The following is a 115,343-nucleotide window of genomic DNA, read 5'->3' on the forward strand; positions in this document are numbered from 1 at the left end:
TGTGGTTTGGCTAGATTCTAATAATTACGAGCAAAGCTATTCTAATTACGATGCGGTTTTGGCGGTTGATGCGTTTACTGGCATTCAAACAGATTATCTTCAGGGTTTTGAAAAACTAAAAGAGTATCAAACCTTAGTAAACGATTGGATTTTTGGGTACCTAACCTACGATTTAAAAAACGATGTTGAAGCTTTAAAATCGACTAATTTTGATGGTTTAGAATTTCCTGATTTATACTTTTTTCAGCCTAAGAAACTATTTTTATTTAGAGGTGATAATGTTGAAATTCAATATTTAAATTGTGTTGATGATGAAATTGAAGACGATTTAAACGCTATTGAGAATATAGATGATAGTGACCTTGAGAGCAAGATTTCCGATGATCAAATCAAAATAAAACTTCGCATTCATAAAGATGAATACTTCGAGAAAATAAAAAATATGCTTGCCCATATACATCGTGGCGATATTTATGAAGCGAATTTTTGTCAAGAGTTTTATGCCGAAGACACAACAATTAATCCTTTAGAGACTTATAATAAACTTAATGACATTTCTAATCCGCCTTTTGCAACTTTTTTAAAATGTCAAGATAAATACTTGCTATCGGCTTCACCAGAGCGTTACTTGAAAAAAGAAGGAACAACCTTAATTTCGCAGCCTATAAAAGGAACAGCAAAGCGTTCGTTAGATGTTGAAGAAGATGCGAAGCTGAAACAGGATTTGTTAGAAAACGAAAAGGAGCGAAGTGAAAACATTATGATTGTTGATTTGGTACGTAACGATTTGTCTAAAACCGCCACTAAAGGAAGTGTGAAAGTAAAAGAGTTGTGCAAGATTTATACCTTCGACCAAGTGCATCAAATGATTTCTTCGGTTACATCGCAAGTTGAAGCTTCAACACATCCTATAGATATTATAAAAAGCACCTTCCCAATGGGAAGTATGACGGGCGCTCCTAAAATTTCGGCAATGCAAATTATTGAAGATTTAGAAGCTACCAAACGCGGACTCTACTCAGGTGCCGTGGGGTATTTTTCCCCCACAGGCGATTTCGATTTTAATGTGGTTATTCGTAGTATTTTATATAACGAAACCAAAAAATACGTGTCTTATTCCGTTGGTGGCGCTATTACAGCAAAAAGCGACCCGTTAAAAGAATACGAGGAATGTTTGGTAAAGGCTAAAGCGATGCGAACGGTTTTGGAGAACTAATCAATATGATCTTTAAACTGATCTTTGACTTCATTAAAAATAAACTCCACACGTTTTACTTCCATAGATCTTACTTTTGATATTTCTTCAAAACTTAGCTTCCCAAAAACTATTAAATCAATAATATTCGACACGTTTAATGGTAACCAACTGTATAAACTGCCTAGTCTTTTTTTAGAGTCATTAAGTGACGCGGTATCAATATCAAAAGCTTCTAAAACCGAACTATCATTATCGGCATATAAAAACAAATGTTTGTGTTTATGGTCTTGCTTGTACGAGATATCATTTAAATCTTCATTCATAACAAAATCCATATCGGCATCAACAGTATATTTTTCTTCTAAATCATCCAATTCTTCTTCTAAAATAGAATTTGTGCTAATCGTGTTTTTATGAAAGGCCTCTTTTTTAAAAAGCGTGTTTAAATCGGCATCAACAATTTTAAAAAGCTTCAGTTTTATGGTTGTAGCATCGCTATCAATATTATATCCTTTTTCGTAGTATTTAGCAATAGCCTCGTCAATAATACCATGAGACGTATACATGTTTTTAGGAATAATTCCCGTAGATATTGCAATGTATAGTCTGTGCTTAACATAGGCTTGTAAATGTTGGGTTGCAGAAATAACACGTTTATCAAAAGCTTCTTTTGTTTTTTTATCGTTTATTTTATCTAATGAGCACATAACAATAGTATTTAAAATTAATACTTAAAAGGTACTTCTGTTTTAGAATAAAATTCATGATTTATATCATTTTATATTAACGATTTTCGATTAAATTAAACCCTCAAAGTTGTATATTTGAACCATGTTTGCACAATTTGAACACCATTTAGAATCGCGTTTACCTTTTTTGAAAAAAAGCAAACTTCTTATAGCCATTTCTGGAGGAATTGATAGTGTGATTTTAACACATGTATCTCATAAAGCAGGTTTAAATATCGCATTAGCACATTGTAATTTTAATTTGCGTGGTGAAGAAAGCGATGCCGATGAAAACTTTGTTTTGCAATTGGCAGAAAGCTTAGATTTAGAAGCCTTTGTTGAAAGTTTTGATACCAATGCATATGCCAAGAAACATAAGGTTTCTATACAAATGGCAGCGAGAGAACTTCGTTATAATTGGTTTGAAGGATTAGCAGAACAGCTAAGTTTCGATTATGTTTTAACAGCGCATCATGCCGATGATAATTTAGAAACTTTTTTAATCAATTTATCAAGAGGCACTGGGTTAGATGGTTTAACAGGTATTCCTGAAGTTAACAACCATTTTGTGAGACCACTGTTACCATTTTCTAGTAGCGATATCGAAACTTACGCTAAAGCGAACAATATAAAGTGGCGAGACGATAGCAGTAATGCCTCTACGAAGTATTTACGGAATAAATTAAGGCACGATGTGATTCCTATTTTGAAGGAAATGAATCCAAGTGTATTACAGAATTTTCAAAATACAATTAGTAATTTAAATGATACAGCCGATATTGTTGAAGAAAGCATTGATGGTTTTTTTAATAATGCTGTTGAAATGATAGACGACCATCAAATGGTTTTTAAAATTTCTGAATTTAAAAAGCTGAATAACCCGAAAGCGTATCTATTTGAAATATTTAAAGATTACGGATTTACAGAATGGGATGATGTTGTAAGTCTTTTAGATGCACAATCTGGCAAGCAAGTTTTGTCGTCTACTCACCGTTTAATAAAAGATAGAGAGCATGTTTTGTTAAGCGAGCTTTTTGTAGAAGCAAATGAAAGTATTGTTATTTCTGAAACAGATAAAAACGTTGAAACCCCATTGGGGATTTTGCTTTTTGATGAAGCGGATGCTATTTTAAAAAAACAAAACAATGTTATTTATGTTGATAAAGACGTTTTGAAATTCCCATTGAAACTAAGAAAATGGCAAGAAGGCGATGTGTTTTATCCGTTAGGAATGACAGGAAAAAAGAAGCTGAGTAAGTATTTTAAAGACGAAAAATTATCGCTTTTAGATAAAGAAAACACCTGGTTGTTATGTTCTGAAAATACGATTGTTTGGGTTGTTAACCGTAGAGCAGATAACAGGTTTCGAGTAACTGATAAAACGAAGCAAATACTTAAAATTGAGTTGAAGTAAACTGACATGCTGAGTGCAGTCGAAGCATTTTATTAATTAAACAATATGTCATTCCTGCGTAGGCAGGAATCTATAATAAACATGAAGCTACAAGGTAACATAGTCGATATACTAAACAAACGTATTTTTAAAGGTGAAGTTACTTTTAAGGATGGCAAAATAGTTTCTATTCAAGAGAAAGATCACGATGTAAATCATTACATATTACCAGGGTTTGTAGATGCTCACATTCATATTGAAAGCTCTATGTTAGTGCCTAGTGAGTTTGCTCGTCTAGCAGTTACTCATGGTACGGTAGCAACTGTTTCAGATCCGCATGAGATAGCCAATGTTTTAGGTGTTGAAGGTGTTGAGTTTATGATTGAAAATGGGAAGCAAGTGCCTCTTAAATTCAATTTTGGAGCACCATCTTGCGTACCAGCAACAACTTTTGAATCGGCAGGAGCTGTTATAGATTCAGATGCTATTAAAAGACTTCTGGAAAATCCAGATATTAAGTATTTAGCAGAAATGATGAATTATCCAGGCGTGTTGTTTGATGATGATGAAGTCATGAAAAAAATAGCATGGGCTAAATATTTTAATAAACCCGTTGATGGTCATGCACCAGGTTTAAGAGGAAAGGATGTTTTAAAATATATAAGAGCAGGTATTTCTACAGATCATGAGTGTTTTTCTTATGACGAAGCTTTAGAAAAGCTTCAAAAAGGTATGAAAATTTTAATTCGTGAAGGTAGTGCTGCTAAGAATTTTGAAGCCTTAATAGATTTAGCTTCAGAGCATTTTGAAAGCATGATGTTTTGTAGTGACGATAAACATCCAGACGATTTAATATTAGATCACATTAATAAACTTTGTGCACGAGCGGTAGCAAAAGGAGTTGATGTTTTTAAAGTGCTGCAAATGGCATGTATTAACCCTGTAAAACATTATAATTTAGATGTGGGATTGTTACAGATTGGCGATGATGCCGATTGTATTGTTGTGGAAGATTTAGTCAACTTTAAAACGCTTCAAACATATATAAATGGCACATTGGTGTTTAATGAAGGAGTGTCCTTGATTAAGCCCGTTGTTTTTGAAAATTTGAATAATTTCAATTGTGATAAAAAAGAAATTTCAGATTTTAAGTTTGAATCTTCAGCTAAAAAAATAAGAGTTATTGAAGCTTTAGAAGGGCAGTTAGTAACTAACGAACTAAAAGAAGACGCTTTAATTGTACATGGAAACTTAGTTTCAAATATTGAAAAAGATATTTTAAAAATGACGGTGGTTAACCGTTACAATAACGATGATCCAGCCATAGCGTTCATTAAAAATTTCGGTTTGAAAGATGGAGCGATAGCATCTTCCGTAGGTCATGATTCTCATAATATTATTGCTGTAGGAGTTAGTGATGAAGCCATTTGTAAAGCGGTTAATTTTCTTATTGAAAACAAAGGTGGTATTTGTGCTGTGTCCAATTCCGAAGAAAAAATAATTTCATTGCCTGTTGCAGGAATTATGAGTGATAAAGATGGTAAAACAGTAGGCGAAGATTATGCGAAACTCGACAAGATGGCAAAAGAATTAGGAAGCACTTTACATGCGCCTTATATGACCTTGTCTTTTATGGCTTTGTTGGTTATTCCATCATTAAAATTAAGTGATAAGGGGCTTTTTAATGGCACCGATTTTAAATTTACAGACTTAGAAGTCAACTAAAAACGTGTTGTTTTTTAGTAAAAGACGCAAAGTATAAAAGAATATGAAAATTTTAATATTAATTTCACCAACTGAAAACTGCGACTGCGACAGAATACTGTAAATATGCCAATAATAGACGCTGCCTACAAACCTTCATTTCTTTTTAAAAACGGATTCATTTCTACAGTTTACTCGGGTTTAGTTCGGCGCGTTAAACTAAAGCAAGAGCGCGAACGAATTACTTTAAAAGATGGCGATTTTTTAGATTTAGATTGGAGTTTCTCTAAGGAGAAATCAAACAAACTTGTGTTGTGTTTTCACGGATTAGAAGGTCACGGACAAAGACCGTATGTAACGGGTTTAGCAAAATTGTTTAATAATGATGGTATTGATGCCATCTGTGTGAATTTTAGAGGTTGTAGTGGAGAAGATAATTTAAAATACAGAAGTTACCATTCTGGAGCTACCGATGATTTGGAAGACATTATAGAGCATGTTTTAGCTTTAAATAAATATACAGATATCTATTTATACGGTATAAGTTTAGGTGCTAACGTAATATTAAAATATTTAGGTGAGCGCGATGAAGTACCAAATGAAATAAAAGCAGGTGTTGCTATTTCTGTACCTGCAGATTTAATGGGTTCTTGTAACGAACTTTATAAACCTAAAAACAGATTGTATTCCAATCGATTTTTGAATCATTTAACGAAACGATTAGTTAATAAGCTTGTTAAGTTTCCTGAGGATTTATCGCAAGAAGAATTTTGTACCATTAAAACACTCATAGATTTTGATGATGTTTACACTTCTAAAGCTCATGGTTTTAGAGATGCCATAGATTATTATGCAAAAAGCAGTTGTCTTCAGTTTTTACCAAATATAAAAACACCAGCATTAATTATTAATGCGTTGAATGATTCGTTTTTATCTCCAGAATGCTATCCTGTAAAGGAAGCAAAAGAAAATCCGAATTTATACTTAGAGATGCCTCAATATGGAGGACATGTTGGGTTTATTGGTAAAAAGAATGTGTATTATAATGAAGCACGCGCTTTAGAGTTTATTAAAATACACGCTTAAATATAAAACGCCGATGTATGCTTAATGTCCTTTAAAACAAAGGTGCTATTTAGTACGCCAATATTTTCAATTTTAGAAAGTTTGTATTTTACAAAATTGTGATAGCTTTCTAAGTCCTTGGTATTTATTTTTAAAATAAAATCAACTTGTCCTGCCATATGGTAACACTCTTGTACTTCTTTTAAATTCTGAATTTGTTCTTCAAACTTTTCAATAAACGCTTCATTATGATAGCGCATCGATACTTGGCATATGGTAGTTACTGATCTGTCAATAAGTTTTTTGTCAAGTATCGCAACATATTTTTTTATAAACCCTTGTTTTTCAAGACGACGAATACGTTCGTAAACAGGTGAAGGTGTTAAGTTTAAAATGTTAGCAATTTCTTTAGCAGTTTTTTTAGAATCGTTTTGTAAAATTCTAAGGATGGTTACATCGGTTTCGTCTAAATTTTCCATGAAATGTCAAATAAAAATTATGGCAAAGATTAATTTATTTAAATATAAAAAGTAAATATAGCTTTTTTTTTATTGTTTTTAAGCTTTTATTACTTGTTTGTTGTGTTTTTTGGAGTTTAAAACTTCTATAATGTAATTTTGTTAGTGAATAATACTTTTTATAATGAACACTAAAATTTTAATAATAGGAGCAAATGGTCAATTAGGGTCTGTGCTAACTACAGCTTTACAAGACAAGTATGGACTTGAAAATGTAATTGCTTCCGATTTAAGAAAAGCAGAGCATAATCATGGGATATTTGAGATTATTGATGCTACAGATTATGATAGAATTCAACATGTAGTCACACAATATAAAATCTCTCAAATTTATCATTTAGCCGCTATTCTTTCTGCTAGAGGTGAAGAAAATCCTTTACAAACTTGGGATATTAACACAAAAACCTTATTAAATGTTCTTGAAATATCAAGACTTAATGATATTGAAAAAGTGTTTTATCCGAGTTCTATTGCTGTTTTTGGTGATGCAGCTCCTAAACAGGATACCCCAAACGATGCGTATTTAAATCCTTCTACAGTATACGGAATCAGTAAGGTTGATGGTGAAAATTGGGCACAGTATTATTTCCTTAAATACGGATTAGATGTACGATCTATTCGTTATCCAGGAGTTATTGGCTATCAATCATTACCAGGAGGCGGTACAACCGATTATGCGGTAGATATTTATCATAAAGCGGTTTTAAAAGAATCATTTACATGCTTTCTAAATGATGATACAACGCTGCCTATGATATATATGGATGATGTTATTAGAGCAACTATAGAACTTATGGAAGCACCTTTAGAACATATAAAAATAAGAACCTCTTATAATATTGCAGGTGTTAGTTTTTCGCCTAAAGATGTGGCTTTAGAAATATCTAAAATCTTTCCTGATTTTACGATAACTTATAAACCAGATTTTAGAGAAACTATTGCTAAGAATTGGCCAAAATCTATTGATGACTCTCAGGCACAAACAGATTGGGGTTGGCAGCCTAATTATAATCTAGAAGCCATTACAAAAGATATGATAAGTGCCTTAACAGATTATTATAAAAAGGCCGTTTAAGCAACAAAAAAAATAAAAATAAAATTATGTATTCAAATATAAAAGACGATTTACAAAACGAGTTAAACGAAATTAAAGCAGCAGGCTTGTATAAAGAAGAACGTATTATAACAACGCCGCAAGGTGCTGAAATTAGTACAACAGCTTCAGATGGCGTGTTGAATTTTTGTGCTAACAATTATTTAGGATTATCATCACATACAGAGGTGATTGAAGCGAGTAAAAAAGTAATTGATACACATGGTTTCGGATTGTCATCGGTACGTTTTATTTGTGGAACTCAAAATATTCATAAAGAATTAGAGCAAAAAACAGCTAATTTTTTAGGAATGGAAGATTGTATTTTATACGCAGCTGCTTTTGATGCTAATGGCGGGATTTTTGAACCTATTTTAGGGGCGGAAGATGCTATTATTTCTGATGCTTTAAACCATGCATCTATTATTGATGGCATTAGATTGTGTAAAGCAGGACGTTTTAGATATAACCATAATGATATGGCAGATTTAGAAGCACAATTAATCAAGGCTAAAGATGCTCGTAGAAAACTAATTGTGACCGATGGTTCTTTTTCTATGGATGGAACAATAGCACAGCTAGATAAAATTTGTGATTTAGCCGATAGATATGATGCTATGGTTATGATTGATGAATGTCATTCTACAGGTTTTATTGGTAAAACTGGTCGTGGAACCCATGAGTACAGAAATGTCATGGATAGAGTTGATATTATTACAGGAACTTACGGAAAAGCATTAGGAGGTGCATCAGGAGGTTTTACAGCGGCAAGAAAAGAGATTGTAGATATGCTTAGACAGCGTTCTAGACCTTATTTGTTTTCAAATACATTAGCGCCGTCTGTAGTTGGTGCTTCTATTAAAGTGTTAGATTTATTGAGTGAGTCCACTCATTTACGTGATAAGTTAGTTGAAAATACTACTTATTTTAGATCAGAAGTCGTAGCTGCTGGTTTTAATATTATTTCTGGCGATCATCCTATAGTGCCAATCATGTTGGGAGATGCTAAATTAGCTCAAGAATTTGCTTCAAAATTATTGATAGAAGGCATTTATGTAATAGGCTTCTTTTACCCTGTTGTGCCGCAAGGGAAAGCTAGAATACGTGTTCAAATATCTGCAGCTCACGATCGTAAAGATTTAGAAAAGGCTATTCAAGCTTTTGTAAAAGTTGGTAAAGAGCTGGGGGTGATATAATATAATTTTTAGTTTAAGAATGGTTTAAAGTGTTTTTCTTAAATCTATGTTAAAAGGCATCAAGTAATTATTCTTGGTGCCTTTTTTTGTATTTTAGAAAGATTAAATCATTAATTAATCGATTCTAAAAACTACAGCTATGCCAACATTCAACTTGAAAATTAATGATAAAACATATACTGTCGAGGCAGATATGGATACCCCTTTATTGTGGGTTTTGAGAGATCAAATAAATTTATTAGGTACTAAATATGGTTGTGGAGTAGGACAATGTGGTGCTTGTACAGTTCATGTAGAAGGTGTTGCAACTCGTAGCTGTTTGCTTCAAGTATCTCAAGCTGCAGGAATGAATATTACAACCATCGAAGGTCTTTCAGAAACAGGCGATCATCCTGTTCAAAAGGCGTGGGTTGAGCATGATGTTCCTCAGTGTGGCTATTGTCAAGCAGGGCAAATTATGTCGGCTGTGTCGTTATTAAAGAATAATCCAGATCCATCAGATAAAGATATCGAAGCCGCAATGAATGGAAATATTTGTCGCTGTGGTACCTATTTGAGAATTAAACAAGCTATTAAAACCGCTTCAAAACTATAAACTCAGAAATCATGACAAAAATAAAAACACAATATAATCGTCGTTCATTTCTGAAAATATCTGCAGCAGCAGGTGGCGGTATGCTTATAGGATTTAGTTGGTTAACGGGTTGCGTTTCAGATTCTAATGTTAAAACAGTTGAGGTTCCAAACGAATGGTTTGATATCAATGGTTATATCAAGATAGGAGACACAGGCATGGTTACCATATATTCGCCCAATCCAGAAATTGGTCAGAATGTAAAAACCTCCATGCCCATGATTGTTGCAGAAGAATTGGATGTAGATTGGAATCATGTTGTTGTAGAACAAGCGCCTTTAAATACAGGGTTTTATCAAAATCAGTTTGCAGGAGGGAGTTTATCGATTCGATTGAGTTGGAACGCATTGCGACTAGCAGGAGCAACAGGAAGACGTATGTTATTAGAAGCAGCAGCTAAAGAATGGGGTTTAAGCGTTTCCGATTTAACTGTAAATAAAGGAATCATTAAAGAAAAAAATGGAGAGCGAAGTATTTCTTATGGAGAGATAGCGTCAAAAGCTGTTGGGATTGAAATTCCTGAAGAAGTAGAACTTAAAAGTCCAAAGAATTTCAACTTAATAGGAACCAGCCAAAAGAATGTAGATAGAAATGAAATAATTACCGGAAAACCTCTATTTGGTTTAGATTTTACAAGAGAAGGCATGCAATTAGCCATGATTCAGCACCCGCCTGCTTTTGGTATGAAGGTGAAGGGGTTTAATGCTGAAGAGATAAAAAGTATGCCTGGGGTAAAAGATGCGTTTATTATTGATATTTCTATAGAAGAACCTTCATGGTCTGATGAAAAAGGGTTTTTAGAGCTTATAGCTATTGTAGGGGATTCTACTTGGCAATTAATGAAAGCGAAAAAGCGAATAAAAGCCAATTGGGAAGTTATTGGTGAATTAGAAAATTCAGGTATTCATACCGAAAGATTAGAAAAAGCAATTGCATCTGGAAAAGCAGTGAAAATCAGAAAAGATGGCGATCCGGAAGCAGCTTTTAAAAGGGCTGCAAAAGTTATTGAACGCACTTATACAGCGCCATTCATCGCTCATAATACCATGGAGCCCATGAATTTCTTTGCAAACGTTACTGAAAATTCTGCTGAACTAATTGGTCCTACTCAAACACCAGAGGCGTTGGAGACATCTGTTTCTAAATTATTAAATATGCCTATTGAGGATATAACAGTTAATATGACTAGAATTGGTGGTGGGTTTGGTAGGAGACTTTATGTTCATTTTGGTGTAGAAGCAGCTGCTATTTCTAAAAAAATAGGAGGCCCTGTAAAACTTATTTATACAAGAGAAGACGATATGAGTCAAGGGACTTACCGACCAGCTTATATAATTAAATACAAAGCAGGGTTGGATGAAAATAATAAACTTATTGCTTTTACAGCAAAAGGAGCAGGGTTACCAGGAGGTCCCATGTTTCCTAATCGTTTTCCAGCTGGCACAGTTGAAAATTATTCTGCCGAAGAATTTAGAGCAAAAACCAATGTAACCACTGGAGCATGGCGAGCCCCTAGTTCTAATTTTACTGCTGGAGCGGAACAATCATTTTTAGATGAAGTAGCCGAATTAGCTGGAGCCGATCCTATAGATTTTCGATTAGAATTATTTGAACGTGCCATAAGTAATCCTATAGGAGAAAAAAATGATTATGAGGCAGAACGTTATGCGGGCGTTTTGAAATTGGTTAAGGAGAAATCTAATTGGGGAGTGTCAAAACCAGGAGTGCATCGTGGTGTAGCAGCTTATTTTTGTCATTCAACCTATGTGGCTGAAGTTGTAGATATGATTGTTGAAGATGGAAAACCTAAAATAAAAAAGGTGTGGTGTGCTGTTGATTGTGGTATTGTAGTAAATCCAGATGCTGCAATAAATATGATTCAAGGTGGCGTTATAGACGGTATAGGGCACGCTATGTATAGTGAGCTAACTTTTGAAAATGGAGCTCCTAATGAAATGAATTTCGATAGATATCAATTAATTCGTCATTCGCAAGTACCAGAAGATATCGAAGTTTTCTTTGTAGAAAGTAATATAGATCCAACGGGATTAGGCGAACCAGGACTGCCACCAGCTATTGGTGCATTGGCAAATGCGCTATATAAGGTAACAGGTCAGCGATATTATAAGCAGCCCTTTATCTCAAAACAACCAGTTGTTAGCTAAATTAGAATATACTTTTTTAGAATTTTTACATGACCCACGAGTTTAAAAAAATAGTAGAAGAAGCTTTATTAGCTAATAAAAATGGTGTGAAAGCAGTATTAGCTTCAGTCGTTGCTTTAGACGGATCTTCATATAGAAGACCGGGTGTAAGAATGCTTGTTTTAGAAAACGGAAAAATGGTTGGTGCGGTAAGTGGCGGATGTGTTGAAAAAGAAATACTATTACAATCTGAAACTGTTTTTAAGTCAGGTGAATCTAAAATAATAACTTATGATGGTCGGTATCGTTTAGGTTGTGAAGGTGTTTTGTATATTTTACTTGAACCCTTTAATCCAGATGAAGTATTTGCAGTTGAATTTTTTAAATGTTTAAAAAATAGAAATACGTTCGAAATAGCTTCCTATTTTACTAAAAAAGAAGGTGTTTCAGCAGGAATTGGTTCTTATGTGAAAATTGACGATGAGGTCTTTTCGGTTTCTGGTATTAGCGATAAAAAAGAAGTTGCCCTGTCCGTTTTTAAACAGAGTATGCCACCATGTTTCAAATTAGTTATTATTGGCGCAGAGCATGATGCTGTTCAGCTTTGTCAATATGCGGCATTAACAGGTTGGGAAGTGGTTGTTATTTCAGGGGCTTCAGAATCTAAATCAATACAGAATTTCCCTGGCGCTCATGATTTTTTTGCTATTTCTGCAGAACAAATGGATGTTTCGCTTATAGATAACCAAACGGCTATAGTATTAATGACTCATAATTTCGCAAACGATTTAAGGTATTTAGTCGCTTTAAAAAATACCAATCCAGCTTATATTGGTTTGTTAGGACCAGCTCGAAGACGGGACGATTTATTATCTCAATTTATTGAATATAGTCCAGATACTAGTGATGTGTTTTTAGATAGCATTCACGGGCCAGCAGGTATCAATATAGGAGCGGAAACACCACAAGAAATTACTATTTCTATTATGGCAGAAATATTAACAGTTACAAGAAACCAAGAGCTTATGCCACTGAATAAAAAGCGTGGACGTATTCATACTGAAGATTAATATAATCATGTCAAAAATTCCAATAATTATTTTAGCAGCTGGAGCATCTACTAGAATGGGAACTGCTAAACAATTACTTAATTGGGGAGGAAAAACATTATTAGAACATACATTGCAAACAGCATTAAAAACAATTTCTAATACCGTGATTGTCGTTTTAGGAGCTAATTATGAACTTATAAATAAACAGATTTCTTCACTTTCTGTAACAGTTTTAAAAAATGAAGCATGGCAACAAGGTCTTGGTAAGTCTATAGCCTGTGGTGTGCATTATATTATGGATTTTAATCCGCAAGCGGAAGGTGTTCTTATTGTTTTAGCAGATCAGCCTTTAATTGATACAGCATATTTAAATGAATTAATTCAGAATTTTACAGCTTCAAAAAATCAAATTATCGCAACGTCGTATAAAAAAGGAAACTATGGCGTACCTACTCTTTTTGATAAAAAATACTTTAAAGCATTATCTGAATTAGAAGATGATAAAGGTGCAAAACATCTTTTAAATGAATATCAATCTTTTGTAAAAGCTTTAGTTCCTCCTATAAAAAATGTAGATTTAGACTCGAAAGAAGAATACAAGACCTTATATAAAGCAAACTTTAAAGATTAGGATGAGTTCAACTCCAGAGGATAAAGCGAAAACACCTGAAGATTTCAAAACATTAAAAACAACAAAACCACAAACAAATAGTGTTGGTTTTGGAGGTATTAAAGCGGCAATTAATCATGCTGCTAAATACATGAACCCTGTTGATGCCTTAAAGGTGTCACTTAAAATAAACCAAAAAGGAGGATTTGATTGTCCTGGTTGTGCATGGCCAGATCCAGACGATGAACGTTCTAAATTAGGAGAGTATTGCGAAAATGGTATGAAAGCCATTGCAGAGGAAGCTCAAAATAAAACGATTGGAACTGATTTTTTTGCAGAACATAGTGTGGATGAATTAGCAAGTTGGTCAGATTTTGAAATTGGTAAATCAGGGCGTTTGTCTGAGCCCATGTTTTTGGCAGAAGGCGCGACGCATTATCAACCTATTTCTTGGGATGCTGCTTTTGAGAAAGTTGGTAATCATTTAAATTCTCTAGGCAATCCGGATGAAGCAGTCTTCTATACATCAGGAAGAACCACTAACGAGGCAGCCTTTTTGTATCAATTATTTGTTAGAGAATATGGTACAGCTAATTTACCCGATTGTTCTAATATGTGTCATGAAGCTAGTGGAAGTGCACTTTCTGAAACCTTAGGAATAGGAAAAGGTTCCGTTACTTTAGACGATTTATATAAAGCAGAATTGGTTATGGTTATCGGACAAAACCCAGGTACGAATCATCCAAGAATGTTATCTGCTTTAGAAAAATGTAAAAATAATGGCGGAAAAATAATAGCTATTAATCCGTTGCCAGAAGCAGGTTTAATAAAGTTTACTGATCCTCAAAGTCCTATCAAATTATTAACAGGTGGTACTCAAATAGCCGATGTATTTGTACCGATAACCATTAATGGCGATGTGGCTTTTATGAAAGCTATACTTCTTAAATTATTAGAAAAAGAAGAAAGTACAGGTGATGTTTTTGATAAAGATTTTATTAATGAACACACGCATGGTTATGATGCTTTTATTGCCGATTTAAAAACCTATAGTTTTGAAGCTTGTTTAGAAGCTTCAGGAATTACCAAAGCTATTTTTGATGAGGCATTTGAATTAATTCTGAATAAAAAGAAGATTATAATTTGTTGGGCGATGGGCTTAACACAACATGAAAATGCGGTTGATAATATTCGAGAAGTCGTTAATTTGTTATTACTTAAAGGGAGTATTGGAAAAGAAGGAGCTGGCACTTGTCCGGTTCGTGGACATTCTAATGTGCAAGGTGATAGAACGGTTGGTATTTGGGAATCAGCGCCACAAGCATTTTTAGCTAAAATAGAAACGAAATATGGTTTCAAGCCAACAACTAAGCATGGATATTCGGTTATTGATGCCATTAAAGCCATGTATGAGAAAAAAGCAAAGGTCTTTTTTGGGTTAGGAGGTAATTTTATTTCGGCAGTACCAGATACAGCCTATGCAGCACAAGCTTTGGCAAATTGCAACTTAACCGTTCATGTAAGTACCAAACTAAATCGTTCGCATTTGGTTACAGGGAAAGAAGCTTTGATTTTTCCTTGTTTAGGACGCACCGAAAAAGATTATCAAAAAACAGGTTTACAAGTTCAAAGTGTAGAAAACTCTATGGGCGTAGTGTCATCTACCAAAGGTGTTTTAGAACCTTGTTCAGATACATTGTTAAGTGAAGTCGCTGTAGTTTGTGGTATTGCACATGCGACTTTAAATACGCGTTCTAAAATTAATTGGTTGCAGTATAAAGATGATTATAATCTGGTACGTGATGATATTGCTGAGGTTGTTGATGGGTTTGATGATTATAATAAAAAAATAAAACAACCGGCAGGTTTTTATTTACCTAATGGAGCACGGGAAAGAAAATTCAAAACAAAAACATCCAAAGCTAATTTTTCTATCAATAAACTACCAAATTGGAAGTTGAAAGATGAAGAGTTAATTATGATGACTATACGTAGTCACGATCAATTTAATACTACTATTTATGGTTTAAACGATAGATATCGAGGTGTTTTTAACGAGCGTCGCATCATTTTTATGAATAGAGACGATATGAAACTACGTAATTTAGAGGAGCATCAAGTTGTGAATTTAAAGTCAGAATTCAATGGTATTATAAGAGTTGCTAATAATTTTAAAGTAGTAGGTTACGATATTCCTAAAAACTGTTGTGCTACTTATTTTCCAGAAACCAATGTGCTTGTACCACTAGATAGTTTTGCACATACAGCTAAAACACCAGCATCAAAGAGTGTTGTTATTACGGTAAGTACTACTTAGTTTTTCGTTATTTATGCTATTTAAAAAGGAGCTTTTTTGTCTAATAAATAATTAAGATAGTATGAATTTGCGAAATCTATAATAATTGTATGACATCATAAAAATAATTAAACTACGTATTTAAAATTAAGTATTTATACTTACTTTTGTTTAAAAATACGTAGATATGAAAAAAATTCTTGTCATAGGTAATGGAATGGTTGGTTATAAATTTTGTGAAAAATTTGCAGCCGAATCAGATAGCAGTCAATTTAAAGTAACAGTTTTTGGTGAAGAACCAAGGCCAGCTTATGACCGCGTTCATTTAAGTGAATTCTTTGAAAATCAAGATGCAGTCGCTTTAGAAATGGCGCCACGATCTTGGTATGAAGCAAATGATATTGAATTAATTACCAATGTACGTATAACCGATATTCATCGTTCTACAAAAACAATAACAACATCTACTGAAGAAGAATATGCTTATGATTATTTGGTGTTAGCAACAGGGTCTTCGCCTTTTGTTCCTAATATTAAAGGCGTTGAAAAAGATGGTGTTTTTGTATACAGAACCATCGAAGATTTAGAAGGTATGCTCGCTTATGCTGCTAAACTTAAAGCGCAAAACCCCGATGCGAAAGCAGCTGTTTTAGGTGGTGGTTTATTAGGGTTAGAGGCTGGTAAAGCGGTTATGGATATGGGCTTAGAACCTCATATTGTTGAGTTTGCTCCTAAATTAATGCCAAGACAATTAGATTCTAGAAGTAGCCAAGTGTTGCAATTGAAATTAGAATCTATCGGATTAAATATTCACCTAAGTAAAGCAACCAATCAAATTTTAGGCGATGATGCTATTACTGCCATGGAGTTTGGAGAAGATGATGTTTTAGATGTCGATATGCTTATTGTTTCTGCTGGTATTCGTCCAAGAGATGAGCTAGCTAAAACCTGCGATTTAGAAATGGGCGTACGTGGTGGTATTGTGGTTAATAATAAAATGCAAACATCAGACCCAGAGATTTATGCTATTGGCGAGGTTGCTTTGTATAACCAAATGATATACGGTTTAGTAGCGCCTGGTTATGATATGGCAGATGTTGCAGTGAATCAAATTTTAGGAAACGAAACGGTGCTAATGCCTGCTGATATTGATATGTCTACCAAATTAAAATTAATAGGCGTAGATGTAGCCAGTTTTGGAGAACCGTTTATGCCAGCATCAAAAGGGCATTCTGTTATTTTTGAAGATAAAACAAAACATTTATACAAGCGTATTAATGTGAGTCTTGATGGCAAATCGTTATTAGGAGGGATTTTAGTTGGTGATGCATCCGATTATAATATGTTACACCAAATATATTTGAATGGTATGGCGATTCCTGAGAATTCTGCTGAGTTAATTTTACCAGCAAGTGAAGGCGGTTCGTCGTTTGGTAGTGTTTTAGATTTACCAGACACGGCGCAAGTATGTTCTTGTGAAAGTGTTACCAAAGGCGATATTTGCTGCTCTATTACAGAAGGAGATAGCAATAATTATGGCGATGTTGTGGCTAAAACAAAAGCAACCACAGGTTGTGGAGGTTGTAAACCTATGGTAGCCGATTTAGTAAATGAAACTTTAAAATCTATAGGAAAAGAAGTTAAAGAAACCATTTGTGAGCACTTTAGTTTTAACAGACAAGAGTTGTACGATCTTATAAAAGTGAATCAATTAAAGGATTATGACGAAACGCTAAACTTATTTGGTGAAGGTCATGGTTGCGAAACTTGTAAACCATTAGTAGCATCTATTTTTGCTAGTATTACTATGGAAACACCTAACCGTCAGGTAGGTATTCAAGATACAAACGATCGTTTTTTAGCCAATATTCAGCGTAACGGAACGTATTCTGTAGTACCTAGAATTCCTGGAGGTGAAATTACACCAGACAAATTAATAGTGATTGGTGAAGTTGCTAAGAAATATGATTTATATACTAAAATAACTGGTGGTCAGCGTATCGATTTATTTGGAGCACAATTACATGAGTTACCACTTATTTGGAAAGATTTAATTGATGCAGGTTTTGAAAGTGGACATGCTTACGGAAAATCGTTACGAACAGTAAAAAGTTGTGTAGGTTCTACATGGTGTCGTTACGGCATGCACGAAAGTGTAACCTTTGCAATTGAGATTGAAAATAGATATAGAGGTTTACGATCACCTCACAAATTAAAAGGTGGTGTTTCGGGATGTATTAGAGAATGTGCCGAAGCTAGAGGTAAAGATTTTGGACTCATTGCTGTTGATGGTGGTTGGAATTTATATATCTGCGGAAACGGAGGCGCCACACCAAAACATGCAGTGCTATTTGCAGAACAGTTAGATGATACAACGGCGGTTAAATATTTAGATAGGTTTTTAATGTTTTACATAAGAACAGCTGGTCCTTTAGTTAGAACGGCGCCTTGGTTAGATAAATTAGAAGGCGGTATTGAGTATTTAAAACAAGTGGTTATTGAAGATTCTTTAGGAATTGCAGCAGATTTAGATGCTGAAATGCAAGGACTAGTAAACAAGTATGAATGTGAGTGGAAACAAGCGATTGAAGATCCTAACATGGCAAAACGTTTCAAGCATTTTGTGAATTCTGATGATACTGATGATAACTTGGTGTTTGTGCCAATGCGTGATCAGAAAATGCCAAAAGCCTGGAGTTAAATATAGTAGATTCGTTTAATTGTTTATGCGTTTAAACGTTTGTAACAAATAAACAAGTCAACAGATAAACAAATCAACAAAAAGAATAGATATGCAAAATATACTAGAACAATACGAAACGGTTACTGAAACTCAAGTAAAAGATTGGTTTAAAGTTGGAGTTATTGAAGATTTTCCAGAGAATACAGGAGCTTGTATAAAGTACAAAACTAAGCAAATAGCGGTGTATAATTTTGCTAGAGTAGGTAAGTGGTATGCCTGCCAAAATTTATGTCCGCATAAAATGGAAATGGTATTGTCGTTAGGAATGATAGGCGATAAGGATGGCGTTGCAAAAGTGGCTTGCCCCATGCATAAAAAGAATTTTTCGTTGGAAGATGGATCGAATTTAGCTGGCGACGATTTAAAAATTGCTGTGTATCCTGTTAAAATTGAAAGCGGAAATGTGTATATTGGCTTTTCAGACTAATACACATAAAAATGAAGCCGACACGATTTGAAACTGCCATAGCATTAATAGATAAGAAAAACTCTGAAGACCCTAATAATTACGAGGTTTTTGGTATAGAGTATCCTAAAGAATTATTGTACGCACAACGTATGTCTAGGAAACTTTTGCAGTTTAATCCTAATGCGTCTAAAGCACTTCGAATTGCAGCGCGTGCGCAACATATTTGCCGTTGGAAAATAGCCAGAAACGAATATCCGATGGATAGAGTGGGGTATTTAAAATGGCGTGAAACTTTAAAGAAAATGCATGCCGAAATAACGGCTGAAATTCTGAATCAGGTTGGGTATGATAAAGAATTTATTGATAGAGTATCTTTATTGATTAACAAGAAATTAATTAAGAAGAATGAAGAAAGCCAAATAATTGAAGATGTAATTTGTTTGGTGTTTTTAGATTATTACTTTGAAGAGTTTGCAGCAAAACATACCGATGAAAAAGTAATAGATATCCTGAAAAAGACTTGGGTTAAAATGTCTGATAACGGACATGCAGAAGCCTTAAAACTTCCTTTTTCAGAAAAAAGTTTGTCATTAGTTAAACAGGCTATTTCTTAAATAAAAAAGCATGGCAAAAGGCGGAAATTCATTAGACCAAAGAACGTTTGATAAGTTAAGCCGTTTATACATAATTGCTTTAAGTACCATTGCACTTTCTGTTATTATTAGTCAGATTCTTATTCGTAAGCATCTTAACGATCAGCAAAGCGATTCTACGGTTATAAATGTGGCAGGTAGACAGCGTATGTTGAGTCAGAAATTAACAAAAGATATTGTTGCACTTTCTACTGAAGAAAATTTAGAAGCACGTATTGCTCTTAAAGACAATATTAAACAAACATTAAACCTTTGGGAAGTATCGCATAATGCGCTTCAAAAAGGTAATGATAATTTAGGCTTACCAGGAAAAAATAGTGCGGTTATTATTAATAAGTTTAAAGTGTTAAACCCTACGTTTGATACTATTAGTAAGGCATCGAATGCTATAGTTAAAAAGATTGAAAACATTCCACCTTTGCCTTTATCGTCTTTTATAGAAGATATTAAAACGGTTCGCGCCCATGAAGGTGATTTCCTTTTAATGATGGATCAGATTGTAAATCAGTACGATTTGGAAGCCGATGAAAAAGTAAGTTGGTTACGAAACTTAGAAATGTTACTTACAGCGCTGACTTTATTAATATTGTTAGGCGAATTTTTATTCATTTTTTGGCCTACGGCGAAAACCGTACGAGCAACGCTTGCTGAGTTGCTAACCGCAGAAAAGAAAGCAAAAAAAATGGCAATTGATGCTGATGCCTTAAGTGTTGCCAAAGAAAAATCGATAAAAGAATTGCGGGCTTTAAGTCGCGCCATGGATGAAACCTTGCTGTTTGCAAGAACCAATCAGGATGGTGAGTTATTGCACATGGGAAAACGATTTTCGCGTCTTTTTAAATATACTAAGTTTAGCGGAAGTTTGAGTTTTTCGCAAGTGCTTTCTAATCATGGAAAGGAACAATTAATTATAGATGATATTGTTTTAAAACATAAAAAAACAGGTTGGCAAGGTGAAGTAAAAGGAACTACAAGTGATGGTGTTGATGTTTGGTTAGAAATGGCTATTATTCCTTTTAATCCTACCGATGATAAGTCTGAATTACTCATTATAGCCTCAGATATTACAGATAGAAAAGCAGCTCAAATTGAAATAGAACGTCTTACAGAACGAAGTTTTGAGGAAAAAATGAGTCAGCAAAAAATAATCTCAAGTAAGATTATTGAAAATCAAGAAAAGGAACAAAATCGTATTGCTAAAGATGTGCATGATGGTATTGGGCAGATGCTAACAGGTTTAAAATACAATCTTGAAAGTATAGATACCAAAGATGTTGAAAAAGCCACAGTAAAGATTGAGTATTTAAAAGAACTCACAACAAATATTATTAAAGGGGTTCGAACGGCGACTTTTAATTTAACACCTCCAGAATTATCAGATCATGGTATTGTGCCAGCATTAATAAAGCTTACCCAAGAATTATCAAAACTTACGAATAAAGATATTGTGTTTTTTAATAAAACCGATTTTAATGAGCGCTTGGAGTCTTTAGTTGAAATTAATATTTACAGAATTGTACAAGAAGCTATTAATAACGCTATTAAATATGCAGAATCTAAGCATGTTTTAGTGTCTTTATCGCATAGCAAGAATATGCTGAGTATTGTGATTGACGATAACGGAAAAGGTTTCGATCCTGCCAAGGTTAAGAATGTTAAAAATGGTGGTGGCGGTATGGGTATGACGTTCATGCGAGAGCGTATTAAGTATATTGATGGGCGACTTTTTCTTAATTCGGAAATAGGTAAGGGCACGCGTGTTACTTTGAATATTCCTTTGGTTTAGAAAAATTAAAAGTATGTTTTTGTCATGTCGACAAGAGGAACGATTGAGACATCGCATAACCAAGATTGTTACGTTTGATTCTTGTGTTGCGATTTCTCGTTTTACTCAAAAAGACAAAGAGCTCAATTATCAATCCGTTACAAACCTCCGAGAGTCTCTGCGCAACCTCCGAGTATCTCCGTGATAAAGTAAAAACTTAGCGCCTTAGCGTCTTTGCGCGACAATTGTTATGCGATTTCTCTCTTCGTTCGAAATGACAAAGTAGCTCAAATTTGTATTCGTTTTTTTTAATAATGATGTATTTTTTAGTCATGTCGACAAGAGGAACGATTGAGACATCACATAAGAGTGAGGCTGAACATGATTCGTATTATGTGATTTCTTGCTTTACAAAGAAGTTTAAAATTTAGTGCCTTAGCGTTTTTGCGTGACAATTGTTATGCGATTTCTCTCTTCGTTCGAAATGACAAAGTAGCTCAAATTTGTATTCGTTTTTTAGTCATGTCGACAAGAGGAACGATTGAGACATCGCATAAGAGTGAGGCTGAACATGATTGTATGATACAATTTATCCTTTCACTCGAAAAGAAAAGAAACCCAAAAACAACATGCTTTTTCAATCAAAATTACGTAGTATTACTTAAAATCATTATTTTTGTACTTATAAATAAAGCCTATGGATGTTATCAATGTAGTATTAGCCGACGATCATGTTTTAGTAAGAGACGGTATCAAAGCCCTTTTAGAAGACCAATCTGGAATTGTGGTTATTGATGAAGCATCCAACGGAAAAGAAGCGCTTGAGGTTATTAAAAACAATAAACCTCATGTGCTGATTGTGGATATCCGTATGCCAGAGATGAATGGTATTGAAGTGGTTGCAGCCATGAGCAAATTACATCCAGATGTAAGAACCTTGGTGCTTTCTATGCATGATTCCGAAGAATACGTTGTACAAGCCATTCAAGCAGGAGCCGATGGGTATTTACTTAAAGGTGCTAGTAAAGATGAATTTATAAAAGCCTTAACCAAAGTCGCTTCTGGAGGCAAATATTTTACAGGCGATGTCACGGCTATCATCATGAATAACTTTGTAAACGGAAATACAAATACAGCCGTAGCTCCTAAAAAAGAAGTTATTGAAATGCCTTTTAAATTAACCAAACGCGAAAAGCAAATACTTAATTTAGTTCTCCAACTAAAAAATAATAAAGATATAGCCGAAGAACTTCAAATAAGTAAACGTACTGCCGAAGTACACCGTTTTAACTTAATGAAAAAGCTAGAAGTTAAAAATATTATGGAGCTTTCTAATAAGGCGAAAGAATATGGGTTGATTTAGGGTTTTAGTTGTTTGTATCTAAAAAATAGACTCATGGAGAAGTCAAAACTTAATAATTATTTTCATTCTTTGTTTCCTATAGAAGAAGAAATTGTGGAAAAAATAACGGAAATATTTTGCGATTTCTCATTAGATAAGAATACAATATTACTTGATAAAGATACGATTAGTACAAAAACGTATTTTTTAGAGAAAGGATATATGCGCTCATATATTCTAAATGAAGACAATGAAGATATTACAACAAACATTTATTCAGCTCCTTGTTTTGTAAACGATTTTTTATCTTTTTTCAAAAAGCAACCTACAAAAGAAATTTATCAAACGATAACAGATTGTTCCTTTTGGGAAACAAGCTTAGAGAATGTACAAACAAACTTTCATAACATTGCAGAATTTAGAGAGTTTAGCAGGCTTTTGTTTGTTGTAAATTATTCTAAACTAAATGATAGAGTCATTGAAATGGCAAGTCAAAAAGCAGAAACAAGGTATTTAAATCTTTTAAAACAACAACCTCATATTTTTCAACACATACCTCTTAAAATTATAGCGTCTTATTTAGGAATTACAGATAGTACATTGAGTAGAATTAGAAAAGACATAATTAAAATATAATTTCTTGCCATTTATCAAGAGCTTTTTTGTTCAACAGTTTTCATATTTGTAAAAAAATAAAAAATGAATAAAAAACACATTGTTATTATAGGTCTTGGAGGAGTTGGTGGTTATTTTGGATTTAAAATATGCCAGAGAAATGAAACAAATAAAGAACATCAAATATCGTTTATAGCTAGGGATAAAACATATGAAATAGTTAAACAAAAAGGACTTACATTACTTTCTGTAGAACATAAAAATAGTATAACAAAGCCGGATGCTATTTATCAGAGTATTTCTGAAATTAAGAATCCAGATTTGGTGCTTATCTGCGTTAAAGAATATGATTTAGAGAATATTTGTAGCCAACTATCCAAAGTAATTACAAAAAAAACCGTTTTACTACCAATGATGAACGGAGCTGATATTTATGATAGAATTCGCAAAATAATTCCTAAAAATATTATTTTACCTTCCTGTGTGTATGTGGCTTCACATATAAAAGAGAAAGGGATTGTTGAGCATAAAGGTAAAGCAGGAAAACTAATTTTAGGTAAAGACCCAGAACATACTTCTGAAACTATTGATTGGATTGTAAATATCATTGAAAACAGTAAAATAAATTTTGAGTTTAAAGAGAATTCTCTAGTTGATATTTGGACGAAATTTATTTTTATAGCAAGTTTTGGTTTAGTAACAGCGAAGCATAATTCATCTATTGGTGACGTTTGTTCTATTGAATTTCAAAAAGAAGAGGCAACGAAGATTATGGCTGAAATAAAATTAATTGCAGATAAAAAAGGTATTTGTTTACAAGAAAATATTATTCAAAAAACATTTGAAAAAGCAGCTACATTTCCTCCAAAAACGCCAACTTCTTTACAGCTTGATGTGAATTCAGGAAAAGAAAATAATGAATTAGAATTGTTTGCAGGTGCTATTCTTAAATATGGTAAAGAAATGAATATTAATACTCCTTTTACTGAAAGTGTATATTTAGAAATAAAACGGATGTAAAACATCTAAAAATATTATAGAGCTTTCTAATAAGGCGAAAGAATATGGGTTGATTTAGGTTAGGTTGTAGGAGATCGTTTTTATTTTAAAATTAGAATAATTCCAAATATAATTGAAATTAAAATTAATGCCCATGAACTAATCAAGGCTTGCCAACCAGCAGTATTGTAGTTTTTCATATTAAATGATTCATTTTTTTTAATCTTGTAAATTAAAAAGAAAACTCCAATGAGCAGAAATATACATCCAGTATAGAAAGGATATTCTGTAATCAGTTTAATGAGTTTTGTTTTCATTTTCTTTTTTTATATACTTTCAAGATTAGTTTTTTTTATATAAAGTACATTTGGAACATGGTTATGACATGTTAATCTTTGTTTTGTGTTAGTTCTTTTGAACTTGAGGTGTTTTCCAATAATACTTTCAATTCTTTAAGGGTATTATCTCGCTTTCGTTCCCAGATAGAATTATTAATTGGTTGTAGGTCAAGAAATTCTTCAACAAGAGTTTTTAGACTATTATATTTTGGTTTTTCATTAATTTTCATTCCATTAGATGTAGGTATTACACCTTTAACGTCTTTGTAGTCAAATGGAGGTATTAAAACGGGAATATGTGAATTTGTTTTTACCCAAGTGGCTCCCATTTCACAAAGACTAACAACACTTGAATAAAAATTTTTTGATAAAACAAAAACAACTAAAACTTGACTGTTTAATCTTTGTCTAATATCTTGAAGAAAATCGTTTCCCAATTTTACTCCATACCCCTCAAAAGATGAGCAGAATATTTTGTCACTAGGAACTCCTATTATTTCTAATATATCAATTATTTTTTCAACATATTCAGCATCAAGATTGGAATGACTTATAAAAATTTCTTTCTTTTTTTCTTCTTTTATTTTGATGATGTTATCTCGCTGGTAATCAGTATTATCCATGAATTTTGATTTTCGTTTTAATAAAATTAGAATATCATTTTTCTTTTTAATACAATTTAATAAGTGTTGATAGTTACTTTCTACTTTGTCAACATGCATTCCAGTCATAGATTGAATAGTCGTATTCCAATCTATTAGACTAACTTTTTTGAAGTCATCAAGATATGTATTCTCTGAAAATACTGACTCTAATCTGACTGCTAAAAACTCTAGTACTTCTTCATTCCAAAATTTAAGTTCTCTTTCTAATTTTTCTTGATGAATAGAAGGAACAAATTTAGATTGGTATGTTTGAAGAAGTTTATTTCCTTCCTCGATATAACTGCTAAGTTCTTTTAAGAATTCTTTTCTTGGATAATTAATTTCTATTTTACTCAATGTTTTAATTTTTACTGGCAAATATTAGATAAAGCGCTAGTATGTCTATCTATAATTATAATTACTCTCAAATATAATTAAACACCTACAAATATGTTAAGTTTTTTAAACTAAAAGCAGTAAAATATGTCAACATTTTAACTAATTCTAAATAATAACATTCAGTATTACTTCCATATTATCAAATCCTCATAATCGACATTTTATAATTATCAATATTACATTTCTACATAAAATACGTATTTTTGTGTTTTAAAATTAAGTATTTATACTTAATTTTGTAAATAACCAAGTGCTTGATGATGGAAAATGTAAAAGCTAATTAATGTTGTTAAATTTTATCAATTTAATTGATTTAAGATAGCTTTATTAAAGTATTGAGAATAGTAAGTAAAGCCGCTTGTTTGTTATAAAAATATTTTATTAATTCGTGTAAAACACAGGTGTAAATGTCTAAAAATGAAATAAAAACAACATGTTCTTATTGTGGCGTTGGATGTGGTATTATTGTTAAAAAAGATCTTAATAACAAGGTTTTAGTTGAAGGCGATAAAGACCACCCCGTAAACAAAGGCATGCTATGTTCTAAGGGAATGAATTTACATTATGTTGTAAATGACACCTCTGATAGAATTTTATATCCAGAAATGCGATGGAGTCGGTCGCATCCGCGTGAACGTGTAAGTTGGGATGATGCTTTAGACAGAGCTGCTAGCGTTTTTAAATCTATTATAAAAAAACACGGACCAGATAGTGTGGCATTTTACGTGTCTGGACAAAGTTTAACCGAAGAATATTATATTGCCAATAAACTGACTAAAGGATTTCTAGGAACGAATAATATAGATACCAATTCACGCCTGTGTATGAGTTCCGCAGTGGTTGGTTACAAAAAAACATTTGGAGAAGATAGTGTACCTATTTCGTATGCTGATATTGAATTGGCAGATTGTTTTTTAATTACGGGTGCAAACCCTGCTTGGTGTCATCCTATTCTTTTCAGACGCATCGAGCAACACAAGGAAAAGAACCCAGACGTTAAAATTATAGTGGTCGATCCACGAAAAACAGATACGGCAAACTTTGCAGATATTCATCTTCAAGTACTCCCAGGAACCGATGTCATTCTTTATAATGCCATTGCCCGTTGTTTATATAAACGCGGTTTGATTGATGAAGATTTTATTAAAAAATATACCGAAGGCTTTAAAGATTATAAAGAACAAATTTTTGGAACCTCGTTAAGAGAAGCATCAAAATTATGTGGTGTTTCAGAAAAAGAAATAAGAAAAGCAGCCGATACTATTGGACTTTCAAAAGGTTTTATTAGTATGTGGGCTATGGGACTTAACCAGAGTGTGGTTGGAACCGATAAAAACACAGCGCTTTTAAACTTGTCACTTATAACAGGGCAAGTAGGAAAATCAGGATCAGGACCGTTTTCATTAACAGGACAGCCTAATGCTATGGGTGGTCGTGAAGTAGGAGGAATGGCTAATTTATTAGCGGTTCATAAAGATTTACAGAATGAAGAACATCGACGTGAAGTGGCTCAGTTTTGGGGTGTCGATAATATTTCTCCAAAACCAGGATTAACAGCCACCGAAATGTTTGAAGCATTGGAAAGCGGCAAATTAAAAGCCGTTTGGATTGCTTGTACCAACCCGTTAGTAAGTTTACCAAATACCCATCAAATTGAGCGTGCCATGAAAAATGCGAAGTTTGTTGTGGTTCAAGATATTTCTCATAAAGCGGATACTTTAGAGTATGCCGATTTAGTGCTTCCTGCTGCCGGTTGGTTAGAGAAGGAAGGAACGATGACAAATTCTGAAAGACGTATTTCGTACTTGCCTAAAGAAATTAATGCGCCTGGAGAAGCCAGACCCGATGTTGAGATCTTTTGTGATTTTGCACAGCGTATGGGCTTTAGAGGTTTTAACTATAACAGTGCCGAAGAGATTTATGATGAGTATGCGTCTATGACCAAAGGGACGAAGATTGATGTGTCCTTTTTAAATTACTACAGATTAAAAAACGAAGGGACGTTTCAATGGCCAGTTCCAGAATATAGACATAGCGGAACTCCTAGATTATTTGAAGATAAAAAGTTTTATACGCCATCTCAAAAAGCCATTTTTAATGTGGCAAAAAGTATTAATAATACGTCGGTACAACCTAATGCCGAATTTCCTTTAATATTAACCACAGGTCGTGTGCGCGATCAATGGCATACCATGACTAAAACAGGAAAGGTATCGCGTTTAAAAACACATTATCCAACGCCCGTTTTAGAAATAAATCCTGTAGATGCGTATTTAAATAAGATAAAAGACGGTGATATTTCAGAAATAAAAAGTGCGAATGGTGTGGTTCGTGTTCGTGCTAAAGTAACCGATGCTATTAAAAAAGGCGTGGTGTTTTTGCCTATGCATTGGGGAAAACAGTTGCAAAGCGATTTAAATAGAACCAATAATTTAACGAATACACATATAGATCCGCAGTCTAAAGAACCCGATTTTAAGTTCACGACTGTGTCGGTTAAAAAATATAAAAAGAAAGCAGAAAAAATAATTATTGCGGGTGCAGGTGCAGCAGCTTTTAGGTTTGTCCAAAATTATAGAGAATATAACGAGGTAGATGAAATCCATGTGTTTTCTAAAGAGCCTAATTTGTTTTACAACCGCGTATTATTACCTGAGTATGTTACCGAGGAATTATCATGGGAACAACTTCTTAAAATAAAGAAAGCAGAGTTAAACAAGCTGAATATTACAGTACATCCTGAAACACTTATTTCTAAAATTGATAAAGAAAATAAAGTGGTTACCGCTAGTGATGGTGAAACATACACCTTTGATAAACTTATTTTGGCAACAGGAAGTCGTGCCTTTATTCCAAAGGATGTTCAAATAGATTTACCTGGTAGATTTACCATGCGAAATAAAAGTGATGCCGATGCATTTAAAAATTATTTAGATGCCACAGGATTACCAGCAGAAGAGCAGCATGTTGCTATTGTAGGTGGTGGTTTATTAGGTTTGGAGTTGGCAGCAGCCATGAAACACAAAAATGTAAAAATCACGATTATTCAGCGTGCTTCGCGATTAATGGAGCGTCAGTTAGATAAAGTCTCTAGTAAATTATTGGCGTTAGATGTGCAAGAGCGTGGTATTCAAATTTATTTTGATAATGAAGTAAGCACGGTGTTTGATGATGATGACACAGGCGAATTAAACATAACGCTTAAAAGTGGAAAACTAATCACAGCTAATGCTATTGTGTATGCCATTGGTACCATTCCTAATGTAGAAATAGCTAGAGAAAATGGTATTGACTGTAGTCGTGGTGTTAAAGTGAATCAGCATTTACAATCGTCGCATCCAGATATTTTTGCCATTGGAGAAATAGCCGAATATAATAATCAGTTATTCGGAATTACTTCGGCAGCAGAAGAGCAAGCCAATATTTTAGCCAATTTTATTGCTGGCGATATTAGTTGTTCGTATCAGGGATCAGTGTTAATGAATATCTTAAAATTCAATGATTTAAACCTTTGTAGTATTGGTGAGATAAATGTCCCTGAAAATGATGATAGCTATGAGGAAGTTATTTTTACCGATATTAAAAAACGTTACTATAAAAAATGTATAGTTAAAGATGATCTTTTAATTGGAGCTGTTTTAATGGGCGATAAAAACGAATTTGCCGAATTTAAAACAATGATTGAAAGTAAGATAGAAATGTCTGAAAAACGAAATACCTTATTGCGAGGTGCTTCAAACGACGTGCCTGTTTTAGGGAAATTAGTGTGTTCTTGTAGTCAGGTAGGAGCAGGAAATATTGAAGAAGCCATTCAAGATGGTTGTACAGACTTTACAACGCTTTGTAATAAAACAGGAGCCGGTTTAGGTTGCGGAAGTTGTAAAACAGAAGTTCGAGAAATATTGAATAACACAAAAGTATTGGCATGATAAAAGAACCATATAGATTACTAATAAATGGAGGTGTGTTATCTCCGGGAGAGCTTAAATATATTTGTGAAGCTGCAGAAAGTTTAGGATTAGATGCTATATCTTTTGGTTCTAGACAAGATATTATTTTCCCAGAAGATATTGATGAAACTAAGTTTAGCGAATTTGATAAACTTCAATTTATAAAACCCAAAAGAGATGGTATTGAAAATATAGCGTCTTCTTATGTGTCTGCCGATATTTTACCAAGTACCTCATGGCTTACTAGTGATAGATACTTGTATGTTATTGAGCAATTTAAGCATAAACTTAAATTACGATTAAATATTACCGATCCTAAACAACGCTTAGTGCCTTTATTTACAGGGCATATAAACTTTATAGCTTCAGAACATGAAGATTATTGGTATCTGTATGTTCGACTTCCAGGATGGAAAAAAACAGAAATGTATCCCGCGCTTATTTATAGTTGGGACATGGATAAAATAGAACTTGCTATTGAAAATATTTTGCAAGAAGAACCAGAAACCATAGAAACTGTTTTCGATTTAGTTAGTGATGCTATAGACACTAATAACAGAACAGTAGATAAACCTTTAGAGGTACCATTTTACCCATTTCCGTATTACGAGGGCATGAATAGAATTGCTATGGATAAATATTGGTTGGGTCTTTATTGGAGAAACAACAGATACGATTTATCCTTTTTAAAAGCTATGTGTGAGTTATGCGCAGAAAGTAAAATTGGTAAAATATCAATAACCCCATGGAAATCCTTTATTGTAAAAGGAATTCCTATCGATTCTAAAATACAGTGGGAAAAGTTTTTGGGCAGATATGGTATTAATGTGCGCCATTCTATGCTCGAATTGAATTGGCATTTACCAGTTAACGATAAAGATGCTTTAAGCTTAAAAAAATATTTGGTTACTAATTTCGATCAGAACGATATAAGTACCTATGGTTTAACATTTGGTATTTCAAATTACGGTAGTGATACTTATAATTTTACATCCGTTGTTGTTGAAAAAAATAAGCAACCAGAAGTTTCAGGCGATTTTGTTATTAGAGATACGTATAACTTGTTGTATGCTAAAAATTTCGACCCGAATACCCGAGAGTATATCATGCATGTTCAAGATGTAGATAAGGTAGAATTACCTGGTTTATTGATGGAATTGAGTCAGTTGTATTTCGAACAATTAGGCTCTGAAACCATCGAGGAAAAAACACTTGAAGTTCATAAAGAAACAACAGAGGAAGAAGTTTATCAATGTAAAGATTGCTTAACTATTTATAATGAGGTTTATGGCGATATGACTCAAAATATAGAGCCGTACACACCTTTTGAAAGCCTTTCAGAAACTTATGAGTGTTCGCTTTGCGAAGCTCCAAAAAGTAGTTTTGAGAAAAAGGTTTTGGTTAAATAATAAAAATTACCGTTTTCCATTCGTCGACACTTATCCGTCATTCGTCTACACTTAAATTCGAGTAAACGAAGTCTATCTACTCGTCTGTCTATTTGCATTACTTTCACTATAAAATAATTGAAAAGTAATGACACATGCACTAAATATTCTTCTAATAGAAGATGATATGATTGAAATAATGAAATTTAATAGAACGATTTCATCACTTAAACTCAATCATAAAATTATTGAAGCTAATAACGGAGAAGATGCTTTAGCTATTTTAGAGAAAAAAGAGGAATTACCCGATATAATTTTATTAGATTTAAACATGCCAAAAATTGATGGCATCGAATTTTTAAAAATTTTAAAAGCAGATAAGGCATTAAAATTTATACCAACCATTGTTTTAACAACATCTAACAATCAAAAAGATTTATTAGAATGTTATGAAATTGGTATAGCAGGATATGTGTTAAAACCTTTGAAGTATGAGGATTATGTTTCTAAAATTGAAAAACTATTAGCGTATTGGAGTATTAATGAATTAAAGCGAATTTAGGATGAAAGGTATTGTTTTTACAGAGTTTTTAGATTTAGTAGAAGTTAAGTTTGGATTAGAAGTAGTTGATAAAATTATTTCACAATCTAACTTAGAATCTGAAGGTATTTATACATCAGTAGGAACCTATAAGTTTTCAGAAATGCTTCAGCTATTACAGCATTTAAGCGCGCATACTAGTATTTCAATTGACGATTTGTTATTGGTATATGCCGAACATTTTTTTAGTGTTTTAGAACAAAGTTACCCAGGTCTTTTAGCAACCTATAAAGATCCCATAGAAATGCTTGCTTCTATAGAAAATCACATCCATGTAGAAGTAATGAAAATTTACCCAGATGCAGAATTACCTACTTTTGAAGTTGTTGAAAGAACAGATAATTCATTGGTCATGATTTATAAATCGAGTAGAGCGATGCATCATTTCGGATTGGGTTTAATGAATAAAACCTTCGAACATTTTGATGCTACAGCAACCATAGAATTAGAAAAAATAAAAGAAGACGGTACAGAAGTAAAGTTCTTTATTCAGAAAAATTAATGAGCCAAAGTGAAATTGACATTTTAAAGCGAGCACTTGCTCGTGAGAAAGCTGCTAGAAAACAAGCTGAGAAAATTCTAGAAAGTAAGTCTGCCGAATTGTATAGTGCAAAGCAGCAATTAGAAAAATCTTATTCAGAGTTAGAAACATTATTAGATAGAACCGATTCGCAATTACAAGGTGTTTTTGAGAATATTGTTGACGCCTATGTTATTATGGATCTTCTAGGAAATATTCTTAAATTGAATGATGCTGCTGTTGAATTATTAGGTTTTGAGGATGCTAAAGTAGATTATAATTTGCTAAAAATGGCAAAGCCTTCAGAGCTAGATCGTGTAGCAAAGTCCTTTAAACAACTTCTTAAAAAAGGCACACTTACAGATTTTTATTTAGATATAATTACAAGAAAAGGAGAGGCTAAATTAGTCCATATTAATGCCAGTATAATTTATGATCATGGAAAACCTGTTGCAGCACAAGGTATTGTTAGAGATATAACCAAAGCAAAACAAGCAGAAGATATGTTGATTGAATCTGAAAAAAGATTGTCAACATTAATTTTAAATTTAGATAGTGCCGTTTTATTAGAAGATGAAAACAGGAAAATAGCACTTACAAATAAAAAGTTTTGCGAAATATTTAATATACCAATTTCTCCAGAATTAATGGTTGGTCAAGATTGTACCAATGCAGCAGAATTAAGTAAAAACATGTTTGTCGATCCTGAAAATTTTGTGCTTAAAATAGAAGAAGTTTTAAGTAAAAGAGAGGTTGTTTTAGGTGATGAACTAAAAATGGTAGATGGTAAAATTTTAGAAAGAGATTACATTCCTATTTTTAGAAACAATCAATATAAAGGTCATTTATGGAGTTATAGAGATGTTACATTAAGGCGAAATTATAGCCAGAGTTTAGAAGCTCAAAAACAAAAGTATAGTAATATTATTGCTAATATGAATTTGGGCTTATTAGAGGTTGATACTAACGGTAAAGTTTTAATGGTAAACCAGAGTTTTATTGAAATGTCTGGCTATAGTGAAAAGGAATTACTAGGTAAAATTGGAACTGAAATAATTACCATTGCTAACGGAAAAAAAATTGTAGAAAGTGAAATAACAAAACGTAAAAAGGGCGAATCTAGCTCTTATGAATTAAAAATAAAAAATAAACAAGGAGATGTAAAGCATTGGCTTGTAAGTGGCGCGCCTAATTATAATTTGAATGGCGAGGTTGTAGGTTCTATAGGGATTCATTTAGATATAACTGGTATAAAAAGTTTAGAGCATCAAAAAGAAAAATTACTTTTAAAATTAGAAAAAAGTAATGATGAATTACAGGAATATGCGCATGTGGTATCACATGATTTAAAATCGCCATTACGTAGTATTAATGCACTTGTAAGTTGGCTTAAAGAAGATAATGAAGGTAAGCTAGATGAAACGAGTCTACAAAATTTTGGCTTAATTGAAACTACTTTAGAGAAGATGGAGCAGCTTATTTCAGATGTGTTAAGTTATTCAAGTGTAGGTGCTCAAAATGAAGTGTTAACTCAAATTGATTTAAACACACTTGTTGAAGATTTAATTGAAATACTTTACGTTCCAAATCATATTTCAATTAATATCAATAATCGTTTACCTAAAGTAGAAGGTCATAAAACTAAATTGCAGCAACTCTTCCAAAACTTAATTAGTAATGCTATTAAGTTTATAGATAAAGATAAAGGTACCGTAGAAATAGATTTTAAAGACAAGGGCGCTTATTATGAATTTTCAATAAAAGACAATGGTATTGGTATTGAAGAAAAGTATCATGATCAGATTTTTAAAATATTTCATTCACTTAATAAAAGCAAAGAATCATCAGGTATTGGCTTGTCTATTGTAAAGAAAATAGTTGATTTATATGAAGGAAACGTATGGATAGAATCTGAATATGGTATTGGATCAACTTTTTACTTCACATTAAAAAAATAAATATGGAACAGCCCAATTTATCATATATACATGCCTTATCTGGAGGAGATAAAGCCTTTGAAGAAAAGCTTATTTCAATAATTAAAACAGAATTTCCAGAAGAAAAAAGTATCTACTTTAAACATATAAAATCGGCTAATTTTAAAGAATCAGCAGAAATTGTACACAAACTTAAACATAAAATTAGTATTTTAGGGCTAGAAAAAAGTTATGAGGTTGCTGCATCTTTTGAAGATAATTTAAAAGAAAATAGCACAGTTGGTAAAGAAGATTTTGAAAACATTCTTAAAGCCATGACAACCTTTTTTGCTACGCTATAAAGTATTTTTATGAACTGTATTATTATTGATGATGAGGCAACTGCCAGAGCTATTATATCACAACTTTGTGTAAGTGTACCTAGTCTTAATGTGTTAGAAGAATTTCCAAATGCCATTCAAGCTATAAAATATTTAAATCAGAATGAAGTCGATTTAATATTTTTAGACATACACATGCCCGATTTTACAGGGTTCGATTTTATTCAAACATTAAAAAATCCGCCTAAAATAATTTTAACAACAAGCGATTCTAAATTTGCCATTGAAGCTTTTGAGTACGATTGTATTGTAGATTATTTAGTAAAACCTATAGCTTTACCTCGTTTTGAAAAAGCCATTCAGAAGGCTGCATCTACAGTTTCAAAAGTAGCAACATCATCAGAAAGCGTGGAAAGCTCTTCGGGAAACGATTTATATGTAAACATTGATAGACGTTTAATAAAAATAGATATTCACAGCATCTATTTAGTTGAAGCTAAAGGCGATTATATTCATGTAAAAACCGAAGATAAAAATTATACGGTGCATTCTACACTAAAGAAAATAGAAGAAAAACTACCAACCGATTTATTCTTAAAAGTACACCGATCTTATATTATTAATATTCAAAAAATAATTGATATAGAAGATAATAGTGTGCTTATAAAAAAAGATGTTATTCCTGTAAGTCGCTCTAACAGACCCGAATTAATGAAACGATTGAACTTGCTTTAAATTCAATTTCGGTCTAAACTAATTTATTAGTGTTTAGTACGCTAAACTTCTAATAAAAACCATTCGTCTACACTTAATTTTGATCTAACGAAAATAAAAATTAAAGCAACCTTTCAATCCTAATTTTGTGATATAAACTATTATATCATGAAAAGAATATTACTATTATTAGCTTTTTGTTATTTGAGTGTTCCTGCTCAAGATACGCCATTCAATTGCGACTACAACGCTTACTTATTTCAGTATAACGATGTCTATGCGATTGATTTAGCTTCGGGAAACTCATATGCAGTAGCAACAGATATAACTGAAGGAACTGTAAACGCTGCAGCATATAACCCAACCGATGGATTTATATGGGGGTCTTTAAGTTTTCCTTCAAAATCTATTGTCCGTATTGGTAAAGATTTCTCTACTTTAATTTTTTATGTAGATGAGTTACCAACTAGCGGACGCTATGTGGGTGATGTAAGTGCAGAAGGTGTGTATTATTTAAAAGGAGGCGGAACGAGTTATTATGCTATAGATGTAAATCCTGAATCTGATAATTATGGCGCTTATATAGCAACAAAAACCTTAACGCAAAATTTAAGTATTCATGATTGGGCATTTAATGCCGTAGACGGGAAACTATATACCGTAGAAAAGAATACAAATATTTTATATCGTGTTGATGCTGAAACAGGAATTATAGAAAGCTTGGGCGAAGTGCCAATTCTTTCTGGATTAAATTATACTTACGGCGCTGTTTATTTTGATGCATCGGGAAGGTTTTATGTGTCTTCTAATCAAACAGGAACTATTTATGTCATTCAAAATGTTCAAGATTTAGATGGTACAAACGCTATGGATTCTAATCTTTTTGCATTCGGACCTTCAAGTTCTCAAAATGATGGCGCACGGTGTCCAACAGCTCCAGTGCCACAAGAAGATTGTACCAATGGTATTGATGATGATGGCGATGGATTGATAGATTGTGAAGACCCTTCATGTTCTGGTTATGCTGCGTGTCCTGTTATTGAAGCGCCTACTTCTACAGCCAATTCAGGTGGGTTAGAAAGTAATAATAGACTGTCTCAACAGATAAGTAAACGAAATTTCAATCGTACAAAAAACAATTATAAATTTGATAAAAGTATTGCAAAAAAGTTTTCAAAATCATCACGATACGGAAAATCAGCTTCTAGTAAAGGAGGTATTCAACTATCAGATTTTATTCCGTTAGATATAATAAATGAAGATTATGTAATAGACTCGTCTCCTAAAGATTTGTTGAACATTACCAATGCCACCGATTTATACTCGGTAGATTATATGCGTAATGATGAAGCCGTGGCTTCCGTACTACTTCTAAAAACTGACAAAGGTGTTTATGAGCATACCAAATACATTTGCGATAGATTGTTAGGAGCTCAATTAATTTCGGTGTCAACCATAGAAATTAGAGAGCAAAAATTCATTAAATCACTAATAAGAAATATTGATGGCTCGTTAGAGTTTGTATTAAGCTTATCTGCTAAACCCGTTAATAATGATGCTGATTTTGCTATAGAGAGTCATTGGACTTTAGATAAATACGAAAAAAATGTTCCTTTTTATAATTTCCAAATATGGTCTAATTCTTTAGATGATTTATTAAGACTTGGAGAAGAAGTGGTGCGTTTATTAGAAGTTCAAAAACCCATTGCAAGTTTTAACAATTCTACACCGCCAACTGTTTTTGTTAGAAAAGGACATTATCAAAATGGGAAACTAGATTTACAAATAGTAAACACTAACAGAAGTAATAATGTGATTTTTGATGGCGGATTAAGAGCTACCGAAACAGAAGGAGTCAATTATGTGTCGTCTTCAATTGATTTAAATGGAAATTATATTTCTAATGTAGAAGTAGATGCAGGAAACTTATTTGATATTGGCTTTAGAATAGGAGATGGTATTGCTACACCAGACGATTTATTTATGTCTGATGGCCCTTGGGGCTATGATGATGCAGCACCAAGTACAAGTGTTAGTAGTTACACTATTCAAACAAACGATGAGCAATTTAATGATGACGAATATCCAATAGAACGTAATATAGAATTAACGGCATCCACCAGTGAATATGTTGCAGCCTATAGGGCTTTAACTCCTAAATTTAATCCTATAGATTTATCAAATTATAATAGCTTTCAATTAAAAGCAAAAGGTACGGGTACTTTAATTATTAGGTTAGTAAAAGCAAGTGTTAGCAATTGGGAAAACCAATATAAAACAGCTATAAATTTAACCGATGCCATGCAAGGTTTTAGCATTCCGTTTACCGAGTTTAAATCTGTAACTGGAGCAGATATGGATTTAGATGATGTAACTTCAATTGTATTTACCATGTTGGCTAGTAATGGCGAGGTAGAAACTAAAGAAATGAATTTACAACAACTTCGTTTTTCAACAAGTAAAACGCTTTCGATAGAAGTTTTAAATGAAGAAAATATAAACACATTTGCAGTACCAAACCCAATGAAGAACAACACGGTTATTCATTTTTCAGCAGTACAATCGGAAACTGCGGTGTTGGAAGTTTATAATCAATTAGGATCGCTTGTAAAAGAAGTGTCGTTTGAAGCTGTAACAGGCAAAAACGAAATACCTCTAAATAGACAGCAGTTAACTTCCGGATTATACTTTTGTAAAATTAAGAGTAAATACAAACAATATAAAGTAGTCAAGTTACTTGTAGAATAATTAATAGCAATTCCCTCCAAATTTTAAAGAGCAAAAGAGTCATTTCTTTTGCTTTTTGTTTTTTTGTAAGAAACGGATTTGATTTAGTATATTTATTGAGTTGAATATAGAACAGGTTATCTTTTCAAAGGTGATAAATGTCGCTCCTATGGAGCTTAAAAAATAGATAAGAAATTAAAGTTTATTAATATGATGCTCCTCTGGAGCTTTTATACCGAAAAAGATGAAAAATAAAAGCAGCCACAGCGTGGCAGCATATTAATAGAAAAAAGAGCATTAAATTTAGCTCCAAAGGAGCGATATATTTATAACATGGCAAACACATATACACAGCTTTATTTCCATATAGTTTTTGCTGTAAAAGGCAGAAAGAATCTAATTAAGGCTACATGGAAAGACGAGTTGTATAAATACATTACAGGAATTATATCTAATAAAGATCAAAAGTTATTGATTATTAATGGTATGCCAAATCATTTGCATCTATTAATTGGTACAAAACCAAATTGTAATTTATCAGATTTAATAAGAGATATAAAAGCAAATTCATCTAAATGGATTAACGAGAAACGTTTTGTAAATGGAAAATTTGAATGGCAAACAGGATTTTGAGCCTTCACAGTTAGTAAATCTGGAGTAAATAAAGTGATTCATTATATTAAAAATCAAGAAGAACATCATAGAGTTAAAACATTTAAAGAAAAATATGCTGATTTTTTTTAAGCTTATAATATTGAATATAAGACAGAATATATTTTTACAGATGATTAATGTCGCTCCTCTGGAGCTGTTTATATTCAAAAAAGAAATAATAAAACAGTCACAGCGTGACTATATATTAATAGGCTAAATTATAAAACATTAAATTTAAGCTCCAGAGGGGCAGTATATTTATAATAAGACAATAAATATTAAAAACATAAAAGCAAAAAATGGAGAAGTAATTCAGAGCAAAGTAAATTTGAGGAATTTGAAAACATAGAAGTAAGGAGAAGAATGCTTCTGCCGTGGTGGGTGAAAATATTTTGTTGGATTTTCATGTTATTTGGATTATTAGCTTTTGTATGTTTAATTTTAGGATTTGCTAATATAAGAGCCAATTTATCATTTTATGGATTTGAAACAAATGAGCAGTTTTCTTTAATTGGATTGATGATAATAGCTATTGGGATTTTTAAAGGCTTTACTGCATTTTCATTGTGGCTAGAAAAAGATTATGCTATAAAAATGGGGAAAATTGATGCCATAATTGGCATTGTTATCTGCACAATTTCAATGCTTGTTTTACCATTTTTTCAAGAAGGGTTTAATATTTCAATACGATTAGAATTAGCACTGTTAATTCCATTTTTAATTAAATTGAATAAGATTCAAAATGTATGGGAATCATTAAACTAAAGGTAAGTATCCATTGTATTACTCCCTAAAAACAGGCTTATCAAACAACACCCATTTAAAACGCAATCCAATTTCTGTAAAAGTAAAACCAGCTGCTGTAGCAGAAGCTATATTACTCTTGGTTCCGTAAATATTCAATAAAGCACGATCTGTAAATTTATAACCTAGTTTTCCTTGTATTCTGTAGGTGCTTTGTTTGCTGTCGTTTTCAATGTATTGTAAACCAGTGGCAGCTGTTAACTCGTAAAACCATTCGTTTGGTTTGGTAATTGCTTCATCTTTAATCAGGTTTATAAAAACTTCAACAGCATTAAACTTTTCTGGACTAAAATAAATGGTAGGCACTTGGTTTTTAAATGTAATGTATTGGTAGTTGAAACCTGCTTTTAAAGATGGTTTACTAAGTATGTTGTAATACAACGAAGTAAATAATAAATTACGGTTATTAGCATCGTTTTGCGAAGTGTAATAATACTGTGTAAACCAACCTAGGTTGAAGTTTGTACTCAGGTTGTAATTCGCGTAGTAGTTATTCATAACGATTTCTCTATCTAGTAAATCGGCATTAAAACTTTGTATTTCGCGTTTATAACCAATATCTAAAGTCTGTAATTTAAAAGGTTTTATATTGAATGATACATCGGTTAATAATTGTGTGTAATCATCGGTGTTTACTTTTGCTGAGATTACACCAACACTTCCTTTGAAAGTAACATTAGGTAACAATTGATAGCCTAAACCAAATAATGCTTGGTTTGAATTGGCTTTACTGTTTGTAATGTTGTTGCTAGTTGTTCTGTATGCATAACTAGCTAACCACTTAAATTTGGTTGAGGTTGGGAATTCTAAACGACTTTGAAATGCATAAGCTTCATTATCGCCATTATCAAACGAGTAAGACGCCTTGGTTTCTAATGATGGGGTAAAGGTGGCATTTAAGTTTTTAATAAAGTTGGTAGCATCTTTTTGATTTTCATAAAAGGATAACGTGTTATTTGCCGATTGGTATGCGTCATCATAATACCCTAGAGCCTTTAATGCATTTGCTTTTCCTAGATTACCATCAAACGAGGTACTATCATTTTCTAGAATACGATTGTAATCGGCAACACTCTTTTTAAAATCACTTTTATAAATGTTTAGTGTGGCGCGTAAAGCTAAAATCCAGTTTTCGTTTGGTGTTTCTTTAATAATAGCATCAATTAATGTTTCCGCTTTTTTATATGATTTATTCCAAATTAAAGCTTGTATGTAACGCTCTTTAGTTTGTTGAATCAATGTGGCGTCATCTATATTCGAAATAGTATTATATGCTTCTTCGCTAATTTTTAAAGCCTCTTTTTCTTGTCCTTTTAAGTGCTTAACTAAAGAAAGACCGTTTAATGCTGTTATTTTGTTTTCTGGATTTTCGGCAATGGTGTTATATGTGCTTTCAGCTTTATCAAATTCGCCAGCAATTAAATAGAGGTTTGCAAGATTCAATAAGGTGTCATTGTCATTATTAAAAAGAGTTAGATTTTCTTTTAAAAGCGTTTCAGCTTCGTCATAATTTTGAGCTTGCTGATTTTGATATGCATATCCTAAATAGATATACTTTTTAGATGTTAATGCATTTGAGTTTCCTGGTAAAACATCTAAAGCTTTATTCACATAAATTAAAGCTTCATCGTATATTTTTAAATTAGAAAGTGTGTTAGCATAACCTAAAAGCGCAGGAAAACTTTTGTCATCTTCTTTAATTAAGTTTTCGTAAAAAGATTTGGCATTGTTATAGTTTTTGTTCCAAAGTAAAGATTCTGCATAATTCAATTTAATTTCAAAATCGTTTGGATAGGTAGCTAGTAAGTCTGTAAATATATAAACCGCTTGATCTGAATTTCCTAACAACCCAACAGCACGTCCATAACATAATTTAGCCGTTTTGTTATTTGGATAGTCTTTTAATATGGTTGTAAAAAAAGATTCAGCTTTTTGGTAGTTTCCTGTTTCTAAATACGTAAAGCCTTCTTGCATATTCTGTGAATACACCAAAGTTGATATAAAAAAGACTAGTAATATAACGTGATTTTTAATAGACATAATTTAGGTTTTTTGTTCTATTGCAAGTTACGGACAAGAACCTATTCATTCACCTACAGCAATCTACCACTGAACGAAATTAAACGTCCTCCCACTGATTCTTCAAAGATATTTGTGTCAGAAACAAGAAATATTAACTTTTAAAATCTAGAAATTATGGCACTTAAAATCACACAACAAAGAGAAACATTTTTAGTAGAAGGAACTATTAATGCTATGACGGCTTTAAACTTTCAAAGCCATTTAAAGTTTGCTTTAAAAACTTGTGACGAATTAGTAATTAACATTGAAAATGTAGTAGAAATTGATACTAATGGCATGAACGCTATGCGATATATTTATAATGAATCTGTTGCTCTTGATAAAAAGATTTATATCGTTGGAACAGGTTGTAAAGAAGTTTATGATGACTTGTATTATAACAATGTAGCTTAATCATTAACCCCTAAATCGATACTATTATGAATTTTGAAATAATAAATAATCAAGGCGTTTATGAAATACATGGAGATTTCACTAATGACCATACAAACAAAGTTGAAACCTATTTTAACAACTTATTAGACACCTATTATGAGGTTGTAATAAGTCTTAAAAAAGTAAAACAAATTGATAATAAAGCTTTAGAAGTTATGCGTTTTATATCTGAAAAAGCAAAGAAGAGAAGCAAAGTACTATTTGTTCTAGGAAAAGGAAATAAAAGGATTAGAAATCAATTTAAGAAAGCGAATTTAAATACCATATTTAAAAATGATTACGATAAGCAATAGTTTAAAGAAAAGTATTTCGCCAGAACAGTTGTTTATGATAAGTGTTCTGGCAGTAAATGGCGGTAATTATTTATACAATTTAATTCTTGGTCGCATTTTAGGCCCTGCACAATTTGCAGATGCCGCTGTACTTATAACCTTTTTGTTAGTATTGAGTTTTGCTGCTATGACATTTCAATTAGTTACGGCAAAATTTTCAGTACTTTTTGAAAATGAGTTATTCAAAAGTTTTATATCTAAAGTATATAAAAATGCTCTTTTGGTAGGAATAGCTATGGGGATTTTAATCGTCGTTTTTGCAAGTCAGTTACAACAGGTTTTTAATACGTCGTCCTCAAGTATGTTTGTTGTGTTTGGTTGTGGCGTACCGCTTTATTTTTTAATGAGCGTGAATCGAGGTGTCTTTCAAGGGAAAAAGTCTTTTAAATCATTATCTATAACCTATCAATTAGAAATGTTAAGTCGTTTAATAATAACATTAGGACTTATTCTAATATTCAATATTCAATCATCTGTTGTTATAGCTGTGGGGATTTTAGCTTCGTTTTTATTCGGATTGATACCGTTTAAGTTTAGTAATATGCTTCCGCAGAAAACACTTGTACTAAGTAAAGTTCATTCAAAAAATATTAGAAGTTTTTTTATTATCACAGTCTTTTATGAACTTACTCAAATCATTATTAATAATAGCGATATTCTTTTAGTGAAACATTATTTTGAATCGTATGAAGCTGGTTTGTATGCTTCTTTAGCACTCATTGGTCGTATTGTTTATTTCATTGCTTGGATGTTTGTGATGTTGTTACTACCAACGGTGGTGCAACTTAAAAAGGAAGGTAAAGAAACGGCTTCTATATTGTTTAAATATGTAGGTTATATAGCTGTTATTTCAATAACCATTATTGGTGTTTGCATTAGTTTCCCTGAAACCATTATTACCTTATTATTTGGGGACAGTTACATTGCTATGGCACCATTATTATGGAAATATGCTATTGCGACTTCTATGTTCGCCATATCTAACATATTTGCGTATTACTATTTGTCTTTAGATAAATATATACCTGTTGTTATTTCTGGTGTATTTGGTATGCTTCAAATGGGCTTGGTAGTGTTTTACCATGATAGTTTAGAGCAAGTGGTGCACATGCAAATTATAGCAATGTTAATGTTATTAGTTATCCAGTTAGCATTTTTTAAAGTAGATCAATTAAAGTCGAAAAAAAGCTTAATCTAAAGTAATTTACCATTCGTCTACAGCAAATGTTTCCTCACCTGTAATCACCTCTTTTTAAAAAGATAAAAGCCCAAATTTGTATTATAATTAAAACCAGATTATTATGAAATTAGCAATCGTAACAGCGTATCCCCCAAGTAAAGTAACATTGAACGAGTACGCATTTCATTTAGTAAAACACTTTAGACAAAAAGAACCTATCACAGAATTAGTTCTGTTAACCGATAGAACTGAAGGTGAAAAAGATATCACATTTACAGAGCAAGGTTGTAAAATGACCATCAAAGAATGTTGGACATTTAATAGCTATACAAACATTATAAATGTAACCAAAGCTATAAATCAAGAAAAACCAGATGCGGTGTTGTTTAATTTACAATTTATGAAGTTTGGTGATAAAAAAGTAGCAGCTGCTTTAGGATTAATGTTACCATTGGTTTGTAAGCTGAAAAAGATTCCGAATATTGTTTTATTACACAATATTCTTGAAGAAGTAGATTTAGGAAAAGCAGGCTTTACAAGTAATAAATGGATGCAGAAAATTTACGGATTTATCGGAAGCACCTTAACCAAATTAATTCTTCAAGCTGATACTGTTGCTGTAACTATGCAGAAATATGTAGATGTTTTAGAAGCAAAATATAAAGTGAATAACGTGAAGTTAATACCACATGGTACTTTTGAAATTCTAGATGAACCTAGTTATGATATTCCGTTAGAACCTTTTAAAATTATGACCTTTGGAAAATTTGGAACCTACAAAAAAGTAGAGAAGATGATTGAAGCGGTTGAGCATATAAAAAGAACGACTCATTTAAATTTAGAAGTTGTTATTGCTGGAACCGATAACCCAAACACACCGGGTTATTTAGACGCAGTTAAAGAAAATTACAAACATTTAGATGGTATTACGTTTACAGGTTATGTATCAGAAGAAGATGTGCCAAAATTATTTAAAGAAAGTGCCTTAGTAGTATTTCCGTATACGTCTACAACTGGAAGTTCTGGGGTGTTGCATCAAGCTGGTAGTTATGGTAAAGCAGTGGTTATGCCCGATTTAGGAGACTTAGCTCTTTTAGTAAAAGATGAAGGTTATAAAGGTGAGTTTTTTGAACCTACAAGTGTATATAGTTTAGCATTAGCTATTCAAAAAATTCTTGTAAATAATAGCTATCGTATTGAATTAGAAAAGGCTAATTATAAAGCAGCAACAGCGTATCCTATGTCTAGAATAGCAGATATTTATTTAAATACTTTTGAAAATATTATAGCTAGAAAATCTGAAATAAAACAAGTGAAATCTGAAGAGATTATTGCTTAGAAATATATTCGAATGCGGGTTTAGTCTCTCCATTTTTGTTAATTAAACCAAAATGCTCTTGAGCCCGTTTTCTCCAAGGAAGTCTTCCAACGACTTCCTTTGGTATTTTAGTAAAGTCGTAAAGTGTCCAAGACATAAACGATATTTTATTATCGCTAAATATACCTTGAGCTTCTTTATAATAATTACTTTGATCTTTTTCTGAATTACCAAACGGATTCCATAAACCTTTATATGTTGATAAACCAAACTCGGTAATGGCTATGTGTTTATTAGGCATTTTAAGTTGTAAAGCTTTATATGTTTTGTCTAAGTCTTTTAACTTTTCATAATAATGAAAACTTATAAAATCTAACTTATTTTTAAGAATTGTGCTGCTTTCGGCATTAGACCAGCCAATAGTAACAGGATGTTTTTTGTCTATAGATTTTACTAAATCAATGGTTGTATTTAACCAAGAAATTACAAGGTTTTTTCCTCTAGATTCAAAATCTAAATTGGGTTCGTTTTTTATATCCCAAGCCAACAAAGCGTTATGGTTTTTTAATGCAGACACGATGGTTGCTGCGTGATGCTGATTCAGTGTCCAGTTTAAAACAGAATAATCGCCATAAAAATCAAAAAGTGTGACCATGACTTTTAGTTTGTGAGTTTCGGCTAGGTCTAACACCTGAATGAGTTTTTCTAATTTTTCCTTTTTCACATTCGCTTGTCCAAAATCATCATAAGGCACAAAAATGCGGATGCTATTTAGCCCTGCATCTTTAATAATTTTAAAATCTTTTGAAATAATGTTGGTGTCAAAGGTATCATCATACATACTCCAAGGAGATGCTTGCGGATAGTAGTTTATTCCTTTTAATTCAGTGACTTTATTTGAAGCAGGAGTAAATGCATTTATATAATTGCTACTCTCTTCTTTTATCATATTTCTAATGCGCCAAAAACCATCTTCTAAAAGCATAATAATTTTATAGCTAGATGTCTCAGTGGTTTCTAAAACACTAGTCTTATTCTCGTAAATATGTTTGTATTCAATAACTCCAGTATCAGTAAACACAATAAGTTGCCCGTCTTCACTAAAAAAATCGAGATTAAGGTGATGTTCTAAAGTTGTACCATCTACAGTAATATTTTTAGTTGTATTCTCCTTTACAATATCTATAAAGTTTTTTCGAGCACTTTCGGTGTAATAATCTTCAATGCCGTTAGTGGTATTGGTTTTATATGCTATATGTTTTACGTACCAAGCATCTAAATAATCGTTTTGAATACTGTTTAAAGTTTGTGCATCCATGAGGCGACCTTCATTTTCTAATGGCGCCCATTCTAGTTTTGGTAAGTATTGATCTATTTTTTTAATTTCTGTATGAAGCATAGAACTTCTATCGGCTCCAGTATTCAGGTAACTATATAAACTACTAATGCCAAATAGTATAAATGCAATAATAGCAATGTAAGACATCACTAAAACACTTCGTAATATGTTTTTATTAGTAGACGTCATAGCTTTATGTTTGAGTGTGTTTTTTCAATGCCAGCAGCTTTAATTATAAACGTATAAGTACTACTCGGAGCATTATTAGTATCTAATTTAAAAGTAGCAAAACCTTCAAATGAGCTTTTATAAAGTGTTTTTAATTTTGTGTTGTTTTCATAAATAGAAAGCGATACTTCTAAGCCATCAGGAATCATTTGATTCATAAAACTTTTTAGAGGACCAATAGTTATTATTCTATTGTTTGAAGAGAAAGCGACGTCAAAATTTGTAATTACAGGTTTATAAGCTAATGTTATAGAATTACTTTCTGCCATGCCTTCAATAAATGCCTTTACCGTCCAATTATCTTCATGGTCTGGGTGAATCATTTTAGCCTTTGCAATACCATTTATTGTCGTTCCAAATGTTTTTAAAATATTTTTTGAAGTATTATTTATAAAGAATTCTACATAGGTACCATCACTCACAATATTGCCATGTTTATCTTTTATTGTAGATGTAGAGAAGCTTGTTATTTGGTTGCCATCGGCATAGTCATGATTTCGTTGGTATGAAATACTAAAATCTGTTGGAATAGCAGGTAGTACGTTGATTGTATATTCTTTTGAATTAATGCCTAGACATTCTGAAGACACCAAAATTCTTCCTGTTTTTGTTTCAGAATAGATGTTTTTATAAGCAATGTTATTTTTTATAAGGATATCTTCATCATTTTGATTTTCTAAAAACTGATGTTTTACGTTTACTTTGGTGCTATCGGTTAACGGGTTATCTAAAACATCGGTAGGAATAACAACGAGCATAGCATAGTCTGTTCCACCAGCTTCAATACTTGGTGGACCTAAATAGGTTTCCATGCTTGCTACTTTTTGTTTTGATGTAATTTTGAATTTCCCTGAAAGGGAAGACGTACTTAATAATTTCCAGTTTACAATTCCTGTTTTGTTAGATATTGTTTGAGGTATTTGATAATTTAAAATACCAGATTCAGTATTGGGTTTTATTATAGTTGAACCATAGCTATTGCTTAAATATAAATTAGGTTTTTCGCTACTTTCATTTGAGAATTTTAAAGAAATAGAGCTACCAGCTTCAAATTCTGTTGAGGTAGTGAGCAATTTAAATGCATCATTGTTTTTTACAGTGCTTGTGAATGAAGAAAACACCATTGATATAATAAGTAGATATGTGAATTTTATTTTCATTAATTCGGATTTCCTATATAGCTATTCAATTCAATTTTTATAAAACTATAGTTTGCATGTTTTATGGGTTGTAAAACAGTATGTGTTTGATTGTCAATTCTATTTGGAACTACTTTGTTAGAAATAGATGCGTTTGGTAAGCCATTAACAAAACAGTTTTTCATATTTTCATTTATGATGTTAATGCTGTCATTTTTTAGAATAGGATATTCAAAAGCTTGTTGCCGTTGTTGTCTGATGCCTTTTTCTATGAAATGATGATCTACCCAAAGCATATTCTTATTGGTATCATAATACGTAATTATTAATTGCGGAATGGTGATTTCTTCTAATCCAGAATTAAATAATTTCCCTGAAATAGTATTTGTTGAAATATTTAAATCACTTAAAGTCGCATCTTTATATAAATCAGATCCTGAAACATTACCTGCTATTTGCAAGTTGAATTTTGTAGGTTGCTCTTCAAATTCAACAGGAGTAAACTCATCAGGGTTAAAGGTTTTAGGAATAGAATCTTGAGTTTTAGACCAGGCAATACCTTCAAAATTAATTTTAAAAGAACTCACTTCCTTCGGCATTAATTTATGCTTAACATGATATTTAGCGTTGTAGGTTGCTAACTCTTTATTGGCATCGTTATACAAAGTGCCTTTTAAAACAACATCAGCTGGGACGTTATCTATATTTTGAACTTCACCAATTAAAGCATAACTGTTATTGTGTTTTACCAATTTAGCAGATAGTATTTCTAAAACAGGTTGTTTTAAAACATCTTCATGGTGTGTTTGTTCTGTAGTGATGCGTCGGCGTCCTTGGTTAAAATATTTTGTAAGATTACCTGAATACAGTTGATCTGGAGGTAAGTCTAGATCGATATCATCTGGTTGAATAAACCATTTTCCTTTTAATTTTACTAACGATTTATAATCGGTTTTGTTTATTTTTTCTAAAGGCGTAATCCAATTGGTGTTTACTTTTACGGTTGCTAAATTGTCTGTTTTAGAAGTGATAATAGTTTCAATAGCATCTAATTTCGCATAAGAACTCAGTAGGCCATCGGTAACCGATATTTCCAACATATACTGAGCCATAGGTAAATTACTTTTCGGATTAATTAAGCTATATGCTTTTTCAAATTCTTTAAAATCTAAGGCATCATAATAGGTTAGTAATGCATTTTCAGGAGAATGGTGCGCATCATTTTTAATATAGAATTTGTAAATACCAAAACATGCTATAATAGCTAAAATTACCGACCAAATATGAGTAATTCTAAGAATACCTTTTGAAAACTTAGTATAGTTATTTTTAAATTTTAAATATTCAGGAATAACTTTTCGCTTTCTTTTTAATAATCGAATCCAAAGCATTTGAATATTTAAAATAAAAGCAATAATAACTGTTAGGAAAGGCATAATACCCCACAGTATTTTTTGCCATTTTGCAACATCATCTTTTGGTAAAATAGAAGACATAGGTGGGACGTTTAGTTTTTCCCAAACCTGTATGCCGTTTTCTAATTGCCGTAAGCGTTGCCAACCACAGAAATATAAAATAGGATCGTAAAATTTATCATTAGAAAAAATATACTTAAAGTTATACTTTTCGGGTGTGGTTAAAAATTGTTGTAACGACCCTATACCTTCAACACCTTTAAATTTAGAGTTTTCTAAACGTTCAATAGGGCGTGTGGTAAGCTCAGGTAAACGTCTTGCAGAATGGTAATTACCATCAACACTCATAGCGTTGGTTTGTGCAGATAACCATGCCATTTGATCACCAAATCCTAAAGTCATATACCGCCATTGATCGTGCTGGTCTTGATTAAGGAAATTCACAATAGGCAACATCTTAATTTGCTGAGGTTGTGAAGGTCTAAAATAACCCAAGCTCATTGTGAATATGGTCATGAATATAAATGAGCCAGCAAGTAAACCACCAATGAGTCGATGATAAATGGCACCAAATCTATTTTGAATAAGTTGTTTTAAATCGCCTTCAGCGAAGCGAAATACGAATTCTCCAAAAAGCGGTAAGGACATGATGGATGCCCAAAGCGTAAAGCGATCTAATGTTAATATGTTAAAAGCAGTTTCACCTAAAAAAAGTCTAGGAATAAAGGTGGTGCCTCCAGTTCCTAAAATAGTGAGTATTGTTATTGAAAACCCAAAAAACAAATACCGTTTGCTGTAATATCTATAAAAGATGTAGGGGAGAAGTATTAATAAAATACCCCAAGGAATTAAAAAGAATACTAACCCAGACGATGTAATCTCTAAAAAATTATCGCGAGAACCATGAGGAATTGGAACTTGAGTAATGGGGTTGTTTTTTGAATTTATCCAATATGGTAAAATGCAGCCAACTATAATAACCAGTGAAAGCATTCCAAAACTTATAATACGTTTAAAAAGTTTAAAAAAACTATTTAAAAATACTTTAATGGTAATGGCTTTTACAGAATCTACCTGTTCTCTTGAAACATCCATAATTACCATGCCTATTAGTGGGAAAATAAAAAATATCATTCCAAATATAGGAGTCACATGGTGTGAGGTTACAGTAACGGCAATTAATGACAGCGATGTAAATAAATAACGGTACTTACCTGTTTTTAACCATAAATAAATTTCTGGTAAGGCATGCATTAAAACGGCAATACCAATAATGCTAGGGAGCTGCCCAAAAATGTGTAAAGTCTCAACAAAAGATGACGATAAAACAGCTAAAATAGACGCATAACCAGCCACGGTTCTATTCGATGTAATAAGTAGCGAAAATCTGTAAACACCAGTAATAAAAAGAACTATGCTAATTAAAGCGACTGTAAACATGCCAAATTTAAGACCTCCAATAAACGAAAGTGCTGCAATAGATTGATGTACTAAAGGCGGATAACTCATTACCGTAAAACCTGTATACCATTTTTGGTTCCAGGGTTCAAACCAACTGTTAGAATAATGATCGGCAAAAAACAAATGAATTAAGGCATCATAGGTCGTTTCTAAAGTAAAGAATATAGAAGTTCCATGAAAAGCCAATCCTAAAAGTAAGGCTACAATTAAGTATTTATTTGTTGTTTCTTTCATTAAATATGTAGTAACAATCTTGTTAATGTAAATATAAATAAATTAAGTGGAGCTTTCATTTTTAATTGTCTACACAAAATTACCATTCGTCTACACAAAGCTTGGTGTTTAACTAAATATCAATTTTAACGAAGGCTTGTCAACTACTTTTGGAGTATAATAATTGTAAAAAACTTTAATTATGAGAGTATTAGCTATAGACGACCAACAATTAGTATTGTTGCCTTTACAAAAGCGATTAGTAGAATTAGGTTACGAAGTTAAAATAGAAACAGATGCCGCTAAAGGTTTGGAGTTATACGAATCATTTAATCCAGACTTAGTTATTGTAGATATTAATATGCCTGGAATTAAAGGCTTAGATATTGTGAAGCAAATTAGAGAGACTGAAAAATCTAAAACAGCAATCATGGTATTGTCTGGTGATACCAAAGACGAAACGATTACTAAAGGTTTTGAACTAGGTATTAACGATTATATGAAGAAACCGCTTAGCTTAAACGAAATCTGTGCACGTGTAAAACGATTAATTGGTGCGCCTGAAATAAAGACAGTAGCTACTATAAGCAATGTTATGATACAAGAACGTTGTGTTGGGGTTGTTATTCCATGTTATAATGAAGAAGAGCGTTTATTAAGCAAAGAATTTACAGATTATATAGATCAAAACTCTGGGTACCACTTGTGTTTTGTAAATGATGGTAGTAAAGATAAAACTCTTGAAGTTTTAAATGACTTACGAAAAGGAAGAGAAGATTTTATTACAGTTTACAATTGCGAAAAAAATGGAGGAAAGGCTGAAGCTGTTCGTTTAGGTATGCTTCATATGGCTAAAAAAACAGATTTAGATTATATAGGGTTTTTAGATGCCGATTTATCTACAGATTTAGCAGATTTTGATGACTTAGTAAAAACCATTGAGCACTCTAATTTTAAAATTGTAAGTGGCTCACGTATCACAAGAATGGGAGCAAACATTGCTAAAGAATCTGCAAGACAAATAATTAGTTTAACCATCAATTTTATTATCAGAAAGATTTTAAAAATGAATTTTAAAGACACACAATGTGGTGCTAAAATTTTTCATAAAGATGTTATAGGTATTGCTTTTAATCAAAAATTTGTAACGCAATGGATATTTGATGTCGAAATTTTTAAAAGAATGACACTACACTTTGGACTTAAAAAAGCAAAGGCAATGTTATGCGAGCAACCATTAAAAAGATGGATACATGCCGATGGATCTAAATTATCAATGAAAGATTCAATAAAAATTATGGGACAGTTAGCACAAATAGCTTGGGTTTATAGAAGTAAAAAGCATGCTATAAAAAAAAGTGTAGAGGTTAAATTAGAAGTGGTTTAGTACTTTAATATTAAAAAAGTGATTCATGAAAATTGGAATTATAATAATATTTCACAACAATGCTTTTTCTATAGATAATAAGCTGCATAAAGGATTGTTAGATTTAAAAAACGCTACACATTTATGCTTAGTAAACAATGCAAGTACAGATAAAACTTTAGAAAAATTACAACAATTAAATGATGCATCAGAACATGTTTATACCATTATAGATATTAAACAAAACAAAGGACATGAAGCCGCAATAAAAGCAGGAGTTAGGTATCTTTTTAATCAAAAAGACTTAAACTATATTGGTTTTATAAATTTTGAAGCAGGTAAAACTATGCGGTATTTATTGGAGTTTTTAAGAACATTTGAAAAGTCTACCGATTTAATAAAGCACTATAACTTACGGCAAGTAAAGAATAATAAAAAGCAAAGAACTCTTTTTAAAAATATAGTATCAGTTGTAGATTATTTAAATCAGAAACATATAGGAGTTAGTGAAGGAATTAAAAAGATAAGTTAATAGCAAACATTTTTTTAGGGCGTTACCTTTATCCTGAAATCTGTTCAGTATAAAGGTCGCGCTATCCGTTTGTAGTTTTGGCTCGAAGCTCCCGCTCGCCAAAAGCTATTACTGCTATCGCTAACGCAAAAAGACCCCGTGTTTTTTAGAGTCATTTAGATTTCCTCTAAAATAGATTTTCCATTAGATTTATTGCCCGAAGTCCATGTCCATTCCTCATAAAGTCTAATTTTTCCATTTGCCATTATCTCAGGTTTTGAATGACAAATACCAGTCATCAGTTCACCTTTTGTATTTACTTGATGATAGCGCATGTTAATAGCGCCATCGTCATCTACCAAACCTATTAAATGTCCACTAACAATGTGTCCGCCACTATATTCAGAGGTTAGAATATTTCCGTTTTGCTTATATTTAAAAATGGTTTCTTCAGTTGTTTCTCCATTTTCAGAATTCTCAACGGGTCTAAATGTTTTATTGTTGTAATTCATTTTATTTCTAACTTGAATGGAGTTACTAATTTAGTTACAGCTATTTAATTTTTATCTAAAAATATAGTAATTATAAGCAGTATACTATTTTTATAGCTAATTCTAAATCATCATTTTCTAAATGAGACTTAACCATTTTATGTAACGTTTCTAATTTTTCTTGTTCATCTTCAATAGAAAGCATTACAACCACTTCTGGTAATTTTTTAATGTCTTCTATTTCTTGAGTTGTTGGAATATTTTTACAGTTTCCCAGTCTGCCAATATTATTTCCTGATAAAATACTAGTTGAAAAAATGTGTTTAGGGAGCTTATCAACGCCAATGCCTTTTGTGAAAATTGGTTTAGGTATTTCAAATAACGATTCTTCAGTAATTCTTGTATACCAATTAGCGCCTAATCGTGCTACTAAGTCTAATTTTTTGGTGTCAATATTTTCATCAGCATCCAGACAATCCTTATTTATATGAATTTGAACCACCTTACAAATAACCAAATTACCTGCGCCACCTTCATTTCCTAAATGAATAATATTATCAACAACACATTCAAAAGAAATAGGTGATTCTTGTACTCTAGGTGGTTTAATTTTTTCTGAAGGGACTTCTGTTAAGCCAGATTTTATAAACTCATTTACGCCTTCCTCATATTCTGTACTTGATAATGAAACTTGCTCTACAATAGGGAAGTTTACAATATTAATAACGACTTCTTTTGTGACTTCAACGTTTTCTAAAGTATGTTTTGTTGTATTATCTCTTACTCTGCGTGCAGGAGAAAAAATTAAAACAGGCGGATTTGCACTAAACACATTAAAAAAACTAAACGGACTCAAATTTACAACACCATCTTTATTTACAGTACTAGCCAAAGCTATAGGTCTAGGCGCTACAGCCGTTAACAAAATGCTGTGTAATTGCTTTATAGGAATTGTATTTGGATCTATTGAAATGCTATTTTTCATTATTTTGCTGGTAATATTTGAGATTTTACTTCTCCAAAACCTATTCTTATATCATCTTTTTCACAATAACCTTTCATAATTACGGTGTCAAAATCTTCAATAAATTTACGTTCTTCACCATTATTTAATTTGATTGGTTTTTTTCCAGCCCAAGACAATTCTAACATAGAGCCATACGAATCGGGACTTTTGCCACTTATAGTACCAGAAGCCATTAAATCGCCAACATTTAAATTACAACCATTACTTGTATGATGTGCTAATTGTTGAGACATATTCCAATACATATATTTAAAATTAGATTTGCTAACAACGGTTTCTTCACCATTTTCTGGTTTTATTAGCACTTCTAAATTTACATCATAATTTTTTAATCCATCAAATTCTAAATGCGGTAATACTTTTGGTGCTTGCTCAGGACCATTTACTCTAAATGGTTCTAAGGCTTCCATAGTTACTACCCAAGGCGACATGGATGATCCAAAGTTTTTAGCTAAAAACGGGCCTAAAGGCACATATTCCCATTTTTGAATATCTCTTGCAGACCAATCGTTAAACAATACTTTTCCAAAAATATATTCTTCGGCTTTATCTGTTGAAAGTGTATCACCTAAATTGGTGTTTTTCCCTATAACATAGCCCATTTCTAATTCAAAATCTACTCTTGCTGAAGCTTGAAAAACAGGAGCTGTTTCATTTGGCTTTAAAACCTGTCCTTTTGGTCTGTGAATATTTTTTCCGCTTACAACAATGGAAGAAGCACGCCCATGATAACCAACAGGAATATGTTTCCAGTTAGGTAATAAGGCATTTTCAGGATCTCTAAACATCATGCCAACATTGGTTGCGTGTTCTATACTTGAGTAAAAATCGGTGTAATCTCCAATTAAAACAGGTAAATGCATGTCGGCTTCATTTTGAAGTATAAACACCTCTTTTGATGTTTTTAAAACCGAATTTTCATCGCATAATTCATTCTGAATACTGGTTCTAACTTTTGATGTTATTGTTTTTCCTAATGAAATAAAATCGTTTAAATAATTTGCAATAAAAACAGTGTCGTCTAAGTTTAAATTTTTAAAAACACCCAGTTTACAAGCTTCATGTAAGTCTAAAATATATTCGCCTATTGCAACACCAATTCTTTTTTGTTGTGTTGAAATTGAAAATATTCCAAAAGGAATGTTATAAATACTAAAATCCGAATTTTTCGGAATATTTAACCAAGTTTTCATTTTAATTATTTTTTTTCAAGACAGTAAATGAATGCCATCTTCTATTAGTTTTTTATATTTTTTAGTTGCTTTTAACGCTTCAAGTTTGTTTAAAACCGTATTAGAAAAATCATTTTTTAAAGAATAAACTAATTCGTAAATTTCAAGTACTAACAGCCATTCGTTAGGATATTTATTAGATATTTCATTGAATATTTTTTCAATTGCTATTAAATCTAATGCATTTGATTCTCTAATGTTTCTAATTTCAGAATAGTACGAATACAAAGTTTTATCTGCTTCAGAATAAGCGATTTTATGTGTTTTTTCTTTTGGAACTTTAAAAATATCTTTAAACGATTCGGTTGATGCTGGACCAGAAAAAGCAGAAATTACTTCCTTTCCAACAGCCATATCGTAAATACCCCATTCTGGTTTAAATAAAATAGTATCATTATAAGTTACAGTGCAATTTTCGAAAGAAATTAATAAAATTTTGCCTTGTAAATCTCTTTTGCCTGTTATTATTTGTCCAACAACTTTAATACCGCCTTCAAAAACTAATTCGGTTGTAAGACCTTCATAGATACCATAAACTTTCAAATCTTTAGGCGACATGTCTTCTATTGCTAAATTGATGCCTTCCAGTTTTCCAATAGGGCTTCCAAAACCTTCAGAATGTGTGTTTATTCCATGGCCAATTAATTCTTTATCTCTTGAAGCTAATGCCGTTTCGCCAATGGTTTGAATGTAAATAGGTTTATTTTGATGACCAATTACCTTAGAAAATTTTCCTGAAATTTGAATTCCAGTACTCAATTCTACAGTTCCAATATTTTTAGATTCAATTAATTTATTAACACCTTCTAAACCACCTTTTCTTAAAGCCATGGTATTTGCAAACTTTTCAAGTACATAACTTAAATGTGCAAAATTAGGTGTTACAAATAGTTGTGGTTGGGGTTTTGTAATATCAAAATTAATAGTAGCCGCTTCTATGGAATACGGTATTTTTTTTACGCTTTCATTTAAGCATGTTTTACTTTCTCCTATAGAAGATAATAATCCTGCTCCATAAATTTTTGGGTTTTCTAATTCGCCAATTAAACCATATTCTACCGTCCACCAATGTAGGTTTCTAATTTGAGCCATTTCAGATAGTTCTCCAATATTATTTTGAAGATCGTTAACTACTTTAGTCGCTTTTTCAACGGCTTCGGTGGGAGTTGTAGGATCTTCTTTTATAATGGATAAATGCCTAACAGCTTCATACATTTCATAATCTTTTTCAGAAGAAATGGCTTTACTACCAATTTCACCAAAACGTCTTAAATATTCGGCATATTCAGAGTTTGCTATTATGGGTGCATGTCCTGCGGCTTCATGAATAATATCTGGTGCTGGTGTGTATTCAATATGTTCTATGGTTCTAATATCTGACGCTATAACCAAAACATTATAGGCTTGAAATTCCATAAAGGCATTAGGCGGAATAAATCCATCAACGGAAACGGCAGCCCAACCAATTTCTTTTAATATTCGATTCATACCTTCCATTTTAGGAATGTAATCTGTTGAGATGCCTGTTTTTTCTAATCCTTCTAAATAGTAACTATGCGCTGCGTTTTTTAAATAATCAATATTTAATCGCATTACATACCTCCATACAGCATGATTTTGTGCCGTATAGTCTTTGTAAGGTTGTTTAACAATAAACTTACGTAAATGTTTAGGTAACCTTTTTGTTACACTATTTAATTCTAATTTATCTTCAGATTTTTTGCTCATTAATTATAATGTACCTCTGTTTTCTTGTTCTCTTTCTATTGCTTCAAATAAAGCTTTAAAATTACCTTTTCCAAATGATTGTGCACCTTTTCGTTGAATTATTTCAAAAAACATGGTTGGTCTATCAACTACTGGTTTTGTAAATAATTGCAATAAATAACCTTCGTCATCTCTATCAATTAAAATACCATGTTTTTTTAGAACTTCAACATCTTCATCAATTTCACCAACACGCTCTATTAAATCGTCATAATAGTTTTCAGGAACGTATAAAAATTCGACACCTCTGTTTTTCATTTCTGCAACTGTTGCTACAATATCATTAGTTGCTACTGCAATATGTTGTACACCAGGACCATTGTAAAAGTCGATGTATTCTTCAATTTGAGATTTTTTTCTTCCTTCTGCAGGTTCATTAATTGGAAATTTAATACGTCCGTTTCCATTAGACATTACTTTACTCATTAACGCCGTATATTCTGTAGATATATCATTGTCGTCAAATGAAATTATTTGAGCAAACCCCATAACTTTTGCATAAAATTCACACCATTTATTCATTTCATCCCAACCTACATTACCTACCATGTGATCTATAAATTTTAACCCTACAGGACTAGGATTATAATGAGATTCCCATTTTTTATAGTTAGGTAAAAATATACCGGTATAGTTTTTTCTTTCTACAAAAACATGAACAGTATCACCGTATGTATGTATACCAGAACGTATAACATAGCCATTATCTCCATCGTCTTCTCGTGTTGGTTCCATAAAAGATTTTGCACCTCTTTTTGTTGTTTCTTCCCAAGATTTTGTAGCGTCTTCAACCCAAAGAGCTACTATTTTTACACCATCTCCGTGTTTGTTAATATGCTCATTAATTGGGCCATCTTCTTGTAACGAAGTTGTTAAAACCAATCGTATTTTATCTTGCTTTAATACATACGAAACACGGTCTGTCATACCTGTTTCTAATCCAGCGTAAGCCTCCGATTGAAAACCAAAAGCTGTTTTATAAAAATGTGCAGATTGCTTTGCATTTCCAACATATAGTTCAACATAATCGGTTCCTAACAGTGGAAGAAAATCTTCGGCATCACTAAATAATTTTTTTAATGAATATTCTGTATTTTGTAAATCTTTTAAATTTTTTATTTCTGTTGACATGTTTTGTGTTTTTAGTGATTTGTATTCCAAGATTTATAATAATCTTCTACTTTAAGTTTTAATGCTTCTTCTGTAATTGATAATGGTTTAAACGGGTCTATCATTACTGCTAATTCCTGTGTTTCTTTTTTACCAATACTTCTTTCTATAGCTCCAGGATGTGGCCCGTGTGGTACACCACCTGGATGTAGTGTAAGTTGTCCTAATTCAATGTTGTTTCTACTCATAAAATCGCCATCAACGTAATACAATAATTCATCTGAATCGATATTAGAATGATGGTAAGGAGCCGGAATTGATTTTGGATGATAATCGTATAATCTTGGTACAAAGCTACAGACTACAAATCCCGCAGATTCCCATGTTTGATGAATTGGAGGTGGCATATGAATTCTACCTGTAATTGGTTCGAAATCGTGAATAGAAAAGGCAAACGGATAATGAAATCCATCCCAACCAACAACGTCAAAAGGGTGGTTGTTATATGTGTACTCCCACATATCTCCTTGCTTTTTAACCTTAATTTTAAAGGCGCCTTTTTCATTAAAAGTTTCTAGGTTTGTAGGTAATTTAAAATCGCGTTCACAAAAGGGTGAATGTTCTAATAATTGTCCAAAATTATTTCGGTATCTTTTTGGGGTAACAATAGGTTCAAAAGACTCTACATATAGAATTCTATTATCCTCAGTGTCAAAATCAATTTGATAAATAACGCCTTTAGGAATTATAACATAATCACCATATTTAAAATTAATTATACCGTAGCACGTTTTTAATTTTCCTGAACCTTTATGTATAAATAACATTTCGTCGGCATCAGCATTTTTATAGAAATATGCTTTTGAAAATACTTTAGGCGCAGCCAATCCTATATGTAAATCGTTGTTTACAAATAGTGTTTTTCTGCTTTCTAAATAATCCTGCTCTGGTTTTATAGAAAATCCTTTAAAACTAAGCGCTGTCATATTTTTTTCAATAGCTACGGATGGAGCAACAGAGCCTAAGTTTTTAATTTCTGAAACGACCGTTGGCGGATGGATATGGTATAACAAAGAAGAAATACCCGAAAAACCAGCAGTACCAAAAAGTTCTTCTTGATACAATCCGCCATCACTATTCTCAAAAGCAGTATGACGTTTTTTTGGAATCTTCCCTAAAGTATGATAACGTGCCATAAGTATATTAATTTAGTTAGTATTTATATGTATGTGAGCTTATTAGTTAAGCGTAACTACTTTTAGCTTTTCTAAAGCTTTAACTAATGCTTCATTAGCTTCTCTAATTCCAATTGAAATTCTTACTTTTCCAATAGCTCCAAAATTATCTACAGGGCGAACTGCAATGCCTTCTTCTGCTAAAAAAGTAACAAACTCATTACTTGAAATAGGAGGAGTTATTAAATAAAAATTAGCTTGCGTGGGATAATATTTGATTCCGAGTTTATTAAATTCTGCTTCTAAATAGATTTTTTCCGTTTGAATTGTATCTACTGTTTGTTTAATAAATGAAGCATCCGTTAATGAAGCAATAGCACCTTCTAATGACAATTTTGTAATTAAAAAAGGCTTGCAAATTTGTCTTAAATATGCTGCAACTTCAATATTCATATACGAATATCCTACTCTTAACGAAGCTAAACCATAGGTTTTTGAAAAGCTGTTAATGGCTATTAAGTTTGGGTACTTTGTAATATAAGGTAAGGCTCTTACATAGTCTTCTGCATCAGCAAAATGCCAATATACTTCATCAAATACAACCAAAACATCAGTTGGTAATTGTTGCATTAAAGATTCAAATTCATCTTTTGAAATATGGGATCCAGTTGGGTTGTTAGGGCTTGTTAAAAATATGATTTTAGTTTTGCTAGTAACCGCATTAATAATATTATTAACGTCTAGTGCATAGTTTTCTTCATTTAGTGGCACATCAACAACTGTTGCTCCAGACCAGCTTGAAAACATTTTATAAGGCACAAAACAAGGCGTAGAAACAATAACTTCATCTCCTTCATTAATAAAAGCTCTAATGATTAAATCTATAAGTTCTGACCCGCTTGATGCGCAAATAAATTGATCTACATCTAATTGGTTGTTATACGATTTTACGAGCGCTTCTCTTAAACGAATATCTGTAGTGTCTGGATATAAGTGTAAATCGGTTAAACCATTTTTAACAGCTTCTAAGGCAAGAGGAGAAGCTCCAATTGGGTTTTCGTTTGAAGATAATTTATATGTTTTTTGATTGTCTTTTTTAGTAGAAATTCCTTTGCCTCCTTTATATCCATCTTTAACTGTTAAATGAGGTTTGAAAAGAGATTTTATGCTTTTTGAAATAGTTTCCATTTGTGAAATTATGTGTAAAAATTAATTTTGATTCCTAACAAATTTATATACAATCAATACTGGGTGTTATTTTTAACTATTTTTTATTTGGTATTTGGTTTATTTGTCTGTTTATCGTAGTTTTTATGTATTTTTATTCTTTTATGATAAATGTCATATTTGTTAAACAAAATATTATTCTGAATGAAGACGCGATTAGACAAAATAGATTTGAAAATATTAGAGATTTTACAAAACGATTGTAGAATTACAACTAAAAAATTGGCTGAACAATTAAACCTTTCTCCAACACCAGTTTTTGAAAGAATTAAGAAGTTAGAAAAGGAAGGCTTTATTGATAAGTATGTTGCTTTATTAAATGAACGAAAAATTGGTTTAAAGCAAACGATCTTTATTGGCGTTAAATTGAAAGGTCACACACGTAGTTACTTACAGAATTTTTTAAAACAAGTTAATAGTTTTGAGGAGGTTACAGAATGTTATCAGGTATCTGGAAATTTTGATTTTTTATTAAAAATTGTACTTGCCGATATTGATGCGTACGAAATATTTGTACAAACAAAGCTTTCGTTAATATCTGAACTTGGTAATGTGCATAGTTATATAGCTATTAAAAAGGGAAAGTGTACTACTAAATTAGATTTAAGTTCTCTTTAGGATTGGGATTAATATTACATGATATTTCATTTCTAACCGTTTTAATAGGTTAGAAATAAGAAGTATTGTCTTATGATATTGTTTCTCTATGAGATAGAATTGTTAAGTCTTTAAATGCGTGCATGAATTTTTTTAATTCATGTCCCGTTTTTTTATCAGAGATGTTACCTTCTTTATTAACTTTTCCTTTTATTCCTTGAATAAGTAGTGTGGTTTCATCCGTAAAATTTGTTTGAATAGTTTCCATAATTAGCTTCAATTCTTGGTGTCCTTTTTCTCCACTCGCTGAAGCTGTTATTAGCCCCGTTGGTTTATCAGAGAAAACAGTTGTAGATACACACCATTCAATCATATTTTTTAAACCACTTGGAATACTGAAAACGTATTCAGGCGTACAAATGATAATTCCGTCTGCATTTGCAATTTTATTCCGAAATTCAATAATTTTTTCGGGTACATTTTTATCTGTAAGTTCAGTTTTAAAATGAGGCAATTCGGTTAAATTATCTAATATTTCAATATTAAAATCGGCTTTTCCCAATTCAGCTAATTCTTTCAGAATAGCTAGGTTTCCAGAATTTTGACTGGCGCTACCGCAAATTCCAATGATGTTTTTCTTTTTAGTCATTAAATTTTTATTCGATCAATTTTTGAGCTTGAAAGTTACGGTTTTATAAAGCTATAGTTGATTGAAAATATCTTTGTTTTCTAAAATTTCTTTATCTGCTCCATGAAGCCCAACAAGGAACATTGCTTGCGCTAATTCAGTAGATTTTATGCTCGCATTTTTTCCGAGTAATTTAAGGATTGGGTACAATATTCTGAATATTTTATACATCATATTTGGTTCTTTTCTTGGTGTCACAGGATAAATATATCCAGGACGAAATGAATGAAATGTTAAACCCGTTTTTGCAATTCTATTTTCTGCCATTCCTTTATACCGAGCAAAAGCAGTTCTGCTTTTTTCGGTCCTATCTGCGCCAGCTCCACTTAAAAAACAAAGCGTCGCATTTGGGCTTTCATTTTTTAATGCTTCGGAAAAAGAAACAGCATAATTGACTGTGATTTTTTTGAATAAGTCATCAGCTACTTGACCTGTATAAGCACCTATACAGAAAAACGCTATATCTATATCTTGAAAAACAGTAGGCGACCCTGAAAAATCTTCAAAATTGGATACAATAATTTCCTTTATTTTATCATTTTTGTTTTCAGGAGATGGTTTGCGAACCAATGTTGTTATTTCGCTAATTTGGTTTGATTGCAAGCATTTTTCTAGTATCAATTTACCAATCATTCCTGTGCTTCCTGCGATAATAACTTTCATAGTGTTTCTTAGTTTTTTAGTTTAATACTGAGTGAAATTTACAATTTCCCTATTAATTGACAATACGCAAAATTGTGAATTTTGCGTATTTTAGAAATACATTGAAATTTATATGAATCTTTATTCTTTTAGAGCTTTTTTGGTTTCGGAGTTTTTTAGCTGAAATTAAAGGTGTCCTTTATCGTTTTAGAGGATAATAAATTTTTAATAGATTCTAATTTATCAGGACTTTGTAAAAAAGGATGCTCTTGAAATATTTTTTGATATTCAGATGTTACTAGGTTGCTATAAGTTTCCACTTTTTTATCAATTACTTTATTGATATAGGCAATTGTATTTTTTTGAAAATGTAAGTTTACAGGATCTACAAATCCCATTTTTATGAACCCTGCTGTTTTTCTTGCACAACGGCAAGGGTTGCTTTTATTAACAAGACCACATTTGTTATCCATAAAATTATATAATTGCTTTTTTGCTCTATGTAGTTTTACTCTAAAGTTTTCTTTTGAAATCTCCATGATTTCACTGCCTATAGCGTCTGTAAACTCGAACAATTCACCAATAATATAAATCATGCGTTGTTCTCGGTCTAGGCATAGCAACATACCTTTCATACAACTAATTTTTGCTTCCTTTACTAAGAGTTTATCTTCAACTTCATAAGAATAAATAGAAAGATTTTCGTTTGGTAATTGGTCTAATCCTTGCCCAAATTGTTCAAATGTTGGGGAGTTAGTTTCGTATTTACCACGTTTCATATTCAAAAAATGGTTTTTTACAATACGATATACCCATGTTTTAAAAGTACTTTTTTGTTTGAATGAATCTAACTTTGTTACAATTTTTATTAAAACCTCCTGAGTTAAATCTGCTGCTTCATCTTTGTCGCCTACAAAAGTTAAGGCAATATTATAAATCCAATCTTGATGTTTTTTAATTAGGTTTTCTAATGCGTTTTTATTCCCAGAAAGCGATTGTTCTATTAAAATTGAATCTGAAGTCTTAATGTCAAATAGTTCTTTATCCATTTCGTTTTTTTTATCTAACAATTTGCCTTTACTAAGAAAGACAAATTGTTGTTAGAATGAAATTATTTATTCATTAAAAATTGCCCGTGTGGGTTATCTAAAAGCATTAACCATTGTCCGTTTTCTTGTTTTCTTAAAACAGCAACCGATAATCCATTTTGTTTAATGTCTGTTCCGTCTGGTGCTTTTGCAGTCATTTTCCAAGGAGCAATATGTGTAGCAATATTTCCAGTAATGAACACTTCGTGTCCGCTATATGTGAAAACAGGATTTGCCTTAGACATTCCTGTAAACATGTTTTGCAAAATAGTTGTGTCAGATATTGGAGACTCAGGTTCAAATACTACTACTGCGTTGGGTTCATAACAAGCCATAACACCATCAATATCTTTGTTTTGAAAAGCTTTTGTCATTTTTGTAATGGTGTTTAATACATTTTGTTGTTCTTCAGTCATTTTTTTTGTGTTTTTTGTTTGAGCGTTAATGGTAATTGTGGTCATGAAAAATAATATGACCATTAATAATTTTGATTGTGTTTTGTAAATCATAAAGTTTGTTTTATTAATATATACTTGCTTTATAATTTAGACACGGCTCAATAATGACTGTTACAGTAAATGTGTTTTTTATTATAAAATATTTTTAGGATAAGCATTTGAGTAAAGTGCCGAATTATAATTGTTTATACTTTGTAGTTCGCCTGACGTTTATTTTATTTTTGTTCGTATAAATAGTGTGACGCAGCTTGTGATATCTTTTTTTGATTATGGCCTACATTTGGTATGATTTCAAGTTTCCAAATAGATTTGATTCCTGAATTCTCCGACAATTCCTCACTAAGGTTGTGAAATTTTTCACCTCTATTAAGTCGATTCGTTCCTTGTTTATCTGCTGTTTTAGATCTTAACATACGACCTCTTGTTTCAGAATCATTGTCTAACTCTCCAAGAAACAGTATTAATTTCTTTTTAAAAGATTTTTTTAGATCTCTTTTGTTAATTCCTAAGTTTTTTATTCCAAATGGGAAGTTTGTGTTATAATCTGGAAGTGTATAGGTTCCTGCATTTGATGCAAGTATTCTATTTGCTCTTGAATTTGGATATAACAATACAAATCGATGTAGTATTTGTCCGCCAGCAGAATGGCCGAACATGTCATATTTTCTTTGATTAGATTTTGTAGCCTTTTTTACTAGTTTAAAAACTCTATCGAAATCATTAAAAATCCAATTTTCTTTATTTAGGTTTACATTGAATTTTATAAGATCTTCATCAATGTGAATTTGATTTGTACCCTTTTTAAAGGAAACTCCTTTTGATAAATCTAAGTCTTTAACTACTCCTCCAAGATGATAATCTCCATAATTATAATCCTTTTCAGGAAATGATGGTGATATAATTAATACATTATATTTTTCAGATGCTTCAATCCAAGAATCTCTATAACTATCACCATTTCTACCAGCTCCAGGAACAACAATCAAAATTTTGGAACTTCGAGAAAATTTTACTGGTTTATGATAATAAATGGTAATTGAATCATTTTTATGGATACCACTTCCATTGATTTTAAAAAAACCAGAACCTTTATCTAATTCAATGCTCTGAGCAATTATAATTTTAGTTATAAAGAGTGTAATAATTAGTATAGAAAACTTATAATTCATGATTTTCATTTTGTTATTTGTTTTAAATGTTTGTTAGTTTTATTGGTCTTAAATGTATTTGGTTTCTTATTGTTAAATATTTAAGTTATTCTTTATTATTCCCCGTAAAAGTATCTGTATTTGGATTGATGGGGTTTCCCGAAGCTCTTCGGAATGATACTACTTGTCCAACATGATATAAAGCATCTGAAATTGGACCATTCATTACATGCCATAATGGTAAAGATAACTTAGCGTCTTCTTGTTGGATTAAAATTTCCAGTGATTTAATTTCTTCTTCAGTCATTTGAGAAATTAAAAGACTTGCTTCCTTTAGCTCATTTAAAGTTCGACTTCTAATCTGATTAAATTCTAGTTTTTCTTTATCAACTAGAGTGGTATTGTATTTTTGTTGAGAAACACGTAAAATGAAGCCTGAAATATCTAAAATATGTTCTAAGGTTTCAAGTAATGATCTCGATCCAATATTTATTCTATAATTAAGATCTGATTTTGTTAAAGATTCAGTTGCCCAATAATACCTATAACCAAGTCCGTCAATAAATCTTTTAATAATATTAACTTGAGTTAGTGATGTAGGATATGCTCCAATATCCTTGTAAGGAAGAGGAATTAAATTCATTTTTTTTACGTTTTAATTTAATTAGTTATTATTCCAAAACCCTGTTTATATTAGTTTTTTACATACCAATCAATGGCATTTTTATATAAAATTCTTTTTAGATCATTTTCCGAAAAATTATCATTTATCATTTTTAAATGTTCAACTGTAAAAGGTGTTTTTGCTCGTGTTGATGGTAAATCGGTACCAAACATTAATGAGTTTGGATTGATTGAATTAATTTTTTTCATGACGTTTATTGGATTAAAATCTAACCGTCCGAAACCCGTAGCTTTTATTTTTACACCTTTTTCTGCCCAATAATATAAACCGTCAACCCCTATTTTTGAAAGGCCTAAATGGTCAATTGAAAATTTAGGGATTTGTTTAAGTATGGTTTTTAGTTCTTTTAAATTTTTGCTATCAACATAAAGTTCTGTATGCCAGTTATATTTATCATATAATTTGTTAGATAATTCAACCAAATTTTCTAAACTTTCAGAACCTCCTCTTTTTAGATTGAATCTAACAGCACGTATGTTTGATTTATTTAATCGGTCTAATTCTTTGTGTTTCATTTCTATTGGAATATTTGCTACTCCGAAATAATTATCTCCAAATGTTTTTAGAGCATCTATTAAATATCCTTGATCAAATTTTTGAAATGAGCCAGAAACGATAGCTCCACCAACTATTCCAAAATCCTTGACTTGTTGTTGGTAATTTTTAGTAGTAAAATTAGGAGGCAAATAAGCATTGTTTTCTACTAAAGGAAACTTTGGATTGATGATGTGGAAATGAGCGTCAAATAATTTCATTCTTTATAAACTAAAATTTAGAAATGTGTTTTTTTTATTTGAATAGAGCTTCTTTTACTTTATTTAGAATATTGCTTTTTATACATTAATGCAAGCTCTTTTGTTAATAACAGAACCTCAGGTTTATCTTTTCTTAGCAGTACTGTCCAATTGTTAAAAACTTCCCAGTTATCATTAACGAATAGAGCTTTTCCGTATTCTTCAGTTAATTTTTTACGTATTCGGGTTTCCTCTCCTTTTCCAGTTAAAATCCAAACCATATTTAGTTTGCTGTTTTCAAATCGAGCCTCAAATTTTCTAGGGAAACCAGCATATTCAATACCAAAACAGTTAATCTGAGTTTTAGTAATAGAATCTGTTTCTTTTATTTTTTTGACTTCAATAAATTGACTATTACTTTTCAATAGAGGCATTAAATGGTCCATGTTTTTACCCATTTTAATAAAACTTGGAGTTTTTACAGATGGATTATATTTAATCTCTTGCCCTTTATAGCAGTTTAAATAGGGATTATTCCATGTAAATAAATTAGGATGTGCAGATTCAGGAGTTAGTAACCAAGCTAGATCTTTTTTAGCGTTTATAAATAATAAATCCGACTTATATATTTGATAGTCTAAATAGGTTTTGAATTCACTTTTTATGTTTGAAGTAAGTCCTTTAACTACATTGCCTTTAGCTTGGATATAACTTAACTTATCATCAGAAAAAGTAAAAACAACTTTATATATAGTTCCATTTTCAACCTTAACCATTGTGGCAATTAAGTGTTCTTCTTTATTTTTAGATAAAGGAAAACTAGGTGTTACTGTTTTGATTACTTTTATGTTATCAGATATGGCGTTTAGTTTTTTTTGTGTAGTTAATAATGATTCATCAAATTTAATACCATTAAAAATGCTACTTTTTTGAGCCTGAGAAAAAAAAGAGATAAATAAAAATATTGCTAAAAATGTAGTGTGATATGTTTTTTTCATGGTTATTTATTTTGTCTATGATATAAAGACGCTTATTTTTTTAATAATGGTTGCCTGACTCTTGGGGCATTTTATTGTAAAAGTTAGAGGTAATTAACCGTTGTTATATTCTAAAGGAAACATTGGTTAATGATATGGAAATGAGCGTCAAATAGATTTTGTCTTTTTACAATGCAAGATCAGAGAAATGTAAAATAAACCCGTTAAAATCTTGAATAACAAATTCTGTAGCTCCGTTATATTCAGTTACTCCTAAAGGTTTTATTACTTCAACTTTATCTTTTATTTGAAGATAATAGCCTTCAATGTTTTCAGTCTGAATCCATAAAGTTAATCCAACACCCATTTTTTGTTCTTTAAGTTGTGGAAACTCTTTTTGTAGAGATAATGTAGACTGAAACATTAGAGAGGCATTATCTTTTTTTATATAAGCCCATTCCGGATTTTCTTTTGGTGCTTTTTGAAGCACTGTAAATCCAATTGATTTATAGAAGGATAAAGTTAATTCAACATCATCAACCATCAAATTAGTATGAAGGGCTTTTAATTGTGTTAATTTACTGTTGTTCATTTCTAAAGGGGTTTAAAGCTGTCTTATTTTTCTTATAAAACTAAAAAGTGTTTAATTTTTTCTTGGATGTGGTTTGCCTTTTTCAACGTAATATTTAAATTCTTCTAAGAATACATTTCCCATGTTTCCCATTTGTATTTTCATTATTGGTTTCATTAAAGTACCTAAAAAACCACTAATATTCATATCCATTTCCATAGTTAGTTTAGATTTGTTGGTGTCTAACGCAGACAAGGACCAACTATTCGTTGCTTTTTTAATCATTTTTGGCAAACCTTCAATAATTTCATATTTGAGGGAATGTGTATCGTTAGAATAATTTAGTAGTTTTTCATTTAAATGCCCCATTTTTTTTACTTCACATTTTCTATTGGAACATGAAGCACCGCTAAAACTATCTCCGCTTCCTTCTGAGTGCTTTATTGCTGAAGCCCATTCATGAGCATTTGCAAAATTTTTGCCTAATACATTCCAACACTTTTCAATATTAGAATGTATTATGGTTTCTTTTTTTATTATCATTGATTTATGATTTTTTGTTTGCTTTAATTTTTCTTGGGTGAGGTTTCCCGTTTTCAACATAATATTTAAATTCTTCGGCTATTTGAGAAGATAATTTTGTCATTTTTCTTTTCATCATACCTCGCATCATCCATCCCATAAAGCCACCAGTTTTCATTTCAATTTTCATTTTTAATTTAGTTTTTCCATTTCCTAAATCAATTAATTGCCAATTGTTTGATGCATGTTTTACCATTTTAGGCATACCCTCTTTTACAACATATGAAAGTGAGTAATTGTTTGGAGAATAGGATAAAAGAGTTTCTTTTATTTCTCCCATTCCTTTTATTGCACAACCTCTAACTGTGGTATTAGAACCATTTAAGGATTCATTGTTTAATGCCTCAGAATGTTTAACTGAAGAAGCCCAAATTTGAGCATTTTGAAATTGTGGACCTAAAATTTCCCAAGCATCATCAATTGAGGCTTCAATAGTAATTTCATGGTTAATAATTGTTGGATCTTTTTCTTTTGCAGAAATACCTATACAGGTAAACATTGTTATTATTAAAGCTCCTGTTAATTTTAATTGTATCATTTTTTGTTATTTAATTATTAATGATGCAAATGTAATTTAGAGGTGTTTTTTTGAATGGCTAGTATGGCTCAACAACTAGTTGTTTTAGCTCAATCTTAATTATTACGATACTCTGTAGGTGTTTGATTCGTTATTTTTTTGAAGTTTCTATTAAATGCAGTTATAGATTCAAAGCCACAATCGTATGCAACCTCAACAATTCTTTTTTCTTTTATTTTTAGCAGTTGGGACGCTTTTTTAATTTTTTCTGTTACCAAATATTGTTTAGGGGTAGTATTATAAAATTCTTTAAACTTACGTTTAAACGAGGCTAAACTCATGTTGCAAAGAGTAGCTAATTCATTTAATGATAAATCAGAAAATTTATTTTTCTCTATTATTGATTTAAAATCATATTCATGGGGCTTGTAAAAAGAGGCTACAAAACTTATTACGCTAGGGGCATTTTCAGATTTAGAAAGTAAGATTATAAATTCTTTTAGTTTTGTGAGTAGATAAGTGTCATCAACCACATTGGGGTTTTCTAATAAATAACTAATATTGTCTTTAAAATCAGATAATAGTTTATCTATTACAACTTTTTTAGCATCATACTTAGTTGTGAAATCTGAAGATAATATATCTGTAGAAAAAATTTGTTTTAAAATTTCAGGATAAAAATATGCAGCTATTAACGTTATTTTTTCACTTGATTGCTTTTCAAAGAAATAATTTCCACACTTAGCAAATAATCCATCTCCATCTTTAATGTGAATTGTTTGTTCTGGTGTTCTTAGTATCATGTCGCCATTATTTACAAACATGAAACAAGCTTCATTTTTTTGAAAATATTTTTCAATTCTATCAAAGGCACCCATTACAATTTTACTAAAAACAGTTTTGTCTTGGTAAGTTAATTTTTTGTATTCAAATACTTTAGGTGTCATTTTTTTATTTTAAAATTAATACATACTAGTTAAAGAGAAAGAAACCTTTCAAAAAAAAGCACAACTTTTTTAAGTTGCACTTTTTAAAAAATGGTTTTGAATTAGTCTTGTTTTTGTTCTGGTAACTGCAAGTGCGTTATAAAGGATTCTTCTATAATAGGTTTTTTTCTCGTTCGGTATGCATTCGCATCTTTTTTAGAATCCCATTCAATTAAAATTGTTTGAGTAGGTTTTTTTCCATTATTTAAATCTTCATAACCTGTAATAGGTAAATTAAAAATAATATTGCCATTAAAGTTTTTTAAGTCTTCTTTTATTTGATTATCATTCCAAATGGTTTGTATTTCATATACTTTAGCCTCATGTAAAGTAATTTCAAAATCCATTTCTACGCTTACAATAACTTGTTTTAATTCATTCCATATTTTCTTTCTCATGGTTGTAAGTTCAGAATTTGGTAATTCCATAAGGAAAGCCTGAACGGCATCCATACTAGGCCAGCTATAAAGACCAACAAAATTATTAGGTTTGTAATTCCCCGCAACAACCTTGTCTATAGGTAATGAAGCTAAAGGTTTAAAACCGTTTTTTGAAGCTATAGGGAAAACTTTTTCAAAATAATCATTCATTAAGTTTTGTGCTCCTGGTTTTGTTATTGAAGAAATTATAAGAAATAATTCTCCTTTTTTTAATTTGAGTGTATGACTTTGGCTAGTCATTTTCATGGTTTCCATATTAGACTTTTTTTGATGATTAATAGTCATTTCGTTTTGAGATTGAATTGTTCCGAATGTAAGTGCAAATAGACCTATGCATAGCAACGTCTGTAAATGATTAGTTTTACTCATAATGTAGTTTTAAATTGTTTTGTCAATAGAGTTTTAAGCGTTTTTGTATTTCTTTTTAATAGTTTTAGGATCTGCATTTTTTTCGCCTGTTTCCATATAATGCTTATAGAATAATAATGCATCTTCATTACCTTTCCTAAGTTTTCCTTTTGCCATCCAAGTTAAAAACCACGGTTTCAACTTATATTCAGTTGTTACATAGATAACTGTTTTTCCTTCTTCATTTTGTTTGACACCAAATGTGTTAAAAAATGCCTTTGCAGGAAATTGTTCAGAAGAAGCGGTGTATTTGTAATAACTATTATTAACAAAATCAATTATTTTTTCATCTACAAAAATTTCTTTTTTTCCGTTTAGTATATAGCATTGACGTTCACAACCTAATGATCCTTCAACATTACTACCATTAATTGGTTTAGAACTTGCAATTGCACTATGGTAAGTACCAACATTACCATAGCTATTAATAACTTTCCAAGCCTCTTCGGGTGATACATTTACAATTTGTTCACTATGAATTGTAGCTAGTTTCATTTTCTTTTGAGCACTAGTTGTGTATACTGTAAATATGATTCCTGCTAGTGTTATAATGTGTTTTAAATTTTTCATTTTAAATGTAATTATGCTGATTTATATTGTTTTAAACTTTTTGGGTCTGTAATGTCATGTCCTTGCTCAAGATGTACTTTAAGTCCTTCTAAAAGAAGTTGAATGCCTTTTTTCATTTGAGATTTTATAACTAAAGTGTTTAATGTTTTACCTAATACTCCAAGTTTGGTTTCATACTCCATGTTAATTTTAACTCTAGTGTTTTTAGGGTTTAAACTTTTTAGATCAAGAACTGCATACATGTTTTTTACTGGAGGCGCATTTTTTATAGGCGTAATTTTTAAAGTAAAACCGTTGCCTTCATTCCATATAGTTGCTGTTTCTTCTACAACTCCTGTTGGTCTAAGCTCACATATTCTAGCAGCGCCAATACCTTCTTTAATGTTGCTTGAATAATATGATTTTGAAGTGTTTGGGTTAAATCTATTTATATCACCTAGATTAGCCATGACTTTCCAAACCTTTTCTTTTGGAGATTGAATATCTAATTCCTTAAAAAATGTTGTCATTTTATTTGTCTTTTATTTAATTTCAAGACAAACGTAATGTGGTTATTTTTATGAATTAAATTAATGGTAGGAATGGAACCCCTGCAAGAATAATTTTTATTAAATGTGTGATGAATTGGTGTTTTGTGATGAACGGGTAGGTTAGTGTGTTGTCATTAATTCCTTGATTTCAGTGAATTTATTTCGTGAAATCGGAATTCGAATTGAGAAGAGCGGGCTTTCAATAAATGAACTTTTAGAATTACCAACTGTTTTTACGCTCTTATCCATATTTACTATGTATGATTTATGACATCTTATTAAATAGCTAAAAGGACGTAATTGTGTTTCTAGTTGTTTTAAGGTGATTCTTAAAACGGTTTTAGAAAGGATGTTATTATTATACCAGTTTACAGAGCAATAGTTGCCATCACCTTGTATAAAAGCAATGTCTTGAGGATCTAAAAGTAAGTTTTCTTTTGTGTTTGTTTTTATCTCGAAAAGTGAAGATGGTTTTCGGGTTTCAATTTGGGTTTCAATGTTGTTTAAATTACCACGCTTAAGTAGCTCTATGTAACGAATGTCTTTTCTTATTTCGCTATAAATAGGGTTGTTTAAAATGTCACCAAATAACACCGATAATCCTTTGTTTATAGCTTTATTAATATGTTTGAAAAATCCAGCATAATCTTTTCTGCCAAATTTAATAACGGCTTTCGCATAATCATAGTTTCCGTTTTCTTTAGAATAGATAGTTTCATCTAGATCTTGCTCAATGGATAAACTTTCACTGTAAAAATTACAAATGGAATATGCATAAGATAAGTAACCATAATTCAATAACTCTTCGTTAGAAATTTTTATACAATCTTTAAAAGTTTCAATTGCAGATTCCAGATTCCCAGTAAATAAATAATTAAGTCCTTGTAATTGGTGTATTGGTAATGCAGGGTCGTTTATTTGTAGTACAGCGTTAATAGCGTCTTGTGCTTTTGCGAAATTTCTTTTATATTGACTTATTCGAATAAGCATATTGTGTTGAGGAATAGATAAAGGGTCTAATTCCAAAGCTTTTAAACAATGCTTTTCCGCAAGGTCGAATTCTCTAGAAAAACAATAATAAAATGATAAAGTGTGATGTGTTTTTGGATTGTTTTTATTTAAAGCTAAAGCGAAATTTAGATTGGTTTTGGCTTGTTTATAATCAAATTGATGAAAAAGATTAATAAAAGAAACACATAAATAAGATTCTGAATGTTTATCGTTTAATAGGAGAGCTTTTTTTACATATTTCAACCCGTTTTCATATGATTTTTTATAGTTTTCATAGCCCATTGTAGCTATAACAGTATAGCAATTGGCTAGTCCTGCATAAGCTGGTGCGTAATTTTTATCTGCTTTTATAGATTGTTTAAAAAAAGGAATTGCCATTAGCATTTCTTTATGCGTGTATCTATTCCAATGATACATTCCTTTTAAATAGAGTTCTTTAGCGTGTCCTTTTACTTTTTTTACTTCAGTGGTATGATTTATAAGTTTATATTCTTCAAGAATTATTATTGCTTGTTTTTGTAAAAAAGTAGCCCATTCATCATGTTTATAAACGTCTTTTGTTGATAAAATGACTTCACTACTAGTGGCATTTATTAATCTTAAATTTAGCTGATTATTAATGCCTTTTTGTTTTATATTACCTTCAATAATATAATCAATGCTTAAATCATTAATTAGTTCTTTTAACGATTTTGGGTTTTCTTTAATGTAAAAGCTAATACTTCTACTTAAAACAGACAAATGATTATAACCAGAAATTAAATCTATTAATTGTTCAATAATGCCTTCAGAAATATATTTTGCATCAGGGATTTCCTTTTCAATATGAAATGGAATAATTAATATTTTTTTCATTTAATTAAATAGGGTGTTACCCGAAGTTTATATCTAAATCATCAACAAGTCAGAACTTTTTTTGATAAAAATTCATGTTGATATTGTTTTGCTGTTTAATAGACTCAAATATAATGAATACTTACAAGTCAGAACTAGGTTTCTTTTTTTATAACTTTTACACTTTTTAATTTCTCTTTACAAGTTTAACTCTAACCAATATTAATACAATAAAAAATAGACTTGTTGAAATGCTTTTTGTAATTGAAAATATATTTGTTGCAGATACTATATTTACTTTCAATAAATTTAGAAAGTCTTTCCATTTTTACAAATAGTGTTGTTTAAAATAATTTAGTATTCTATTGAGTTATTTGACTAAAATTTAACTGATCTTTTTTCCAATTCCAAGTTGACATACCAAAGTTTCCAGAATCCTCAATAACGGTCATTTTAATAGGGCTAATTATTTCAATAACGATTCGTCCATTTAAATTACCTTTTCCAACAGAAATATCTGACCAATCTAAAGATATATGATTGCCAACTACTGTTCCATTCCCAACGTGGCACCAATCTTCACCTAATTCATTTTCTAGTGTCTTATTGTTCATACCTAGCCAGTAAACTTTGTCTTTAATGATATTAATCCAAAATAAATTGCCTCCAGTAGATTCCCAAACACCATTTTTTAATAGAATGTCCTTGCTTTTTATATTACTATTCATTTTGTTATAGAATGTTTTTTATTGATTGTCTATTTATTACTATGTGACAGAAGAATAGATAAGTGTACTTATTCTAATCTAGTCATAGGTTTAAAATATAAGAAATGCATACAAATTTAGAATTTTTTTAGTTTTACAAAAAACGATTTTACCCTCCAATCGTAATCATACTTCTGTTTTTGCCATGTAATTTAGGTTCTTGAAGTTTTTCAATGGTATTCATACCACCACGGATTTTAAATTTAGCTTGTACTGCTTTTTGAATAACAGGTTCAATCGATTTTCCTGAACGAAGTGTGGTTAGTAAATCGGATTCACCAGATGAAAATAAACAGTTTTTTAGTTGTCCGTTAGCGGTTAATCGTAACCTGTTGCAAGAATCGCAAAACGGATTTGTAACCGAACTTATAATAGCAAAACTACCTTTGTAGCCTTTTATTTTATAGTTTTTTGAGGTGTCGTTTGGAGCGTCTTGTAGGCGTTCTATTTGTGCTTCAGAAAATGAATCATTTACATATTCCATCACTTCGGCATAAGACACCATTTTACTCATATCCCATTTGTTGCCATCAAAAGGCATGAATTCAATAAAGCGCACCGAAACAGGTAAATCTTTTGTGAAGTTAATGAAATCGATAATTTCGTTATCATTAAAGTCCTTCATTAAAACCGCATTCACTTTCACTTTAAAACCTTCTTTTACTAGTAATAAAATATTGTTGTAAACTTTTTCAAATTGGTCGCGACGCGTAATATGTTTAAACTTTTCTTTATCTAAAGAATCTAAGCTCACGTTGATACTTTTAATACCGCTAGCTTTTAGTATATCAATAAATTTATCAATTATAACCGCGTTAGATGTTATAGATAACTCTACAGGAAGCGTGGCAAGTTTTTCTAAAATAATAGGAATGTCTTTTCTAATTAAAGGTTCTCCTCCTGTTAATCTTATTTTAGTAACGCCATGTTTTACAAAGGTTTTGGCAATATCGTATATTTCTTCATAAGTCATTAAATGATTTTTAGGAGAGAGTTGTACGCCTTCTTCTGGCATGCAATATGAGCATCGTAAATTACAGCGTTCAATTAACGAAATGCGCAAGTAGGCGTGGTCTCTACCAAAATTATCTTGTAATATATTTTTGTTGCTATTCATTAATCGTGTCTTGCACCTTTTAAAATTCTGAAAATATGTAGTACCGATGGAAATATGGCATCCATAGATTCTTTGGCTCCGTTTGTAGATCCTGGTAAAGCCAATACTAAGGTGTTCTTTATTGTACCTGCTACACTTCTAGACAGCATAGAAAACGGTGTTCTGTCTTGTCCGTAATTACGAATGGCTTCTTCAATACCTGGGATTCTTCGGTCTAATAATGGCAATAAAGCTTTTGGGGTGACATCACGTCCAGAAAGTCCTGTGCCTCCTGTATAAATTATTAAATCGACACCAGCTTCTTGAAAGCTTTTTGCTTTCTCTTGGATATCTTTTACTTCATCAGGAATAATAATATAATCCGTGATTTTTACATCGCAAGATTCTAATTTTTCAATAATAGCTTTTCCTGCTTTATCTTCTTTGTGTCCTGCCGAAATCGTATCAGAGCAAACAATAACTGCAGCTGTTAAATCTTTTCTAAATTTATCTCTAAAATCTGATTTACCACCTTTTTTCTTCAGCAGTTTTATAGCGTGTATTTCGATGCCTTTATCAATAGGTTTTAGCATATCGTACATGTTTAAAGCCACTACACTAGCACCATGCATAGCTTCAACTTCGACACCTGTTTTGTAAATGGTTTTTACGGTGAATAGTACGGTGATTTCTAATCCGTTTATGTCGTACTCAATACCTGTAAACTCAATAGGCAAGGGGTGACAATCAGGTAAAATATCTGGTGTGCGTTTTACGCCTAATAAGCCTGCTGCTTTACTCATGGCAAATACGTTTCCTTTAGGAACGGTATCGTTTTGTATGGCTGTTATTGTTTCGGGTTTACTAACCTTTACAACGGCTTGTGCTACTGCGGTTCGTAATGTTGTGTTTTTATGTGTAATGTCGACCATTTTCTCTGTTGTTTAACTATTGATTTGTTTAATCGTTTAGTTGTTTGTTGTTTAGTTGTTCTCGATTTAATGACAAACAGCTATACAAAAAAACACTTACGTGTTTACTTTCCATTGATGAGATTCGTCTTCAAAAATCTCTTTTCCAAAAACTGGAACATCTGCTTTTATGGCTTCAACAATAAATTCTAAAGCTTCAAAAACAACTTTTCGTCTAGGTGATGATACAAAAACGAATAAACAGATTTCACCAGTTTTAACGGTTCCTAAACTATGATAGATATGCATGCAAGTAAGGTCGAATTTCTCAAAAGCAGCTTCTCTAATCTCGTGAAACTTTTCATTAGCCATATCTTCATAAGCTGTATATTCTATGGCAGCAACCGTTTTGTTATCAATAACATCGGCTCTTACTTGTCCTAAAAAGATATTGTGCGCTCCAATACTTGTTTTGGTTTGGTGTTTCGCAATAGAATTTCCTATAAATTCTGAAGAAATAGCGCCTTGTTTGAATACGCTTTTTATGGTTTTTTTATCTTTCATTATTTGAAGTTGTTTTATGTTGTTCTTTTATAAGTTTATTTATATCTGAAGCACCTTCGTTTATGTTGAAACAGTTTTGAATATGTAATGCGTGCAATAATTTTACAGCACGTTTACTTCGTATTCCTGATTGACAAAAAAGGACTTTCTTTTTTGCTGAATCGATTTTGTTTAGATTCTTTTCTAGTACACTTAATGGAATAATTGTGACATCTAAATTTTCAATTTTTGGTTGTTCATGAGTTTCTCTAACATCAATAAATTGAATATTTTCTGCAAATAAAACGTCTTTAATTGAAATTGAAATAACGTCTACGTCACAATGAGATTCTATCTGTTTTTTATGAAAGTTATCCTTGTCTTTTAAAACAGATTGGATGATGTTTTCGTTTCTTTTAATTTTTAATGTTGAATTTTGAAGCGTCAAGGCATTATAACAAAGTAATTTGCCAGAAAGCAAGCTACCAATATCTAAAATAATTTTTAAAACTTCATTAGCTTGCATTGTTCCAATAATACCAGGAAGCACGCCTAAAACACCAATTTCCGAACAATTTGGAACGTTTCCTTTTTCTGGAGGATTTGGAAACAAGCAACGGTAACTCGGTCCGTTTTGATAGTTGAAAACAGATACTTGTCCTTCAAATTTATAGATGGCTCCAAAAACGAGCGGTTTATTTGCAATGATACAAGCATCATTTACCAAGTAGCGCGTTTCAAAATTATCGGTACCATCAACTATAATGTCATATTGATTGAATAAATTAACAGCGTTTTGGTGCGTTAATTTTTTCGCGTAAGCGATAATAGAAATACTATCGTTTAAATCTGTTAACCGTTCTTTAGCTGCTACTGCTTTGTTTTTTCCTAGTGCCGATGTTCCAAATAATACTTGTCGTTGTAAGTTTGAAATATCTACCACATCAAAATCAATAATACCAATTGTGCCAATACCAGCGGCTGTTAAATACTGTAAAACAGGGCAGCCCAAACCACCAGCACCAATAACTAATACTTTGGAGTTGGAAAGTTTATCTTGACCTTTTTGACCTATTTCCGATAAGATGATATGTCTGTTATATCTCATATTCTTGTGTAGGCAGGAATTTCTTCCTACCAGAACGTTTTTATATTTAGCCTCCTGCAAAAGGCGGTAATAAGGCAATTTCTTGTCCTGTTATTTTAGTTTCATTTGTAACCAATTCTTGGTTTTGCGCTATTTGAAAATCTTTCGTTTTCAAGTCGCTATATTTTGAATATAATAGATCCAATAGTTCAGAAATTAAACTCCCAGAAAACTCTAAAGACTCTTCTTCTTGTTCGGTAACTTCCGCTATTTGACCAAAGTATTTAACGGTTATATGCATCTTCAATGGCTTTTAATTCTGTTTGTGTATTCACATTCATTGTAAATAGATCGTGTTCTAATTCTAATGCTATATTTTTTGATTGGCAGGCGTTAACAGCAACACGTAAACGTCTTTCGTTAGTTTTTAATAGCTTGCTAAATGTTTCTTTACATTGCTTTTTGTACAATGCTATAAGCGGCATTGATTTTCCGTTGCTTTCAATTTGAATGATTTCGGAAGTATCATCAATAGCTTTTATCAATTTTTTTAAAATATCTGAAGTAATCAAAGGAATATCACAGCTTAAAATTAAATTGTATTCAGTTGAGGATGCTTCTAATCCTGAACAAATACCTGCCACAGGACCAGCATTTTTTGTAATATCGTTTATGCGCTTACATCCAAAAATATCATAATCAGGATTATCTGAAACAATTAAAATTTCAGATACAAAAGGCTGTAAAATATCAATACTGTATTGGGTAAATGGTTTTCCGTTTAATAACAGAAACCCTTTGTCGGTTCCCATACGCGTACTTTTTCCACCCGCTAAAATAATACCTGTTATGTTTTTTTTGTCAATCATTTTAAGTAAAAAATAGTTTAAAACATGCTATGGTTAATACAAAAGCCAAAATGTATCGAAGTTTCTTATTGTTGATTTTTTTACTTCCATAATAGCCTCCAAAAAAGCCGCCTATGAGAGCAATAGCCACTAGTAAAAAGGATTCTTTTTCTAAAACTACACCGCTACTTAATTGTCCGATAAGCCCCGAAGCAGAATTCACCCAAATAAATAAAGCAGAAACGGCTGCGGCTTCTTTCATTTTACCCCAATGGAACAATAAAATAACAGGTGTTAATATGATGCCACCACCAATACCAATAAGTCCTGAAAAGAAACCAATAATAGCACCAACTATTAAGCCTTGCCATAGTTTGATGTCTTTTATGGAATCTTTTTCTTTTCCAAAAACATTTAGCATTTTTAGAATAGCAAAGACTAATAAAACGGCTAATATTTTTTTGTAAATAGACGCATCAATTTCAATGGTTCCTCCTAAAAAAGCAAAAGGCACTGATGCTATAGCGAATACTAAAAACAGTTTTTTATTAAAATACCCTTCTTTGTAATAGTAATAAAATGAAATCCCAGCAACAAATAAATTAAGAAGTAGAGCAGTGGGTTTCATCGTTTCAGGTGCAAACGAAAACAAAGCCATAAGTGCTAAATATCCACTAGCGCCACCATGACCTACGCTTGAGTATAGAAAGGATACTATTGGTAGGATGAATAAAAAGAGATATATGTATTGGTTTTCTAGCATTTATATATTTAAAGCGCTTCTATTTTTTCTAATTGTTTATCTAAAAAGTCCCAACAGTTTTTATTGATATCGTCAAAGACATTAATTAAAGATTTTCCGTATTCTGTTAATTGGGCACCACCACCACCTTTGCCACCAATACTATTTATAGTTACTGGTTTTTTAGCAGATTTGTTGACAGAATCTAAAAGATTCCAAGCTTTTTTATACGATAGGTTTAACGATTTTGCTGCTTTAGAAAGCGAGCCAGTTGCTTCAATAGCTTTTAATAGATGTACTCTGCCTTCTCCTAAAAGCACATGATTATCATGTTCAATCCAAACTCTACTTTTAATTTTATAGCTCATAATCTTAGTTTAAGATGGGAGTAAAATAACTTCAACATCATCATTAATTGAAATATTAGAAACAGTTTCAGGTACAAAAACCAGAGCGTTCGAAAGCGCAAATGTTTGTAACATGGATGAATTTTGTCCTTCTAAAATTTCAACGGTATTTTCTTTATAAATAGCTTTTAAAAATTGAGGTCTATCACCTCGCTTTTCAAAATTTGATAATGATTTTGCTTTTATACGTGGTAATTCTATAACATCTCTATTCATCATTTTTTGCAATGTGATATACACATAAACGTAAAAACAACTGAGGGCAGCAGCAGGGTTTCCTGGTAGTGCAAAAATGAGTGTATCTTCTTTTTTTCCGAAGAATAGAGGTTTTCCTGGTTTTTGTTTTACCTTATAAAAGATGTTTTTAGTATTTAATTCTATAAGTGATTTTCCAACAAAATCGTAATCGCCAACCGAAATACCTCCAGTTACAATCACCAAGTCATTCTCGTTTATAACGGTTTCAAGTTTAGATTTTGTTTTTTCGTAATCATCTTCAACCTTGTGTAAGGTTATATCATAAAACTTTAAATTATAAAGTGCATTTTGAAGCATGGTTGAATTGCTTTCGTATATCTGACCATAATTTAAAGGTTGTCCTGCTTTAACCAATTCATTTCCTGTTGTTACTAATGCTATAGAAGGCTTTTTATAGACAGAAATGGTTGTTATACCTAAAGAAGTTAAATAACCTATGGCGGCAGGTGTTAGTTTGGTTCCTTTTTTTAAAGCGATGTCTCCTTCTTTAACTTGCTCTCCAAGTGGTCTAATATTTGTTTCTTGGTTTATGTTATGCTCAATAGTTATTTTACGGCCATCATTTTTAACTTTTTCTTGCATCATGATAGCATTGGCAGTATCTGGTACAGGTGCACCAGTAAAAATTCTAACCGCTTCTCCTTGTTTTAAAATGGGTTGGTGGTTATCGCCAGCTTTTACTTCATCAATTAATGAATAACTTAAACTCTCATGTAAAAACAATGCATAACCATCCATAGCCGATTGCCTAAAGGGCGGCATATTTATTGGCGAAAAAACGTCTTTGAATAATATATAACCTCCAGCTTTTTCAACAGGTTTCGTTGTTTCTTTTAAAAGCGGTTTGGTGTTGTTTTTAACTAGTTGAATAGCGTCTTCTACGGAAATCATTTAAATATCGTTATGTATTTACAAATATAACGAATTCTATGTGTAATAATTCTGAAATTTATTAGTTTTTGAAGATGTTTTTAGATTCCCGATGTCTCGTTAATGACAATTTTAATAGATACCTCAAAGCTAAATGTCGAGGTGTTCTTTTAAATTAACAACCGCCTTCAGCGGTTCTCTTCTTTTTCTTTCTAACTGTAATGGTTCTTTTGGGAGTAAGATTTTGCATTACCGCGGGTGCATTTCCATTTTTTTGAGATGCCTTTATAAAAGCGGTAATATCAGCTTTAGAAGTCTCAACATCACAGTGCTTTGTGATTAGTTTATTTTGAATATAACTGTTTTTTGCAGGTAATATTTTTATGTTATCATAGCCTAATTGGTATAACAGTAAAAAAGGCATATTAACTTCTTGAGGGCTATTGCCGTATAGAATGGCTGTTTTATTGGTGCTTTTTAATTCTTTAAAGATGTTTAAATTCTCTTCATTTAAAAGATCTGGTGTATGAATGTTTATAGCGTTTTTTAAATGCCCTTTTTCATATTCGTATGCACTTCTAATATCGACTAAAACTAGATTTTGGTTATTAATATCGTTAAGGTTTCCAAAGTAATTATAGTTTGATAATTCTTCAAGAGTATTTTTAGTATTATGTGCATAGGTGTTTTTAGGTCTTTTGTAAGTAAGAAGACCAATTAATATAATTAATATAAAAAGTGTTGAAGCAATTGATAATCGTTTTATTTTTTCTAACTCTTTCATCTGAAATATGTATTATTTTTAACTGTTACATCTAGCAACCACCTTCAGCAACTTTCTTTTTCTTTTTAACTGTTATAATTTTTTTAGGTGCTATTTTTATAGGAGTATCTGTTTTTACTTGATCGGGATAAACGACACCAAAAAACATACTCGCAGCTTTTCTAGTTGTGTATAATTCAAATGCTTCAGTAGGCATGCCTTCATCAGGCTTTTCAGGATTAATTATAGTTGTAAACCATTTGTTAATACCGCCTTTTAGAACATGTAAATTTTTATATTCTAAACGGTTGCATAATGCCCAAGCTTGGTCTGCATAAAAATTATCATTTGAAAAGAATACGACATCAAATTGATCTTGATTTAAAAAAGATTCAAATTCTTCATCCAGTAATTTTTTTAATGGAATATTAATAGCGTTTGGAAGTGTATACTTAGTATAGCTAGCTTCATCGCGTACATCAATTAATATGAATGAAGGGTCTTGATTGATTAATTTATCTGAAATTTGATCGGTAGATGCATATCTTTCAAGACTAATAATGTGGCTAAGTAATTGTTCGGCAGGTATGCCTTCACTTTTTTCATATTTAGGCAATAAAACTAAACCACTAGCCAACATAATAAGTATGGCTGCCATCAATTTATATCTTAATGCTAAAATTTTTGCGGTTCTTTTTTTAATCATCATCACGTTGATTTAATTAATAAAACACTTTTTTTACTCGTTTTCTAACAATATCTGATACTACAAATGCCACAACAGCTATAACAGCAAAAATCAATATAAACCAATAGGGGTTCCAATCGAAAGAGTCAATTAAAGTAATGTTGCCTAAAAAGTAACCGTTATATACAGGTTCAATAAAAGTGTATAATTCTGAAAATAAGAAAATACCAATCATAATACCAGCTACATACACCCAAGCATCTAGTTTGCCTATGGCTACGGCACATAGGCTAGTTCCTGGACAAAAACCGCCAGCAACAAAACCAATACCCATAATAACGCCTCCAATTATGGCAGCCCATATATAAGTAGGATGCACATATAATTGCGTAATGTCTAAATAACCTAAATAATCCATGTAATAAATGCCAATTACTGACACAGCTGCAGCGGTAAAAAACACTTTTAATACTGCGAAATCGTATCCGTAGAAAACACCCGCTAGCTTTCTGGAAGATGAAAACCCAGAAGCTTCTAAAATAAATCCGAAAATAATACCGATTAAAATGGCAATAATGCTATCCCATTCCATTGGGATTGTGCCATCAGGAATTAAAGGTCCCATATTTTATATTTTTAAGTTAATTAAATCCAATTTTTTCTAAACAAGTAAGCAAACAAATACGCAGAACCAAAAATGGCAAGCATGGTTATAAAACCACCTGTAGACAATACTGCCATACCGCTTAATGCAGCGCCACTTGTACAACCACGTGCTATTTGAGCTCCTAAACCAAAGAGTATACCTCCAATTAAAGCGAAAATAAGTCGACGTTTACTTGTTATCTTAGGAGAATGTTGTACGCGCCAACGAATTCTTCCGCTTAATCCACCAGAAATGAAAGCGCCTAATAATACACCAAGCGCTTCATATACCAACCAAGTATTCATTGGTGTATCTCCTTTGCTAAGAAATTTACTGTAATAGGCATTGTTCTCGGCATGTGTTGGAGCTACTTGGTCTACTATAGTAACAACGCTACTTTTCATGGCGCCACTGGCACCTAAGCCTCTTCCGGTAAGGAAAAAGGTGAATATGATTAAAATACCTAATAGAAATCCTCCGTAATAGGGGTTCCAGTAGGTGTGTTTATTTTTTTGATTATTAGATAATTTCATAATATATGTGTTTTTTAATAAAGAAATCGTGTTAACTGTCCAGCTTCTATCATAACAAATCTAAAAATGAATCCGCCTAAAATGACTAATAAAGCTGGTACTACAACAGGGACTTTAAATCCTAATAATTCTATAAGTTCTAGAATTGCTGGAATTATTAATCCTAAGATAACCACAAAACCAAAGAACATGAGTGTGAAATCGCCTCCTACTAATAATTGCATAGCTTCTAGTTGGACTTGAGAGCCTGCATAATACCCCATAATCATGTGTGTAATTAAGGCTAATTCAATGATGATTAATCCTAAGTCTATCTTTCCGAACAGGTGTTTTTCAGCTTTTGTTTTTGATAATAAAATTATAGCCGCTGCACCTGTTGAAAGTCCAGAAACTAAAAATAATGGTCCTAAAATAGCGTTGTTCCAGAGAGGTCTAGCATTAAAAGCCGATAATAAAATACCTGTATAAACACCTAAAATTAAAGCTAACGGAATTAGGGCATAAGCAATGATTTTTCTGTTTTTTATGGTGAATTTTTCAACAGTATTTAAAAACTTAAAACGTTTGAATACGTTTAGTTTTGCTTCTAGTTTTGGATAGACTTCTCTGTAATAACTAAAGGTCCAAAGAAAAGATAATGGTGTTGTAATTAATAGTATCCAAGCCCCCCAAGACATTGGAGATTCAATTCTAAAGGTTGTGTATAATTGCCAAGTGTATAACGGGTGTGTTAAATCGTATACCAAAGCTAGTAGTCCTAAAGACAAAGCTATTGGAGGAATAATAGATGCCGTTTTTACAGCCGTTGGATATTTGTTTTCATCACCTAAAATATAAAGTAAGGCGGCAAAAAATAAAATACCTGCAGCGAGTCCTCCTAAAAATAAGTAGACAGCTATTGGCCAATGCCAAATTTCTAATGAAGGATCAATATTTGGAATATGCCTTCCGCTTGTGAATAATTCTTCTTGCATCTTATATATTTTTTAAATTAAGTAAAATACGTGTGGATTGGTTCCTGCTTCAGGAGCTAATGTTTTGTATTTTCTATTCTTTAATAATTGTGAAACTTCGCTGTTAGGATTGTCTAAATCTCCAAAATACATGCACTTTGTAGGGCATACAGAAACACATGCTGGTAGTTGTCCTTTTTTTAGTCTGTGATGACAGAATGTACATTTATCTACATAACCATCAGGGTGTTGGTAACGTGCGTCATAAGGACAAGATTCTATGCAAGCACCACATCCAATACATTCATTGGCAGTTACTAAAACAATACCACCATCAACAATATGGCTTGCTCCGGTAGGACAACATCTTACACAAGGTGCGTTTTCACAGTGGTTACATCTTTCAGATTTTAATTCTAAAGCAATGTTAGGGTATGTACCAGATACCGTTTCGGTAATCCAATCTCTACAGTAACCAATGGGTACATCGTTTTCTGTTTGACAGGCAACCACGCAATCACTACATCCAACACATTTTAAAGTGTCTATTACCATGGCATATCTCATATCTCAGTATTTTTATGTGGATTTTCAGTTAAAATGGAAACAAAATTTCCTCTAAGTCCTGTGCCTCCCATAAGAGGATCTATAACAACTTTTGAAATTAATTCGGTATCGCTAACACCTTTTCCAAAAGCTCTGGTTAATTTTTTATTATTGTGTCCAAAACCATGATACATGTACACAGAATCCCATCTAATTCTTTCGGTAACTCTCACTTTTATTGAGAATGTAGAAAGTCTACCATCTTGGTTTTTTAGCCAAACTTCTTGACCTTTTTTTAAATCTAAAATGCGAGCCACTTTAGGGTTTACCCAAAGGGTGTTTTCATCTTTTAAATCACTTAAATTAGGATTGTTTATAGTTCTACTAAAAGTATGCATAGGCGATCTACCATAATTTAGTCTATAGAATCCTTGTGGTGGTTGTGAATGTGGCGTGTAAACAGGCATAGGATCAAAACCTTTTTCGGCTAATTCGTGAGAATAGAGTTCAATTTTTCCGCTTGGTGTTCCAAATTCATAATCTTGACCATCTTCTAAGAAAAGTGGACCAGACGCTCTTTCAAATTTTTTGACACCAATTTTCTTCATTTCTTCTAATGAAGTCCCCATTTTGTTTAGTTGCCATTCGATGACTTCTTCAAAATCGTTGTATTTAAAATAATCTCCTAAGCCAAGTCGTTCACCAATTTCTTTACTAATCCACCATGCTGGTTTTGAGTTGTATTTAGGTTTTGCAGCAGGAATTCGAACAGCAATAGACGGTGTTCTATTTGTAGCTGCTCTTATACCATCATAGCGTTCTAAATATGTACATTCAGGAAGAACAACATCTGCATAACCTGTAATTTCCATAGGCATGGTATCAATAACAACCATAAAATCGACCGCATTAATGGCTTCAATTGTTTTTTCGCGTTGTGGTAAGGTGTTAATTAAGTTGGTTCCAGCAACCATCCACGCTTTTATAGGGTGTTTGTTATCTTTATTAGGTATTGTTGCTTTTACTAATTCTGATGTAATCCCCATTTCGGCAAAAGGATATTGTTTTCCTAAATCATGCCAACCCCATTTTGGTTCTGGATATTTGGGATGTGGAAATTTTGGTGGTTTATGACTTTCTTTAAAGTAGAAACCTCCTCTGTTTCCCCAAGAACCTAATAATCCGTTTAAAATTGCAATAGCTCTTGATCTTTGCGAATCGTCGCCATACCAAGTTACATGGCGTCCAGGATGTACAATAACAGATGGTGCTGCTGCAGCCATTGTTCTAGCTGTTCTTCTTATTTCTTCTGGTTTTATAGTCGTTATTCCATAGGCCCATTCTGGTGTAAATGGCTTAACGTGTGCTTTTAATTCATCAAAACCTAAAGCATATTTATCAACATATTTTTTATTGTATAAATCCTCTTCTATTAATACATGCATCCAAGAAAGTAGCAAAGCAATATCGGTAGCAGGTTTTATAGCTAACCAGTGTTTCGATTTACTAGCTGCTGTAGAAAGTCTAGGGTCTACAGTAATAATAGTTGCTCCATTATCAATAGCGTCTGACATTTCTTGAACTTGGCTATTATGCATGTTTTCTCCAATATGAGAGCCAATAAGGACTAAACATTTAGTGTCTCTAATATCTGTAGGTTCTGGAGAACCAATCCATGAGCCAAAGGTGAGTCCGAAACCGGTTTCTCTAGGGCCTCGACATTGTGCGTAAGCAGGTTCGGCAATAGTATCAGAACCAAAAGCTTTAAATAAATGTTCTAAATGACTTCCTGGAGAACCGTGTTTAAGTAATGCAACAGATTCTGCACCGTATGTTTCTTTTATATCTTTAAATTTTGAGGCAATTAAATCTAGCGCTTCTTCCCAACTAGCTTCTCTATAAGTTTCTTCACCATTTATAGTGGTTCTTATTAAAGGTGTTTTTAGTCGGTCTTCATCATGGTACATGCCAACGCCTCCTGTTCCTCTTGGACAAAGGCGACCATTACAATGTGGATCATCATCATTACCAATAATTTTTTTGATTTCGCTATTTTCATTGGTATAAGCCCAAGCTGCACATTTCCAAAAACATACCTCGCAATAAGTGGCTGTTTTTTTTAGATTTTTTACAATGTTTTTAGCAACTACGTCATTCAAATATGAGTTTTTACCAAAGGCATTTAATGCTGAAACGGATGCGGCAATTCCTCCTAATCCTAATGCAGAAATTTTAATGAATTTTCGTCTCGAAGTAGTCATATATATTACTGTTTATACAGTGATAAAAGTATATACAAAAAACAACCGAAATTATGATAATTATCATGTAATCAGTGTTTTGTATGTAACAAATGTTACATAGTAATTAATTTTAAAGTTGTATTAATTGTTTTAAATGAAGATCATTTTAATTTGTTGTAAATTTGAATAACGGATTAATTGATGAAGACAAAAAGATATTCAATAGCACTTTTTATAATGGCTTTTTTGCTATTAGCAACTCTATTTTGTGTTAGGAATAATGTTTTTTTTAAATCGGAAGGTGTTTATAAAAATAAGTATGTAAAAACCGAGTTTTCAAACACAGAATCCTGCCTTCAATGTCATCAAAATACAAAAGGTTATTCTAAATATCATGATCCTAGTATAATAGGTTGTGCTAGTTGTCATTTAGGAAATACAATTTCTATTGATAAAGGAGAGGCTCATGAAGGTATGATTTTAATTCCTGGAAATTTATCAGATGCTAAAAACACCTGCGGAAAATGTCATTCTAGTGAGTTGCATAAAATAGAAAACTCTTTAATGACGACTAATAGTGGTATTGTAGCGGTAGATAAATTTGTTTTTGGTGAAGCTGATAGTTTAAATTATCATTACCATATAAAGGATATCAAAAACTCAGCTTCAGATAAACATCTAAGAGATTTGTGTGCAAACTGTCATTTAGGAGCAGAAAAAACAACATATGCTCCCATAAATCAATTGAGTAGAGGAGGTGGTTGTAATGCGTGTCATTTGAATTATTCAAAAGAAGCTAAACATGATCTGGATAATTATTTAGCTTCAGATAAAACCGAATTACCAAAATTTCATCCTTCTACAAATGTTTTTGTTAATGACACACATTGTTTTGGTTGTCATAGTCGTTCTAGTAGAATTTCGACGAATTATATAGGACTTCAAGAAACATTATTAGATGAAGGTGAAGTAACTCATAAAACAGGTTATCAGGTTTTAGAAGACAAGCGGGTTTATAAATATATTGAAGAAGATGTGCATCATACAAAGGGGCTGTTATGTATAGATTGTCATTCATCACATGAGGTTATGGGAGATGGTAAAACGTATGCACATGCAGAACAAGCAGTGAAGATTCAATGTATAGATTGTCATTTTAAAGAGAAGCCTAATACGATTCCGTATGATTCTTTAGATAGAGAAAGTTTTCTTGTTTTTTCTCATAGAGATTATAAGCATAATGATAAACAAATTTTAGTAGCCAAAAAAGATAATCATCCACTAGTGAATACCTATGTAGATACGCTTGGTGATGCTTTTTTAATCGGGAAGAAGGATGGCAAGTTACATGCTTTAAAACCTCAAGGAGATGTTTGTTCTAGAGATAATGCACATAAAAATGTAAGTTGTGCATCGTGTCATTCTTCATGGACACCGCGCTGTATTGGTTGTCATCAAGAGTTTGATAAAGAAGAACCAAAAGCTTTCGATTTGTTAGATAAAAAGTATGTAAAAGGACAATGGAAAGAATATGTTGCAGAATTTTCATCATCACTTCCTGCAATGGGTGTACGTGAGAATAGTGAAGGTCGAACTATTGAACCTGCCATTCCTGGAATGATTATGACTATAGATTTAAATAGTTACACTAAAAAAACAACAGGAGAAGCACTTTTGTTTCATAGGTTGTATGCACCCAATTCTCCACATACCACAACAAAAGAGGTGCGTAATTGTGCATCCTGTCATTCTAACGCTGCTGCTTTAGGTTATGGAAAAGGTTCGTTGGTTTATAAAATAAAGGATAATAAAGGAGCCTGGTTATTCACGCCTGAATATGCATTAAATAGCCATGATAATTTACCTGAAGACGCATGGATTCCTTTTTTGAAAGAGGTCGATAAGAATACGGTAAACTCAACCAGAACCGATTTTAGACCATTTACTGTAGAAGAACAAAAACGATTACTTCTTGTTGGAGCTTGTTTGCAATGCCATAAAGATGAATCTGAAGTTATGGTACAGACTTTAGAGTTTGGTTTAAAACCTATGTTAAAAACTATTAGTGAATCTTGCGTTTTGCCTAAAGAGTAATTTATCTCATTTATATTGTGCTCAGAATTGCAAAATAAATACCATGATAAAAGTCATAGTTAACCGTTGCTTTAGTAAGTAATTTTAAAAAATATTTATACTAACTAAACATAAATAATTATGAAAACAAATATTCTAAAAATTCTGTTTTTGCTTTTTTCTATTAGTGCGACTTCACAAGTTGGTCACATTATGCAAGGTGTTGGAGCCGTAAACATGTCTATGGGAGGTGCGTCAACGGCGCAACCATTAGATATCTCTGGTGCATTGCAATGGAACCCAGCTTCCATATCTACTTTTGATGATAAAATCTTTAAGTTTGATATTGGAATGTTTTATTCTTCACCAGAATTATATTCAACGGTGCCTACACCGGCAGGTCCTTTTAGTGGCAATACAAAGGATGATAGAGGTGTTTCTCCAATGCCTGCATTAGCAATGGTTTGGGGTAAGGCTGATAGCAAGCATACTTTTGGTGTTTCGGCTTTTGGTATTAGTGGTTTTGGAGTTACTTTTCCTGAAAGCACAACAAATCCTATTAATATGCCGCAAAGTATGGGCGGTTTTGGTCATATAGAATCCGATTATTTATTAATGCAAGTTGGACTTACTTGGGCTTATGAATTAACAGATAAAATATCAATTGGTATAGAACCAACATTTAATTATGCTGCTTTAGAGTTGGCGCCTAATCCAACAGCAAATCCGTCTGCAGCAGGTTATCCTTCAACAGATAAAGCTTCGGCAATGGGCTTTGGAGCACAAATTGGTGTGTTTTATGATTCTGGAGTTGGCTTAAAGCTAGGGGCTTCTTATAAAACTGCTCAAAAGTTTAGTGAATTTGAATTTGATAATACGTATTTAGATAATTCAACAAGTAAAAATAAATTTCAAATGGATTACCCAGCTATTTTATCAATAGGTTTAGGGTATTCATTAAACGATATTGATTTTGCGCTTGATTTTAGAAGAGTCGATTATGAAAATACAGATGGCTTCTCAACAACAGGATGGACGCAAACAGCTTCTGTAAGTGGTTTTGGTTGGAAAAATATGTCGGTAATATCGGCAGGGTTACAGTATAAAGGAATTAATAAATTACCATTGAGAATAGGGTATACCTATAGTTCTAATCCTATTGATGGTGAAGTTGCCTTTTTTAATATTCCAGCAACAGCCATTATACAAAATGCGTATCAATTTGGGTTTAGCTATGATATAAGTGATACATGGAAATTTGATGCCGTTTATCATTATGGAGCAAGTGATGGAAAAACGTCTGGATCAATACTTAACCCAATGTTAATACCAAGCAATCCACCATACGGAGCGGTTCCTACTAGCGAGATTGCTTACGATATGACAACTTCTATGATTATGGTAGGTGTGAATTATACCTTTGGTAAGTAGTATAAATAAAATTTTTAATGATTTAAAAACAACCTCTTTTTAAGAGGTTGTTTTGTTTTATAATAAAAAAGAACTGTTAATATTTTATATGTGATAATAATAGCTGTGGTTTTTTAATGAACTCTCAAAAATAAGTATTTTACAAATAAATTAAGTATTAATACTTATATTTGTTTAATCTTATTAAGTAAATATTGGAAACTATTACTAGGCATACTATCTCGACATCAACTAGAAAGCGAACATCTTATGATGTTTCTTGTAATTCCTGTGAAAACTATTCGTGTTTAATAAAAAGAAATTTAGCGGTATTAGATAGTTATTCAATTGTTAATGAGAAAAACAATTTAAAATGTAAAAAAGGTCAGCAATTTATCATTGAAGGCGCCCCAGTAAATGGCTTGTTTTTCATTTTAAAAGGTAAAGTAAAGGTCTTTAGAACAGGTATTAACGGAAAAGAGCAAATTGTTCGTTTTGCCAAAACTGGTGAAATTATTGGACATCGTGGTTTTGGTACAGAAGAGTATTATTCTATTGGTGCTATTGCTTTAGAAGATACAACACTATGCTATTTTTCTAAAAATAATTTACAAGAAGCTTTACTAAGGCATCCTAAGTTTGCTTACGATTTTATGCTTTTTTATGCTAACGAATTAAATAGAAGTGAGTCTAAAGTTAAGTCCATTTCTCAAATGACAGTTCGTGAACGTGTTATTGATTCTTTATTATATATACATAGAAAATTTGGAGATAATAAAGGGTTTCTAGATGTTTCTCTAAGTAGGCGAGAATATGCGGACTATGCAGGTACTACAGAGGAACAAGTAATAAGAGTGTTTTCTGCATTAAAAAAGGAAAATCTTATTAACGCTAAAGGAAAAAAAATAGGAATTTCAGATATTCAACTTCTTAAAAATGAGATTAGTGAGCATAACTTCTACTTAGATAGTTAACTAATTTATAGATACAACTTCTTTTTAATTATTTATTTTTTATGATGTAACTGCAGTTTTAAAATCTGCTTTTTCGCATGTTTTAGTATGCTCTAAAAATATGTTTTGGTCTGATTAATACCATACTTAATTTCAAAAAGTCCATTTATTTTTGCTTCAATAATAAGTATTAATACTTATTTAAGTGTTGATAGATTACTAATCATAAACAAACTTAAATTATGGAACAAAAAACAATCACCTTAGTTCAAGAATCTTTTGAAAAAGTTAAACCTATAGCTGCAACTGCTGCCGAAATATTTTATTCAAAACTATTTGAATTAGATCCCGCTTTAAAACCATTATTTCCTTCAGGTGAGGAGGCAATGAAAACACAAGGAAATAAGCTAATGACTATGTTAGCAGCTGCAGTTGCTGGATTAAGTAATTTAGAAGCTTTAGTGCCTGTGTTACAAAATTTAGGTAAGAAACATGTGGAGTATAGAGTTGAGCCATCACATTATAATACTGTTGGTGCTGCATTGTTGGGGACATTATCTGCTGGTTTAGGTGACGATTTTACTCCTGAAGTTGAAGAGGCTTGGACCTCTGTGTATACAACCATGTCTACAGTAATGATTGAAGCTGCTTATTAAAACTAACCAATTAAAAATTCCAAAAATTATGAAAAAGAATATAGTATTAAAAAGTATAAAAATTTCAATGATATGTATGGTTTCTATTAGTTTGTTTTCATGTGGAGGCGTAGCTGAAGAAACACCAAAAGGAAGTGCAGAAGAAAATGTGTTTTCTGTTTCAGAAGTTTTAGAAATGGTTTCAAAAGAAAATGATGTTACTAGAACCTTATATACTAAGGCTATTGTTGGAAAAGGAAAAACACAGGGAATGAAGTTTGATGAAGATTGGAGAAAAGATGATGTAGAAGCTGGTCCGTTACCTGCATTGTTTTTAAGAGGTGTTGCTACAAGTATAACAAAAAGCCCGGTGCCATTAGGGTTATATTTAGGATCTGATTTTCCAGTAAATGCAGCAAATAAGTTTGTAGGTAAGCAAGCGGATCTTTTTGATAAAATTAAAGTAGACCAAAAACCGCAATTTTTTTATGATGAAGATCAAAAACTGCACACGGCAATGTTTGCTGATGTTGCTGGTGCTGGAGCGTGTGTGTCTTGCCATAATGGACATGCACAATCTCCAAAAACAGATTGGAAACTAGGAGATGTTATGGGCGCAACCACATGGCAATACCCTAAAGATTCATTAACATATAAAGAAACAGTAGCTGTATTAAACGCTTATTCTAAAGGAACTGTAGATATTTATTTAGAATATTTAGATGAAATTAAAAACTTTAAAGAGAGCGAAAAACCAGAGATTGGAAAAAAATGGCCTGCAGAAGGAAAGTATTTGCCAACAGCAGAAGTTTTTCTTGATAGTGTTAGAAAATTAGCATCATATGAAACCATGAAAAAACTGGTGGCATCAAATTAATATAAAGTATTGAAGAAGGGAAGAGTAGTTTGTTATCACAGCTAGTTTTTTGCGATTAGCTGTGAGCAAATTATTTACTAAGTATTATTATAAATATAAAAATACATGAAAAGCAAATCTACCATTTTAGGACTAGTATTACTGTTGCTGTTTTTTATTCAGTTTTTATTTAAACTTGAATGGGCATGGTTGTATGAGTTACAGCAAGAAGAAATGTATAAACGTTGGTCTGGTTTAGGGTTAGCATTACTAATTACATTTCAATGGGTTTTGTCTTTAACTCGTGTGGTTAAAAAACTACGAAAATATGCTCTAAAAATGACGGCTATTCATAAGTGGTTAGGCGCTTTAAGTCCTCTGTTTTTTTATGTTCATAGTATGGCTCTAGGTTATGGCTACTTAGCGTTACTTACGTATCTCTTTTTTGCAAATGCCCTAATTGGGTACATAAACTTAGATGTAATAAAGAATAGCAGCGATTTGTTGTTTAAAGGTTGGATGATTTGTCATGTATCATTTTCCATTATAATAACCATCATAATGTTCTTTCATATTGGTGTTGTGTTCTATTATAAATAAAACAACGTCATTATTAAATTTAAGCTACATCAATAGAAACGTAATATCCTATTAAAAACGATTATAACTAAATGAAATTATTAGTAAAAGATATTATAAAGGAAACTCCTGATGCATTGAGCATCTGCTTTAAAAATGGTGGTTTTTTCAACAAGCTTTCATATAAACCAGGACAGTTTCTTACTATACATGTTCCTATAAATGGTCAGATTCATAAAAGAGCATATTCATTTAGTAGTAGCCCTAAGACAGATAAAGATTTAAAAATCACCATTAAGCGAGTAGATAAAGGGTTGGTATCTAATTATGTGCATGATTATTTAAAAGTTGGAGATAAGTTAGAAGTAGATAAACCTATGGGCTCATTTTTTATTGAACCTAAAAAAAACAATATTAAAACGTACGTTTTGTTTGCAGGAGGCAGTGGTGTAACGCCTGTTTTTTCTATAATAAAATCTGTTTTAGCTACAGAAGAAAATTCTAAAATCATACTTATATATGCGAATCAAAATATAAATTCTATAATTTTTCATAAAGAAATAGAAATACTTTTAAAGCAATATCCAAATCAGTTTTTTGTAGAACATATTTTGTCTTTTTTACAAGAAGAAAAGGAAAATTACCATTCAGGTTTGCTTTCTGAAGATTTACTGGCTAAAATTTTTATTAAACACAACCTTAAATTTGAAGATCATACTTATATGATTTGCGGTCCATTTGGTTACATGGAAAAAGCCAAAGAACTTTTAAAGTTGAACGGTATTTCAAGAGAAAAAATTAAGATTGAAGTTTTTAAAGCACCAACTATTAAACTATCTGGAAAAGATTTAATAAGTAATGTTACTATTAAAACTAATGGTCAAGTACATGCTATAAAAGTAAGAGGCGATAAATCGATACTTCAGCAAGCCATGTCTGATAATATAGCATTACCATATTCGTGTCGTTCTGGTATGTGCTCTACCTGCAAAGCTACTTGTGTGTCTGGTGATATTAAAATGATAGATGGACATTTTCTTGATGAAAAAGAAGTAAGTAATGGTAAAATACTAACCTGTGTTAGCTATCCTGAAAGTGAATCGGTTGTTATTGAATTGTAATAAATAATAAATTATGTTTAAAGTTAGTCCCTTAAGAAAAAGACAGTTTATAGGAGGTGTAGTAGGTATAATACTAGGAGGTCTTATATGTTTTATTTTAACTTTAGATGTTTCTGAAAAATATGTGTCTATTGGACCAATGAATGCTGGACATAATGATATGTCTTGTGTAGCATGTCATGCTGATGCAAAAGGAAATTTAGTTCAACAAATACAGTCTAATATTTCTCATGCAGTTGGGACTAGAGCAAATGGGGTCGATTTTGGAACAAAAGATGTAACGGTTGTTAATTGTTTAGAATGTCATGATAGACCTAATGATAGACACCCAAATCACCGGTTTTCTGAGCCTAGATTTAAAGAAGCAATAAAAGTTATTGATGCAACTACATGTATTACTTGTCACTCAGAACATCATGGAGAACGTGTTTCAGTGGCTTCAATTGATTATTGTATGAACTGCCACCAAGAACTGGTTGTAGAAAATGATCCTTTAGATATTAGTCATCAAAAGTTAATAGCTAACGAGCAATGGACAACTTGTATTCAATGTCACGATTTTCATGGAAATCATAGGTACGAAGTGCCTACTTCTTTAAAGGACACGATACCAATGTATGCTTTACAAAAATATTTTGATGGCGGCGATGACCCTTTTGGTAATGATAAAAAATATACTGGATTATCAGAGCTTGATTGGTTAAAAAAGCTAAAAAAAGAATAGGGGGCATTTCTTATTAAAAAACAATTCAATTTAGATGCTTCACGTAGTTTTGTCTGAATCTCTCATGAATTGCTATTTTCTCATTTTTCTGATATAATTTCTACTTGCTATTTAGATTCCCGTTTTAACTAACCATTAGGTCTGTTTCTGATAGGTTTTAATTTATTAATGTTACTTTTGTAGTATTAAAAAAAATCATCACCAATCTTTAGTTTATGCCGTATCAAGATGTGTTTGTTCTTTTCTGGGAACAAGTAAAAGAAAGTTTCGAAGCAGGTCGTTTTGCCAAATTAACGATGGCAAAGACCATTGGTAAGCCTAACTTGAGAAATATCTTTGTTAGACCTATTTCTTCAGATGGTGGCTCTAAGGTTTTAGTGAAATTGCGTTACCAATCTAGAGATACCGAAGATGAGGAACAGGAGATGACTTTAGATGATGCTTTTGTGTTTTTAAAGCCATATTTAAAAACGTCTTTTTGGTCTGTTCTTTTGTTTACTACAACAAAGGATGTTACTTTCAAAATCAATAAAAAAGGCGCAGGAAGAATAACTGAGAATTCACCAACATTTCGTGATGTTACTGAGGCTAAGAGTGATTTGAGGTAAATTAATTGTTCGATGAAAAAATGAGTATTATGAACGATTTAAATACTTTCCCAAATGCAGCTCTAAATTAAGTTGCCATACAATACATTCATGTTAAAAAAATTGCTGATTTATACTTTGGCTGTCACTTCATTTATTAGCTTTTTCTAATTTTTTATTCATTTCATACTATTTATATCTTATTTGTATAGATATGACCGTAATATTTTTATAAAACTACAAGCTACTTAGGTATTTGAATGTATATACGTAGTTTGTTTTCTTCTGATTTTCAGCTGGTTATTTTGTTTTTATGTTTTTTAGCAGGTTTCATTATGTTGTAAAAAGTGGTTTTTACATGGGTATTGACATTAAATATAATTAAGACTACGTATATATTTGTCAAAAAATAAGTATTACTACTTAATTAATTTAAAATTATCTATATGAAATCATTACTAACAAAATCAACATGGATCTTATCAGTTTCTTTACTGTTACTTTCTTGTGGAGGAAAAGAAAAGAAGAAGGCTGTAACTGAAGAAGTTGTTGCAGAAACTTCAAAAACAAAAACTTTAGAAATTGAAAAACCTCAATTAACATTTGGTTTTATAAAGTTAACAGATATGGCGCCTTTAGCTATAGCAAAAGAAAAAGGTTTTTTTGAAGATGAAGGATTATTTGTTTCGGTTGAAGCACAATCAAACTGGAAAAATATTTTAGATCGTGTTATTGATGGCCAATTAGATGGTTCTCATATGTTAGCAGGACAACCAATTGCAGCAGGTGCTGGTTTTGGTAGACAAGCCGATTTGGTTACTGCGTTTTCAATGGATTTAAACGGAAATGGTATTACAGTATCAAACGATGTTTGGTCAAAAATGAAACCAAATGTACCTAAAGGTGCCGATGGTAAACCTGTACACCCAATAAAAGCAGATGCTTTAAAGCCTGTAATTACAGAGTATAAAAATAGCGGTAAAGCTTTTAAAATGGGTATGGTATTTCCAGTATCTACGCACAACTATGAAATTAGATATTGGTTAGCAGCTGCGGGTATTCACCCAGGTATGTACACAGCAGAAAATGTACAAGGTCAAATTGATGCAGAAGTTTTATTATCTGTAACACCTCCGCCACAAATGCCAGCGACGCTTGAAGCAGGAACTATTTATGGATACTGTGTAGGTGAGCCATGGAATCAGCAAGCCGTATTTAAAGGTATTGGTGTGCCAGTTGTTACTAATTACGATATCTGGAAAAACAATCCAGAAAAAGTATTTGTAATGACAAAGAAGTTTGTTGATGAAAATCCAAACACAGCTATTGCTGTAACGAAAGCATTAATTAGAGCAGGAAAATGGTTAGACGAACCAAGTAATAGAGCAGAAGCGGTGAAAATATTATCAATGTCTCAGTATGTTGGTGCAGATGAAGCGGTATTAGCTAATTCTATGACTGGAACGTTTGAATTTGAAAAAGGTGATAAACGTGAGATGCCAGATTTTAACGTATTCTATAAGTACAATGCAACCTATCCTTTCTACTCTGATGGTATTTGGTTTTTAACACAAATGCGTCGTTGGGGACAAATTCCTGAAGCTAAATCTGCTGCATGGTATGAAGAAACTATTAAAGATATATACCGTCCAGATATCTGGAAAAAAGCAGCCGATTTATTAGTCGCAGAAGGACATATTCCAGCAGCCGATATACCAAGTACAGATGGTTATAAACCAGCTACAACCGATTTTATTGATGGAACAAAGTATGATGCTAAAGACCCTATAGGTTACATCAACAGTTTTTCAATAGGAAACAAAGACAAGTAAAAAGATTATATAATAAATATTAGTAGTCATGAAGCAAAGCATAACATTAGGAAGAATATCAGCATTTATGGGATTAGGTTTTTTAAGTACTTTAAAAGATTTATTTACAGGGAAACTGGAAAAAGAAGATTTTAGAAATTTCTTAAGAAAAGTGGTTGTGCCACTTGCTTCTATACTTTTATTTATAGGATTGTGGCATATGGGTGCCAAATCGTTATATAATAAAGAAGCCGATTTTAAAATAGAAAAGGCGTTAACCGAACAAGGACAGGAGGCTGCCGATGCTTTAAAAGCATGTATTGCATCGGGCGATATTAGTTGCCAACCGAACACATTACCGTCTCCTGCCCAAGTTTGGCAATCGTATAAAGCGCTTCTTAAAGATCATAATATTATTAGTGCCGATAAAGCTGCTTTTATAGAAAAAACAGCTGCTTTAAACGAAAAACGCTTAGCAGAAGGAAAAGCAGCTATTACTTATACAGGTCGTCCATCGTTTGTAGACCAGATTGTTATGAGTATAAAAACCGTATTTGCGGGGTTTCTACTAGCTTTAATAATTGCAGTTCCATTAGGTGTTTTTATAGGGCTAAGTCCTACTTTAAAAAGTGCTTTTAACTGGTTTATTCAAATATTTAAACCTGTTTCTCCTGTGGTTTGGTACTTATTGGTATTCATGATTATTAAAACAATATTGATAGATTCTAATGAAGATAGTTCGTTTATCATTTCGTTTATAAGTGTTGGTTTTTGTTCTATGTGGGCAACCTTGGTTAATACGGCTATGGGTGTATCGTCTGTAGATAAAGATTATATAAATGTTGCGAAAGTGTTGAAACTTGGTCCTATTCAGAAAATATTTAAAGTGGTATTGCCATCGTCGTTACCATTAATTTTTACAGGTTTAAAAATTACATTATCGGTAGCGTGGATGGTTTTAATTGCTATTGAACTTTTAGCTCAAAGTCCAGGTTTAGGATCGTTTGTTTGGGAAGAATTCCAAAACGGTGCTAACGACTCTAACTCAAAAATTATTGTTGCCATGTTTGTTATTGGAATCATTGGTTTTCTTTTAGATAGAATCATGCTTACCATTCAGAATATGGTGTCTTTTAATAAAAATGACGGAATTTAAGAACAGGCTCTGTTTGCGTTAGGGATTGCAGAGGAAAGCCCACAGCGACGGTAGGAGCGAGGACTTGCAACGTAAAGCCCGACCCTTGGGTAACGCCCAAATAAAAATAATTGCATAAACAATAAACGAAAATGGCATACTTAGAATTAAATAATATATATAAAACTTACGGGCAAGCCGATGATGCTACAGAAGTACTTTCTAATATTAATTTATCTATTGAAGAAGGTGAATTTGTTGCCATAGTTGGTTTTACTGGTAGTGGCAAAACAACCTTGGTGAACCTTATAAACGGACTTATAAAACCTACAAAAGGTGAAGTGTTGTTTAAAGGTCAACCTGTTGTTGATACGAGTCATGAACGCGGAGTTATTTTTCAGAATTATTCATTATTGCCTTGGTTAACTGTTGGACAAAATGTTTTTATGGCTGTTAAAGAGGCATTTCCTAAAAAAAGCAAAGCCGAACTACAAGAGATTGTTAAGGATTATGTAGAAATGGTAAGCTTAACGCCTGCCATAAATAAACGTCCTAAAGAATTATCGGGTGGTATGCGACAACGTGTTGCTGTTGCTAGAGCATTAGCTATGAAGCCTGAAATGATAATTATGGATGAGCCTTTAGGTGCTTTAGATGCTTTAACGCGTGGAAATTTACAAGATGAAATTTTAAATATCTGGGGAAAAGATAAGCGTACAGCATTATTAATTACAAATGATGTGGATGAAGGTATTTATATGGCAGACCGCATTATACCATTACGCCCAGGACCAAATGCAACTTTAGGACCTGAATTTAAAATTGATATTGAACGCCCCAGAGATAAAACGGCGTTAAATGATAATCCGAATTTTAAGAAAACAAGAAATGCCATTATTGAGTATTTAATGGATATAGGAAATGAACGGAAATCTGAATCTAAAGAAGAATTTATACTTCCAGATTTGAGTCCTAAAGATTTTGTTAATCAATTTAAATAAGAGCTTTAAATGAATACGATACTAGAACATAAAAAAACAGGTAGTTTAACAGATAGCGGACTTTTTCCTTCTAATGAAGTGATGTTGGATTTAAAGGGCCTTAAGAAAGTATATCCGACACCAAAAGGGGATTATGTGGTGTTAGAAGATTTAAATCTTCAGATAAAGAAGGAAGAGTTTGTTACTATTATTGGGCATTCTGGTTGTGGAAAAACAACTATGTTATCTATGATTGCAGGATTGAATCCCATTTCTGGTGGAAATATATCTGTTTTAGGGAAGCATATAAAAGGTCCAGGACCAGATAGAGGAGTTATTTTTCAGTCGCCAAGTTTAATGCCTTGGATGACATCTCTTGAAAATGTGTTATTAGGCGTTAATCAAGTATTTCCTCATGCTACCAAAGCCCAACGTAATGATATTGCTAAATATTATTTACAAAAAGTAGGATTGGAAGATGCTTTTAATAAGAAAGCGTCAGACCTCTCTCAAGGTATGCAACAACGTGTAGGGATTGCTAGAGCTTTTGCTATTAAACCTAAAGTATTGCTGCTAGATGAACCTTTTGGAATGTTAGATTCTTTAACAAGAGGTGAGCTTCAAGATATTCTTATTGAAATTTGGAATAAAGAAAAAATTACGGCTGTTATGATTACACATGATGTTGATGAGGCTATCTTTTTAGCAGATCGTGTAGTAATGATGACGAGTGGGCCTAAAGCAAAAATAGGTGATGTTTTAAATGTAAATTTTGAAAGACCTAGAACACGAAAATCTGTTTTAGAACACGATGATTATTACAAATACAGAAAACATCTTATAGACTTTTTAGAACACTAAATACCTTATAAACAAATCAAATTAAACAAACTTAAAAATTAAAATTATGAAAAAGATTTATTCATTTATTGCTATACTGACGGTTATGGTTCAGTTTGCAAATGCACAATTTACATTAGATGGAGAGTTTAGACCACGTACAGAATACCGAAATGGTTTCGGTAGTTTAATTGCAGATGATGCCGATGCAGGTTTTGGAATATCAACAAGAGTTCGATTGAATGCTGGATATGCTACTGATGCATATAAATTCTATGTTAGTTTTCAAGACATTATGGTTTGGGGAGAGAACAGACAGATTTTGCCTTATGATCAAAACAACTCTTTTGCCGTTTTTCAAGCATGGGCAGAACTTAAGTTAGGTGAAAGTTTCTCAACAAAATTAGGACGACAAGTTATTTCGTATGACGATCAAAGGATTTTTGGAGGTTTAGACTGGGCACAACAAGGTCGTAATCATGATGCAGCTTTATTAAAATATAAGAAAGGTAAATTTATGTTTGATTTAGGTTTAGCTTTTAATCAAGATTATTCTAATCCTACAGGATTTCAATCGGTTGGAACTAATTATGGAACAACAGGATTCTTTTCTTATAAAAGCATGCAATATTTATATTTAAAACAAGCTTGGGAAGACTTATCAGGTAGTTTATTATTATTAAATACAGGCTTCCAAGAAGCTGACGGAATTAGTAGTTTACAAACTATAGGTACGCATTTAGATTATAAAAAAGGAAGTTTTGGTGTAGCTGCTAATGCTTTTATACAAACTGGTGAAAGACAAGGTGAAGTTGATGTTAAAGGAGCGTATTTATTAGGCTTAGATTTATCTTATAAAGCTTCTGCTAAAGTTGGTTTAGGAGCTGGTTTAGAAATTATTAGTGGTAATGATGGTGGAGCAGGAGAAACAGGTGCTTTCTTCCCATTATACGGAACAAACCACAAATTTAATGGGTTTATGGATTATTTCTATGTAGGTAATCATGCGAATTCAATTGGTTTATTTGACGTACATGTCAGTGCTAATTTTAAATTAAGCGATACATCAAGTCTTTTAGTAAAAGCATTAAATTTTAGTGGAGAGCAAGAATTAGCTAGTGGTGAGAAATCTTTAGGAACAGAGATAGATTTAGTTTATAAGAAGAAATTTAAAGGTTATGCTTTAGTTTTGGGGTATTCTCAAATGTTTGCTAGCGATGGTATGTATGAGTTAAAGGGAATTTCTGAAGACTTAGCAGCAGGAGGTCAAAATTGGGCTTGGGCTATGATAGTTATAAAGCCAAAGTTTTTAAAATAATGAAATAACACATTGGTTTTATATGTGTTAGTTAAGTGTTTTTAATATTAAGAATCCCGTGAAAGCGGGATTCTTTTTTGTTTTATTTTAATACTAATTTACTAGTATATAATATTAATTCTTTATAAGTTTTTTTACTGTAATAATTTTATTGTCTTGTTCAATTCGCATAAAATATACACCTGTATTTAATCTTGAGAGATTAAGAACTGAATGTCCTTTTTTCTTTTCATTCAAGATTAATGTACCAGTTACATTATAAATTTTAACACTGTAATCGGTAAAAGATTTAGTATGTATGTTAACGATATCATTTGCTGGATTTGGGAAAATATTAATAAAATCCTGAGTGTTATTCTCTTCTAGCGATAGAGCTTTAAATTCAATATTTATATCAAAACTTGTTCCTGTTTTTTTTATCAATAGCTCTCTTTTTGCAGCATCATATTCATATGAATCTGAGTTTGTAACATTTAAAGGTTCTTCCACATCTAATAATAAGAAAGCGTATTTTACAGAACTACTTCCATCAACAGATATTTTACTACCTGGTCCATCATATGAAATTTTTGATGTATCATATTCAATTCCATCACCTAAAGGTCGGAAGTAATCTACAGTACTTACATTCTCAACATCTGGTACAATTACCATTGTTTGATAAGTATCTAATGCAGCACTACCAATACCAGAATAACTATTTGTAATATCCATAGGAATAATAGCCCCTACTTTAAAGAATAAAGGAAATTTACTAAAATCGTAAGTCTCATTAATTACAGTACCTCCTGCATATGTTGTTCTATTCCAAAAATCAATCCATTTTCCATTGTTAGGAAGCGTATATGTTACATCATTTACTCTAGAAGTAATTGCTTTTGAAAAGATCAAATCACCAAGTGTATGGCTTTCTTCAGCTCTATTAAAGTTTTTAATTATAGAACCACCTGAAGATACATGAGATTTTACAATATTAGAAAATATATAAGGAACTAATTGCTCGTGTAACCAAACAGCTTGAAAATATGCATCTTCTGTTTCTGTATTACCTGAACCTGCATCATGCCACCATGGTAAGTGATTTGTTAAACCACCATTTTCTCCACCATTAATCATACTTGCAGTCATTGCACCAAACTGTACATAACGAATTAATTCATTTTTAGTTGATTTCTCTTCAAAGAATCCTCCAATCTCACAACCAGGAGCTCCATATCCTTCTTCTGCTGAAGTAAATATATTACTTACTTGTAATTTTAAACCTCCAAAATTACCAGAAAAATCACCACACCATCCAAGACTTAATTTTTCAACAGATGCAGCAAACCCTCCTTGATGAGAGAATGGACGACCTACCATCATTCCTTCAGTCTTTTTTGAAGTAACATAATCAAATATACTGTTGTAGTAATAAGGTCTAAATTCTGCGTTTGTTATTGTACCAATAGAGGTTTCAACATTCTGTCCAAAATATATTGCTCCTTGATCTACTTTAAAACCAGCAACTCCATCAACAAAAACTTTATCCAAACGTTCATTCCACCATGCTACAGCATCTGGGTTTGTAAAATCAAGATGAAGACCAGTACCTTTCCACCAACTTGATTCTCTTCCATTGTTTACAACATAATTATTTTCAAGAGCAAAATCATAACCAGGATCTTTTTGAATAGGTACATCTCCAGGATTACTTTTACTATTAATATTTCCTGTCATCCATAAGATAGTCTTTACACCTTTAGAATTAAAATCCGCTATCATTTGTTCGTGAGTTGGGTAACGACCTGTATTCCAATCAAAACTACTGTATGCTGTTGACCATGGGCTATCAACAATAACTCCATTAACTGGCATATTATGGGCAAAATAATCATTTACCAACCCAGTAGTTGATGCTTGAGTATTACCGTTATCTTCCCATACAATATGTCCTAAACACCAACGTGGAGTAAGTGGTGGAATTTTAAAAGATGTAGTTAAACTAAACAAAGCATTTGCATCATCAGCTAATCCTAAGTCGTTAAGATCTAAGGTAGTAGATGTATTTGTTCTTAAATAAGTATTACTTACAAAGTTTCTAAATCTCACATATTTTTCTCTTGTACCAACAATAATCCACTTAGATCTATCTGAAGTTGTTGTTACATATTTAATTTCATTTGCAGCTGTTGCTTCAAGATATTCACCTGACTGGTTTTTAATATAATAAGTATTTGGACTTCCAGCAACAGCTTCAAAATTAAATTGTTGCGTAGAAGATGTTTGCTCAACGATAGACAAAACAGGGGTGTTTGTATCTGTTTTGTCAATAGCATACGAAGACGTGTTTTGTATAATGTGATAAGCAGTGTTTGCATCAGGTTTCATTGTTAGGTAACCAGAAACATTAATTGTTGTTGAAGCTGAACCACTAGTTAGTGTGATGTTTCCATTTGTTGAAGAAGAACCCGAAAAAGAAACGCTAACCTCACTATCCGTTGCGTTTGCAGGTAAAGTAGTTGGTGATACTGTAAAACCTGATGGAGCACTTATGGTAATAGGATTTGATAAATTTACACCTGTAACTTTAAAAGTACCTGGCAGTGTTGTTTCGCTAGTTACATTTGAGTTAGATGGAGTAATAAACTCTAAGTTTTGATTTTGAGTTTCTTCCAATGCTATATTGTCTATGTAATTTTCTGTATACTCGCCGTCTTTCGAAAAAACAATATAACAACTTGTATCTGGAGCAATAAAAGCTATTTTTCCAGATTTCACTTGAAGGTTTGTAGCACGTGTAGATGAAAATTTTGTACCATTAACATTGGTACTGTTACCAAACTCTATGTTAGGACTAGTAGACGCGTAAACAGAGAATGTTCCTATAAAATTATCCCATTTTAATTGGATAAAATCAAAACTAAAGTCATAAGATGCGTCTTTTTTCAAATTTGTTAACAAATAACTAATCTTATTGTAAGATTTGCCATCGTCAAGAAATCGTAATTGAAAAGCATGTGAGCCGGTTGTAACTACTTGGGGGTCAGTATATACTCTTGAGGATGCTGAGCCTCCCATTACTGCATCAACATCATTTACCCATTTACCTATAGGAGCAGAATTTGCAAGTCCATATTCAAATCCTGAATCGATTACATTATTAGCTAGCAAATCAGTTGTTGTTACTAATTTAAAAGCACTTAAACTTGCGCCGTTAGGTAGAGAAGCTCCTACTTTGAAACTAGTTCCTTCGGTTGAGTCACTTGAAGTTAAATAAGTATTACTGTCTACATTTTTTAATGCAACAAAACCTGTTGTACCAACATCTTCAATACTCCAGAAGCTCTTCCCACTACCAACTATTAAGTAAGTTAAGTCTGTTCCTGTTCCTGTCCATGATAAGTAACCAAGACTGTTTTTTAGTCTATAAACACCTGATTGACCAACTACAGCTTCAAATATAAATTGCTGTGTGATGTCATTTTCTGCATACATAGCTGCAGGAGCATCATTTTCGTTAGCACCAAGTACTTTTGCAGAAGTATTTTGGGTTTGAATTAAATAATACGATTTGGTTGGATCAATTGTTGCCGCTTTTGCCATTAAGGGCATTAAAACGGTAATTAGTAGTAATTTGTAAATTAATTTCATAGTTTTAGTTTTAAAAAAAGTAAAACTAATTACATTAACTTGTTTAAACTGAGTAATAATTATCAGAATATAATACTATGTTAGCAAATTATTATTGTGTTAATTAATTATGTTTTTTTTGTTAATACTTGATGGTTTAGTAGTGTTTTTAGTGAAGATTTATCTGTTTTTTTGTCAAAATGATATTGTATGTATAAGTGAGTTTTTTATGATCTAGTATTAATTTGGGCGCTTCGATAACTAGGCTTGACAGTAAGTCATTTTAAATAAAATAAATATATATTCTATTTAATTAGATTAACCTTTTCAATTACTAAAGTCAACATTATTTAAAATATATAATGAATTAGTTTCACTTTAAAATACTATTTTTGTAAAAACAAACGTTTGTTTTAATTAGGGTAGAATTTTATTGAATATTATAAATTACATATGACAGATTCATTTAGTATAGCAGAAAAAGTAGCCATAGTAACTGGTGGAGGAGGAGTACTGGGAGGTAGTATCTCCAAGAGTTTAATAGCAAGTGGCGCAAAAGTTGTTGTTTTAGACATCCGTGAAGAAAACGTAAATAATAAAGTTGAAGAGTTAAAAGCAATGGGAGGCGATTCTATAGGTTTTGTTTCTAATGTTTTAGATGTTGAAGAAATGAAGCTTACTCGAGAAAAAATTCTGAAACAGTGGGGGCGCATAGATATTTTGGTTAATGCAGCGGGAGGAAATTTACCGGGAGCTACTTTAACTGAAGAGCAAACTGTTTTCGATATGAAGATTGTAGACTTCGAGAAAGTAACAAACCTAAATTTAAACGGTACCGTATATCCTTGTTTGGTGTTTGGTGAAGCTATGGCAAATCAAGGTGCGGGTAGTATTATAAACGTGTCATCTATGGCGACCTTATCTGCAATTACTAGAGTCCCTGGTTATTCTGTAGCAAAAAGTGGTATTGATATTTTTACCAAATGGATGGCTATGGAAATGGGAACCAAATTTGGCGAAAAAGTAAGGGTGAATGCTATTGCTCCAGGGTTTTTTATTGGAGATCAAAACAGAAAGGTTTTAATTAATGACGACGGTTCTTATACAGAAAGAAGTAAAAAAGTATTAGCAAGAACACCAATGAAACGTTTTGGCGATATCAATGAATTAAATGGAATTGTTCAGTTTTTATGCTCGGATGCAGCAAGTTTTATTACTGGAACAGTGATTCCTGTAGATGGTGGTTTTAGTTCTTTTAGTGGTGTTTAAATTTTAGAATATAAATGGAATTGACTAAAACACTACGATGGTTTGGAGAAAAAGATCCAATATCATTAAAAGACATGGCTCAAACAGGAGCTACAGGCATAGTTACGGCATTACACCATATCCCTAACGGAGAAGTTTGGAGTGTAGATGAAATTTTGAAAACTAAAAACAACATAGAATCTCAGGGACTAACGTGGGATGTTGTAGAAAGTTTGCCTGTTCATGAAGATATAAAGAAGGGTAGTCCTAATAGAGAAAAACTCATAGCTAATTATAAAGAGAGTATTAAAAATTTAGGTGCTTGTGGAGTAAAAATTATTTGCTATAATTTTATGCCTGTTTTAGATTGGGCTAGAACTAATATTGAATATGTTTTAGAAAATGGTGCTGAAGCCATGTATTTCGATAAGAATTTGTTTTCAGCATTCGATTTGTTTTTATTAAAGCGCCCTAATGCCAAAAAAGATTATACTAATAAAGAAATACAGGAAGCTAAATTAATTTTTGATAACCTTTCAGAAGAAGAAAAAGATAAATTAGGGTATAATATTATTGTTAAAACCCAATCTTTTATTGATGGAGCAGTAAAGGAAGGAGAGAAAAATTATCTTAATATATTTAATGAATTATTAGCAGCTTATAACGGTATTGATAAAGATAAATTAAGAGAGAATTTTTCTTATTTTTTAAATGAAGTTATCGAGGTTGCTGAAGAGTCAGGTGTATACCTAGCTGTTCATCCAGACGATCCGCCTTTTCCTTTATTAGGCTTACCAAGAATTGTTAGTTGTAATGAAGATTTTGAATGGTTGGCCAATGCTTGTCCATCATTAAATAACGGTATTACATTTTGCTCAGGATCACTTGGTGCTAGAACAGATAATAATTTGTCTACAATTTTTAAAAATCATGCGAGTCGCGTACATTTCCTTCATTTAAGAAGTACCAAACTATTAAGTAATGGCGATTTTTTTGAAACCAATCACTTAGAAGGATCTATTACTAGTCTTATGAAGTCCATTATTGAAGAACAAATTAATAGAAAAGATAGCGGAAGATTAGACTATAACATCCCAATGCGTCCCGATCACGGACATAAAATATTAAATGATTTTGATAGTGAAGCAAATCCAGGATATCCATTAATTGGTCGTGTAAAAGGTTTAGCAGAACTTTCAGGATTAGAACTTGGTATGAAGTATTTACTAGAAAACTAAAGCGGTTAAAGTTATAGCTTTCTTGTTGAAGATTGTCTTATAATTAAACTCGGATTTATTATAACTCTTCTATGTTTTTTTGTAGAAGGAGTTTCTATGTTAAGTAGTTCTAATAATATTTTAGCTGAATTTTCACCTAATTGTTTAGGGTATTGTTCAATAGAAGATAATGAAGGTTTTATTATTTCAGAAAACTGATCGTTTGCGTATCCAATAACGCCAACATCTTCTGGTGTTTTTATCCCCATTTCTTCTAATGCAAGCATAGTTCCCAAGGCTGTAATATCACTAGTGCAGAAAAAAGCATCAGGACAATTGTTTTTAGATTTAAACATTTGTTTTGTAGCTTCAAAAGCTTCCTCTTTAGTATTAATATTTGTAGCAATCCACGTTTCGTCGCTTTCTAACTTCAATGATTCTAAACTGTCTAGATAACCATTAAGTCTGTTCTTATATACATAAATATGGCTAGCATTACCTAAGTAAGCAATTTTCTTGTAACCTTGATTTACAAGATGTTTAATAGCTTTTATAGTTGCAGAGTAATCGTCATTTACTACAAAATCTATATCTAGGTCATTAGATATCCGATCAAACATGACTAAAGGCGTATTCCCATCTACAATTCTTTGGATGTGATTAGAGTCTTTTGTTTCGTTAGATAGCGACATGATAATACCTGATACTTGACTATCAATTAATGTTTGAATATTATGAACCTCTCTTTTATATGTTTCATTAGATTGACAAATAATAAGATTGTAACCTGCAGGGTAAGCAATATTTTCAATACCCGAAATACAGCTTGACATAAAGTTACTGTCAATTTTAGGAACAATAACACCAATAGAGTTTCCTTTTCCGCTTCTTAAGCTAGCTGCCAGTTTGTTAGGCGAATAGTTTAGTTCTTTAGCCGTTTTTTTTACTAGTATTTTTGTTTTTTCACTTATGGTGGGGTGATCGTCTAAAGCTCTAGAAACTGTAGAAATTGTAACTTTTAGCTTTTTGGCTACATCTGTTATGGTAGTTCTTTTTTTCATTGTATTTGCAATGTAATAATAAACCAATTAATTTTAAAACAATATTTAGGTGTATTGTTAGTATTTAGAATGTTGTTTAATAGGTGTTAGTTCAATTTTTGGTGTATTTAAAATACATTTCTTACATTTATGAAATAAAGAAAGAATATGCTTAAAAAAGTTTTTGCTAGTGCCGTGTTTGGTGTAGAGGCATCAACCGTTGTTGTTGAAGTTAATGTAGATAAAGGTGTAGGGTATCACTTAGTTGGTTTGCCTGATAATGCTATTAAAGAGAGTAATTTTAGAATTGCTGCTGCACTTCAGAATAATGGTTACAGAATTCCAGGGAAAAAGATTATCATTAATATGTCGCCTGCCGATTTACGAAAAGAAGGTTCTGCATATGATTTAACATTAGCAATCGGGATTTTAGCTTCAACAAATCAAATTAAAGCAGAAGATTTAGACAAGTATTTAATAATGGGAGAACTCTCATTAGACGGTGGTTTACAACCCATAAAAGGCGCTTTACCAATTGCGGTTAAGGCGAGAGAAGAAGGTTTTAAAGGTTTTATTCTACCAGCAGAAAATGCCAAAGAAGCGGCTATAGTTAACGATTTAGAAGTGTATGGTGTAGAGAATATAAAGCAAGTCATTAATTTTTTTGATAAAGGTGAACCTTTAGAGCAAACCATAATAAATACTCGTAAAGAATTTGAGAAAAATCTAGAGTTTCCAGAATTCGATTTTTCAGATGTAAAAGGACAAGAAGGTATTAAACGCTGTATGGAGATTGCAGCAGCTGGCGGACATAATATTATTTTAATTGGTCCTCCGGGAGCAGGGAAAACTATGTTAGCAAAACGTTTGCCTAGTATTTTACCGCCTATGACGCTTCATGAAGCTCTAGAAACGACTAAGATTCATTCGGTGGTGGGACGTGTAAAAGATACAGGATTGATGGCTCAAAGACCGTTTAGGAGCCCGCATCATACTATAAGCAATGTAGCTTTATAGAATGTAACCATTTTGTTATATTTACCTAAAATTTATTGTATGTTAGGTATTTATACACGTTTATCAAGAGAGAACGAAAATGCAAAATCAATTGAAAATCAAAAAATTTCAGGAATAGAAGTTGCTAAACTATTAAATCTTGAATATAAAATATATCAGGATGATGGAGTTTCTGGTACTTTAGAAATTGATAAGCGACCATCTTTTAATAACCTTTTAAATGATATTACAGATGGTATAATTACAGATGTTTTTGTAACTAATCAAGATAGACTTGAAAGAAATCCACAAGTTTGGTTTTTTGTAGTTGACTTTTTTAAAAAGAAGAATATTAATCTTTATTATGAAGGAGGTGCTAAATTTGATTATGAAAATACCGATGCGATGTTTTTGGGAAGTATATCTTCTTTAATGAATCGAATGTATGTTGAAACATCTAAAAAGAAAAGTATTGCTGTTATTAATAGAAATGTAAAGGATGGTAAAGCTCATGGAATGTTGCCTTATGGCTTTAGTAGAGATGATAAAAAATATTTGATTATTGATGAAGAAGAAAGTAAAGTCATTGAAGAAATTTATAAGCTTTCTCTTTCTGGAATGGGAACAAATTCAATTGCTAATACTCTTAATGAAAAAGGAATCCCAACTAGATATAAAAAATTAGGAGAGGGAACTTATAAAGTTTTAGATAAATACAGAGGGACATATAAGACTTTAGATAAAAAAGATGCTCAATGGAAAGGAAATACAATTAGAACGATTTTAAAAAACCCTATTTATAAGGGTATAAGGATGTGGAAAAATGAAGAAATTCCAGTGCCTCAAATTTTAGAATCAGATTATTGGCAAAAGGTAAATGATAATATACCTAAAAACGCAAACAATGCAGGTAAGAAAGTTGCACACAAGTACCTATTAAAAGGGTTATTAAGGTGTAATCGTTGTGGTAGAAACATGTATGGAAGAACTAGAGAAAGTAAAAAAGACCATTACTACCAATGTAGCTCTAAAAGAATTAAAAATCAAAGCTGTGGCAATAGGAGTATCAATATAGGTAAAATTGAAGGTGTAATTTGGAGTAGGTTCTTTAGAGATGATGAGTTAATGAAATTGATTGGAAGAGATTTAATCAAAGATGATATTAAAATTGATGAATTAGAAAATAAGATTGAATTACAGAATAAGTCTATTAAACAATTATCTGATAGAAAGGATAAGATTATCAATGCTATAAGTAATGGGGTAATCACAAATGATGATGCAAAAAGTCAAATTGAATCAATAAAAAATGAATTAATTGAAAAGAATAGACTTATCAAGGATTTTAGGATTCAGTTATCTAATGCGAAGAACAGTCAAAGTATTATTAAAAATAGAAAGGAAGAATTTGAATCATTTACAGATAAACTGTCTTTTTTAGAAAGACAAGAGATTGTCAAGAAGTATATTAGAGAAATTTATGTTCAATGTTGGGAGGGAAAAACAACAATATATTCTTTAATTTTTAAATTCAAAATTAGCTTAAAAGATGAACACTATGTTTTCGATACTAGGAATGAAATTTTATTATCATTAAATGAAGAAAAATTTTATCAATCAAAGTATTTTAATTCCTCTACACTTGACGTGTCAATTTCCGAAGACAAGGAACTATTGAAGTATTTTTTTGTCCAACCAACAGGAAAAGTTATTTCTGTTCCTTTCTACATAGATAATAATAATCAGGCATTTTTTCTTTTCAATACTATAATACCTCATGGAAACTGTTCTGATTGGAATGAGAAGAAAATATTGTCTTATTATAAGAAAAATCCAAACTGGTTATCTAGTGAATCTGGATTAAGCAAGATTTCAATTGACCCAAATAAAGAGGATTATCAAAATAAAACTAATGGTTATTTAGATTTTAAATCTAAAGGAAGAACTAATGAGGAATGGATTCAGTTTTTTTTAAAATCTTCTGGACTTTCTGAACTGTTCCCAAGCTAACTCCACTTAATTTTGCTGTGTTTCTCAATGAGTGCTTTTTTTTCAAATACTTAACTACTGCTTTATGCTTGGTAAGAACTGTATTGTCAGATTCAATTGAGCCTCTAACTCTTCCTTTATAAACTCCATTAGCTTTTGCTATTCTAATACCTTCTTTCTGTCTTTCAAGCATTGTTTCACGTTCCATTTCCGCAATATTAGCCATAACACTTATAATAAGCTTAAAAGCTTGGTTTGGCTTCCCTTTCACTAAACTCTCTAAACCAAGATTATCAACTTTTAATATTACTTTATTTTTGTTGAAAATTTCAAGAGTAGATAATATATCAAACAAATTTCTGCCTAATCTATCAATGGAATGAACACTTACATAGTTAATTTCATTTTTTAAGATTGAATCAATCAAGTTTTGCCCTTCAATTCTTTCGTTAAATGGAATTGCTCCACTAATTACATCAATGAAAAGTCTTTCGTTTTTAAACTCATCTCTTAACTGTCTTTCTGAATTTTGATTAGATGTGCTTACTCTGATATACCTAGCTTTCATAAGAGTTTATTTTAAAAAATAAATATACGAAATATTCACTAATGTATCAAATTTAGAATGTATTTAAATGATACGTTTTTGTAGTTTATAATAGGCTTAGTTTTAAATATTTATTGTATCATAAATAAACCATAATCTATTTTTGATTCAATAAAAAAAACAGACGTAACTTAATCTTCATAAACTCCCGATTCCATTTGGAGAGACGGTTTGTCATGAAAAAATCTATATAAGTTTTCACCTAATAAATAAAACACCTTAGAATCACATTGATTTTGCTCAAAAAAATCTTTATATACTTTAAGTGTGCTTTGACCAATTTTACTTAAAATAATTTCCTTACCCATGAGTTTATCAATTTCTAGATATTTCTTCTCAAATCTTGGAGTCATATCGATACTAATATTGATAACTTCATCTTTTTTATTTGTATAGACATTAGAATATGAATTATTTCCCATATTCTAAAATCATCGATTTCTTCTTTTAACCTTTCAACCTTAGTTTTTCTTTCTAATTTCTTTTTTCTCTTTTCTTCTTTATTATTCCTGTAAGTATCATAGATTGTCAATATCACACCAAATATTATTAAATCACCTAAATCACCTAAAACACCGTGTGCTTCAACCAATACGTTTCCAATGAAATCTTTAAGATTCTCACTGCTATGAATCCATTTATAATCTACTATTAATAGAATTACTAGAGATAGCAGTAACAGGATTAAAAACAGTTTAGTAGTGTGATATACTTTAAAGAAAGTAGTAAACCTTTTGAAGAAACCTTTCATATTGAATTGGATTAATTAATAGGAACATAATAATACTAAATTCTGACAACAGGTTGTTGCAAAAAATAAATATTATAGGTAGTTTATTGTTAATTTTTAATTATATTTATATTTCCTTAAAGTAATTAATAGTGAAATAAAAGTGCTGAAAACTCCAGTGCTTAATTAATTTATACTAACCAAACACTATTAATTATGAAAAAAACTATCATTTTAGTCTTAACGATTTTCTTATCTTTTAACAGTTACTCACAAAAAAAACGTAAAATTCCTTTTTTCGGAAAAGTGCTATTAACAGAATTGTGTGGTAGTGACCAATGCGCACCTACTTATGGAATAAGGGCTTATATTCATAAAAAAGACAAACTATATTATAATGGGGAATATAGTAGTGTTTTAGGTCGCATTTTTAAAAAAGATATTTTTAGTTCACTTTCCTCATCAATTACTAATTTAACAAAAGATGACGTTGATTATTTTGTTGAAGTTGATGGAACAGGTTCTGTTGAAGAAAAATCTAAAAAAGAGTTTGATGCAAATTTAACAGCCACTTTAACAGACCTACTTAGAAAAGATATTGATTTAAAGAAAAACTTAAAGGCTAAATTACTAGCAGAAGTTGATAAAATTGTAGAAAATAAAACTAGAAATAACATAGAATATAGTTTTAAAATCATTCAACTTAAAAGGACTGGTGATATTGATAACAAAGTAGCAACAGCAGTTTCAAATTTAAATAAAGATGAAAAACTAATTGTAGGTATTAGTGTTGTAACGGTTAGTGGAAATTGGACTTCTAAATCTTTAAAAGAAGTAATAAATAAATTTGAAGCTACGGCTGGGTGGAGTGATAGTTTATCAGCTGAAGCCAAATTGAATTATGAAAAAAGTAAAAAAAGAGTTCTTGAAGGAAAAGTAAAAGAATTTGGTTTTATAATAGCGGATAGTTATTTAATGAATTAATCAATACTAATAGCTTTAGATTAAATGACCATCATTTATTAGATGGTGGTCATTTATATTATCTTTCATTTGAACTTCATGAGCATAGTAATAATAATTAGGTTTAAGATTTGGAATTTTTTCATGGTTTAAAATTTATTTGGGGTTATTATATTATTACCCTTCATATTTAAGTTCTTGTTTTATTTCTCGCTGTGTCCTTTTCCAACATAGTGTACAGTATGAGTATAATCTAAAATTAGTATAACAAATATTTTAACACTTTTTTGATTTTAGAAAAGGCTTTATACTTTTACGTAAAATTTAAAGTAATGAGCGAATTAAAAAAAGTAA

106 protein-coding genes and 2 pseudogenes (2 of these 108 cut by a window edge) are annotated in these 115,343 nt (G+C 31.7%); 55 read left to right on the forward strand and 53 right to left on the reverse strand.

Going from position 1 to position 115,343, the window contains the following annotated elements:
* On the forward strand, window positions 1–1,216 hold the 3' portion of the coding sequence (pabB, locus tag ACH5TX_RS16270) for an aminodeoxychorismate synthase component I (protein WP_439340548.1). 83 nt of this gene lie to the left of the window's left edge; 1,216 of the gene's 1,299 nt are visible here — the last part of the coding sequence; its start codon lies beyond the left edge, outside the window; its stop codon occupies window positions 1,214–1,216.
* Here pabB and ACH5TX_RS16275 read toward each other — a convergent pair.
* On the reverse strand, window positions 1,213–1,905 hold the full coding sequence (locus ACH5TX_RS16275) for a hypothetical protein (protein ID WP_439340549.1): 693 nt from the start codon (window positions 1,903–1,905) through the stop codon (window positions 1,213–1,215). The genes pabB and ACH5TX_RS16275 overlap by 4 nt on opposite strands.
* Before the next feature lie 124 nt (window positions 1,906–2,029).
* On the opposite strand from ACH5TX_RS16275, the gene tilS reads away from it, so the two are divergent.
* From tilS to ACH5TX_RS16290, 3 genes are all read left to right on the forward strand, one after another.
* Entirely contained in the window at window positions 2,030–3,340 is a 1,311-nt protein-coding gene (gene tilS, locus ACH5TX_RS16280) for a tRNA lysidine(34) synthetase TilS (protein WP_439340550.1), read from the forward strand.
* 81 nt (window positions 3,341–3,421) lie between these two features.
* Window positions 3,422–5,044, forward strand: a complete 1,623-nt coding sequence (ade, locus tag ACH5TX_RS16285) for an adenine deaminase (protein WP_439340551.1) — start codon at window positions 3,422–3,424, stop codon at window positions 5,042–5,044.
* 105 nt (window positions 5,045–5,149) lie between these two features.
* The gene (locus tag ACH5TX_RS16290) at window positions 5,150–6,109 is read left to right on the forward strand and encodes a YheT family hydrolase (protein WP_439340552.1); all 960 of its coding nucleotides are present in this window, start codon (window positions 5,150–5,152) and stop codon (window positions 6,107–6,109) included.
* Here the strand turns inward: ACH5TX_RS16290 and ACH5TX_RS16295 are convergent.
* Window positions 6,106–6,567 carry an Lrp/AsnC family transcriptional regulator gene (locus tag ACH5TX_RS16295; RefSeq protein ID WP_439340553.1) on the reverse strand — a complete coding sequence of 154 codons (462 nt, stop codon included), beginning with the start codon at window positions 6,565–6,567 and terminating at the stop codon, window positions 6,106–6,108. The two genes, ACH5TX_RS16290 and ACH5TX_RS16295, sit on opposite strands and share 4 nt — an antisense overlap.
* Window positions 6,568–6,730: 163 nt before the next feature.
* Between ACH5TX_RS16295 and ACH5TX_RS16300 the strand changes: the two genes are divergently transcribed.
* From ACH5TX_RS16300 to ACH5TX_RS16365, 14 genes are all read left to right on the forward strand, one after another.
* Entirely contained in the window at window positions 6,731–7,681 is a 951-nt protein-coding gene (locus ACH5TX_RS16300) for an NAD-dependent epimerase/dehydratase family protein (RefSeq protein ID WP_439340554.1), read from the forward strand.
* Window positions 7,682–7,707: 26 nt separating this feature from the next.
* On the forward strand, window positions 7,708–8,895 hold the full coding sequence (gene kbl / locus ACH5TX_RS16305) for a glycine C-acetyltransferase (RefSeq protein ID WP_439340555.1): 1,188 nt from the start codon (window positions 7,708–7,710) through the stop codon (window positions 8,893–8,895).
* 139 nt (window positions 8,896–9,034) lie between these two features.
* The gene (locus ACH5TX_RS16310; protein ID WP_439340556.1) at window positions 9,035–9,490 is read left to right on the forward strand and encodes a (2Fe-2S)-binding protein; all 456 of its coding nucleotides are present in this window, start codon (window positions 9,035–9,037) and stop codon (window positions 9,488–9,490) included.
* 11 nt (window positions 9,491–9,501) lie between these two features.
* Window positions 9,502–11,694, forward strand: coding sequence for a molybdopterin cofactor-binding domain-containing protein (locus ACH5TX_RS16315; RefSeq protein ID WP_439340557.1), 2,193 nt, complete (start codon window positions 9,502–9,504; stop codon window positions 11,692–11,694).
* Between the two features lie 29 nt (window positions 11,695–11,723).
* Entirely contained in the window at window positions 11,724–12,743 is a 1,020-nt protein-coding gene (locus ACH5TX_RS16320) for an XdhC family protein (protein ID WP_439340558.1), read from the forward strand.
* 7 nt (window positions 12,744–12,750) lie between these two features.
* On the forward strand, window positions 12,751–13,356 hold the full coding sequence (locus ACH5TX_RS16325) for a nucleotidyltransferase family protein (protein WP_439340559.1): 606 nt from the start codon (window positions 12,751–12,753) through the stop codon (window positions 13,354–13,356).
* Between the two features lies 1 nt (window position 13,357).
* Window positions 13,358–15,652 carry an FdhF/YdeP family oxidoreductase gene (locus ACH5TX_RS16330; protein ID WP_439340560.1) on the forward strand — a complete coding sequence of 765 codons (2,295 nt, stop codon included), beginning with the start codon at window positions 13,358–13,360 and terminating at the stop codon, window positions 15,650–15,652.
* Window positions 15,653–15,818: 166 nt separating this feature from the next.
* Complete coding sequence (gene nirB / locus ACH5TX_RS16335) at window positions 15,819–18,332, forward strand: nitrite reductase large subunit NirB (RefSeq protein WP_439340561.1); 2,514 nt, start codon at window positions 15,819–15,821, stop codon at window positions 18,330–18,332.
* A 91-nt stretch (window positions 18,333–18,423) separates the two neighbouring features.
* Window positions 18,424–18,801 carry a nitrite reductase small subunit NirD gene (gene nirD, locus ACH5TX_RS16340; RefSeq protein ID WP_439335013.1) on the forward strand — a complete coding sequence of 126 codons (378 nt, stop codon included), beginning with the start codon at window positions 18,424–18,426 and terminating at the stop codon, window positions 18,799–18,801.
* 11 nt (window positions 18,802–18,812) lie between these two features.
* Window positions 18,813–19,397, forward strand: a complete 585-nt coding sequence (locus tag ACH5TX_RS16345) for a DUF4202 domain-containing protein (RefSeq protein ID WP_439340562.1) — start codon at window positions 18,813–18,815, stop codon at window positions 19,395–19,397.
* 10 nt (window positions 19,398–19,407) lie between these two features.
* Window positions 19,408–21,222, forward strand: coding sequence for a sensor histidine kinase (locus ACH5TX_RS16350; RefSeq protein WP_439340563.1), 1,815 nt, complete (start codon window positions 19,408–19,410; stop codon window positions 21,220–21,222).
* Between the two features lie 676 nt (window positions 21,223–21,898).
* Entirely contained in the window at window positions 21,899–22,564 is a 666-nt protein-coding gene (locus tag ACH5TX_RS16355) for a response regulator (protein ID WP_439340564.1), read from the forward strand.
* A 33-nt stretch (window positions 22,565–22,597) separates the two neighbouring features.
* On the forward strand, window positions 22,598–23,179 hold the full coding sequence (locus ACH5TX_RS16360; RefSeq protein WP_439340565.1) for a Crp/Fnr family transcriptional regulator: 582 nt from the start codon (window positions 22,598–22,600) through the stop codon (window positions 23,177–23,179).
* A 63-nt stretch (window positions 23,180–23,242) separates the two neighbouring features.
* Window positions 23,243–24,178: a ketopantoate reductase family protein gene (locus tag ACH5TX_RS16365; protein WP_439340566.1), complete on the forward strand. Its 936-nt coding sequence runs from the start codon at window positions 23,243–23,245 to the stop codon at window positions 24,176–24,178.
* An 80-nt stretch (window positions 24,179–24,258) separates the two neighbouring features.
* Here ACH5TX_RS16365 and ACH5TX_RS16370 read toward each other — a convergent pair whose 3' ends face one another.
* Window positions 24,259–24,474 (reverse strand): hypothetical protein, encoded by a 216-nt coding sequence (locus tag ACH5TX_RS16370; protein ID WP_439340567.1) that lies wholly within the window; start codon window positions 24,472–24,474, stop codon window positions 24,259–24,261.
* Window positions 24,475–24,545: 71 nt separating this feature from the next.
* Complete coding sequence (locus tag ACH5TX_RS16375) at window positions 24,546–25,517, reverse strand: toll/interleukin-1 receptor domain-containing protein (RefSeq protein WP_439340568.1); 972 nt, start codon at window positions 25,515–25,517, stop codon at window positions 24,546–24,548.
* Window positions 25,518–25,945: 428 nt separating this feature from the next.
* Here ACH5TX_RS16375 and ACH5TX_RS16380 point away from each other — a divergent pair, with 428 nt between their 5' ends.
* The 10 genes and pseudogenes from ACH5TX_RS16380 to ACH5TX_RS16425 all read left to right on the forward strand — a co-directional run bounded on the left by ACH5TX_RS16380 (window position 25,946) and on the right by ACH5TX_RS16425 (window position 39,114).
* A complete protein-coding gene (locus ACH5TX_RS16380; protein ID WP_439340569.1) occupies window positions 25,946–29,467 on the forward strand; it encodes a molybdopterin-dependent oxidoreductase in 3,522 nt (1,173 codons plus the stop codon).
* Entirely contained in the window at window positions 29,464–30,897 is a 1,434-nt protein-coding gene (locus ACH5TX_RS16385; RefSeq protein WP_439340570.1) for a rubredoxin, read from the forward strand. Before ACH5TX_RS16380 ends, ACH5TX_RS16385 begins: the two co-directional genes overlap by 4 nt.
* Window positions 30,898–31,024: 127 nt before the next feature.
* Window positions 31,025–31,438, forward strand: a complete 414-nt coding sequence (locus ACH5TX_RS16390) for a response regulator (RefSeq protein ID WP_439340571.1) — start codon at window positions 31,025–31,027, stop codon at window positions 31,436–31,438.
* 1 nt (window position 31,439) lies between these two features.
* The gene (locus tag ACH5TX_RS16395) at window positions 31,440–31,979 is read left to right on the forward strand and encodes a heme NO-binding domain-containing protein (protein ID WP_439340572.1); all 540 of its coding nucleotides are present in this window, start codon (window positions 31,440–31,442) and stop codon (window positions 31,977–31,979) included.
* Window positions 31,979–33,955: a PAS domain-containing sensor histidine kinase gene (locus ACH5TX_RS16400; RefSeq protein ID WP_439340573.1), complete on the forward strand. Its 1,977-nt coding sequence runs from the start codon at window positions 31,979–31,981 to the stop codon at window positions 33,953–33,955. The genes ACH5TX_RS16395 and ACH5TX_RS16400 overlap by 1 nt, the downstream gene beginning before the upstream one ends.
* Window positions 33,956–33,957: 2 nt before the next feature.
* The gene (locus ACH5TX_RS16405; RefSeq protein ID WP_439340574.1) at window positions 33,958–34,275 is read left to right on the forward strand and encodes an Hpt domain-containing protein; all 318 of its coding nucleotides are present in this window, start codon (window positions 33,958–33,960) and stop codon (window positions 34,273–34,275) included.
* Between the two features lie 9 nt (window positions 34,276–34,284).
* Window positions 34,285–34,989 carry a LytR/AlgR family response regulator transcription factor gene (locus tag ACH5TX_RS16410; RefSeq protein ID WP_439340575.1) on the forward strand — a complete coding sequence of 235 codons (705 nt, stop codon included), beginning with the start codon at window positions 34,285–34,287 and terminating at the stop codon, window positions 34,987–34,989.
* 147 nt (window positions 34,990–35,136) lie between these two features.
* On the forward strand, window positions 35,137–37,716 hold the full coding sequence (locus ACH5TX_RS16415) for a DUF6923 family protein (RefSeq protein WP_439340576.1): 2,580 nt from the start codon (window positions 35,137–35,139) through the stop codon (window positions 37,714–37,716).
* A gap of 312 nt (window positions 37,717–38,028) precedes the next feature.
* A pseudogene (gene tnpA, locus ACH5TX_RS16420) lies at window positions 38,029–38,439 on the forward strand (IS200/IS605 family transposase).
* Between the two features lie 315 nt (window positions 38,440–38,754).
* Window positions 38,755–39,114 carry a hypothetical protein gene (locus ACH5TX_RS16425; protein ID WP_439340577.1) on the forward strand — a complete coding sequence of 120 codons (360 nt, stop codon included), beginning with the start codon at window positions 38,755–38,757 and terminating at the stop codon, window positions 39,112–39,114.
* Window positions 39,115–39,132: 18 nt separating this feature from the next.
* Here ACH5TX_RS16425 and ACH5TX_RS16430 read toward each other — a convergent pair whose 3' ends face one another.
* A complete protein-coding gene (locus ACH5TX_RS16430; RefSeq protein WP_439340578.1) occupies window positions 39,133–41,193 on the reverse strand; it encodes a tetratricopeptide repeat protein in 2,061 nt (686 codons plus the stop codon).
* A 156-nt stretch (window positions 41,194–41,349) separates the two neighbouring features.
* On the opposite strand from ACH5TX_RS16430, the gene ACH5TX_RS16435 reads away from it, so the two are divergent.
* The 4 genes from ACH5TX_RS16435 (at window position 41,350) to ACH5TX_RS16450 (ending at window position 44,521) form a co-directional block, all read left to right on the forward strand.
* Window positions 41,350–41,628: an STAS domain-containing protein gene (locus ACH5TX_RS16435; RefSeq protein WP_439340579.1), complete on the forward strand. Its 279-nt coding sequence runs from the start codon at window positions 41,350–41,352 to the stop codon at window positions 41,626–41,628.
* Between the two features lie 26 nt (window positions 41,629–41,654).
* The gene (locus tag ACH5TX_RS16440; RefSeq protein WP_439340580.1) at window positions 41,655–41,963 is read left to right on the forward strand and encodes a hypothetical protein; all 309 of its coding nucleotides are present in this window, start codon (window positions 41,655–41,657) and stop codon (window positions 41,961–41,963) included.
* Window positions 41,944–43,200: an oligosaccharide flippase family protein gene (locus tag ACH5TX_RS16445; RefSeq protein ID WP_439340581.1), complete on the forward strand. Its 1,257-nt coding sequence runs from the start codon at window positions 41,944–41,946 to the stop codon at window positions 43,198–43,200. The genes ACH5TX_RS16440 and ACH5TX_RS16445 overlap by 20 nt, the downstream gene beginning before the upstream one ends.
* 103 nt (window positions 43,201–43,303) lie before the next feature.
* Entirely contained in the window at window positions 43,304–44,521 is a 1,218-nt protein-coding gene (locus ACH5TX_RS16450) for a glycosyltransferase (protein WP_439340582.1), read from the forward strand.
* On the opposite strand, the gene ACH5TX_RS16455 is transcribed toward ACH5TX_RS16450, so the two are convergent.
* Genes ACH5TX_RS16455 through ACH5TX_RS16465 form a run of 3 tightly spaced genes read right to left on the reverse strand, consistent with a single transcriptional unit; the run spans window position 44,511 to window position 50,316 of the window.
* Window positions 44,511–46,028 (reverse strand): glycoside hydrolase family 2 TIM barrel-domain containing protein, encoded by a 1,518-nt coding sequence (locus tag ACH5TX_RS16455; protein ID WP_439340583.1) that lies wholly within the window; start codon window positions 46,026–46,028, stop codon window positions 44,511–44,513. The two genes, ACH5TX_RS16450 and ACH5TX_RS16455, sit on opposite strands and share 11 nt — an antisense overlap.
* Window positions 46,025–47,227: a hypothetical protein gene (locus tag ACH5TX_RS16460; RefSeq protein ID WP_439340584.1), complete on the reverse strand. Its 1,203-nt coding sequence runs from the start codon at window positions 47,225–47,227 to the stop codon at window positions 46,025–46,027. Before ACH5TX_RS16460 ends, ACH5TX_RS16455 begins: the two co-directional genes overlap by 4 nt.
* The gene (locus tag ACH5TX_RS16465; RefSeq protein WP_439340585.1) at window positions 47,227–50,316 is read right to left on the reverse strand and encodes a putative glycosyltransferase family protein; all 3,090 of its coding nucleotides are present in this window, start codon (window positions 50,314–50,316) and stop codon (window positions 47,227–47,229) included. The genes ACH5TX_RS16460 and ACH5TX_RS16465 overlap by 1 nt, the downstream gene beginning before the upstream one ends.
* 181 nt (window positions 50,317–50,497) lie before the next feature.
* Here ACH5TX_RS16465 and ACH5TX_RS16470 point away from each other — a divergent pair, with 181 nt between their 5' ends.
* Together ACH5TX_RS16470 and ACH5TX_RS16475 are read left to right on the forward strand one after the other, a co-directional pair.
* Window positions 50,498–51,682 (forward strand): response regulator, encoded by a 1,185-nt coding sequence (locus ACH5TX_RS16470; RefSeq protein WP_439340586.1) that lies wholly within the window; start codon window positions 50,498–50,500, stop codon window positions 51,680–51,682.
* A gap of 25 nt (window positions 51,683–51,707) precedes the next feature.
* Entirely contained in the window at window positions 51,708–52,193 is a 486-nt protein-coding gene (locus tag ACH5TX_RS16475) for a glycosyltransferase (protein ID WP_439340587.1), read from the forward strand.
* 155 nt (window positions 52,194–52,348) lie between these two features.
* Here ACH5TX_RS16475 and ACH5TX_RS16480 read toward each other — a convergent pair whose 3' ends face one another.
* The 7 genes from ACH5TX_RS16480 to hisC form a co-directional block, all read right to left on the reverse strand.
* Window positions 52,349–52,684, reverse strand: coding sequence for an avidin-fold protein (locus ACH5TX_RS16480; RefSeq protein ID WP_439340588.1), 336 nt, complete (start codon window positions 52,682–52,684; stop codon window positions 52,349–52,351).
* A gap of 70 nt (window positions 52,685–52,754) precedes the next feature.
* Window positions 52,755–53,648: a flavin reductase family protein gene (locus ACH5TX_RS16485; RefSeq protein ID WP_439340589.1), complete on the reverse strand. Its 894-nt coding sequence runs from the start codon at window positions 53,646–53,648 to the stop codon at window positions 52,755–52,757.
* Window positions 53,648–54,883 (reverse strand): fumarylacetoacetase, encoded by a 1,236-nt coding sequence (gene fahA / locus ACH5TX_RS16490; RefSeq protein WP_439340590.1) that lies wholly within the window; start codon window positions 54,881–54,883, stop codon window positions 53,648–53,650. The genes ACH5TX_RS16485 and fahA overlap by 1 nt, the downstream gene beginning before the upstream one ends.
* Window positions 54,884–54,898: 15 nt before the next feature.
* A complete protein-coding gene (locus ACH5TX_RS16495) occupies window positions 54,899–56,650 on the reverse strand; it encodes an aromatic amino acid hydroxylase (RefSeq protein ID WP_439340591.1) in 1,752 nt (583 codons plus the stop codon).
* A 3-nt stretch (window positions 56,651–56,653) separates the two neighbouring features.
* Window positions 56,654–57,820 carry a 4-hydroxyphenylpyruvate dioxygenase gene (hppD, locus tag ACH5TX_RS16500; RefSeq protein ID WP_439340592.1) on the reverse strand — a complete coding sequence of 389 codons (1,167 nt, stop codon included), beginning with the start codon at window positions 57,818–57,820 and terminating at the stop codon, window positions 56,654–56,656.
* An 11-nt stretch (window positions 57,821–57,831) separates the two neighbouring features.
* The gene (locus ACH5TX_RS16505) at window positions 57,832–58,995 is read right to left on the reverse strand and encodes a homogentisate 1,2-dioxygenase (protein ID WP_439340593.1); all 1,164 of its coding nucleotides are present in this window, start codon (window positions 58,993–58,995) and stop codon (window positions 57,832–57,834) included.
* A gap of 42 nt (window positions 58,996–59,037) precedes the next feature.
* Window positions 59,038–60,162, reverse strand: coding sequence for a histidinol-phosphate transaminase (gene hisC, locus ACH5TX_RS16510; protein ID WP_439340594.1), 1,125 nt, complete (start codon window positions 60,160–60,162; stop codon window positions 59,038–59,040).
* Window positions 60,163–60,345: 183 nt separating this feature from the next.
* Here hisC and ACH5TX_RS16515 point away from each other — a divergent pair, with 183 nt between their 5' ends.
* Window positions 60,346–60,819 (forward strand): Lrp/AsnC family transcriptional regulator, encoded by a 474-nt coding sequence (locus ACH5TX_RS16515; RefSeq protein ID WP_439340595.1) that lies wholly within the window; start codon window positions 60,346–60,348, stop codon window positions 60,817–60,819.
* A 70-nt stretch (window positions 60,820–60,889) separates the two neighbouring features.
* Here the strand turns inward: ACH5TX_RS16515 and ACH5TX_RS16520 are convergent, their stop codons facing one another.
* The 33 genes from ACH5TX_RS16520 to ACH5TX_RS16680 form a co-directional block, all read right to left on the reverse strand.
* Window positions 60,890–61,447 (reverse strand): NADPH-dependent FMN reductase, encoded by a 558-nt coding sequence (locus ACH5TX_RS16520; protein WP_439340596.1) that lies wholly within the window; start codon window positions 61,445–61,447, stop codon window positions 60,890–60,892.
* A gap of 51 nt (window positions 61,448–61,498) precedes the next feature.
* Complete coding sequence (locus ACH5TX_RS16525) at window positions 61,499–62,149, reverse strand: NAD(P)H-binding protein (protein WP_439340597.1); 651 nt, start codon at window positions 62,147–62,149, stop codon at window positions 61,499–61,501.
* Window positions 62,150–62,304: 155 nt separating this feature from the next.
* A complete protein-coding gene (locus tag ACH5TX_RS16530) occupies window positions 62,305–63,177 on the reverse strand; it encodes an RNA polymerase sigma factor (protein ID WP_439340598.1) in 873 nt (290 codons plus the stop codon).
* Between the two features lie 62 nt (window positions 63,178–63,239).
* A complete protein-coding gene (locus tag ACH5TX_RS16535; protein WP_439340599.1) occupies window positions 63,240–63,725 on the reverse strand; it encodes a YybH family protein in 486 nt (161 codons plus the stop codon).
* 164 nt (window positions 63,726–63,889) lie between these two features.
* Window positions 63,890–64,852: a hypothetical protein gene (locus tag ACH5TX_RS16540; protein ID WP_439340600.1), complete on the reverse strand. Its 963-nt coding sequence runs from the start codon at window positions 64,850–64,852 to the stop codon at window positions 63,890–63,892.
* A gap of 76 nt (window positions 64,853–64,928) precedes the next feature.
* The gene (locus ACH5TX_RS16545) at window positions 64,929–65,465 is read right to left on the reverse strand and encodes a DinB family protein (RefSeq protein WP_439340601.1); all 537 of its coding nucleotides are present in this window, start codon (window positions 65,463–65,465) and stop codon (window positions 64,929–64,931) included.
* A 50-nt stretch (window positions 65,466–65,515) separates the two neighbouring features.
* Window positions 65,516–66,262, reverse strand: a complete 747-nt coding sequence (locus ACH5TX_RS16550; RefSeq protein ID WP_439340602.1) for an amidohydrolase family protein — start codon at window positions 66,260–66,262, stop codon at window positions 65,516–65,518.
* Between the two features lie 59 nt (window positions 66,263–66,321).
* Window positions 66,322–67,239 (reverse strand): hypothetical protein, encoded by a 918-nt coding sequence (locus ACH5TX_RS16555; protein WP_439340603.1) that lies wholly within the window; start codon window positions 67,237–67,239, stop codon window positions 66,322–66,324.
* A 166-nt stretch (window positions 67,240–67,405) separates the two neighbouring features.
* Complete coding sequence (locus ACH5TX_RS16560; RefSeq protein WP_439340604.1) at window positions 67,406–67,810, reverse strand: VOC family protein; 405 nt, start codon at window positions 67,808–67,810, stop codon at window positions 67,406–67,408.
* 51 nt (window positions 67,811–67,861) lie between these two features.
* A complete protein-coding gene (locus ACH5TX_RS16565) occupies window positions 67,862–68,332 on the reverse strand; it encodes an SRPBCC family protein (protein ID WP_439340605.1) in 471 nt (156 codons plus the stop codon).
* A 4-nt stretch (window positions 68,333–68,336) separates the two neighbouring features.
* Window positions 68,337–68,909 carry an SRPBCC family protein gene (locus ACH5TX_RS16570; RefSeq protein WP_439340606.1) on the reverse strand — a complete coding sequence of 191 codons (573 nt, stop codon included), beginning with the start codon at window positions 68,907–68,909 and terminating at the stop codon, window positions 68,337–68,339.
* Window positions 68,910–69,004: 95 nt separating this feature from the next.
* On the reverse strand, window positions 69,005–69,835 hold the full coding sequence (locus tag ACH5TX_RS16575) for a helix-turn-helix domain-containing protein (RefSeq protein ID WP_439340607.1): 831 nt from the start codon (window positions 69,833–69,835) through the stop codon (window positions 69,005–69,007).
* 101 nt (window positions 69,836–69,936) lie between these two features.
* On the reverse strand, window positions 69,937–70,683 hold the full coding sequence (locus ACH5TX_RS16580; protein ID WP_439340608.1) for a hypothetical protein: 747 nt from the start codon (window positions 70,681–70,683) through the stop codon (window positions 69,937–69,939).
* A 33-nt stretch (window positions 70,684–70,716) separates the two neighbouring features.
* The gene (locus tag ACH5TX_RS16585) at window positions 70,717–71,292 is read right to left on the reverse strand and encodes an SRPBCC family protein (protein ID WP_439340609.1); all 576 of its coding nucleotides are present in this window, start codon (window positions 71,290–71,292) and stop codon (window positions 70,717–70,719) included.
* Between the two features lie 11 nt (window positions 71,293–71,303).
* A complete protein-coding gene (locus tag ACH5TX_RS16590) occupies window positions 71,304–71,801 on the reverse strand; it encodes an SRPBCC family protein (protein WP_439340610.1) in 498 nt (165 codons plus the stop codon).
* 141 nt (window positions 71,802–71,942) lie between these two features.
* Window positions 71,943–73,688: a LytTR family transcriptional regulator DNA-binding domain-containing protein gene (locus ACH5TX_RS16595; RefSeq protein ID WP_439340611.1), complete on the reverse strand. Its 1,746-nt coding sequence runs from the start codon at window positions 73,686–73,688 to the stop codon at window positions 71,943–71,945.
* A 341-nt stretch (window positions 73,689–74,029) separates the two neighbouring features.
* Window positions 74,030–74,395, reverse strand: a complete 366-nt coding sequence (locus ACH5TX_RS16600) for a hypothetical protein (RefSeq protein ID WP_439340612.1) — start codon at window positions 74,393–74,395, stop codon at window positions 74,030–74,032.
* Window positions 74,396–74,543: 148 nt separating this feature from the next.
* Window positions 74,544–75,551 (reverse strand): GTP 3',8-cyclase MoaA, encoded by a 1,008-nt coding sequence (moaA, locus tag ACH5TX_RS16605; RefSeq protein WP_439340613.1) that lies wholly within the window; start codon window positions 75,549–75,551, stop codon window positions 74,544–74,546.
* Window positions 75,551–76,462 (reverse strand): bifunctional molybdenum cofactor biosynthesis protein MoaC/MoaB, encoded by a 912-nt coding sequence (gene moaCB, locus ACH5TX_RS16610; protein WP_439340614.1) that lies wholly within the window; start codon window positions 76,460–76,462, stop codon window positions 75,551–75,553. The genes moaA and moaCB overlap by 1 nt, the downstream gene beginning before the upstream one ends.
* A 96-nt stretch (window positions 76,463–76,558) precedes the next feature.
* Complete coding sequence (locus ACH5TX_RS16615) at window positions 76,559–77,005, reverse strand: molybdenum cofactor biosynthesis protein MoaE (protein WP_439340615.1); 447 nt, start codon at window positions 77,003–77,005, stop codon at window positions 76,559–76,561.
* Window positions 76,995–78,092: a molybdopterin-synthase adenylyltransferase MoeB gene (gene moeB, locus ACH5TX_RS16620; RefSeq protein ID WP_439340616.1), complete on the reverse strand. Its 1,098-nt coding sequence runs from the start codon at window positions 78,090–78,092 to the stop codon at window positions 76,995–76,997. Before moeB ends, ACH5TX_RS16615 begins: the two co-directional genes overlap by 11 nt.
* A 46-nt stretch (window positions 78,093–78,138) precedes the next feature.
* Entirely contained in the window at window positions 78,139–78,372 is a 234-nt protein-coding gene (locus ACH5TX_RS16625; protein ID WP_439340617.1) for a MoaD/ThiS family protein, read from the reverse strand.
* The gene (mobA, locus tag ACH5TX_RS16630) at window positions 78,356–78,940 is read right to left on the reverse strand and encodes a molybdenum cofactor guanylyltransferase (RefSeq protein WP_439340618.1); all 585 of its coding nucleotides are present in this window, start codon (window positions 78,938–78,940) and stop codon (window positions 78,356–78,358) included. The genes ACH5TX_RS16625 and mobA overlap by 17 nt, the downstream gene beginning before the upstream one ends.
* A gap of 1 nt (window position 78,941) precedes the next feature.
* Window positions 78,942–79,682, reverse strand: coding sequence for a sulfite exporter TauE/SafE family protein (locus tag ACH5TX_RS16635; RefSeq protein WP_439340619.1), 741 nt, complete (start codon window positions 79,680–79,682; stop codon window positions 78,942–78,944).
* A gap of 8 nt (window positions 79,683–79,690) precedes the next feature.
* A complete protein-coding gene (locus ACH5TX_RS16640; protein ID WP_439340620.1) occupies window positions 79,691–80,029 on the reverse strand; it encodes a winged helix-turn-helix domain-containing protein in 339 nt (112 codons plus the stop codon).
* 9 nt (window positions 80,030–80,038) lie between these two features.
* Window positions 80,039–81,217 (reverse strand): molybdopterin molybdotransferase MoeA, encoded by a 1,179-nt coding sequence (locus ACH5TX_RS16645; protein ID WP_439340621.1) that lies wholly within the window; start codon window positions 81,215–81,217, stop codon window positions 80,039–80,041.
* Window positions 81,218–81,371: 154 nt separating this feature from the next.
* Window positions 81,372–81,980 carry a rhodanese-like domain-containing protein gene (locus ACH5TX_RS16650; RefSeq protein WP_439340622.1) on the reverse strand — a complete coding sequence of 203 codons (609 nt, stop codon included), beginning with the start codon at window positions 81,978–81,980 and terminating at the stop codon, window positions 81,372–81,374.
* A gap of 31 nt (window positions 81,981–82,011) precedes the next feature.
* Window positions 82,012–82,668, reverse strand: a complete 657-nt coding sequence (locus tag ACH5TX_RS16655) for a rhodanese-like domain-containing protein (RefSeq protein WP_439340623.1) — start codon at window positions 82,666–82,668, stop codon at window positions 82,012–82,014.
* A gap of 13 nt (window positions 82,669–82,681) precedes the next feature.
* Window positions 82,682–83,272 (reverse strand): YeeE/YedE thiosulfate transporter family protein, encoded by a 591-nt coding sequence (locus ACH5TX_RS16660; protein ID WP_439340624.1) that lies wholly within the window; start codon window positions 83,270–83,272, stop codon window positions 82,682–82,684.
* Window positions 83,273–83,292: 20 nt separating this feature from the next.
* Entirely contained in the window at window positions 83,293–83,826 is a 534-nt protein-coding gene (locus tag ACH5TX_RS16665) for a YeeE/YedE thiosulfate transporter family protein (protein ID WP_439340625.1), read from the reverse strand.
* Between the two features lie 14 nt (window positions 83,827–83,840).
* Entirely contained in the window at window positions 83,841–84,800 is a 960-nt protein-coding gene (nrfD, locus tag ACH5TX_RS16670) for an NrfD/PsrC family molybdoenzyme membrane anchor subunit (protein ID WP_439340626.1), read from the reverse strand.
* Window positions 84,801–84,812: 12 nt separating this feature from the next.
* Entirely contained in the window at window positions 84,813–85,346 is a 534-nt protein-coding gene (locus tag ACH5TX_RS16675; RefSeq protein WP_439340627.1) for a 4Fe-4S dicluster domain-containing protein, read from the reverse strand.
* The gene (locus tag ACH5TX_RS16680; RefSeq protein WP_439340628.1) at window positions 85,343–87,586 is read right to left on the reverse strand and encodes a molybdopterin-containing oxidoreductase family protein; all 2,244 of its coding nucleotides are present in this window, start codon (window positions 87,584–87,586) and stop codon (window positions 85,343–85,345) included. The genes ACH5TX_RS16675 and ACH5TX_RS16680 overlap by 4 nt, the downstream gene beginning before the upstream one ends.
* Window positions 87,587–87,769: 183 nt before the next feature.
* Here ACH5TX_RS16680 and ACH5TX_RS16685 point away from each other — a divergent pair, with 183 nt between their 5' ends.
* From ACH5TX_RS16685 to ACH5TX_RS16750, 14 genes are all read left to right on the forward strand, one after another.
* A complete protein-coding gene (locus tag ACH5TX_RS16685) occupies window positions 87,770–89,662 on the forward strand; it encodes a hypothetical protein (RefSeq protein ID WP_439340629.1) in 1,893 nt (630 codons plus the stop codon).
* 120 nt (window positions 89,663–89,782) lie between these two features.
* On the forward strand, window positions 89,783–91,072 hold the full coding sequence (locus ACH5TX_RS16690; RefSeq protein WP_439340630.1) for an OmpP1/FadL family transporter: 1,290 nt from the start codon (window positions 89,783–89,785) through the stop codon (window positions 91,070–91,072).
* Between the two features lie 194 nt (window positions 91,073–91,266).
* The gene (locus ACH5TX_RS16695) at window positions 91,267–92,025 is read left to right on the forward strand and encodes a Crp/Fnr family transcriptional regulator (protein ID WP_439340631.1); all 759 of its coding nucleotides are present in this window, start codon (window positions 91,267–91,269) and stop codon (window positions 92,023–92,025) included.
* Window positions 92,026–92,246: 221 nt separating this feature from the next.
* Complete coding sequence (locus tag ACH5TX_RS16700) at window positions 92,247–92,660, forward strand: globin family protein (protein ID WP_439340632.1); 414 nt, start codon at window positions 92,247–92,249, stop codon at window positions 92,658–92,660.
* Window positions 92,661–92,688: 28 nt separating this feature from the next.
* Window positions 92,689–93,516, forward strand: coding sequence for a c-type heme family protein (locus ACH5TX_RS16705; RefSeq protein ID WP_439340633.1), 828 nt, complete (start codon window positions 92,689–92,691; stop codon window positions 93,514–93,516).
* 105 nt (window positions 93,517–93,621) lie between these two features.
* On the forward strand, window positions 93,622–94,095 hold the full coding sequence (locus ACH5TX_RS16710) for a hypothetical protein (RefSeq protein ID WP_439340634.1): 474 nt from the start codon (window positions 93,622–93,624) through the stop codon (window positions 94,093–94,095).
* A gap of 71 nt (window positions 94,096–94,166) precedes the next feature.
* Entirely contained in the window at window positions 94,167–95,195 is a 1,029-nt protein-coding gene (locus tag ACH5TX_RS16715) for a 2Fe-2S iron-sulfur cluster-binding protein (RefSeq protein WP_439340635.1), read from the forward strand.
* Between the two features lie 13 nt (window positions 95,196–95,208).
* Window positions 95,209–95,919, forward strand: a complete 711-nt coding sequence (locus ACH5TX_RS16720; protein WP_439340636.1) for a cytochrome c3 family protein — start codon at window positions 95,209–95,211, stop codon at window positions 95,917–95,919.
* 215 nt (window positions 95,920–96,134) lie between these two features.
* Window positions 96,135–96,527, forward strand: a complete 393-nt coding sequence (locus ACH5TX_RS16725; RefSeq protein ID WP_439340637.1) for a hypothetical protein — start codon at window positions 96,135–96,137, stop codon at window positions 96,525–96,527.
* 425 nt (window positions 96,528–96,952) lie between these two features.
* On the forward strand, window positions 96,953–98,338 hold the full coding sequence (locus ACH5TX_RS16730) for a CmpA/NrtA family ABC transporter substrate-binding protein (protein ID WP_439340638.1): 1,386 nt from the start codon (window positions 96,953–96,955) through the stop codon (window positions 98,336–98,338).
* A gap of 28 nt (window positions 98,339–98,366) precedes the next feature.
* Window positions 98,367–99,473 (forward strand): ABC transporter permease, encoded by a 1,107-nt coding sequence (locus ACH5TX_RS16735; RefSeq protein WP_439340639.1) that lies wholly within the window; start codon window positions 98,367–98,369, stop codon window positions 99,471–99,473.
* 131 nt (window positions 99,474–99,604) lie between these two features.
* Window positions 99,605–100,453 (forward strand): ABC transporter ATP-binding protein, encoded by an 849-nt coding sequence (locus ACH5TX_RS16740; RefSeq protein ID WP_439340640.1) that lies wholly within the window; start codon window positions 99,605–99,607, stop codon window positions 100,451–100,453.
* A 9-nt stretch (window positions 100,454–100,462) separates the two neighbouring features.
* Window positions 100,463–101,293 (forward strand): ABC transporter ATP-binding protein, encoded by an 831-nt coding sequence (locus tag ACH5TX_RS16745; RefSeq protein WP_439340641.1) that lies wholly within the window; start codon window positions 100,463–100,465, stop codon window positions 101,291–101,293.
* 46 nt (window positions 101,294–101,339) lie between these two features.
* Entirely contained in the window at window positions 101,340–102,590 is a 1,251-nt protein-coding gene (locus ACH5TX_RS16750) for an alginate export family protein (protein ID WP_439340642.1), read from the forward strand.
* Window positions 102,591–102,704: 114 nt separating this feature from the next.
* Here the strand turns inward: ACH5TX_RS16750 and ACH5TX_RS16755 are convergent, their stop codons facing one another.
* Window positions 102,705–106,220, reverse strand: a complete 3,516-nt coding sequence (locus ACH5TX_RS16755) for a TIM-barrel domain-containing protein (protein ID WP_439340643.1) — start codon at window positions 106,218–106,220, stop codon at window positions 102,705–102,707.
* Between the two features lie 432 nt (window positions 106,221–106,652).
* On the opposite strand from ACH5TX_RS16755, the gene ACH5TX_RS16760 reads away from it, so the two are divergent.
* Both ACH5TX_RS16760 and uxuA read left to right on the forward strand, forming a co-directional pair.
* Window positions 106,653–107,468 carry an SDR family oxidoreductase gene (locus tag ACH5TX_RS16760; RefSeq protein WP_439340644.1) on the forward strand — a complete coding sequence of 272 codons (816 nt, stop codon included), beginning with the start codon at window positions 106,653–106,655 and terminating at the stop codon, window positions 107,466–107,468.
* Window positions 107,469–107,488: 20 nt separating this feature from the next.
* Window positions 107,489–108,685: a mannonate dehydratase gene (gene uxuA / locus ACH5TX_RS16765; RefSeq protein WP_439340841.1), complete on the forward strand. Its 1,197-nt coding sequence runs from the start codon at window positions 107,489–107,491 to the stop codon at window positions 108,683–108,685.
* 11 nt (window positions 108,686–108,696) lie between these two features.
* Here the strand turns inward: uxuA and ACH5TX_RS16770 are convergent, their stop codons facing one another.
* Complete coding sequence (locus ACH5TX_RS16770; protein WP_439340645.1) at window positions 108,697–109,725, reverse strand: LacI family DNA-binding transcriptional regulator; 1,029 nt, start codon at window positions 109,723–109,725, stop codon at window positions 108,697–108,699.
* Window positions 109,726–109,872: 147 nt separating this feature from the next.
* Here ACH5TX_RS16770 and ACH5TX_RS16775 point away from each other — a divergent pair.
* Window positions 109,873–110,718 (forward strand): annotated as a pseudogene (locus ACH5TX_RS16775) (YifB family Mg chelatase-like AAA ATPase); the annotation flags it as partial.
* A gap of 42 nt (window positions 110,719–110,760) precedes the next feature.
* Window positions 110,761–112,710 (forward strand): recombinase family protein, encoded by a 1,950-nt coding sequence (locus ACH5TX_RS16780; RefSeq protein ID WP_439340646.1) that lies wholly within the window; start codon window positions 110,761–110,763, stop codon window positions 112,708–112,710.
* Here the strand turns inward: ACH5TX_RS16780 and ACH5TX_RS16785 are convergent.
* From ACH5TX_RS16785 to ACH5TX_RS16795, 3 genes are all read right to left on the reverse strand, one after another.
* On the reverse strand, window positions 112,646–113,257 hold the full coding sequence (locus ACH5TX_RS16785; protein ID WP_439340647.1) for a recombinase family protein: 612 nt from the start codon (window positions 113,255–113,257) through the stop codon (window positions 112,646–112,648). The genes ACH5TX_RS16780 and ACH5TX_RS16785 overlap by 65 nt on opposite strands.
* A gap of 170 nt (window positions 113,258–113,427) precedes the next feature.
* The gene (locus tag ACH5TX_RS16790) at window positions 113,428–113,649 is read right to left on the reverse strand and encodes a hypothetical protein (protein ID WP_439340648.1); all 222 of its coding nucleotides are present in this window, start codon (window positions 113,647–113,649) and stop codon (window positions 113,428–113,430) included.
* Window positions 113,646–114,047, reverse strand: coding sequence for a hypothetical protein (locus ACH5TX_RS16795; RefSeq protein WP_439340649.1), 402 nt, complete (start codon window positions 114,045–114,047; stop codon window positions 113,646–113,648). Before ACH5TX_RS16795 ends, ACH5TX_RS16790 begins: the two co-directional genes overlap by 4 nt.
* A gap of 195 nt (window positions 114,048–114,242) precedes the next feature.
* Here ACH5TX_RS16795 and ACH5TX_RS16800 point away from each other — a divergent pair, with 195 nt between their 5' ends.
* Both ACH5TX_RS16800 and ACH5TX_RS16805 read left to right on the forward strand, forming a co-directional pair.
* Window positions 114,243–115,010 (forward strand): hypothetical protein, encoded by a 768-nt coding sequence (locus tag ACH5TX_RS16800; protein ID WP_439340650.1) that lies wholly within the window; start codon window positions 114,243–114,245, stop codon window positions 115,008–115,010.
* Window positions 115,011–115,321: 311 nt separating this feature from the next.
* On the forward strand, window positions 115,322–115,343 hold the 5' end (the start) of the coding sequence (locus ACH5TX_RS16805; RefSeq protein WP_439340651.1) for a hypothetical protein. Its footprint extends 227 nt past the window's final position; only the first 22 of its 249 coding nucleotides appear in the window; its start codon is at window positions 115,322–115,324; its stop codon lies off the right edge, out of view.

Origin of the sequence: Thalassobellus citreus, assembly GCF_044385915.1 — a bacterium.
GTDB lineage: Bacteria > Bacteroidota > Bacteroidia > Flavobacteriales > Flavobacteriaceae > Thalassobellus > Thalassobellus citreus.

What these genes read in the sequence shown, in the direction of transcription:
- ACH5TX_RS16530 (WP_439340598.1), bottom strand. Translation starts at nt 63,177, where the DNA reads ATGGATAAAGAACTATTTGACATTAAGACTTCAGATTCAATTTTAATA.
- ACH5TX_RS16565 (WP_439340605.1), bottom strand. Translation starts at nt 68,332, where the DNA reads ATGATAATAAAAAAAGAAACCATAATACATTCTAATATTGAAAAGTGT.
- ACH5TX_RS16315 (WP_439340557.1), top strand. Translation starts at nt 9,502, where the DNA reads ATGACAAAAATAAAAACACAATATAATCGTCGTTCATTTCTGAAAATA.
- moeB (WP_439340616.1), bottom strand. Translation starts at nt 78,092, where the DNA reads ATGAGATATAACAGACATATCATCTTATCGGAAATAGGTCAAAAAGGT.
- hisC (WP_439340594.1), bottom strand. Translation starts at nt 60,162, where the DNA reads ATGGAAACTATTTCAAAAAGCATAAAATCTCTTTTCAAACCTCATTTA.
- ACH5TX_RS16690 (WP_439340630.1), top strand. Translation starts at nt 89,783, where the DNA reads ATGAAAACAAATATTCTAAAAATTCTGTTTTTGCTTTTTTCTATTAGT.
- kbl (WP_439340555.1), top strand. Translation starts at nt 7,708, where the DNA reads ATGTATTCAAATATAAAAGACGATTTACAAAACGAGTTAAACGAAATT.
- ACH5TX_RS16625 (WP_439340617.1), bottom strand. Translation starts at nt 78,372, where the DNA reads ATGCATATAACCGTTAAATACTTTGGTCAAATAGCGGAAGTTACCGAA.
- ACH5TX_RS16790 (WP_439340648.1), bottom strand. Translation starts at nt 113,649, where the DNA reads ATGACTCCAAGATTTGAGAAGAAATATCTAGAAATTGATAAACTCATG.
- ACH5TX_RS16275 (WP_439340549.1), bottom strand. Translation starts at nt 1,905, where the DNA reads ATGTGCTCATTAGATAAAATAAACGATAAAAAAACAAAAGAAGCTTTT.
- ACH5TX_RS16760 (WP_439340644.1), top strand. Translation starts at nt 106,653, where the DNA reads ATGACAGATTCATTTAGTATAGCAGAAAAAGTAGCCATAGTAACTGGT.
- ACH5TX_RS16795 (WP_439340649.1), bottom strand. Translation starts at nt 114,047, where the DNA reads ATGAAAGGTTTCTTCAAAAGGTTTACTACTTTCTTTAAAGTATATCAC.
- ACH5TX_RS16800 (WP_439340650.1), top strand. Translation starts at nt 114,243, where the DNA reads ATGAAAAAAACTATCATTTTAGTCTTAACGATTTTCTTATCTTTTAAC.
- ACH5TX_RS16685 (WP_439340629.1), top strand. Translation starts at nt 87,770, where the DNA reads ATGAAGACAAAAAGATATTCAATAGCACTTTTTATAATGGCTTTTTTG.
- ACH5TX_RS16740 (WP_439340640.1), top strand. Translation starts at nt 99,605, where the DNA reads ATGGCATACTTAGAATTAAATAATATATATAAAACTTACGGGCAAGCC.
- ACH5TX_RS16645 (WP_439340621.1), bottom strand. Translation starts at nt 81,217, where the DNA reads ATGATTTCCGTAGAAGACGCTATTCAACTAGTTAAAAACAACACCAAA.
- ACH5TX_RS16370 (WP_439340567.1), bottom strand. Translation starts at nt 24,474, where the DNA reads ATGAAAACAAAACTCATTAAACTGATTACAGAATATCCTTTCTATACT.
- ACH5TX_RS16395 (WP_439340572.1), top strand. Translation starts at nt 31,440, where the DNA reads ATGAAAGGTATTGTTTTTACAGAGTTTTTAGATTTAGTAGAAGTTAAG.
- ACH5TX_RS16725 (WP_439340637.1), top strand. Translation starts at nt 96,135, where the DNA reads ATGCCGTATCAAGATGTGTTTGTTCTTTTCTGGGAACAAGTAAAAGAA.
- ACH5TX_RS16405 (WP_439340574.1), top strand. Translation starts at nt 33,958, where the DNA reads ATGGAACAGCCCAATTTATCATATATACATGCCTTATCTGGAGGAGAT.
- ACH5TX_RS16505 (WP_439340593.1), bottom strand. Translation starts at nt 58,995, where the DNA reads ATGGCACGTTATCATACTTTAGGGAAGATTCCAAAAAAACGTCATACT.
- ACH5TX_RS16590 (WP_439340610.1), bottom strand. Translation starts at nt 71,801, where the DNA reads ATGACAACATTTTTTAAGGAATTAGATATTCAATCTCCAAAAGAAAAG.
- ACH5TX_RS16365 (WP_439340566.1), top strand. Translation starts at nt 23,243, where the DNA reads ATGAATAAAAAACACATTGTTATTATAGGTCTTGGAGGAGTTGGTGGT.
- ACH5TX_RS16520 (WP_439340596.1), bottom strand. Translation starts at nt 61,447, where the DNA reads ATGACTAAAAAGAAAAACATCATTGGAATTTGCGGTAGCGCCAGTCAA.
- ACH5TX_RS16595 (WP_439340611.1), bottom strand. Translation starts at nt 73,688, where the DNA reads ATGAAAAAAATATTAATTATTCCATTTCATATTGAAAAGGAAATCCCT.
- ACH5TX_RS16300 (WP_439340554.1), top strand. Translation starts at nt 6,731, where the DNA reads ATGAACACTAAAATTTTAATAATAGGAGCAAATGGTCAATTAGGGTCT.
- ACH5TX_RS16485 (WP_439340589.1), bottom strand. Translation starts at nt 53,648, where the DNA reads ATGAAAAATAGCATTTCAATAGATCCAAATACAATTCCTATAAAGCAA.
- ACH5TX_RS16515 (WP_439340595.1), top strand. Translation starts at nt 60,346, where the DNA reads ATGAAGACGCGATTAGACAAAATAGATTTGAAAATATTAGAGATTTTA.
- ACH5TX_RS16295 (WP_439340553.1), bottom strand. Translation starts at nt 6,567, where the DNA reads ATGGAAAATTTAGACGAAACCGATGTAACCATCCTTAGAATTTTACAA.
- nirD (WP_439335013.1), top strand. Translation starts at nt 18,424, where the DNA reads ATGCAAAATATACTAGAACAATACGAAACGGTTACTGAAACTCAAGTA.
- ACH5TX_RS16345 (WP_439340562.1), top strand. Translation starts at nt 18,813, where the DNA reads ATGAAGCCGACACGATTTGAAACTGCCATAGCATTAATAGATAAGAAA.
- ACH5TX_RS16735 (WP_439340639.1), top strand. Translation starts at nt 98,367, where the DNA reads ATGAAGCAAAGCATAACATTAGGAAGAATATCAGCATTTATGGGATTA.
- ACH5TX_RS16770 (WP_439340645.1), bottom strand. Translation starts at nt 109,725, where the DNA reads ATGAAAAAAAGAACTACCATAACAGATGTAGCCAAAAAGCTAAAAGTT.
- ACH5TX_RS16440 (WP_439340580.1), top strand. Translation starts at nt 41,655, where the DNA reads ATGAATTTTGAAATAATAAATAATCAAGGCGTTTATGAAATACATGGA.
- ACH5TX_RS16570 (WP_439340606.1), bottom strand. Translation starts at nt 68,909, where the DNA reads ATGATACAATTAAAATTAACAGGAGCTTTAATAATAACAATGTTTACC.
- ACH5TX_RS16550 (WP_439340602.1), bottom strand. Translation starts at nt 66,262, where the DNA reads ATGAAATTATTTGACGCTCATTTCCACATCATCAATCCAAAGTTTCCT.
- moaCB (WP_439340614.1), bottom strand. Translation starts at nt 76,462, where the DNA reads ATGGTCGACATTACACATAAAAACACAACATTACGAACCGCAGTAGCA.
- ACH5TX_RS16380 (WP_439340569.1), top strand. Translation starts at nt 25,946, where the DNA reads ATGTCTAAAAATGAAATAAAAACAACATGTTCTTATTGTGGCGTTGGA.
- ACH5TX_RS16710 (WP_439340634.1), top strand. Translation starts at nt 93,622, where the DNA reads ATGAAAAGCAAATCTACCATTTTAGGACTAGTATTACTGTTGCTGTTT.
- ACH5TX_RS16675 (WP_439340627.1), bottom strand. Translation starts at nt 85,346, where the DNA reads ATGAGATATGCCATGGTAATAGACACTTTAAAATGTGTTGGATGTAGT.
- ACH5TX_RS16460 (WP_439340584.1), bottom strand. Translation starts at nt 47,227, where the DNA reads ATGAAAATAAAATTCACATATCTACTTATTATATCAATGGTGTTTTCT.
- ACH5TX_RS16720 (WP_439340636.1), top strand. Translation starts at nt 95,209, where the DNA reads ATGTTTAAAGTTAGTCCCTTAAGAAAAAGACAGTTTATAGGAGGTGTA.
- ACH5TX_RS16540 (WP_439340600.1), bottom strand. Translation starts at nt 64,852, where the DNA reads ATGAAAATCATGAATTATAAGTTTTCTATACTAATTATTACACTCTTT.
- ACH5TX_RS16745 (WP_439340641.1), top strand. Translation starts at nt 100,463, where the DNA reads ATGAATACGATACTAGAACATAAAAAAACAGGTAGTTTAACAGATAGC.
- ACH5TX_RS16385 (WP_439340570.1), top strand. Translation starts at nt 29,464, where the DNA reads ATGATAAAAGAACCATATAGATTACTAATAAATGGAGGTGTGTTATCT.
- nirB (WP_439340561.1), top strand. Translation starts at nt 15,819, where the DNA reads ATGAAAAAAATTCTTGTCATAGGTAATGGAATGGTTGGTTATAAATTT.
- ACH5TX_RS16555 (WP_439340603.1), bottom strand. Translation starts at nt 67,239, where the DNA reads ATGAAAAAAACATATCACACTACATTTTTAGCAATATTTTTATTTATC.
- ACH5TX_RS16600 (WP_439340612.1), bottom strand. Translation starts at nt 74,395, where the DNA reads ATGAATAGTAATATAAAAAGCAAGGACATTCTATTAAAAAATGGTGTT.
- ACH5TX_RS16425 (WP_439340577.1), top strand. Translation starts at nt 38,755, where the DNA reads ATGTTATTTGGATTATTAGCTTTTGTATGTTTAATTTTAGGATTTGCT.
- ACH5TX_RS16655 (WP_439340623.1), bottom strand. Translation starts at nt 82,668, where the DNA reads ATGATGATTAAAAAAAGAACCGCAAAAATTTTAGCATTAAGATATAAA.
- ACH5TX_RS16780 (WP_439340646.1), top strand. Translation starts at nt 110,761, where the DNA reads ATGTTAGGTATTTATACACGTTTATCAAGAGAGAACGAAAATGCAAAA.
- mobA (WP_439340618.1), bottom strand. Translation starts at nt 78,940, where the DNA reads ATGATTGACAAAAAAAACATAACAGGTATTATTTTAGCGGGTGGAAAA.
- ACH5TX_RS16785 (WP_439340647.1), bottom strand. Translation starts at nt 113,257, where the DNA reads ATGAAAGCTAGGTATATCAGAGTAAGCACATCTAATCAAAATTCAGAA.
- ACH5TX_RS16455 (WP_439340583.1), bottom strand. Translation starts at nt 46,028, where the DNA reads ATGACGTCTACTAATAAAAACATATTACGAAGTGTTTTAGTGATGTCT.
- ACH5TX_RS16750 (WP_439340642.1), top strand. Translation starts at nt 101,340, where the DNA reads ATGAAAAAGATTTATTCATTTATTGCTATACTGACGGTTATGGTTCAG.
- ACH5TX_RS16470 (WP_439340586.1), top strand. Translation starts at nt 50,498, where the DNA reads ATGAGAGTATTAGCTATAGACGACCAACAATTAGTATTGTTGCCTTTA.
- ACH5TX_RS16635 (WP_439340619.1), bottom strand. Translation starts at nt 79,682, where the DNA reads ATGCTAGAAAACCAATACATATATCTCTTTTTATTCATCCTACCAATA.
- ACH5TX_RS16310 (WP_439340556.1), top strand. Translation starts at nt 9,035, where the DNA reads ATGCCAACATTCAACTTGAAAATTAATGATAAAACATATACTGTCGAG.
- tilS (WP_439340550.1), top strand. Translation starts at nt 2,030, where the DNA reads ATGTTTGCACAATTTGAACACCATTTAGAATCGCGTTTACCTTTTTTG.
- ACH5TX_RS16480 (WP_439340588.1), bottom strand. Translation starts at nt 52,684, where the DNA reads ATGAATTACAACAATAAAACATTTAGACCCGTTGAGAATTCTGAAAAT.
- ACH5TX_RS16290 (WP_439340552.1), top strand. Translation starts at nt 5,150, where the DNA reads ATGCCAATAATAGACGCTGCCTACAAACCTTCATTTCTTTTTAAAAAC.
- ACH5TX_RS16400 (WP_439340573.1), top strand. Translation starts at nt 31,979, where the DNA reads ATGAGCCAAAGTGAAATTGACATTTTAAAGCGAGCACTTGCTCGTGAG.
- ACH5TX_RS16320 (WP_439340558.1), top strand. Translation starts at nt 11,724, where the DNA reads ATGACCCACGAGTTTAAAAAAATAGTAGAAGAAGCTTTATTAGCTAAT.
- moaA (WP_439340613.1), bottom strand. Translation starts at nt 75,551, where the DNA reads ATGAATAGCAACAAAAATATATTACAAGATAATTTTGGTAGAGACCAC.
- ACH5TX_RS16730 (WP_439340638.1), top strand. Translation starts at nt 96,953, where the DNA reads ATGAAATCATTACTAACAAAATCAACATGGATCTTATCAGTTTCTTTA.
- ACH5TX_RS16445 (WP_439340581.1), top strand. Translation starts at nt 41,944, where the DNA reads ATGATTACGATAAGCAATAGTTTAAAGAAAAGTATTTCGCCAGAACAG.
- ACH5TX_RS16615 (WP_439340615.1), bottom strand. Translation starts at nt 77,005, where the DNA reads ATGAAAGATAAAAAAACCATAAAAAGCGTATTCAAACAAGGCGCTATT.
- ACH5TX_RS16715 (WP_439340635.1), top strand. Translation starts at nt 94,167, where the DNA reads ATGAAATTATTAGTAAAAGATATTATAAAGGAAACTCCTGATGCATTG.
- ACH5TX_RS16705 (WP_439340633.1), top strand. Translation starts at nt 92,689, where the DNA reads ATGAAAAAGAATATAGTATTAAAAAGTATAAAAATTTCAATGATATGT.
- fahA (WP_439340590.1), bottom strand. Translation starts at nt 54,883, where the DNA reads ATGAAAACTTGGTTAAATATTCCGAAAAATTCGGATTTTAGTATTTAT.
- ACH5TX_RS16390 (WP_439340571.1), top strand. Translation starts at nt 31,025, where the DNA reads ATGACACATGCACTAAATATTCTTCTAATAGAAGATGATATGATTGAA.
- ACH5TX_RS16415 (WP_439340576.1), top strand. Translation starts at nt 35,137, where the DNA reads ATGAAAAGAATATTACTATTATTAGCTTTTTGTTATTTGAGTGTTCCT.
- ACH5TX_RS16360 (WP_439340565.1), top strand. Translation starts at nt 22,598, where the DNA reads ATGGAGAAGTCAAAACTTAATAATTATTTTCATTCTTTGTTTCCTATA.
- ACH5TX_RS16700 (WP_439340632.1), top strand. Translation starts at nt 92,247, where the DNA reads ATGGAACAAAAAACAATCACCTTAGTTCAAGAATCTTTTGAAAAAGTT.
- ade (WP_439340551.1), top strand. Translation starts at nt 3,422, where the DNA reads ATGAAGCTACAAGGTAACATAGTCGATATACTAAACAAACGTATTTTT.
- ACH5TX_RS16535 (WP_439340599.1), bottom strand. Translation starts at nt 63,725, where the DNA reads ATGATTTACAAAACACAATCAAAATTATTAATGGTCATATTATTTTTC.
- ACH5TX_RS16560 (WP_439340604.1), bottom strand. Translation starts at nt 67,810, where the DNA reads ATGAACAACAGTAAATTAACACAATTAAAAGCCCTTCATACTAATTTG.
- ACH5TX_RS16575 (WP_439340607.1), bottom strand. Translation starts at nt 69,835, where the DNA reads ATGACACCTAAAGTATTTGAATACAAAAAATTAACTTACCAAGACAAA.
- ACH5TX_RS16465 (WP_439340585.1), bottom strand. Translation starts at nt 50,316, where the DNA reads ATGAAAGAAACAACAAATAAATACTTAATTGTAGCCTTACTTTTAGGA.
- ACH5TX_RS16680 (WP_439340628.1), bottom strand. Translation starts at nt 87,586, where the DNA reads ATGACTACTTCGAGACGAAAATTCATTAAAATTTCTGCATTAGGATTA.
- ACH5TX_RS16580 (WP_439340608.1), bottom strand. Translation starts at nt 70,683, where the DNA reads ATGAGTAAAACTAATCATTTACAGACGTTGCTATGCATAGGTCTATTT.
- ACH5TX_RS16650 (WP_439340622.1), bottom strand. Translation starts at nt 81,980, where the DNA reads ATGAAAGAGTTAGAAAAAATAAAACGATTATCAATTGCTTCAACACTT.
- ACH5TX_RS16660 (WP_439340624.1), bottom strand. Translation starts at nt 83,272, where the DNA reads ATGGGACCTTTAATTCCTGATGGCACAATCCCAATGGAATGGGATAGC.
- ACH5TX_RS16475 (WP_439340587.1), top strand. Translation starts at nt 51,708, where the DNA reads ATGAAAATTGGAATTATAATAATATTTCACAACAATGCTTTTTCTATA.
- ACH5TX_RS16430 (WP_439340578.1), bottom strand. Translation starts at nt 41,193, where the DNA reads ATGTCTATTAAAAATCACGTTATATTACTAGTCTTTTTTATATCAACT.
- ACH5TX_RS16585 (WP_439340609.1), bottom strand. Translation starts at nt 71,292, where the DNA reads ATGAAAAATTTAAAACACATTATAACACTAGCAGGAATCATATTTACA.
- ACH5TX_RS16435 (WP_439340579.1), top strand. Translation starts at nt 41,350, where the DNA reads ATGGCACTTAAAATCACACAACAAAGAGAAACATTTTTAGTAGAAGGA.
- ACH5TX_RS16330 (WP_439340560.1), top strand. Translation starts at nt 13,358, where the DNA reads ATGAGTTCAACTCCAGAGGATAAAGCGAAAACACCTGAAGATTTCAAA.
- ACH5TX_RS16755 (WP_439340643.1), bottom strand. Translation starts at nt 106,220, where the DNA reads ATGAAATTAATTTACAAATTACTACTAATTACCGTTTTAATGCCCTTA.
- ACH5TX_RS16355 (WP_439340564.1), top strand. Translation starts at nt 21,899, where the DNA reads ATGGATGTTATCAATGTAGTATTAGCCGACGATCATGTTTTAGTAAGA.
- nrfD (WP_439340626.1), bottom strand. Translation starts at nt 84,800, where the DNA reads ATGCAAGAAGAATTATTCACAAGCGGAAGGCATATTCCAAATATTGAT.
- ACH5TX_RS16665 (WP_439340625.1), bottom strand. Translation starts at nt 83,826, where the DNA reads ATGAAATTATCTAATAATCAAAAAAATAAACACACCTACTGGAACCCC.
- ACH5TX_RS16410 (WP_439340575.1), top strand. Translation starts at nt 34,285, where the DNA reads ATGAACTGTATTATTATTGATGATGAGGCAACTGCCAGAGCTATTATA.
- ACH5TX_RS16450 (WP_439340582.1), top strand. Translation starts at nt 43,304, where the DNA reads ATGAAATTAGCAATCGTAACAGCGTATCCCCCAAGTAAAGTAACATTG.
- ACH5TX_RS16495 (WP_439340591.1), bottom strand. Translation starts at nt 56,650, where the DNA reads ATGAGCAAAAAATCTGAAGATAAATTAGAATTAAATAGTGTAACAAAA.
- ACH5TX_RS16545 (WP_439340601.1), bottom strand. Translation starts at nt 65,465, where the DNA reads ATGAATTTAATTCCTCTTCCTTACAAGGATATTGGAGCATATCCTACA.
- hppD (WP_439340592.1), bottom strand. Translation starts at nt 57,820, where the DNA reads ATGTCAACAGAAATAAAAAATTTAAAAGATTTACAAAATACAGAATAT.
- ACH5TX_RS16525 (WP_439340597.1), bottom strand. Translation starts at nt 62,149, where the DNA reads ATGAAAGTTATTATCGCAGGAAGCACAGGAATGATTGGTAAATTGATA.
- ACH5TX_RS16350 (WP_439340563.1), top strand. Translation starts at nt 19,408, where the DNA reads ATGGCAAAAGGCGGAAATTCATTAGACCAAAGAACGTTTGATAAGTTA.
- ACH5TX_RS16325 (WP_439340559.1), top strand. Translation starts at nt 12,751, where the DNA reads ATGTCAAAAATTCCAATAATTATTTTAGCAGCTGGAGCATCTACTAGA.
- ACH5TX_RS16640 (WP_439340620.1), bottom strand. Translation starts at nt 80,029, where the DNA reads ATGAGCTATAAAATTAAAAGTAGAGTTTGGATTGAACATGATAATCAT.